This window comes from Streptomyces sp. NBC_00464 (assembly GCF_036013915.1).
In the GTDB taxonomy this organism is placed as follows: Bacteria; Actinomycetota; Actinomycetes; order Streptomycetales; family Streptomycetaceae; genus Streptomyces.
On sequence record NZ_CP107899.1, the window covers coordinates 1,608,944 to 1,724,286 of the forward strand.

96 protein-coding genes and 5 tRNA genes (2 of these 101 running past the window's edge) are annotated in these 115,343 nt (G+C 70.7%); 30 read left to right on the forward strand and 71 right to left on the reverse strand.

The annotated features are described in order from the left end of the window. The 11 genes from lepB (OG912_RS06845) to OG912_RS06895 form a co-directional block, all read right to left on the reverse strand. A protein-coding gene (lepB, locus tag OG912_RS06845) for a signal peptidase I (RefSeq protein WP_327708612.1) crosses the window boundary here: on the reverse strand, positions 1 to 73 show its 5' portion. 677 nt of this gene lie to the left of the window's left edge; only the first 73 of its 750 coding nucleotides appear in the window; its start codon is at positions 71 to 73; its stop codon lies off the left edge, out of view. Between the two features lie 49 nt (positions 74 to 122). Beyond that, positions 123 to 1,016 (reverse strand): signal peptidase I, encoded by an 894-nt coding sequence (gene lepB / locus OG912_RS06850; RefSeq protein ID WP_327708613.1) that lies wholly within the window; start codon positions 1,014 to 1,016, stop codon positions 123 to 125. A 700-nt stretch (positions 1,017 to 1,716) separates the two neighbouring features. Continuing rightward, entirely contained in the window at positions 1,717 to 2,613 is an 897-nt protein-coding gene (gene lepB / locus OG912_RS06855) for a signal peptidase I (protein ID WP_327713359.1), read from the reverse strand. Beyond that, positions 2,513 to 3,589, reverse strand: coding sequence for a signal peptidase I (gene lepB, locus OG912_RS06860; RefSeq protein WP_327708614.1), 1,077 nt, complete (start codon positions 3,587 to 3,589; stop codon positions 2,513 to 2,515). Before lepB (OG912_RS06860) ends, lepB (OG912_RS06855) begins: the two co-directional genes overlap by 101 nt. Then, positions 3,582 to 4,352 carry a signal peptidase I gene (gene lepB / locus OG912_RS06865; protein ID WP_327708615.1) on the reverse strand — a complete coding sequence of 257 codons (771 nt, stop codon included), beginning with the start codon at positions 4,350 to 4,352 and terminating at the stop codon, positions 3,582 to 3,584. Before lepB (OG912_RS06865) ends, lepB (OG912_RS06860) begins: the two co-directional genes overlap by 8 nt. A gap of 45 nt (positions 4,353 to 4,397) precedes the next feature. Then, entirely contained in the window at positions 4,398 to 4,748 is a 351-nt protein-coding gene (rplS, locus tag OG912_RS06870; protein ID WP_327708616.1) for a 50S ribosomal protein L19, read from the reverse strand. Between the two features lie 163 nt (positions 4,749 to 4,911). Then, positions 4,912 to 5,733: a tRNA (guanosine(37)-N1)-methyltransferase TrmD gene (trmD, locus tag OG912_RS06875; RefSeq protein ID WP_327708617.1), complete on the reverse strand. Its 822-nt coding sequence runs from the start codon at positions 5,731 to 5,733 to the stop codon at positions 4,912 to 4,914. Next, positions 5,733 to 6,362: a ribosome maturation factor RimM gene (gene rimM, locus OG912_RS06880; protein ID WP_327708618.1), complete on the reverse strand. Its 630-nt coding sequence runs from the start codon at positions 6,360 to 6,362 to the stop codon at positions 5,733 to 5,735. The genes trmD and rimM overlap by 1 nt, the downstream gene beginning before the upstream one ends. A gap of 79 nt (positions 6,363 to 6,441) precedes the next feature. Further along, entirely contained in the window at positions 6,442 to 6,681 is a 240-nt protein-coding gene (locus OG912_RS06885; protein WP_014153811.1) for an RNA-binding protein, read from the reverse strand. 2 nt (positions 6,682 to 6,683) lie between these two features. Next, on the reverse strand, positions 6,684 to 7,127 hold the full coding sequence (gene rpsP / locus OG912_RS06890; protein WP_326739033.1) for a 30S ribosomal protein S16: 444 nt from the start codon (positions 7,125 to 7,127) through the stop codon (positions 6,684 to 6,686). Between the two features lie 158 nt (positions 7,128 to 7,285). Further along, the gene (locus OG912_RS06895; protein WP_073739095.1) at positions 7,286 to 7,879 is read right to left on the reverse strand and encodes a hypothetical protein; all 594 of its coding nucleotides are present in this window, start codon (positions 7,877 to 7,879) and stop codon (positions 7,286 to 7,288) included. A 582-nt stretch (positions 7,880 to 8,461) separates the two neighbouring features. Between OG912_RS06895 and OG912_RS06900 the strand changes: the two genes are divergently transcribed. Further along, positions 8,462 to 9,316 carry a class I SAM-dependent methyltransferase gene (locus OG912_RS06900; protein ID WP_327708619.1) on the forward strand — a complete coding sequence of 285 codons (855 nt, stop codon included), beginning with the start codon at positions 8,462 to 8,464 and terminating at the stop codon, positions 9,314 to 9,316. Between the two features lie 45 nt (positions 9,317 to 9,361). On the opposite strand, the gene ftsH is transcribed toward OG912_RS06900, so the two are convergent. The 6 genes from ftsH to nsdA all read right to left on the reverse strand — a co-directional run bounded on the left by ftsH (position 9,362) and on the right by nsdA (position 19,169). Continuing rightward, positions 9,362 to 11,278 (reverse strand): ATP-dependent zinc metalloprotease FtsH, encoded by a 1,917-nt coding sequence (gene ftsH / locus OG912_RS06905; RefSeq protein WP_327708620.1) that lies wholly within the window; start codon positions 11,276 to 11,278, stop codon positions 9,362 to 9,364. A gap of 188 nt (positions 11,279 to 11,466) precedes the next feature. Then, a complete protein-coding gene (gene ffh, locus OG912_RS06910; RefSeq protein WP_327708621.1) occupies positions 11,467 to 13,020 on the reverse strand; it encodes a signal recognition particle protein in 1,554 nt (517 codons plus the stop codon). Positions 13,021 to 13,150: 130 nt separating this feature from the next. Further along, entirely contained in the window at positions 13,151 to 15,604 is a 2,454-nt protein-coding gene (locus tag OG912_RS06915; protein ID WP_327708622.1) for a [protein-PII] uridylyltransferase, read from the reverse strand. A 31-nt stretch (positions 15,605 to 15,635) separates the two neighbouring features. Beyond that, complete coding sequence (locus tag OG912_RS06920) at positions 15,636 to 15,974, reverse strand: P-II family nitrogen regulator (RefSeq protein ID WP_136330688.1); 339 nt, start codon at positions 15,972 to 15,974, stop codon at positions 15,636 to 15,638. Further along, positions 15,971 to 17,323, reverse strand: coding sequence for an ammonium transporter (locus OG912_RS06925; protein ID WP_326739027.1), 1,353 nt, complete (start codon positions 17,321 to 17,323; stop codon positions 15,971 to 15,973). Before OG912_RS06925 ends, OG912_RS06920 begins: the two co-directional genes overlap by 4 nt. A gap of 370 nt (positions 17,324 to 17,693) precedes the next feature. Continuing rightward, entirely contained in the window at positions 17,694 to 19,169 is a 1,476-nt protein-coding gene (gene nsdA, locus OG912_RS06930; protein WP_327708623.1) for a transcriptional repressor NsdA, read from the reverse strand. Positions 19,170 to 19,594: 425 nt separating this feature from the next. Between nsdA and OG912_RS06935 the strand changes: the two genes are divergently transcribed. Further along, on the forward strand, positions 19,595 to 20,254 hold the full coding sequence (locus OG912_RS06935; RefSeq protein WP_327708624.1) for a bifunctional DNA primase/polymerase: 660 nt from the start codon (positions 19,595 to 19,597) through the stop codon (positions 20,252 to 20,254). Positions 20,255 to 20,330: 76 nt separating this feature from the next. Here OG912_RS06935 and ftsY read toward each other — a convergent pair whose 3' ends face one another. Further along, positions 20,331 to 21,539 carry a signal recognition particle-docking protein FtsY gene (gene ftsY / locus OG912_RS06940; protein ID WP_326740790.1) on the reverse strand — a complete coding sequence of 403 codons (1,209 nt, stop codon included), beginning with the start codon at positions 21,537 to 21,539 and terminating at the stop codon, positions 20,331 to 20,333. Positions 21,540 to 21,724: 185 nt separating this feature from the next. Between ftsY and OG912_RS06945 the strand changes: the two genes are divergently transcribed. Both OG912_RS06945 and OG912_RS06950 read left to right on the forward strand, forming a co-directional pair. Next, entirely contained in the window at positions 21,725 to 23,116 is a 1,392-nt protein-coding gene (locus OG912_RS06945) for a purine-cytosine permease family protein (RefSeq protein ID WP_327708625.1), read from the forward strand. Positions 23,117 to 23,179: 63 nt separating this feature from the next. Further along, a complete protein-coding gene (locus tag OG912_RS06950; RefSeq protein ID WP_327708626.1) occupies positions 23,180 to 24,145 on the forward strand; it encodes an LLM class flavin-dependent oxidoreductase in 966 nt (321 codons plus the stop codon). 70 nt (positions 24,146 to 24,215) lie between these two features. On the opposite strand, the gene OG912_RS06955 is transcribed toward OG912_RS06950, so the two are convergent. The 4 genes from OG912_RS06955 to OG912_RS06970 form a co-directional block, all read right to left on the reverse strand. Beyond that, complete coding sequence (locus OG912_RS06955) at positions 24,216 to 25,634, reverse strand: sugar porter family MFS transporter (protein ID WP_327708627.1); 1,419 nt, start codon at positions 25,632 to 25,634, stop codon at positions 24,216 to 24,218. Between the two features lie 209 nt (positions 25,635 to 25,843). Continuing rightward, positions 25,844 to 29,665: an AAA family ATPase gene (locus tag OG912_RS06960; RefSeq protein ID WP_327708628.1), complete on the reverse strand. Its 3,822-nt coding sequence runs from the start codon at positions 29,663 to 29,665 to the stop codon at positions 25,844 to 25,846. Between the two features lie 343 nt (positions 29,666 to 30,008). Further along, the gene (locus OG912_RS06965; RefSeq protein ID WP_018551753.1) at positions 30,009 to 30,221 is read right to left on the reverse strand and encodes a hypothetical protein; all 213 of its coding nucleotides are present in this window, start codon (positions 30,219 to 30,221) and stop codon (positions 30,009 to 30,011) included. 438 nt (positions 30,222 to 30,659) lie between these two features. Next, entirely contained in the window at positions 30,660 to 30,941 is a 282-nt protein-coding gene (locus OG912_RS06970; protein WP_326739020.1) for an acylphosphatase, read from the reverse strand. Positions 30,942 to 31,082: 141 nt separating this feature from the next. Here OG912_RS06970 and OG912_RS06975 point away from each other — a divergent pair, with 141 nt between their 5' ends. Both OG912_RS06975 and OG912_RS06980 read left to right on the forward strand, forming a co-directional pair. Beyond that, positions 31,083 to 32,060, forward strand: a complete 978-nt coding sequence (locus OG912_RS06975; RefSeq protein ID WP_327708629.1) for a CAP domain-containing protein — start codon at positions 31,083 to 31,085, stop codon at positions 32,058 to 32,060. Between the two features lie 127 nt (positions 32,061 to 32,187). Beyond that, positions 32,188 to 32,607: a winged helix-turn-helix transcriptional regulator gene (locus OG912_RS06980; protein WP_326739018.1), complete on the forward strand. Its 420-nt coding sequence runs from the start codon at positions 32,188 to 32,190 to the stop codon at positions 32,605 to 32,607. A gap of 4 nt (positions 32,608 to 32,611) precedes the next feature. Here OG912_RS06980 and mutM read toward each other — a convergent pair whose 3' ends face one another. The 8 genes from mutM to recG all read right to left on the reverse strand — a co-directional run bounded on the left by mutM (position 32,612) and on the right by recG (position 40,071). Continuing rightward, on the reverse strand, positions 32,612 to 33,466 hold the full coding sequence (mutM, locus tag OG912_RS06985) for a bifunctional DNA-formamidopyrimidine glycosylase/DNA-(apurinic or apyrimidinic site) lyase (RefSeq protein WP_327708630.1): 855 nt from the start codon (positions 33,464 to 33,466) through the stop codon (positions 32,612 to 32,614). Positions 33,467 to 33,550: 84 nt separating this feature from the next. Beyond that, positions 33,551 to 34,372: a ribonuclease III gene (gene rnc / locus OG912_RS06990; RefSeq protein ID WP_326739016.1), complete on the reverse strand. Its 822-nt coding sequence runs from the start codon at positions 34,370 to 34,372 to the stop codon at positions 33,551 to 33,553. A 19-nt stretch (positions 34,373 to 34,391) separates the two neighbouring features. Further along, the gene (gene rpmF / locus OG912_RS06995; protein ID WP_003965982.1) at positions 34,392 to 34,565 is read right to left on the reverse strand and encodes a 50S ribosomal protein L32; all 174 of its coding nucleotides are present in this window, start codon (positions 34,563 to 34,565) and stop codon (positions 34,392 to 34,394) included. A gap of 2 nt (positions 34,566 to 34,567) precedes the next feature. Then, the gene (locus OG912_RS07000; RefSeq protein WP_327708631.1) at positions 34,568 to 35,176 is read right to left on the reverse strand and encodes a YceD family protein; all 609 of its coding nucleotides are present in this window, start codon (positions 35,174 to 35,176) and stop codon (positions 34,568 to 34,570) included. A 214-nt stretch (positions 35,177 to 35,390) separates the two neighbouring features. Next, positions 35,391 to 36,542, reverse strand: a complete 1,152-nt coding sequence (locus tag OG912_RS07005) for an ATP synthase F0 subunit B (protein ID WP_327708632.1) — start codon at positions 36,540 to 36,542, stop codon at positions 35,391 to 35,393. A gap of 98 nt (positions 36,543 to 36,640) precedes the next feature. Next, positions 36,641 to 37,120: a pantetheine-phosphate adenylyltransferase gene (gene coaD / locus OG912_RS07010; protein WP_326740789.1), complete on the reverse strand. Its 480-nt coding sequence runs from the start codon at positions 37,118 to 37,120 to the stop codon at positions 36,641 to 36,643. A 26-nt stretch (positions 37,121 to 37,146) separates the two neighbouring features. Beyond that, entirely contained in the window at positions 37,147 to 37,731 is a 585-nt protein-coding gene (rsmD, locus tag OG912_RS07015) for a 16S rRNA (guanine(966)-N(2))-methyltransferase RsmD (RefSeq protein ID WP_327708633.1), read from the reverse strand. Positions 37,732 to 37,845: 114 nt separating this feature from the next. Continuing rightward, on the reverse strand, positions 37,846 to 40,071 hold the full coding sequence (gene recG, locus OG912_RS07020; RefSeq protein ID WP_327708634.1) for an ATP-dependent DNA helicase RecG: 2,226 nt from the start codon (positions 40,069 to 40,071) through the stop codon (positions 37,846 to 37,848). Positions 40,072 to 40,244: 173 nt separating this feature from the next. On the opposite strand from recG, the gene OG912_RS07025 reads away from it, so the two are divergent. Together OG912_RS07025 and OG912_RS07030 are read left to right on the forward strand one after the other, a co-directional pair. Next, entirely contained in the window at positions 40,245 to 42,125 is a 1,881-nt protein-coding gene (locus OG912_RS07025) for an HSP90 family protein (RefSeq protein WP_327708635.1), read from the forward strand. Then, positions 42,122 to 45,040 (forward strand): tetratricopeptide repeat protein, encoded by a 2,919-nt coding sequence (locus tag OG912_RS07030; RefSeq protein WP_327708636.1) that lies wholly within the window; start codon positions 42,122 to 42,124, stop codon positions 45,038 to 45,040. Before OG912_RS07025 ends, OG912_RS07030 begins: the two co-directional genes overlap by 4 nt. A gap of 344 nt (positions 45,041 to 45,384) precedes the next feature. On the opposite strand, the gene OG912_RS07035 is transcribed toward OG912_RS07030, so the two are convergent. After that, positions 45,385 to 47,013 carry a DAK2 domain-containing protein gene (locus OG912_RS07035; RefSeq protein WP_327708637.1) on the reverse strand — a complete coding sequence of 543 codons (1,629 nt, stop codon included), beginning with the start codon at positions 47,011 to 47,013 and terminating at the stop codon, positions 45,385 to 45,387. 256 nt (positions 47,014 to 47,269) lie between these two features. Between OG912_RS07035 and rpmB the strand changes: the two genes are divergently transcribed. Next, positions 47,270 to 47,455 carry a 50S ribosomal protein L28 gene (gene rpmB, locus OG912_RS07040; protein ID WP_003965989.1) on the forward strand — a complete coding sequence of 62 codons (186 nt, stop codon included), beginning with the start codon at positions 47,270 to 47,272 and terminating at the stop codon, positions 47,453 to 47,455. A 92-nt stretch (positions 47,456 to 47,547) separates the two neighbouring features. On the opposite strand, the gene thiD is transcribed toward rpmB, so the two are convergent. Beyond that, complete coding sequence (thiD, locus tag OG912_RS07045; RefSeq protein WP_327708638.1) at positions 47,548 to 48,357, reverse strand: bifunctional hydroxymethylpyrimidine kinase/phosphomethylpyrimidine kinase; 810 nt, start codon at positions 48,355 to 48,357, stop codon at positions 47,548 to 47,550. 10 nt (positions 48,358 to 48,367) lie between these two features. Then, complete coding sequence (locus OG912_RS07050; protein WP_326739007.1) at positions 48,368 to 49,339, reverse strand: thiamine-phosphate kinase; 972 nt, start codon at positions 49,337 to 49,339, stop codon at positions 48,368 to 48,370. A gap of 329 nt (positions 49,340 to 49,668) precedes the next feature. Between OG912_RS07050 and OG912_RS07055 the strand changes: the two genes are divergently transcribed. Together OG912_RS07055 and OG912_RS07060 are read left to right on the forward strand one after the other, a co-directional pair. After that, on the forward strand, positions 49,669 to 49,902 hold the full coding sequence (locus OG912_RS07055) for an Lrp/AsnC family transcriptional regulator (protein ID WP_064070330.1): 234 nt from the start codon (positions 49,669 to 49,671) through the stop codon (positions 49,900 to 49,902). 20 nt (positions 49,903 to 49,922) lie between these two features. Next, a complete protein-coding gene (locus OG912_RS07060; RefSeq protein WP_443060955.1) occupies positions 49,923 to 50,411 on the forward strand; it encodes a DUF3515 domain-containing protein in 489 nt (162 codons plus the stop codon). 48 nt (positions 50,412 to 50,459) lie between these two features. On the opposite strand, the gene OG912_RS07065 is transcribed toward OG912_RS07060, so the two are convergent. The 3 genes from OG912_RS07065 to OG912_RS07075 all read right to left on the reverse strand — a co-directional run bounded on the left by OG912_RS07065 (position 50,460) and on the right by OG912_RS07075 (position 53,487). Beyond that, positions 50,460 to 51,617, reverse strand: a complete 1,158-nt coding sequence (locus OG912_RS07065; protein WP_327708639.1) for a D-alanine--D-alanine ligase family protein — start codon at positions 51,615 to 51,617, stop codon at positions 50,460 to 50,462. A 110-nt stretch (positions 51,618 to 51,727) separates the two neighbouring features. Then, positions 51,728 to 52,738, reverse strand: coding sequence for an NAD(P)H-dependent glycerol-3-phosphate dehydrogenase (locus OG912_RS07070; RefSeq protein ID WP_327708640.1), 1,011 nt, complete (start codon positions 52,736 to 52,738; stop codon positions 51,728 to 51,730). Further along, a complete protein-coding gene (locus OG912_RS07075; RefSeq protein ID WP_327708641.1) occupies positions 52,735 to 53,487 on the reverse strand; it encodes a lysophospholipid acyltransferase family protein in 753 nt (250 codons plus the stop codon). The genes OG912_RS07070 and OG912_RS07075 overlap by 4 nt, the downstream gene beginning before the upstream one ends. Before the next feature lie 160 nt (positions 53,488 to 53,647). Between OG912_RS07075 and cofC the strand changes: the two genes are divergently transcribed. Next, entirely contained in the window at positions 53,648 to 54,331 is a 684-nt protein-coding gene (gene cofC / locus OG912_RS07080; RefSeq protein WP_327708642.1) for a 2-phospho-L-lactate guanylyltransferase, read from the forward strand. A 10-nt stretch (positions 54,332 to 54,341) separates the two neighbouring features. Next, positions 54,342 to 54,545, forward strand: coding sequence for a hypothetical protein (locus tag OG912_RS07085; protein ID WP_207315838.1), 204 nt, complete (start codon positions 54,342 to 54,344; stop codon positions 54,543 to 54,545). Between the two features lie 87 nt (positions 54,546 to 54,632). On the opposite strand, the gene OG912_RS07090 is transcribed toward OG912_RS07085, so the two are convergent. From OG912_RS07090 to leuC, 4 genes are all read right to left on the reverse strand, one after another. After that, positions 54,633 to 55,307, reverse strand: a complete 675-nt coding sequence (locus tag OG912_RS07090) for an HU family DNA-binding protein (RefSeq protein ID WP_326739001.1) — start codon at positions 55,305 to 55,307, stop codon at positions 54,633 to 54,635. Positions 55,308 to 55,450: 143 nt separating this feature from the next. Next, positions 55,451 to 55,678: a hypothetical protein gene (locus OG912_RS07095; RefSeq protein ID WP_136330716.1), complete on the reverse strand. Its 228-nt coding sequence runs from the start codon at positions 55,676 to 55,678 to the stop codon at positions 55,451 to 55,453. A 104-nt stretch (positions 55,679 to 55,782) separates the two neighbouring features. Further along, on the reverse strand, positions 55,783 to 56,376 hold the full coding sequence (gene leuD, locus OG912_RS07100; protein ID WP_327708643.1) for a 3-isopropylmalate dehydratase small subunit: 594 nt from the start codon (positions 56,374 to 56,376) through the stop codon (positions 55,783 to 55,785). A 5-nt stretch (positions 56,377 to 56,381) separates the two neighbouring features. Beyond that, positions 56,382 to 57,806: a 3-isopropylmalate dehydratase large subunit gene (gene leuC, locus OG912_RS07105; RefSeq protein WP_326738999.1), complete on the reverse strand. Its 1,425-nt coding sequence runs from the start codon at positions 57,804 to 57,806 to the stop codon at positions 56,382 to 56,384. A 174-nt stretch (positions 57,807 to 57,980) separates the two neighbouring features. Between leuC and ndgR the strand changes: the two genes are divergently transcribed. Beyond that, entirely contained in the window at positions 57,981 to 58,697 is a 717-nt protein-coding gene (gene ndgR / locus OG912_RS07110) for an IclR family transcriptional regulator NdgR (RefSeq protein WP_003966003.1), read from the forward strand. Between the two features lie 200 nt (positions 58,698 to 58,897). Here the strand turns inward: ndgR and OG912_RS07115 are convergent. The 9 genes from OG912_RS07115 to OG912_RS07155 form a co-directional block, all read right to left on the reverse strand. Then, positions 58,898 to 58,970: transfer RNA gene (locus OG912_RS07115), tRNA-Glu, on the reverse strand. A 28-nt stretch (positions 58,971 to 58,998) separates the two neighbouring features. Beyond that, positions 58,999 to 59,070, reverse strand: a tRNA-Gln gene (locus OG912_RS07120). Positions 59,071 to 59,082: 12 nt separating this feature from the next. Next, positions 59,083 to 59,155, reverse strand: a tRNA-Glu gene (locus OG912_RS07125). Positions 59,156 to 59,215: 60 nt separating this feature from the next. Continuing rightward, positions 59,216 to 59,288 (reverse strand) — tRNA-Glu (locus tag OG912_RS07130). Between the two features lie 35 nt (positions 59,289 to 59,323). Beyond that, positions 59,324 to 59,395, reverse strand: a tRNA-Gln gene (locus OG912_RS07135). Between the two features lie 86 nt (positions 59,396 to 59,481). Continuing rightward, entirely contained in the window at positions 59,482 to 60,201 is a 720-nt protein-coding gene (locus OG912_RS07140) for an HAD family hydrolase (RefSeq protein WP_327708644.1), read from the reverse strand. Positions 60,202 to 60,294: 93 nt separating this feature from the next. Next, the gene (gene gltX, locus OG912_RS07145) at positions 60,295 to 61,767 is read right to left on the reverse strand and encodes a glutamate--tRNA ligase (RefSeq protein WP_327708645.1); all 1,473 of its coding nucleotides are present in this window, start codon (positions 61,765 to 61,767) and stop codon (positions 60,295 to 60,297) included. Beyond that, positions 61,760 to 62,536, reverse strand: a complete 777-nt coding sequence (locus tag OG912_RS07150; protein WP_326738994.1) for a fumarylacetoacetate hydrolase family protein — start codon at positions 62,534 to 62,536, stop codon at positions 61,760 to 61,762. Before OG912_RS07150 ends, gltX begins: the two co-directional genes overlap by 8 nt. A gap of 82 nt (positions 62,537 to 62,618) precedes the next feature. Continuing rightward, positions 62,619 to 62,810, reverse strand: a complete 192-nt coding sequence (locus OG912_RS07155; RefSeq protein WP_326738993.1) for a hypothetical protein — start codon at positions 62,808 to 62,810, stop codon at positions 62,619 to 62,621. 577 nt (positions 62,811 to 63,387) lie between these two features. On the opposite strand from OG912_RS07155, the gene OG912_RS07160 reads away from it, so the two are divergent. The 8 genes from OG912_RS07160 (at position 63,388) to OG912_RS07195 (ending at position 73,889) form a co-directional block, all read left to right on the forward strand. Next, complete coding sequence (locus OG912_RS07160; protein ID WP_327708646.1) at positions 63,388 to 67,086, forward strand: nitrate- and nitrite sensing domain-containing protein; 3,699 nt, start codon at positions 63,388 to 63,390, stop codon at positions 67,084 to 67,086. A 9-nt stretch (positions 67,087 to 67,095) separates the two neighbouring features. Further along, positions 67,096 to 67,509, forward strand: a complete 414-nt coding sequence (locus OG912_RS07165) for a roadblock/LC7 domain-containing protein (protein ID WP_006127850.1) — start codon at positions 67,096 to 67,098, stop codon at positions 67,507 to 67,509. A 133-nt stretch (positions 67,510 to 67,642) separates the two neighbouring features. Further along, on the forward strand, positions 67,643 to 68,050 hold the full coding sequence (locus OG912_RS07170) for a DUF742 domain-containing protein (protein WP_073738726.1): 408 nt from the start codon (positions 67,643 to 67,645) through the stop codon (positions 68,048 to 68,050). After that, on the forward strand, positions 68,031 to 68,612 hold the full coding sequence (locus OG912_RS07175; protein WP_073738725.1) for a GTP-binding protein: 582 nt from the start codon (positions 68,031 to 68,033) through the stop codon (positions 68,610 to 68,612). Before OG912_RS07170 ends, OG912_RS07175 begins: the two co-directional genes overlap by 20 nt. Before the next feature lie 347 nt (positions 68,613 to 68,959). Beyond that, positions 68,960 to 72,172, forward strand: a complete 3,213-nt coding sequence (locus OG912_RS07180) for a sensor histidine kinase (RefSeq protein WP_327708647.1) — start codon at positions 68,960 to 68,962, stop codon at positions 72,170 to 72,172. A 10-nt stretch (positions 72,173 to 72,182) separates the two neighbouring features. After that, the gene (locus tag OG912_RS07185) at positions 72,183 to 72,596 is read left to right on the forward strand and encodes a roadblock/LC7 domain-containing protein (protein ID WP_018551717.1); all 414 of its coding nucleotides are present in this window, start codon (positions 72,183 to 72,185) and stop codon (positions 72,594 to 72,596) included. 89 nt (positions 72,597 to 72,685) lie between these two features. Further along, positions 72,686 to 73,327, forward strand: coding sequence for a DUF742 domain-containing protein (locus OG912_RS07190; protein WP_327708648.1), 642 nt, complete (start codon positions 72,686 to 72,688; stop codon positions 73,325 to 73,327). Next, entirely contained in the window at positions 73,308 to 73,889 is a 582-nt protein-coding gene (locus OG912_RS07195) for a GTP-binding protein (RefSeq protein WP_014048542.1), read from the forward strand. The genes OG912_RS07190 and OG912_RS07195 overlap by 20 nt, the downstream gene beginning before the upstream one ends. Before the next feature lie 228 nt (positions 73,890 to 74,117). On the opposite strand, the gene OG912_RS07200 is transcribed toward OG912_RS07195, so the two are convergent. The 4 genes from OG912_RS07200 to OG912_RS07215 all read right to left on the reverse strand — a co-directional run bounded on the left by OG912_RS07200 (position 74,118) and on the right by OG912_RS07215 (position 79,730). After that, positions 74,118 to 76,499 (reverse strand): Ig domain-containing protein, encoded by a 2,382-nt coding sequence (locus tag OG912_RS07200; protein ID WP_327708649.1) that lies wholly within the window; start codon positions 76,497 to 76,499, stop codon positions 74,118 to 74,120. A 131-nt stretch (positions 76,500 to 76,630) separates the two neighbouring features. Beyond that, on the reverse strand, positions 76,631 to 77,458 hold the full coding sequence (locus OG912_RS07205) for a carbohydrate ABC transporter permease (protein WP_327708650.1): 828 nt from the start codon (positions 77,456 to 77,458) through the stop codon (positions 76,631 to 76,633). After that, positions 77,455 to 78,264, reverse strand: coding sequence for a carbohydrate ABC transporter permease (locus tag OG912_RS07210; protein WP_398970172.1), 810 nt, complete (start codon positions 78,262 to 78,264; stop codon positions 77,455 to 77,457). Before OG912_RS07210 ends, OG912_RS07205 begins: the two co-directional genes overlap by 4 nt. A gap of 179 nt (positions 78,265 to 78,443) precedes the next feature. Then, positions 78,444 to 79,730, reverse strand: a complete 1,287-nt coding sequence (locus tag OG912_RS07215) for an ABC transporter substrate-binding protein (RefSeq protein WP_327708652.1) — start codon at positions 79,728 to 79,730, stop codon at positions 78,444 to 78,446. 113 nt (positions 79,731 to 79,843) lie between these two features. Here OG912_RS07215 and OG912_RS07220 point away from each other — a divergent pair, with 113 nt between their 5' ends. Together OG912_RS07220 and OG912_RS07225 are read left to right on the forward strand one after the other, a co-directional pair. Continuing rightward, positions 79,844 to 81,064, forward strand: coding sequence for an ROK family protein (locus tag OG912_RS07220; RefSeq protein ID WP_327708653.1), 1,221 nt, complete (start codon positions 79,844 to 79,846; stop codon positions 81,062 to 81,064). A gap of 34 nt (positions 81,065 to 81,098) precedes the next feature. Further along, entirely contained in the window at positions 81,099 to 83,252 is a 2,154-nt protein-coding gene (locus OG912_RS07225; protein WP_327708654.1) for an alpha-galactosidase, read from the forward strand. Positions 83,253 to 83,359: 107 nt separating this feature from the next. Here the strand turns inward: OG912_RS07225 and OG912_RS07230 are convergent, their stop codons facing one another. From OG912_RS07230 to OG912_RS07270, 9 genes are all read right to left on the reverse strand, one after another. Next, complete coding sequence (locus tag OG912_RS07230; protein ID WP_327708655.1) at positions 83,360 to 83,563, reverse strand: acyl-CoA carboxylase subunit epsilon; 204 nt, start codon at positions 83,561 to 83,563, stop codon at positions 83,360 to 83,362. Positions 83,564 to 83,628: 65 nt separating this feature from the next. Beyond that, positions 83,629 to 85,212, reverse strand: coding sequence for an acyl-CoA carboxylase subunit beta (locus OG912_RS07235; RefSeq protein WP_327708656.1), 1,584 nt, complete (start codon positions 85,210 to 85,212; stop codon positions 83,629 to 83,631). Positions 85,213 to 85,365: 153 nt separating this feature from the next. Next, positions 85,366 to 86,604: a carbohydrate ABC transporter substrate-binding protein gene (locus OG912_RS07240; RefSeq protein WP_327708657.1), complete on the reverse strand. Its 1,239-nt coding sequence runs from the start codon at positions 86,602 to 86,604 to the stop codon at positions 85,366 to 85,368. Next, on the reverse strand, positions 86,601 to 87,620 hold the full coding sequence (locus OG912_RS07245; protein ID WP_327708658.1) for a hypothetical protein: 1,020 nt from the start codon (positions 87,618 to 87,620) through the stop codon (positions 86,601 to 86,603). Before OG912_RS07245 ends, OG912_RS07240 begins: the two co-directional genes overlap by 4 nt. Next, complete coding sequence (locus OG912_RS07250) at positions 87,620 to 89,044, reverse strand: zinc ribbon domain-containing protein (protein ID WP_327708659.1); 1,425 nt, start codon at positions 89,042 to 89,044, stop codon at positions 87,620 to 87,622. The genes OG912_RS07245 and OG912_RS07250 overlap by 1 nt, the downstream gene beginning before the upstream one ends. 69 nt (positions 89,045 to 89,113) lie before the next feature. Beyond that, positions 89,114 to 91,411 (reverse strand): tetratricopeptide repeat protein, encoded by a 2,298-nt coding sequence (locus OG912_RS07255; protein WP_327708660.1) that lies wholly within the window; start codon positions 91,409 to 91,411, stop codon positions 89,114 to 89,116. Continuing rightward, a complete protein-coding gene (locus tag OG912_RS07260; RefSeq protein WP_327708661.1) occupies positions 91,408 to 92,808 on the reverse strand; it encodes a serine protease in 1,401 nt (466 codons plus the stop codon). The genes OG912_RS07255 and OG912_RS07260 overlap by 4 nt, the downstream gene beginning before the upstream one ends. 65 nt (positions 92,809 to 92,873) lie before the next feature. Then, positions 92,874 to 95,198 (reverse strand): polysaccharide lyase 8 family protein, encoded by a 2,325-nt coding sequence (locus OG912_RS07265; RefSeq protein ID WP_443061077.1) that lies wholly within the window; start codon positions 95,196 to 95,198, stop codon positions 92,874 to 92,876. A 162-nt stretch (positions 95,199 to 95,360) separates the two neighbouring features. Beyond that, complete coding sequence (locus OG912_RS07270) at positions 95,361 to 99,233, reverse strand: endo-alpha-N-acetylgalactosaminidase family protein (protein ID WP_327708662.1); 3,873 nt, start codon at positions 99,231 to 99,233, stop codon at positions 95,361 to 95,363. 350 nt (positions 99,234 to 99,583) lie between these two features. Here OG912_RS07270 and OG912_RS07275 point away from each other — a divergent pair, with 350 nt between their 5' ends. After that, entirely contained in the window at positions 99,584 to 100,813 is a 1,230-nt protein-coding gene (locus OG912_RS07275; RefSeq protein WP_326738975.1) for a glycoside hydrolase family 64 protein, read from the forward strand. A 71-nt stretch (positions 100,814 to 100,884) separates the two neighbouring features. Here the strand turns inward: OG912_RS07275 and OG912_RS07280 are convergent, their stop codons facing one another. The 5 genes from OG912_RS07280 to OG912_RS07300 are packed head-to-tail and all read right to left on the reverse strand — an operon-like array spanning position 100,885 to position 107,243. Beyond that, on the reverse strand, positions 100,885 to 101,820 hold the full coding sequence (locus OG912_RS07280; protein WP_327708663.1) for an ROK family protein: 936 nt from the start codon (positions 101,818 to 101,820) through the stop codon (positions 100,885 to 100,887). Then, positions 101,817 to 103,526 (reverse strand): ABC transporter ATP-binding protein, encoded by a 1,710-nt coding sequence (locus tag OG912_RS07285; RefSeq protein ID WP_327708664.1) that lies wholly within the window; start codon positions 103,524 to 103,526, stop codon positions 101,817 to 101,819. Before OG912_RS07285 ends, OG912_RS07280 begins: the two co-directional genes overlap by 4 nt. Further along, positions 103,523 to 104,419: an ABC transporter permease gene (locus OG912_RS07290; RefSeq protein WP_326738972.1), complete on the reverse strand. Its 897-nt coding sequence runs from the start codon at positions 104,417 to 104,419 to the stop codon at positions 103,523 to 103,525. Before OG912_RS07290 ends, OG912_RS07285 begins: the two co-directional genes overlap by 4 nt. Next, positions 104,416 to 105,375: an ABC transporter permease gene (locus tag OG912_RS07295; protein ID WP_326738971.1), complete on the reverse strand. Its 960-nt coding sequence runs from the start codon at positions 105,373 to 105,375 to the stop codon at positions 104,416 to 104,418. Before OG912_RS07295 ends, OG912_RS07290 begins: the two co-directional genes overlap by 4 nt. Before the next feature lie 50 nt (positions 105,376 to 105,425). Next, the gene (locus tag OG912_RS07300; RefSeq protein ID WP_327708665.1) at positions 105,426 to 107,243 is read right to left on the reverse strand and encodes a peptide ABC transporter substrate-binding protein; all 1,818 of its coding nucleotides are present in this window, start codon (positions 107,241 to 107,243) and stop codon (positions 105,426 to 105,428) included. A 287-nt stretch (positions 107,244 to 107,530) separates the two neighbouring features. Here OG912_RS07300 and OG912_RS07305 point away from each other — a divergent pair, with 287 nt between their 5' ends. Genes OG912_RS07305 through OG912_RS07315 form a run of 3 tightly spaced genes read left to right on the forward strand, consistent with a single transcriptional unit; the run spans position 107,531 to position 111,049 of the window. Beyond that, positions 107,531 to 108,751 carry an ROK family transcriptional regulator gene (locus OG912_RS07305; protein ID WP_327708666.1) on the forward strand — a complete coding sequence of 407 codons (1,221 nt, stop codon included), beginning with the start codon at positions 107,531 to 107,533 and terminating at the stop codon, positions 108,749 to 108,751. 22 nt (positions 108,752 to 108,773) lie between these two features. Then, positions 108,774 to 110,297: a M81 family metallopeptidase gene (locus OG912_RS07310; RefSeq protein WP_327708667.1), complete on the forward strand. Its 1,524-nt coding sequence runs from the start codon at positions 108,774 to 108,776 to the stop codon at positions 110,295 to 110,297. Then, complete coding sequence (locus tag OG912_RS07315) at positions 110,294 to 111,049, forward strand: copper homeostasis protein CutC (protein ID WP_327708668.1); 756 nt, start codon at positions 110,294 to 110,296, stop codon at positions 111,047 to 111,049. Before OG912_RS07310 ends, OG912_RS07315 begins: the two co-directional genes overlap by 4 nt. A 77-nt stretch (positions 111,050 to 111,126) precedes the next feature. On the opposite strand, the gene OG912_RS07320 is transcribed toward OG912_RS07315, so the two are convergent. Continuing rightward, positions 111,127 to 111,648, reverse strand: a complete 522-nt coding sequence (locus tag OG912_RS07320) for a hypothetical protein (RefSeq protein WP_326738966.1) — start codon at positions 111,646 to 111,648, stop codon at positions 111,127 to 111,129. Between the two features lie 248 nt (positions 111,649 to 111,896). Here OG912_RS07320 and OG912_RS07325 point away from each other — a divergent pair, with 248 nt between their 5' ends. Beyond that, positions 111,897 to 112,514: a YceI family protein gene (locus tag OG912_RS07325; RefSeq protein ID WP_327708669.1), complete on the forward strand. Its 618-nt coding sequence runs from the start codon at positions 111,897 to 111,899 to the stop codon at positions 112,512 to 112,514. A 164-nt stretch (positions 112,515 to 112,678) separates the two neighbouring features. On the opposite strand, the gene OG912_RS07330 is transcribed toward OG912_RS07325, so the two are convergent. The 3 genes from OG912_RS07330 to OG912_RS07340 all read right to left on the reverse strand — a co-directional run bounded on the left by OG912_RS07330 (position 112,679) and on the right by OG912_RS07340 (position 114,605). After that, positions 112,679 to 113,197: a proline dehydrogenase gene (locus tag OG912_RS07330; protein ID WP_327708670.1), complete on the reverse strand. Its 519-nt coding sequence runs from the start codon at positions 113,195 to 113,197 to the stop codon at positions 112,679 to 112,681. A 165-nt stretch (positions 113,198 to 113,362) separates the two neighbouring features. Continuing rightward, positions 113,363 to 113,884 (reverse strand): NUDIX domain-containing protein, encoded by a 522-nt coding sequence (locus OG912_RS07335; RefSeq protein WP_327708671.1) that lies wholly within the window; start codon positions 113,882 to 113,884, stop codon positions 113,363 to 113,365. A 163-nt stretch (positions 113,885 to 114,047) separates the two neighbouring features. Then, positions 114,048 to 114,605: a DinB family protein gene (locus OG912_RS07340; RefSeq protein ID WP_327708672.1), complete on the reverse strand. Its 558-nt coding sequence runs from the start codon at positions 114,603 to 114,605 to the stop codon at positions 114,048 to 114,050. 173 nt (positions 114,606 to 114,778) lie between these two features. Here OG912_RS07340 and OG912_RS07345 point away from each other — a divergent pair, with 173 nt between their 5' ends. Then, positions 114,779 to 115,343: the 5' portion of an N-acyl homoserine lactonase family protein gene (locus OG912_RS07345; protein WP_327708673.1), read on the forward strand. Its footprint extends 149 nt past the window's final position; the window shows 565 of its 714 coding nt (coding positions 1-565); the start codon lies at positions 114,779 to 114,781; its stop codon lies off the right edge, out of view.

Genomic DNA, 115,343 nt, shown 5'->3' on the forward strand with positions numbered 1-115,343 from the left:
CGGCGACGGCCAGCCCCGACAGCTTGCTGCCGAGCCGGCCGTTGCCCTCACCCGTACGTCCTGTTGCACTCATCGCAGCGTCCCCCATCGGAGATCGACAATCGCTGATCCGAGTCGGCACCCTACCCGGCGGTACGCCCGCTGGTCAGCCTCCGGCGGCGCCACAGCACGAGAGGCAGCGCGCCCGCGACACCGAACGCCCCGGGGGCCAGGCCCGCCGCCGCGTCGATCCCCGACTGGTCGAAGGTGTCCGGGACCGACAGCATCGACCAGCGATTGATCGGCCACGCCACCACCACGGCCCGTCCCACCACGTCCTCGACGGGCACGAAACCCTTGGTGGCTTCCTCGGTGTGATAGCGCGAGTCCCACGAGTCCTGCCGGTGGTCGCCCATCACCCAGATCTTTCCGTCGGGCACTTTGAACGGCCCGAAGGGCTTGTCGTCGCACGCCGAGTTGCCCGGGAAGATGTACGGCTCGTCGAGCGCCTTCCCGTTCACCTTGACGGGGCCGCCCTTCGCGCACTCCACTGTGTCGCCGCCGACCGCGATCGTGCGCTTGATCAGGTCCTTCTCCTGGGCCGACGGCATCAGGCCGATGAAGCTCAGGAAGTCCTGCACCACATTCGACTCGGGAGTCGGCTCCCCGGCCAGCCAGTTGTCGGGATCGTGGAACACCACTACTTCACCGCGCTCGGGCTCCGAGCCGAACCACGGCGTCAGCTTGTCCACCAGCACCCGGTCGCCCCGCTGAAGCGTGTCCTGCATCGAGTCCGAGGGAATCGAGAACGCCTGCACCAGAAACGTCTTGATCAGCAACGCAAGGACGAGCGCGATACCGATAAGAAGGGGCAGCTCCTTCCAGAAGGGCCGCTGCTTCCGCGCCTTCCTCCCGCCCCCGTCTCCTTCCCCGTCCCTGTCCCCGTCCCCGTCCCCGTCCCCGTCCTGCGTCTCCGCAAGAGGGTCCGCATCGGGAGTCGTAGCGGGCGCGTCCGAAACCGGAGCCTGCGCAGGCACGTCGGGAACCTGAACCTCCGCAGGCGCGTCCGGAACCTGCGTCTCCTCCGGCGGACCGGCGACAGGGTCGGCGGGCTGGTCACGCCACTCCCCAGGCTCTCCGTGTCCAGGTCGCGCACCGGCAGCCATGTCACTCACGTTCCAGTCCTCACTCTGCGGCCCACACCTGTTCCAGGGTCCGTTCGTTCGAGCCCACTGCCTCGAACAACGAACGGGAGTTCCGCAGGGGCACTGCGTCCCAGGCCGCCTTGTCGTCAGCGGGCCACCGGGCATCCCACCACCGAAAACCGCCCTCCGGTTGCTCAACGTGCTCGCCGAGCAACCGGAGGGCGGTTCAACCGTGCCATCCGGTGCCCGCGTCGCAGGCACCGGCGTCTTTCCTCACACACCGTACGTCGTGGCACACATCGACGCGGCAGAGAGTCAGCGGCGACCGAAGTTCGCGAAGCCCACACCCCCGACGGCCGCAGCAAAAGCGACTACGACTTTCATCGGGGAAATACGTGTCGCGTCTTCCCCACCGCGGAGCTGTGGAGCTGTGGACTTGTGCAGTTGTGGAAAATCGGCCGACTTGACCGTACGAAGAACGCCCGGCAGGCGCCTGTCATTTACTCGATCTTGGCAACGCCTTGATCGCACCGATATCCCGACACCCTGACGAATCAGCACGATTCAACGGATCATGACGAGCCGTCGCCCGCTACTGCCGGACGGAGTCACGCTCGGCCCGCCTGCGCCGCCAGAGCACGAGCGGCACGGCTCCGGCGATACCGATCGCACCCGGCGCCGCGCCCATCGCGGCGTTCAGCCCCGGCTGGTCGAAGGTCTTCGGGATCGGCAGGGTCGCCCAGCGGTTGACCGGCCACGCGATGACCACGGCCCGGCCGACCACCTCGTCGACGGAGACGGTGCCGCCGCCCGGCAGCTCCTGGTGGTAGCGGGAGTCGAGGGAGTTCTGGCGGTGGTCGCCCATGACCCAGATGCGGTCCTTGGGGATCTTGATCGGCCCGAACGGCTTGTCGTTGCAGGGAGTGTTGCCCTCGAAGATGAACGACTTGTCGTCGAGCGCCTTGCCGTTGACCGTGACCGGCCCGTTCTCCTTGCACTCCACCGTGTCACCGCCGATCGCGATGACGCGCTTGATCAGGTCCTTCTCCTCGGCCGACGGCATCAGACCGATGAAACTGAGGAACTTCTGCACCACGTTCGGATCGGGTGCGGTGGTGTCCTCAAGCCAGCCGCCCGGGTCGTGGAAGACGACCACTTCACCGCGCTCGGGCTCCGAGCCGAACCACGGCGTCAGCTTGTCGACCAGCACCCGGTCGCCCCGCTGAAGCGTGTTCTGCATCGAGTCCGAGGGGATCGAGAACGCCTGCACCAGGAATGTCTTGATCAACAACGCAAGGATGAGCGCGATACCGATAAGGAGGGGCAGCTCCTTCCAGAAGGAGCGGGGCTTCTTCTGCGCCGTGCTGCCGCCGCTCGGGGTGCCGCCGTCACTCCCCGTCGAGTCCGCCGTCCCGGCGGGCTCGGAATTCCCCGGATTGTCCGGCCGGTCCTCGGGTTCGTCGTGTCCGGATCGCGCGCCGACCGCCAAATCCCCCACATCCACTCCTTATTCCGTGCCACCGCCTGCGCCCTAGCCGGTGCAGGCCCACCACTCCCATAACGAGCGGGAGTTCCGCAGGGGTCGGGAGCCGGATCAATCCATTGGGATCCGGAGACACACTATTCGACGGTACGGCGGCAGCCGCCGTCCCGGCGCGCGCGTCCGGGACCGAGGAGAACGCCGAACGTTCCTCCAGCTCGTGCCAGTGCCCGAAGGGCCAGGCGATCACCACGGCCCGCCCCACGACCGCATCCTCGGAAACCGTGCCGTTGCCTGTCTTGTCCAGGTGGAAGCGCGAATCGGCAGAATTGGAGCGGTGGTCCCCCATCACGAAGATTCTTCCGACTGGAACCTTTACCTCGAATTTGATCGTGGAAGGCGAATCGCCGGGATAGATGTAGGGCTCGTCGACCGCCACCCCGTTGACGGTGAGCCTGCCGTCCTTCGCGCAGCACTTCACCGTGTCGCCGCCGACGGCGACCACCCGCTTGATCAGATCCTGCTCGTCGTCGGAGGGCAACAGCCCGATGAAGGTCAGTACCTCTTTCACCTGCTTGATGACGACGGGTGACTCCTCGGACTCTCCCACCGGGTTCGGCGGCGGCCAGTCCGAAGGGTTCTTGAACACGACGACGTCGCCGCGCTGCGGCTTGGACCCGAACCAGGGCGTCAGCTTGTCCACGAGCACCCGGTCACCGATCCGGATGGTCTGTTCCATGGACCCGGACGGGATCACGAAGGCCTGCACCAGAAAGGTCTTGAGTACCAGCGCGATCAGCAGTGCGACGGTGATGAGAAGGGGGATCTCCTTCACCGCCGACCTGCGCCGCTTCCGCTTCACCTTGCGGGCCAGCTTGCGCCGCTCCGCGCGAGTGGGCAGCGAGCGCGCGGCCGTCGGCCGGGTGCCGGTGGGCAGCGGAGTCTCCGGATCCGCGGCGCCGTGCCTCCGCCCGCGGTTACCCATGCGCCGAACCGGGCGCCGGTATTCCGTCGAAGTCCGCGGTGTCCGGCACGGACCCCAGGCGGCCCAGCGGCCAGCCGAACCAGTCGGCCCGCCCGATCACCTTGTCGACGGGGACCATGCCGCCGCCCGGTTCACCCAGGTGGTCGCGGGAGTCCCGGGAATTGCTCCGGTGGTCGCCCATCATCCACAGCGTCCCGTCGGGCACCACGATGTCGAACGGCACCCGGGACGGCGCGTCCCCCGCGAACAGGTAGTCCTCGTTCACGGGCCGGCCGTTCACCTCGACCCTTCCGCGCTTGTCGCAGCAGACCACCCGGTCACCCCCCACACCCACCACTCGCTTCACGAAGTCGGTCTCGGCGGGCTCCGCGAACCCGAGGGAAGCCGCCGCACCGTGCAGCAGCCCGGTCACGGGGTTCTCCGGCGGCGTCTCCTGGACGAAGGATCCGGTGCCGTCGAAGACCACCACGTCGCCGCGCTGGGGTACGGAGCCGAAACGGTACGCCAGTTTATTGACGAGCACCCGGTCCCCGACCTGCAGAGTGGACTCCATCGAGCCACTGGGGATCAGGAAGGGCTGCACCACGAAGTTGCTGAAGAGCAGCACGCCGACCGAGCAGACAGCACCGAGCGCAAGGGTGCGGCGCCATGACATCGAGGTGGTCAACCGGCCCGGGATACGCGAGAAGCGCGACCCCTCCTCCGGCCCCGTAGCGGGTGCGGAGGAGCGGTCGCGCTCCTGAGGCTTTGCTTCCGTGTCCATCGGGGCCAGAGCTTATCCGGCCGTCCTGTGGACCAGGGAGTCAGCTCAGCGGTCGCGCTTCTCCTTGATCTTCGCGGCCTTGCCGCGCAGCTCACGGAGGAAGTACAGCTTGGCGCGACGGACGTCGCCGCGCGTGATCAGCTCGATCTTCTCGAAGATCGGGCTGTGCACGGGGAAGGTGCGCTCGACGCCGACGCTGAAGGAGACCTTGCGGACCGTGAAGGTCTCGCTGATGCCCGCGCCCTGACGGCGGATGACAATGCCCTTGAACTGCTGGATACGGGAGCGGTTGCCCTCGATCACGCGGACGTGGACGTTGACGGTGTCGCCGGAGCGGAACGCCGGGACGTCGGTGCGCACCGAAGCGGCATTGACGTCATCGAGCAGGGAAGCCATGGTGTCTGCTTTCTTCGCCGATGCCACAGGTCATCGACGGGAGAGTGGTGAGTTCAGGGTGCTGATCGCGTCGGACGGGCGTCGGGACCATCCCCGTATGAGGGGAAACACATTGGCCGCTTTCCCCCTGTGGCAGGGGCGCACGCGGACGTACAGCAGCTGCCTATTCTTCCACGGCTTGGGGCCTGCGCCAAAATCGGCCGCCGGGCTCCGGTGACCAGCCGAGGATGGAGAGCATCTCCCGGTCCTTCTTGTCGAAGGCCGTCGCCTCGCAGCGCTCGATCAGATCGGGTCGGTGGAGTGCGGTACGACGGAAGGCCTCGTCCCGGCGCCAGCGCGCGATCCGCCCGTGATGGCCGCTGAGCAGCACGTCCGGGATCTCCCGGCCACGCCACTCGGGCGGCTTGGTGTAGACGGGGCCCTCCAGCAGGTTCGCCATCGCGCCGGGCGCGAAGGAGTCGTCCCGGTGCGACTCGGCGTTGCCGAGCACGCCGGGCAGCAGCCGGGCCACCGCTTCCGTGATCACGAGCACCGCGGCTTCGCCGCCGGCCAGCACGTAGTCGCCGATGGACACCTCGACGACCGGCACCCGGGTGGCGTACTCCTCCGTCACCCGCCGGTCGATGCCCTCGTAGCGGGCCGGGGTGAAGATCAGCCAGGGCCGCCCGGAAAGCTCGACGGCCAGCTCCTGGGTGAAGGGCCGGCCACTCGGCGTGGGCACCACGAGTACCGGGGAGTGCGCCCCCGACTCGTAACCGTCCGCCAGGGTCTGGTCCAGTGCTTCGCCCCACGGCTCGGTCTTCATGACCATGCCGGGGCCGCCGCCGTAGGGGGTGTCGTCGACCGTGTTGTGGCGGTCGTACGTCCACTCCCGCAGGTCATGCACATGCACGTCGAGGCGCCCGCGTGCGCGGGCCTTGCCGACGAGCGAGACGTTCAGCGGTTCCAGGTACTCGGGGAAGATCGTGACGACGTCGAGGCGCATCAGACGTCTTTCCCGGATTCGACGGAACCCTCGCCGGAAGGCGCGGACCCGGACTCGGAAGGCGCGGACTCGGACTCGGCCGCCGCCTCCTCGTCACGCGTGGACACCACGATCGCCTGGCTCTCGTCGATCAGACCGGGCGGCGGTGTGATCACCGCGCGCTGCTCCTCCAGGTCGATCTCGGTGACGATCTCCTCGACGAACGGGATCATCACCTCGGTGCCGTCGGGACGCTCCACGATGAAGAGGTCCTGGGACGGCAGGTGCGTGATCTCGGTGATCCGGCCGATCTCGGTACCGTCGGCGAGGACCACGTCCAGGTCCATCAGCTGATGGTCGTAGAACTCCTCGGGATCCTCCGGGAGCTCCGCCGGATCCACATCCGCGATCAGCAGCGTGTTGCGCAGCGCCTCGGCGCCCGTACGGTCCCGTACGCCCTCGAAACGCAGCAGCAGCCTGCCGCTGTGCACCCGGCCGGTCTCGATCGTCAGCGGCCCCGTCGAGGCCGGCTCGGTGGCCAGTACGGCGCCGGGCCCGAGCCGGAGCTCCGGCTCGTCCGTGCGCACCTCGACGGTGACCTCGCCCTTGATCCCGTGGGCGCGACCGATCCGTGCGACTACCAACTGCACCTTGTGTCTCTCCTGTCGTACGACGACGGGCCGGGGTGGGCGCATGGCCCTCCCCGGCCCGTGCCGGTGTTCAACTCTGTCAGCGAACCTGGTCCACATCGACGAGGTCGACGCGGATACCACGGCCGCCGATGGCGCCCACGACGGTACGCAGCGCGCGTGCGGTGCGACCGTTGCGGCCGATCACCTTGCCGAGGTCATCGGGGTGAACCCGAACCTCGAGCACGCGTCCACGACGCAGATCGCGCGAGGCGACCTGCACGTCGTCGGGGTTGTCAACGATGCCTTTCACGAGGTGCTCGAGAGCCTCCTCGAGCATGCTCAGGCCTCGGTCGACTCGGCGGGCGCAGCTGCGTCAGCAGCGTCGTCCGCCTTCTTGTCGGCCTTCTTCGCCTTCTGCGTGATGGCCTCGCCCTTGGACTCCTCACCGATGTCCTTGGTGAGGGCCTCGAACAGGGCGCGCTTGTCAGCCTTGGGCTCCGGCTGCAGCAGCGGCGCGGGGGCCGGAAGGCCCTTGTGCGCCTGCCAGTCACCGGTGAGCTTCAGGATCGCGAGAACCGGCTCGGTCGGCTGGGCGCCGACGGACAGCCAGTACTGCGCGCGCTCTGCGTTGACCTCGATGCGCGAGGGGTTCTGTACCGGGTGGTACAGGCCGATCTCCTCGATGGCCCGACCATCACGGCGGGTACGGGAGTCGGCGACGACGATGCGGTAGTGAGGCGAACGGATCTTGCCCAGACGCTTCAGCTTGATCTTGACTGCCACGGAAGTGGTGTCTCCTGGTCTATGACGTGGTTGGGCACAACAAAGATGCCACGTGGGGTTGCGGTACTCGGAGTGCCCGATGGACGCGTCAGCCGGAGGAGAGAGGGGTCCTATGCGACTGTCGAGTACAGCTGTCCATTGTGCCACACCACATCGCCTCACCCCACCGCGACCACTGCCTCCGGGATCCGGAACGGCTTTCCGCAGCCGCCGCAGACGATCGGGGCCTGCGCGAGGACCGACGGAACGACGCGCACATTGCGACCGCAGTCGCAGACGGCCTTGACCCGCACGCCTCCTCCGGAGGAACCGTGCCGGGCCGCGGGGCCGCGGAAGGAGCGCTTGGTGTCGGCGGCGGTGGCGACGGTGTGCGCCTTGAGGGCACGCTGCAGCCGTTCCATCGTCGGCCGGTACCGGCGCTTGGCTTCGGGATTGAGCGTGACCAGCGAAAAGCCACTGCTGGGGTGGGGTTCCTCGGCGTGATCGAGGCCCAGCTCCTCGGCGATCGCGAGGAATCGACGGTTGTGGTATCGGCCGGCGCGCGAGGTGTCACGGACACCTCTGGCGGCGGCAATGCCATGGACTGCCTCATGGAGCAGTCGCTCGAAGGAGAGCTCGGCGCCACAGGCGGACGAGGACTCTCCGATCAGGGACTCGGGCGCGGCTAGATCGGGCAGCTCGGGGTGGTACCGCTGAATGTCGGCCCACGCCTGTGCCAGCTCTGCGGCAAGTACAGGTGGTGTCGTGCTCACGTCGTGACAACGAGCGCGAGTGCCCCGGTGTTCCGATTCCGGGCCATCCCAAATATTTTGCACGTACCAGTCAGTTGCCGTTCATGCGTCCTGACGAGGGCGGGTGCGCCGATCTGCGGAGAAGACTCACAGCTCACACCAAGGTGGTACGTAGCGCCGCGTACGCCCGGGCGCGTAGACGGCGCGTACGCCCGCCCGTCAATGTCGCGGGCGCCGGGCGCGGAAACCGACAGTACCCGGCCCACCGCCCGCCCCCGCGGCCCCTCCCCCGAGCAGCCCCGCCACCCCGGCCTGTGGCGGCACGGAGCGCTCGACGTGCCCACCCTCGCGCGCCGGGTGAGACTGGGACCGCGGCGCGGGAAGCACAACCCCCGGGCACCCATGTCCTGCGAGCGTTCCGGTCCCGGGCGCATCGCCGGCCGCCACCACGGGCAACCATGGCCCGTAGACCCCTGGACGCGGAGGCGGATGCGCAGTTCTCTGGCATACGGGGGAAGCGCGGACGTACGGCCACGGGGAGATCGTCCATTCAGGCACGACCCATCGGTATGACCGGCATCTCGGCGGATTGGGGCGCATTCCATGACACCAACGCTCGTCCGGCACCACACGCAGGCGAAGCCGTCCGCGCCCGTGGACACCGGTTCCCGCGCCCGTGACTGGGCCGAGATCCAGGAGCGGATGCTCGCACCGCTCTACGAGGCGGTGTACACGCGGCTCGAAGTCGGACCCGCCACGCGCATGCTCTCGCTCGGCTGCGGCTCCGGGCTCGCCCTGCTGATCGCGGCCGGCCGCGGGGCACGCGTCACCGGAGTCGACCCCGACCTCGACCGCCTGGCGCTCGCCCGGATCCGGTTGGCGGCCGGCCCGGAGAACGAGCGCGTGTCCGGGTCCGCCGGACCGCAGCTTCTGGAGTCCCTGCCGACCGCGGCCGCCGGCCACGAGCCCTACAGCCTGATCACCGCGTTCACCCCGATCGGCTGCTCCCCCGACGACGGCGAGGAGCTGGTGCGGACCCTCGGCACAGCGGTGCCCTCGGCCGGCCGGCGCAGCACGGTCGTCCTGACCGGCTGGGGGCCGCCCGAGCGGTGCGCCACCGATGCCGTGCTGCGCGTGGCGACCCGGCTCGCGGAGGGCCCGGGAACGCCGCGGACCACGGGCCGGCGCGGAGCCCGGCGGGACGACCTGGAGAACGTGGCGTTCCGGGCCGGGCTGAAGCCGGACGGCTCGGGGCGGGTGGCGTGCCCGTTCGGCTACGCGGACGTGGACAGCGCGGTACGGGGCCTGTTGTCGACGCGGCTCTTCGACGCCGCGGTGGAGGCGACCGACCGGTCCCAGGTGGAGAAGGAGGTGGCGGAGGCCCTGCATCCGCACCTGCGCCGGGACGGGACGGTGTGGATGCCGAACGTGTTCCGCTACCTCGTCTGCACGACTTAGGAGCTCGCGGGTGCCGGCCCGCGTGCGGGCCGGCACCCGGAAGCGCTACTTCGCCGGCCGGGTGATCCCGGCCGCCCGGTACGCGTCCGCTTCGTCCAGCGTCTCGTTCGCCAGCAGCGCCGTGGCCAGCGAGTCCAGCCGGTCCCGGTTCTCGCCCAGCAGCCGGCACGCCTCCTCGTAGCACTCGTCGACGATGCGCCGCATCTCACCGTCCACCGCGTCCAGCGTCGAGGGCGCCGCCGACAGGCCGTACGCCTGCTGGGCATCGCCCGGAATCGCCGTCAGCCGGCCCACCTTGTGGCTCATGCCCCAGCGGCCCACCATGCCCCGGGCCAGGTTGGTGACCTGTTCCAGATCGCTCTCCGCGCCTGTGGTGATGACGCCGAACACCACCTGCTCGGCCGCCATGCCGCCGAGCGCTCCGATGATCCGGCCGCGCAGATACTCCTCGGTGTACGCGTACTTGTCGGCGTCCGGCGTCGAGAGCGTGACGCCCAGCGCACGCCCGCGCGGCACGATGGTGACCTTGCGGACGGGGTCCGAGCCCGGCTGGAGCATCCCCAGCAGCGCGTGCCCGCTCTCGTGGTACGCCGTCCGGCGGCGCTCCTCGTCCGACATGACGAGCGAGCGCTCCGCCCCGAGCTGCACCTTCTCCAGCGCGTCCGAGAAGTCGGCGCCGTTCACCTCCGGCTGCCCCCTCTTCACGGCGAGGAGCGCGGCCTCGTTGGCGAGGTTGGCGAGATCTGCGCCGGTCATCCCCGGAGTCGTACGGGCCACCTGGGCCAGGTCCACGTCCCCGGCCATCGGGATCTGCCGGGTGTGGATCTCCAGGATCGCCTCCCGGCCGTTCTTGTCCGGCGGGCTGACCTGGACGATCCGGTCGAAGCGGCCGGGCCGGGTGAGCGCCGGGTCGAGCACGTCGGCGCGGTTGGTCGCCGCGAGCACCACCACGCCCTCCGAGCCGGAGAAGCCGTCCATCTCCGTGAGGATCTGGTTGAGCGTCTGCTCGCGCTCGTCGTGCCCGCCCATGCCCGAACCGCCGCCGCGGGCCCGTCCGATGGTGTCGATCTCGTCGATGAACACGATGGCGGGGGCGACCTTGCGCGCCTCGGCGAAGAGCTCCCGGACCCGGCCCGCGCCGACGCCGACGATCATCTCGATGAACTCGGAGGCCGAGGCCGAGAAGAACGGCACCCCCGCCTCCCCCGCGACCGCCCTGGCCAGCAGCGTCTTGCCGGTACCGGGAGGGCCCGCGAGCAGCACTCCCCCGGGCATCCGGGCACCCATCTTCCGATAGGCGTCCGGGTTCTTCAGGAAGTCGACGACGTCGTTGAGCTCGCCCGCGACCTCGTCGATCCCCGCCACGTCCTTGAACGTCGTACGCCGGTCCCCCTCCAGCTCGACCGGTTTGGGCGGGGCCTTGCGGCCGAAGCCGCCCATGCCGCCACCCATCCCACCGCGCGACATCCGCCGGGCGATGAACACCCACAGCAGGACGAGCAGCAGCATCGGCGCCAGCGAGAGCAGCAGGTTGGCGAGGAAGCTGCGTTCCTTGACGACCGGTTCGGCGGTGACCGTGACGTCGTCCTTGACCAGCTCCGCCCAGAGGTTGTCATCGGCGAAGGCGGGCCGCTGGGTGACGAACTTGGTGTACTTGTCGTCCTTGCCCGGGACCTTCGCCTCCTTCTTCAGCTGCCCCTGGATGGCATCGCCCTTGGAGTAGATCTTGGAGACGTTGCCCGAGGTGACCTGCTTGCTGAACTCCGTGTACGCGATCGTCGGCTCGTCCTTGCCGTTGAAGAAGGAGAGCACCAGATTGGCGATCAGATAGACGGCCAGCGCGGTCAGCAGGAGTCCGCCCCAGCCTCCCGGCATCTTCCGGCCGGGTGGCGGGGGCTTCGGTGCACCCTCGGAGCGCCAGGGCTGATCGGTACGGTCGCGGGGAGGTACGGGGTTGGTCACGCGGTCTCCTCTGCCGACAGCCATCAAGCCGACATTAAGGGAGAAACACGGACGAAGCTCTCGGGGCGACGGTCCGCTGGGCCCATGGAGGGACCTCTCCACCCCGCATACACGCCCGAGGGGGCGCCCGCGGTGAAGCGGGCGCCCCCTCGGGGACGTAACAACCGGGTCGTGACCCGGCAGGCTGCTCAGCCCATGAACTTCTTGAACTCGTCCGGCAGCTCGAAGTTCTTGTCGGCCTGGCCGGCCGGCAGTCCGAGCGCGCCGCCCTGGGCCGCCTGCTCGCGGCGGGCAGCCTCGGCCTGCTCCTCGGCCTTGCGCTTCATCGGGTTACCGCTCTTGCGCTTGCCCTTGGCCTGCTTGACCTGCTTCTTCTGCCGGCCGGGGCCGCCGCCCATGCCCGGCATCCCGGGCATCCCCGGCATGCCGCCGCCCTGGGCCATCTTCGACATCATCTTGCGGGCCTCGAAGAACCGCTCGACCAGGTTCTTCACGGCGCTGACCTCGACGCCGGAACCCTTGGCGATACGGGCCCGCCGCGAGCCGTTGATGATCGTCGGCTCGGCGCGCTCCTTCGGGGTCATCGACTTGATGATCGCGGCGGTGCGGTCGACATCGCGCTCGTCGATGTTGTTGATCTGGTCCTTGATCTGCCCCATGCCGGGCAGCATCCCGAGCAGCTTGGAGATGGAGCCCATCTTCCGGACCTGCTCCATCTGGGCCAGGAAGTCGTCCAGGGTGAAGTCCTTGCCACCCTTGCTGGACGCCAGCTTGGAGGCCATTTGAGCGGCCTCTTCCTGGCTGAAGGTCTTCTCCGCCTGCTCGATCAGGGTGAGCAGGTCACCCATGTCGAGGATGCGGGACGCCATGCGGTCGGGGTGGAAGGCGTCGAAGTCCTCGAGCTTCTCACCGTTCGACGCGAACATGATCTGCTTGCCCGTGACGTGGGCGATCGACAGGGCCGCACCACCGCGGGCGTCACCGTCGAGCTTGGAGAGCACCACACCGTCGAAGCCGACGCCGTCGCGGAAGGCCTCTGCGGTGTTGACCGCGTCCTGGCCGATCATCGCGTCGACGACGAAGAGGATCTCGTCGGGGCTGACGGCGTCGCGGATGTCCGCGGCCTGCTGCATCAGCTCCTGGTCGATGCCGAGGCGGCCGGCGGTGTCGACGACGACGATGTCGAACTGCTTGGACCGGGCGTACTCGATCGAGTCCTTGGCGACCTGGACCGGGTCGCCGACGCCGTTGCCCGGCTCGGGCGCGTACACCGCTACGCCGGCGCGGTCGGCGACGACGCTCAGCTGGTTCACGGCGTTGGGGCGCTGGAGGTCACAGGCGACGAGCAGCGGGGAGTGGCCCTGGCCCTTGAGCCAGACGCCGAGCTTTCCGGCGAGGGTCGTCTTACCGGCACCCTGGAGACCGGCCAGCATGATCACGGTGGGGGCGGTCTTGGCGAACCGCAGCCGCCGGGTCTCGCCACCGAGGATGGAGACGAGCTCCTCGTTGACGATCTTGATCATCTGCTGCGCGGGGTTCAGCGCCTGGGAGACCTCGACGCCGCGCGCCCGCTCCTTGACCTTGGCGATGAAGGACCGGACGACGGGGAGCGCGACATCGGCTTCCAGCAGGGCGATACGGATCTCGCGAGCCGTGGCGTCGATGTCCGCCTCGGACAAGCGGCCCTTGCCCCTGAGGTTCTTGAAAGTCGCGGCAAGGCGGTCGGAGAGAGTATCGAACACGGCGCTCGTCGGTCCTCAGGGTCGGGGGCGGGGGCAGGTAGTCGTCCCCCAGGGTATCCGGACGCCGGGGAACGCAAAGCCCTCGCCCGGTTTATGTGAAGGACGAGGGCCTTTCGCAGGGGCGCACACCTCAGCCGAGCGCCTTCTCGATCTCCCGGGCCAGCTCCGCGGCCCGCTCCGCGGACAGCGGCTCACCCTCCGCGTCCGTGACGTAGACCGTGTCCACCGCGTTCGCCCCCAGCGTCGACACATGCGCGCTGCGCACCCGTACCTCGCTCTGTTCCAGCGCCCGGCCGATCCGGTGCAGCAGACCGGGGGCGTCCTGGGCGCGCACCTCGATCACCGTGGCCAGCTGCGAACCGGCCGCCGCGACCGTGACCCTCGGCGGCGGGGCCTTCACCCCTCGGCGCCGCGGGTAGGCGGCCTCGCGTTCGGCGAGACGGGCCCGGATGTCCAGGGAGCCGTCCAGGGCGCGGACGAGGTCGGCGCGCAGCCGGGCCGCCTGGGGCAGGGACCCGTACTCGGCCGCCACACGCCAGCTGAGCAGCAGCAGGTCCGCCCTCTCGCCCAGCTCGGTGGGGAGCTCCACGGCGCGCAGGTCGGCGGCGCGGACGGTCAGGCGGTGCAGGGCGAGGACCCCGGCGGCGGCCGGGAGGACGCCGGGGCGGTCGGGGAGTGCGATGAGGAGTTCGACGCCGACGGGTTCGGGGCCGCCGTCCTCCTGAGGGGTCTCGGCCTGGGCGTGCAGGGCGAGGACCGGTTCGCCGGTGCGCAGGGCCTCGATGGCCAGGCGCTCCTGCTCGGCGCTGGGCGCCTCGGGCGCGGGTTCATCGGGTGCCTCGCCTGCGAGGACCGCCGCGACGCGTTTGACGAGATCGGCGACGAGGGAGGCGCGCCAGGTGGACCAGGCGGCGGGCCCGGTGGCGAGCGCGTCGGCCTCGGTGAGCGCGTGCAGGAGCTCCAGGGTGGCGGCGCTCCCCACGGCGGTGGCGACCGAGCGGACGGTGGCCGGGTCGTCGAGGTCGCGGCGGGTGGCGGTCTCGATGAGCAGCAGATGGTGGCGTACGAGGGTGGCGATGACGCCCACGTCGTGCTGGTCGAAGCCGATCCGGGCGGCCATGTCGCGGGCGATGACCTCACCGGCGACGGAGTGGTCGCCGGGCCAGCCCTTCCCGATGTCGTGCAGCAGCGCGGCGACGAGCAGGAGGTCGGGGCGGCCGACGCGGCGGGTGAGGGAGGAGGCCCGGACGGCCGCCTCGACGAGGTGGCGGTCCACGGTCCAGGTGTGGACGGGGTTGCGCTGGGGCCGGCAGTGGACCCGTTCCCAGTCGGGCAGGAGCCGGGTGATGAGCCCCTCGGCTTCGAGGGCCTCCCAGACGGGGACGGTGGCCTCGCCCGCACCGAGGAGGGTGACGAGTTCCTCCCGGGCCTCGGCCGGCCAGGGCACCGGCAGCGGCTTGGCGGATGCGGCGAGGTGGCGGACGACATGGCGGGAGAGCGGCAGCTCGGACTGGGCCGCGGCCGCGGCGGCCCGCAGGACGAGGACCGGGTCGCGCTCGGGCCGGGCGGTGCGGGCGAGGACGACCTCGCCGTCGGCCTCGACGACACCGTCGGCAAGCGGGGTGCGGTCGGTGGCCGGGGCCCTGCCGCCGCCCAGCATGGCGCGCAGCCGGGGGCGGGCCGAGCGGGCGCGCAGCACCCGGTTGACCTCGCGCCAGGTGACGTCGGTGGCGTACGAGACGGTGCGGGCGGCCTCGTACACCTGGCGCAGCAGCGCGTCGGCGTCGAGCAGGCCGAGCGCGGTGGCGACCTGGTCCTGCTCCTGGAGGGCCAGGCGGTCGGTGGCGCGGCCGGTGGTGAGGTGGAGGGCGTCGCGGGCGTCGAGGAGGACGCGGCGGGCCTCGGTGAGGCCCTCGCGGGGGGCGTCGGCGACCCAGGAGGCGGCGACGGCGCGCAGCGCGGTGGCGTCGCGCAGTCCGCCGCGGGCCTCCTTGAGGTCGGGTTCCAGGAGGAACTGGAGCTCGCCCTGGCGCTCGGCCCGTTCGCGGCAGAGCTCGTCGAGGGCGGGCAGGCGCTTGGGGGCCTGGTTGCGCCAGTCGGCGAGGATCGCGGTGCGCAGGGAGGCGACGAGGCCGAGGTCCCCGGCGACGGGCCGGGCGTCCAGCAGGCCGAGCTGGACCTTGAGGTCCTCGCCTGCGGTCTTGCGGGCTTCGGCGGGGGTGCGTACGGAGTGGTCGAGGGCGAGGCCCAGGTCCCAGACGGGGTACCAGACGCGGTCGGCGAGGGCGGCCACGGCTCCGGCGTCGGCGGTGCCGTCGTGCAGGAGCAGGAGGTCGAGGTCGCTGCGCGGGGAGAGCTCGCCGCGGCCGTAGCCGCCGACGGCGACGAGGGCGGCGCCCCGCACGCCGGCGTGTTCGGCCGCGGCGGTGAAGAGGGCGGTCAGCCACTCGTCGGTCAGCGTGGCGAGGGCCGCACGGCGCGGCGGCCCGGACTGCGCCTTCTCCTGGAGAAGGCGCAGCCGGGCCGCCGCATAGCCGCTGGGTCCCGAGTCCTCGGATTCGGTGGTCACTTCGGTACTCGTCACCCAGCTGCCTTTCCGTGTGCGGAACAGTCGGTCAGAGTGCGTCCGGGCCGCGTTCCCCGGTGCGTACCCGGATCGCGGTCTCGACCGGGACGCTCCAGACCTTGCCGTCACCGATCTTGCCGGTTCGGGCGGCCTTCACGACGACGTCGATGAGCTGTTCGGAGTCCTCGTCCTCGACGAGGACCTCGATGCGGATCTTCGGTACGAGGTCGACGGTGTACTCGGCGCCCCGGTAGACCTCGGTGTGGCCGCGCTGACGCCCGTAGCCGCTGGCTTCCGTGACCGTGAGGCCCTGGACGCCGAAGGCCTGGAGGGCCTCCTTGATCTCGTCAAGCCGGTGGGGCTTCACGACTGCGGTGATGAGCTTCATGCGTCCACCTTCTTGTTCGTCGGGGCTGCCGTGGTGCCGGGCGCGGGGGGCGTGGTGCGCGGGGCCGCACCGCCGCCGGCGCCGCTGAAGTCGTATGCCGTCTCGGCGTGCTCGACCTGGTCGATACCGGAGACCTCGTCGTCCTCCTCGACCCGCATCCCGATGGTCTTGTCGAGCAGGAAGGCGAGGATCGCGGAGACGACCAGAGAGTACGCGAGGACGGCGAAGACACCGACGGCCTGCTTGCCGAGCTGGTCGAGTCCGCCGCCGTAGAAGAGGCCCTTGGCGTCGGACTGGACTCCGCCGGTGGCGAAGAAGCCGATGAGCAGGGACCCGACGACACCACCGACGAGGTGGACGCCGACGACGTCCAGGGAGTCGTCGTAGCCGAGCTTGTACTTGAGGCCGACGGCCATGGCGCACAGCACACCGGCGATGGCACCGACGGCGATGGCACCGAGCGGGCTGACCGCGCCGCCCGCCGGGGTGATGGCGACGAGTCCGGCGACGGCGCCGGACGCGGCACCGAGGGTGGTGAAGGAGCCGTGGCGGAGCTTCTCGTAGCCGAGCCAGGCGAGCATCGCGGCGGCGGTGGCGACCTGCGTGTTGACGAACATGACCGCGCCGACGCCGTCGTCGTTGCCGAGCCACGAGCCGGCGTTGAAGCCGAACCAGCCGAACCACAGCAGACCGGCGCCGAGCATGACGAGCGGCAGGCTGTGCGGCCGCATCGGGTCCTTCTTGAATCCGACGCGCTTGCCGATGACGAGGATCACGCCGAGGGCCGCGGCACCCGCGTTGATGTGGACGGCGGTACCACCGGCGAAGTCGATGACGCCCAGCTCGAAGAGCCAGCCGCCCGCACCCCAGACCCAGTGCGCGACCGGGAAGTAGACGACGGTGACCCAGAGGGTGATGAAGAGCGCCCACGAGGTGAACTTGACCCGGTCGGCGAGTGCACCGCTTATCAGGGCCGGGGTGAGCACGGCGAACATCAGCTGGAAGACGGCGAAGACGTACACCGGGATGGTGTAGCCGTCCCAGAGTTCCGTGACGCCGATCCCGCTGAGGCCGACGAAGTCCTGGCTCCATCCGATGATCGAGCCGGCGTCGGTGCCGAAGGCGAGGCTGAATCCGTAGAGCACCCACAGGATCGTGACGATCCCGAGGCTGATGAAGCTCATCATCAGCATGTTGAGGGTGCTCTTGACGCGGACCATGCCTCCGTAGAAGAAGGCCAGGGCCGGGGTCATGAGCATCACCAGGGCCGAACAGATGAGCATGAACCCGGTGTTGGCGGCAGACAGCGTCGGGGCGTCTGCTGCAAGCGTCGTGATGCCTGGGGGCATCGGCGTCTCCTCGTCGTCGGTGCGGCCGCGTGCGGGGGCGGTGGGGACGTAACCACGTGCGGGACCACTGGGGAAAAGGTGCGGGCCGGTTATGGGCATGAGATTCGCCCAGCGCCGTTTCCGCCGATGCCGCACGATGTTTCGCCGCAGTGACTAAGAGGACCGACGTGTTACGTCCCCATGAACCGCCCGTGCCGTACCCGCGCTCGGGCCTACTCTGCGGCCGGAGCCGCATACGGTGCGGTTACGACGCTCCGACAGGGGAACGACCACACGAACCGGCCACGACAACCACCCACTGACCAGGCAATCGGGGGAGCCGAAGTCGGTCGGTGCGGGGTGGCCGTCGTGGCCGGGGCAGAGGTGCCGCTCAGACCGCTTCGGCGGTCTCGGGCAGTTGTGCGGTGAGGAGATCGGTGAGCCGGGCGACCTCGGGAATGTCCCCGAAGTCCCTGGCCGCGGTGTCGACGGTCTTGCGCAGCCGGGTGTTGACGCGCTCCGAGCGGACCTTCTTGGCGACGCGCAGGGCCTTCTCGGCCAGCACGGTGGACTGCTCGGGCTCGCGCTTGAGGAGGTGGACGGTGGCGAGGCCGACCAGATTGAGTGCGTACGAACGCTGGTGCTCGTCGTCCTCGCCGAAGAGCTCGACCGCCCGCTGCATGACGGGTTCGGCGAGTGAGGCGTACGTGGGGCTGCGGCCGGCCACATAGGCCAGGTCGCGGTAGGAGTGGGAGTTCTCGCCGTTGAGCTCGGCCTCGGAGAAGAAGCGGATCCAGTCGGGCTCGGGCTCGCCGTCGATCCCCGCGTCGAGGAAGGTGTCCTCGGCCATCCGGACGGCCCGCTTGCACTTGCTGGGCTGGCCCATGTTGGCGTAGGCGCGGGCCTCCATCGCATACAGCATGGCCTGGGTCCGTGCGGTGGCGCAGTCGCGGCTGCCGTACTGCGCGAGGTGGATGAGCTCAAGGGCGTCGTCGGGGCGGCCCAGGTGGATCATCTGGCGGCTCATGCTGGACAGGACGTACGAGCCCAGCGGCTTGTCGCCGGCCTCCTTGGAGGCGTGCAGGGCGAGCACGAAGTACTTCTGGGCGGTGGGCTGGAGGCCGACGTCGTAACTCATCCAGCCCGCCAGCTCGGCCAGTTCGGCAGCGCAGCGGAAGAGGCGCTTCGCGGTGGCGGCCGGCTGCGGCTCCTGGAGCAGGTCGGTGACCTCGTGGAGCTGCCCCACGACGGCCTTGCGGCGCAGTCCGCCGCCGCACTGGGCGTCCCACTGGCGGAACATCGCGGTGGTGGATTCCAGCAGGTCGAGCTCGGGTCCGGAGAGCCGGGAGGGGCGGCGGGCGGCGGCGGCCGACTCCGGCTCGACGGATGCACCGGACGCGACGGGCACCAGCCAGCGCTGCATGGGTTCGATGAGAGCGGGTCCGGCGGCGAGTGCGAGTGAGCTGCCGAGGAATCCCCGGCGGGCGAGCATCAGGTCGCTGCGGGAGAACTCGCTGAGCAGGGCGACGGTCTGGGGTCCGGCCCAGGGCAGATCGACGCCCGCCACGGAGGGCGCCTGGTGGGCGGCGCGCAGCCCCAGGTCCTCGACGGCGACGACGGATCCGAAGCGCTCGGAGAACAGCTCGGACAGGATGCGCGGGATCGGTTCGCGCGGCTGCTCACCGTCGAGCCAGCGCCGCACCCGCGAGGTGTCGGTGCTGATGTGGTGGGCACCCATCTGTCGCGCCCTGCGGTTCACCTGCCGGGCCAGCTCGCCTTTCGACCAGCCGCTGCGCACAAACCATGATCCCAATTGCCCGTTGGGGCGCTTACCGGCATTCGAATCGCCTGCGCCGCTGCCACTCACTGGAACGCCCCCATCCGCCGAATACTGTCGCGCGAACCTCTATCAGAATGCCGCGAACCGCTGCTGCCCGTATGCAGGTTGCCCATCATCGAACAGAAAATCGGGTTGCCTCCGGCATACCCATGGGCGCACATACTTCCATGGTTCGTGTACCGACGGTAATCCTACGATCACCCACCCCGCGAGGCCGTTTACAGAAACGCCACCATTCGCCACCCCTTCGAATGAACGCCACCGCGGCCGGGCGCGATTCACTTGACAGGCAGCGATCAGCGGTGGGCGCACGGACGCACTCAAGGGCGCGCACGGGGTACTCGCACTCCCGGGGCGCACCCCGCTCTCACGCGGATCACGCAGGACCGACGGAGTGTCACGGAATCACTCCGGTTCGTAACCACCGGCGCGCTGGACCCGTTGGAGGGGGCATGGGCTTCACGATCGGCGGCATCCGTGAGATGCGATCCGGCGCACGGCGCCGCGGCCGTGCGGCCGTGAGCACCGCGGTGGCCGAGTACACGGGGCTGTGGGGCTGGGCGGTCGCGCCCGGCGCGCGCGCTGCGGACGGCAACTGCTCGTGCGGGGACGCCGGTTGCCCCTCCCCCGGGGCTCATCCGCTGGAGTTCGCGCCGGAGGTTCCCGCCGGGGCGACGCTCGACACCGCGGCTCGTGCGTGGGCCGAGGTACCCGGCGCCGCGATGCTGCTGCCGGTGGGCCGCAGTTTCGATGTGCTCGACGTCGCGGAGCCGGCCGGGCGCCGGGCGCTCGTGCGGATGGAGCGGATGGGGCTGCCGCTGGGCCCGGTGGCGGTGACCCCGGCCGGCCGTGCGCAGTTCTTCGTCGCACCCGGAGCGGCCGCCGAACTTCCCCGGTTGCTGTACCGGATGGGCTGGGACGACGCGGGCCTCGACCTGCGGGCGTTCGGCTCCGGCTCCCACATCACCGCGCCGCCGTCGGACCAGGGCGGCCTCGGCCCGGTCCGCTGGCTGCGCCCGCCGGCCCTGGACACCGCGGCCGCACCCCCGGAGGCCCGGCTGCTGCTGGGCACGCTGGCGTACATCTGCCACCGGCTGACTCCCTGCGGCTGAGCCCGTACAGCGAGGAGCCCGGCCACACGGTGCGTGCGGCCGGGCTCCTCGCTGTACGGGACGTGGACGGGGGAGCTCAGTCCCCGATCAGGGCGTCCACGAACGCCTCCGGCTCGAACGGAGCCAGATCGTCCGGCCCCTCGCCGAGCCCGACGAGCTTCACCGGTACGCCCAGCTCGCGCTGGACGGCGATGACGATGCCGCCCTTGGCGGTGCCGTCGAGCTTGGTGAGGACGATGCCGGTGATGTCGACGACCTCGGCGAACACCCGCGCCTGCACCAGGCCGTTCTGCCCGGTGGTGGCGTCGAGGACGAGCAGGATCTCGTCGAGGGGTCCGTGCTTCTCGACGACCCGCTTGACCTTGCCGAGCTCGTCCATCAGCCCGGTCTTGGTGTGCAGCCGGCCCGCCGTGTCGATGAGGACGACGTCGGCACCCTCGGCGATCCCTTCCTTCACGGCGTCGAAGGCGATCGACGCCGGGTCGCCGCCCTCGGGTCCGCGCACGGTGCGGGCACCGACGCGCTCGCCCCAGGTCTGGAGCTGATCGGCGGCGGCGGCACGGAAGGTGTCGGCCGCGCCGAGCACGACGCTGCGGCCGTCGGCCACCAGCACCCGGGCCAGCTTGCCCGTCGTGGTGGTCTTGCCGGTGCCGTTGACGCCGACGACCATCACGACGCCGGGGGTTTCGGCGCCGCCCTCCGTCTTGACCGCGCGGTCGAAGTCGGTGCCGAGAAGAGTGAGGAGCTCCTCACGCAGCAGCTTCCTCAGCTCCTCGGGGGTACGGGTGCCGAGGACGCGGACGCGCTCCCTGAGCCGTTCGACCAGTTCCTGGGTGGGGGCGACGCCGACGTCGGCGGTGAGGAGGGTGTCCTCGATCTCCTCCCAGGTGTCCTCGTCGAGGTTGTCCCGGGACAGGAGCGTGAGCAGCCCCTTGCCGAGGGAGTTCTGCGAGCGGGCGAGCCGGGCCCGGAGCCGTACGAGACGGCCGGCGGTGGGCTCGGGGACGTCCAGCGCGGGGGCTGCGGGCGCCTCCGGCTCGGCGGTTTCCGGGGCCTTCCCGGCGGCCTCCTCGGGCGGAAGGCCGACCTCCTCGATGGTGCGGCGCGATGCGTCGCGCGGCGTTTCGGCCTCCTCGCCGACATGGGGCTCGGCGGGAGGAGTGATGGTCGGCGTGCTCGACGGTGCCGGGGGCAGCTGCTTCTTCTTGCGGCTGCTGACCACGAGCCCGCTGATCACGCCGACCGCGACCAGGGCGATGACTACAGCAAGGATGACGAATTCCATAACCCACCCAGTATCGGTCACGTGCGGCAGCATGCGAGGGATGCGGTGCCCGGCAGGCGGCAGAACGCGTGCGACAGCCTCCTGAGCAGCGCATGCCCCCCGCCGGGCACCGGGTGGAGGAACCGCGATGCCCTCATCCGCGCCGGGCATTACGCACCGTATGTCGTAAAGGTACGATCCTGGCCGTGGAGACCCGTGGGCTGGACCCCGTGCCCGACAGCGAACGCACCGGCCGGGTCCGGGCCCTCTTCCCCACCTGGGCGGCCGCCAATATGACCGTGCTGCTGCTCACCATCGGTGCGGGGCTCGTCGTCCTCGACGGACTGGGTCTCTGGCAGGTCCTGGTCGTCGCGGTCACGGCTCCGGCCGTCTCGTTCGGCATGGTCGGACTGATCTCGGTCGCGGGGCGCAGCGGCGGCGCCCCCGGCATGGCGCTGTCCCGGGCCGTCTTCGGCCAGCGGGGCAATCTGGCGCCCGGTGCGCTGATCTGGGTGGCCCGCTGGGGGTGGGAGACGGTGAACGCGGTCACCGGGGCGTACGCCCTGCTGGCCGTGCTCGGCCTGCTCTTCGGTGTCCGGAGCACCTCGACGCTGATCGTGGTGACGCTGCTCGCGTTCGTCGCGAGCAGCTTTCTGCTGTCGGGGCTGGGCATGGGGGCGCTGCGACTGTGCTGCACCTGGTCCGCGTACCTCTTCGGCGGGTTCAGCGTGCTGGTCCTGGTGCACCTGGCCGGGGCGACGGCCTGGCGGGCGGTACTGGACCGGCCCGCCGGTCCGACCTCGGCGATGATCGCGGGGATCGGCACCCTGGCGGCCGGCGGCATCAGCTGGGCGCCCGCGGGGCCCGACTTCACCCGCTACCTGCCGCGCACCGCGTCGGGGAGGGCGATGGTCGCCGCGGCCGTGGGCGGTGCGGGAATCGTGTTTCTGCCGATGGTCCTGATGGGGGCGGTGATGGCGGTCGGCACGCCGGGACTCGCCGTCACCCGTGATCCGGTCTCGTTCATCGGGGTGCTGCTGCCCGACTGGATCTCGGTTCCGTATCTGGTCGTCGCCGTGCTCGGCATGGTGCTGATCAACGCCATGTCGATGTATTCGGCCGGATTCACCGCGCAGACCCTGGGATTCACGATCCCGCGCGCCTGGGCCGTCGGTGTGAATGCGGCGATCAGCCTGTTCCTCGGGTCGCTGCTGATGCTCGTGGCGAGCAGCTTCGTCGATGCGTTCGTCTCCTTCCTGAATCTGCTCGCGGTGACGTTCTCGGCATGGATCGGCGTCTTCGGCGTGGATCAGCTGCGGGGGCGCGTGTACGACCCGGTGGCACTCATGGACACCACACCCACCAGCGCCTACTGGTACGCGGGCGGTTTCGCGTGGACCGCGGTGGCGGCCTGGGCAGTGGGCCTGGTGGCGGGGCTGCTGTTCACCGGCGTGGAGTGGTTCGCCGGTCCGCTCGCGACGACCTGGCCGGGGCGCAACGGGCTCGGCTGGGCCGCCACGATCGTCGTCTCGGGCGGTCTGTACGCGGTACTGCCCCGGCCCGCCGCGGGGCGTCGGGTCGCACCCCTACACTTCTGACGCTGCGTCAGCTAGGGTCCGGCCTCGCCCAGCCCGCCAGCCAGGCTCCAGGGGGACAGCGTCATGGCCTTCACAGTCGTCCGGTTCAACCTCGTCGATCCGGCAGCCACTCCGGATTCCCTCTCGGCCCGCTACCGTGCGGCGCTGGACATGGCCGCTTACGCCGACGGGAACGGCGTCGACACGGTGCAGACCGAGGAACACCACGGTGTCGCCAACTCCTGGCTGCCGTCCCCCTTCACGTTCGCCGGGGCCGTCTTCGGGGCCACCCGCAGGATCGCGGTCACGGTCTCCGCGATCATCGGACCGCTGCACGATCCGCTGCGGCTGGCCGAGGACATCGCGGTGCTCGACCTGCTGGGCGCGGGCCGGCTGGTCACGGTCGCGGGGATCGGCTACCGGCCCGAGGAGTACGAGCGGGCGGGCGTCGAGTGGGGCAGGCGGGGCCGGCTCCAGGACGAGCTGCTGGAGACGCTGCTGAAGGCGTGGACCGGGGAGCCGTTCGAGTTCCGCGGCCGCACGGTCACGGTCACCCCCCGGCCGTTCACCCGCCCGCATCCGCTGCTGCTGGTGGGCGGCAGTTCGCGGGCGGCGGCGCGACGGGCGGCCCGGCTGGGGCTGCCGCTGTTCCCGAGCGCGCACCTGCCGGAGCTGGAGGCGTACTACCACGCGCAGCGTGCGGAGCACGGCACGGAGGGCTTCTGCATGATGCCCTCGGCCCAGACACCGTTGCTCCATGTGTCCGAGGACCCGGACCGGACGTGGGCCGAGTACGGGGAGCACTTCCTGCACGAGGCGCGTACGTACGCCTCCTGGCAGTCCAAGGACATCCGCTCGGCCGTCCGCTCGGCGGCGACGACGGTGGCGGAGCTCCGGGACGAGGGCGTCTACCGGATCGTCACGCCGCAGCAGTGCGCGGGCCTGGCCGGGGAGCTGGACAGTCTGGTGCTGCACCCGCTGTGCGGCGGGATGCCGGTCGAGGAGGGGTGGCGCAGCCTGCGGCTGTTCTGCGGGGCGATCGGGGGGTGAACGTGCGTAAGGCCCCGTCCCGCGGGTGCGGGACGGGGCCTTACGTCTTCGAGGAGACGGATAGCGGGGATTAACCCATCTCCTCCAGCGCCTTGCCCTTGGTCTCCTTGACGAACTTGATGACGAAGGGGATCGAGAGCGTGGCGAAGCAGGCGTAGATGATGTACGTGCCCGACAGGTTCCAGTCCGCGAGGCTCGGGAAGCTCGCGGTGATCGCCCAGTTGGCGATCCACTGCGCGGAGGCGGCGACGCCGAGTGCGGCGGCGCGGATCCGGTTCGGGAACATCTCGCCGAGGAAGACCCAGACCACGACGCCCCACGAGAGGGCGAAGAAGAGCACGAAGACATGGGCCGCGACGAGCGCGACGACGCCCTGGGTGTTGGGGAGCTTGCCGTCGACCAGGTCGGCGGAGAAGGCCCAGGCCTCGAAGGCGAGGGCGATGGCCATACCGCAGGAGCCGACGAGAGCCAGCGGGCGGCGGCCCACCCGGTCCACCAGGACCATCGCGATCACCGTACCGATGATGTTGATGATCGAGGTCGTGAACGAGTAGAAGAACGAGTCGGTCGGGTCGATGCCGACCGACTGCCACAGCGTCGCCGAGTAGTAGAACGCCACGTTGATGCCGACGAGCTGCTGGAAGACCGACAGGCCGATGCCGACCCAGACGATGGGGAGGAAGCCGAAGCGGCTGCCGAGCAGGTCCTTGAAGCTCGACTTGTGCTCGCGGTGCATCGCGGTCTCGATCTCGGCGACCCGGGCGTCGAGATCGACGTTCTTGCCCTCGACCTCCGAGAGGATCTGCCGGGCCCGCTCCTTCTTGCCGACGGAGATCAGGAAGCGCGGCGACTCGGGGATCGCGAACGAGAGAAGTCCGTAGAGGATCGCGGGCACGACCATCACGCCGAGCATCCACTGCCAGGCTTCCAGCCCGCCGATCTTGCCGCGCTGGTCACCGTCGGCGATCTGCAGGATGCCGTAGTTGACCAGCTGGGAGATGGCGATGCCGATGACGATCGCTGCCTGCTGGAACGAGCCGAGCCGGCCGCGGTAGGCGGGCGGGGAGACCTCGGCGATGTACGCCGGGCCGATCACCGACGCCATACCGATGGCGAAGCCGCCGATGATGCGCCACATCGCCAGGTCCCACAGCGCGAAGGGAAGCGCGGAGCCCACGGCGCTGATGGTGAAGAGCACCGAGGCGATCTGCATGCAGCGGATACGGCCGATGCGGTCGGCGATCCGGCCGGCCGTGGCGGCGCCGATCGCGCAGCCGATCAGCGCGATGGCGATGACCTGGGCGAGCGTGCCGGAGCCGATGTCGTACCGGCTGCGGATCGCTTCGACCGCGCCGTTGATCACGGAGCTGTCGTAGCCGAAGAGGAAGCCACCCATGGCGGCCGCGGCGGTGATGAAGATGACATGGCCGATGTGGTCCGGATGAGCCGACCGGGCTCCGGACTCCGGTCCCTGCGATGTGCTGGTCACATGAACTCCTGGGGCCTGGCCGCAACGTCAGGCGTGGGGGGTGAGCTCTTCTCAGTGGCGCATAACTTCGGTCCTGCCACCACTTGAAGGTAAAAACGACGTTGCAGAGACTATGCGTTCAAGTTATGAAGTCAACATTGAGGTTCGGCCAGACATCTACCCAGGAGTAGACAAAAGGTGCGTTGAAGTCCTGAAGATTAGGTAAAGGTTCAGCGCAGCCGCTGGCTGATCACCTTGGACACACCGTCACCCTGCATAGAGACGCCGTACAGCGCGTCGGCGACCTCCATCGTCCGCTTCTGGTGCGTGATCACGATGAGCTGGGAGCTCTCCTGGAGCTCCTCCATGATCCGGATCAGCCGCTGCAGATTGGTGTCGTCGAGCGCCGCCTCGACCTCGTCCATCACATAGAACGGACTCGGCCTGGCCTTGAAGATCGCGACCAGCAACGCCACCGCCGTGAGCGACCGTTCGCCGCCCGACAGCAGGGAGAGCCGCTTGACCTTCTTGCCCGGCGGCCTGGCCTCGACGTCCACACCGGTGGCCAGCATGTTGTCCGGATCGGTCAGGATGAGCCGGCCCTCGCCGCCCGGGAAGAGGCGCGAGAAGACCCCCTCGAACTCCCGGGCCGTGTCCCGGTACGCCTCGGTGAAGACCTGCTCGACCCGCTCGTCGACCTCCTTGATGACCTGCATCAGATCGGCCCGGGTCTTCTTCAGGTCCTCCAGCTGCTCGGAGAGGAACTTGTGCCGCTCCTCCAGCGCCGAGAACTCCTCCAGGGCGAGCGGATTCACCTTCCCGAGTTGCTGATACGCCCGTTCGGCCGACTTCAGCCGCTTCTCCTGTTCGGCCCGGACGAACGGCTTCGGCTGGTTGCGCGGATGCTCCGGATCCTCCGGCAGCTCCTCCCCCTCGGCCGCGGGGGACGGCGGGACGAGCTGGTCGGGGCCGTACTCGGCGGCCAGACCGGCCGGCTCCACACCCAGCTCCTCCAGGGCCTTCGTCTCCAGCTGCTCTATCCGCAGCCGCTTCTCGGCGCCGAGCACCTCTCCCCGGTGGACCGAGTCCGTCAGCTTGTCGAGCTCGCCCTTGAGCTCGCGGCCCCGGTGGCGTTCGGCCGCCAGCTCCCGCTCCCGCTCGGCCTTCGACGCCTCGGCGGCGGCCCGCTCCTCCTCCGCCCGCACGACCGACACCTCGACGTGGGCCAGCAGCTGACGGGCACCGGACGCGACGGCCGAGGCCACCGCGGCCTCGTGGCGCAGCCGGGCGCGCCGCTGCTCGACGCGGGCGCGGGCCTCGCGCTCCGCACGGGCGCCCCGGTCGAGGGAGTCGGCGCGGCCGGCGAGTGCCTTGACCCGTTCCTCATGCGTACGGACCTGGAGCCGGGCCTCCATCTCGGTCTGGCGGGCGTTGGCACCGTCGGCGGCCAGCCGGTCGCGCACGGCGGTGTCCGGCTCCTCGTCCGCGCCGTCCTGTGCCGCCTCCTCGGCCACCAGCAGCCGTTCGGCCAGCTCCTCCGCTTCCTGCGTCGCCCGCTCCAGGGCCTCCTGGGCGCGGGCGGCGGACGCGGCCATCCGCTCGGCCTCGCCCGCGGCGCCGCGGGCCTGGCCGGCCAGTCGGCCGAGCTGCTGGGCCACCCCGGACTTCTCCCGCTCCGCGGCCCGTCGGCGCTCCCCCAGCTCCTCGACGAGCGCCGCGCAACTGCCGCGCCGTTCCGCCGCGCGCCGCTGCGTCCCGGCCAGCTCCGTGCACCGCACCGCGAGTTCGGCCATCTCGGCCGCCGCCTCGTCCACGGACGCCTGGACTTCGAGGAGGCTGGGCGCCCCCGCCGAGCCGCCGTGGGCGAAGTGCGCCGACAGGACGTCCCCCTCGCCGGTCACCGCCGTCAGCTCCGGGCGGGCGGCGACCAGGTCCTCGGCATCCTCCAGCGTCCCGACGACGACCATGTCCCGCACCAGTCTGCGGACCGCGGCCATCAGTTCGACGGGGCCGCTGACGAGGTCGGCGACGGCGGGGGTGGACCGGCCGCCGGCGAGGACCAGGGCGGACAGCTGTCCGGCTGCCCCGGTTTCGGCTTCGTCCGGACCCCGGGAGGCGAGAGCCGCGGCCTCCGGTGCCGGGGAGGCGAGGACCCCGGCCTCCGATGCCTGGGGGGCGGGCTCCGCGCCCTGCCCGGGGACATGGGCGACACCGCTCCCCGGCACGGGGTGGGCCTCCGGCCCCTGCACGGGTACGTGCCCCACGGCATCGGATCCGCCGTGCACCGCGCCGCTCGCGATCGGGCCTCCTCCGCTCGCGCTCCCGCCCCCGCTCCCGCCACTGAGCAACAGGGAGGCGCGTCCCGCGTCCTGTTTGCGCAGCAGCCGGATCGCCTCGGCCGCCGTGGCCGGGTCCGTCACGGCCACCGCGTCCGCCGCCGCGCCCAGCGCCGCCGCCACGGCGATCTCGTGGCCCGGGGCCACCGTGAGCAGTTCCGCGGCCGGTCCGAGGACGCCCGTCAGCCGGTCCCGGGCTCCGAGCAGCACCCCGGTGCCGTCCTTCCGGCGCAGCCCGAGGGCCAGCGCGTCATGGCGGGCCGCGACCGCCGCTCGCTTGCGTTCGGCGGTGGTGAGGTCCTCCCGGGCCGTGGAGAGCGCCCCCTCGGCCTCCTTCAGTTCGCGCCGGGCGGCCTCGTGCCGCTCACCGAGTTCCGTGTCCCCGGCGTCCAGGCCGTCGACCTCGGCCTTCAGCTGCTCGTACTCCTCCTGGGCCGCGACCGCCCGCTCCTGGGCCTCGTCGCGCGATGCGGCCAGCCGGTCGATCTCCGACTGCGCCGAACCGGCCCGGCTGCGGGCCGCGTTGACCTGGCCGTTCAGCCGGGCAAGCCCTTCGCGGCGGTCCGCGAGCGCGCGGGCCGCGTCCTTGAGCCTGCGTTCCTCGGCCGCCAGTTCCCGTTCGAGTTCGGCCCGGTGGGACGCGGTGTCCTCCAGTGCGTGCTCCGCCGCCTCAAGGGCGGCGGTCAGTTCCGCCTCCTGTTCGCGGATCCGGGCCGCCTCGCGCTCCATGTCCTCGGGATCGCGCCCCCGCCGCTCCTCCTCGGGCGGCGCGGTGGCGCTCTTCACCCGGGCGTCGGCGAGCGAGATGGTGCCGCGCACCCGTTCGGCCAGCTGCGACAGTTCGTACCAGGTCTGCTGGGCCCGCTGGAGCCGCGGCGTCAGCCGCCGCACCTCGCCCTCCAGTTCGGCCTCGCGCGCCAGGGCCGCCTTCAGTTCCGTCTCGGCCGCCTCCCGGCGCTGCTTCAGGGCCGCCTCGTCGGCGATCTCGCCGCGCAGCGCGGTGTGCAGCCGCACCAGGTCGTCGGCGAGGAGGCGCAGCCGGGCGTCACGCAGATCGGCCTGGATGACGGCGGCCCGGCGGGCCACCGCCGCCTGCCGGCCGAGCGGTTTCAGCTGCCGCCGCAGTTCGTCGGTGAGGTCCTGCACGCGGGCCAGGTTCGCCCCCATCGCGTCCAGCTTCCGCAGCGCCTTCTCCTTGCGCTTGCGGTGCTTGAGGACGCCCGCGGCCTCCTCGATGAACGCACGGCGTCCCATCGGGTCCGCGTGGAGCACTGAATCCAACTGGCCCTGGCCGACGATGACGTGCATCTCCCGGCCGATGCCGGAGTCAGAGAGGAGTTCCTGGATGTCCAGCAGCCGGCAGGTGTCGCCGTTGATCTGGTACTCGCTGCCGCCGTTGCGGAACATGATCCGAGTGATCGTCACTTCGGCGTACTCGATGGGCAGTGCGCCGTCGGAATTGTCGATGGTCAGCGATACTTCAGCCCGGCCGAGCGGTGGCCGCCCGGTCGTACCGGCGAAGATCACGTCTTCCATCTTGCCGCCGCGCAGGGATTTGGCGCCCTGCTCCCCCATGACCCAGGAGAGCGCGTCCACCACATTGGACTTGCCCGACCCATTGGGACCGACCACGCAGGTGATCCCGGGTTCGAACCGCAGGGTGGTGGCGGAGGCAAACGATTTGAAACCACGCAGGGTCAGGGCCTTGAGGTGCACGCCGCCGGACTCTACCTTTCGCTCTCGGTTTCGCTGATGAAGGTGCAGGGCACATCAGACGGTAAGGGAAGGGGTGTACGTCCGGGGCGGGACGGGCGCAGGTCGGAGGGGAAAAGAAAGAAGGGACGCCGAAGCGTCCCCTGTAAATCTTGTGCAATGCTTCGTCGACGGATCCGCGGCCTCCATGAAGGCGCGCGTGCCCGGATCAGTGACAAGGCATATGAAGAAGCAGATCAAGAGCGATTGATCTTCAATGATCCGGTGACGATCGATCCGGTGATGATCCGGCGATGATCCCGTGCGGCTGACGCGTGCAGCCCGACCGGCCCCTGCGGGCCCATGGTCAGGTCAGCGCCGGCTCCGCCTGAGGTACGTCGATGTCGATGCTGTCGAGCAGCGACTCTTGGTGCTGGGCGGCGGCGTTGAGCGCGTCGTTCTCATCCTGAATCCGTACAAGCTCGGACTCAAGATCCTGGACGCGCTGCTGAAGCCGTCGCATCTCGGCGAGGAGTCGCGGATCGGAACCGCCGACGTAACCGAGAAGCGCCTTTGCCATGATGGATGGTCCTCCACACTGAGTGACCGACCGATGCGGTGTGGGTCGTGAGGGAATCGCACCCGCGGTGCTCGGCAGTGCTCTGTGTTCACTGCGGTTCTGCTGCCAAACAGCTCTACCGAACAGCTAAGGTGCGCGGGGTTTTCAGCGTCTCACCAAAAAGTTTGACGGTCAACACGATCACACCCTGTAAAGGCGGGCGTCCCGGGGCGCGCGGCTTGACGATCATGCGGCGCGACTCTCCGACGGGGCCCTCAGGGGCACGGAGATCATCCTTACTGCCGCAGCCTGGCACGGCAACCGAATCTTGGCAACCACCAGCTCATTCCGCAGGTCATTTCATGTGTACGCATGACCGCGCCCTTCCCCGTCACCCCCCGCCGCGCCTCGAACACAGCCCGAACACGGGCGGCATTCCACCCCCGCCCGAGGACCGGATCAGCGGATCGCGAATCCCTCGTATCCGCCCCGCGGCGTGTCCCAGATCTCAGTGACTCCGTCAACGCGGCCGGGTGTGTCGTCCGAGCGCAGCCAATCCAGCAGACGGTGGCAATTCTCACGCGGCCCCTCCGCCACAACCTGCACTCTGCCGTCTTCGAGATTGAGGGCGAATCCGGTGAGGCCGCCGATCTCCAAAGCGTTTGCCCTGGTGAACCAGCGGAACCCTACTTGCTGTACTCGGCCGCGTACCCAAGCGGTGAGTCGCACATCTTCGTTCATGCCCGAACGCTAACCGTCCAATTGCTCTCGGAGCACTTCTCGCCGAATCACCATGGCGTACAGTCCCCTCGCAATAGCTTCACTCGATCGGGTGAGCCAAGCGCCGACAACGGCGTCCAGATCGTCAGAAGGGCACAGCAGATGGGACGCCATCGACGCGCCGCCGCAGCTCCCGCCGCTGAACAGCACGCGGAGGGAACGGCAGGCCGGAACCGGAGTACGCGCCGCGGGAAGCGGTCCGGTTTTCCGGTACGTACGGGACTGCTCGGCGTCTCCGCGGCCCTTGCCGTCGGGGCCGTGGCGGTGGCCTCCGGTCTGCTGCCCGGTGGTGACAACTACAACGTGAGTGGTGGCCCGGCCGCCGACCAGGTGCGCTCCGACGCAGCTCCCGATCTCCTGACCCAGGGCGGATCGACGACCGCGCCGACCGACCGCGGATCCGCGTCGGCCAAGGCCAGCCGCGGTACCGAGCGCGCCAAGGGACCCACGAAGTCGGCTTCTCCCGAGGCCGGCTCACCGTCCGCGTCCCCCTCGAAGACCTCCGAGCCGACGAGGACGACGAGGACGGCGGAGGCGAAGGAAACGAAGGGGACGGCCGCCAAGGAGCAGCCGAAGCGCTCCGCCGCCCCGAAGACCCCCGCCGCCGGAACCACGAAGAGCTCGGCACCGGCCCCCGCGTCGAGCCCGGCCGCGCCCAGGACCACCGCGCCGGCCGCCCGGACGACCACCGCACCGGCCGCCGCCACCTCGGCCCAGGCCGCCGTGCTCGCCCTGGTCAACCAGGAGCGCGCCAAGGTCGGCTGCAGCGCGGTGACCGCGAGTTCCTCTCTTGCCTCGCTCGCCCAGAACTTCAGCGACGACATGGCCGCCCGAGGGTTCTTCGACCACACCGACCCCGACGGTCAGTCCCCGTGGGACCGTGCCACCGAGGCCGGCGTCTCGGGTCTCGGCGGTGAGAACATCGCCCGCGGCCAGGCCGACGCCGAGGCCGTCATGGAGTCCTGGATGAACAGCGACGGCCACCGCGCAAACATTCTCAATTGCGACTACAAGACGCTCGGCGTCGGTGTCCACTTCGGATCCGGCGGTCCCTGGTGGACGCAGGACTTCGGCTTCTGAGGCTGCCGGAGCCCTCCTGAGCTCCGCCTGCCCGCACCACCACCCGCTCCGGCCTCGTACGCCCCACAGCTCACCCACGGAATGCGCAATCCCGTGGAAAGCGCTGTGCGGGCGTACGCTGGTTTTCATGGACAGGAACGGCGACAGCGCACCGGACGAGGGCTGCCCGCACGGCACGCTCCCCTTTGACGTGTTCTCCAAGGAGTGCCCCTCGCGCGGCACCCTGGAGCACATCACCGGCCGCTGGGGCAGTCTGACGCTCGGCGCGCTGTACGAAGGCAGCCTCCGGTTCAACGCGCTGCGCCGCCGCGTCGACGGGGTGAGCGAGAAGATGCTCTCCCAGACACTGCACGCGCTGGAGCGCGACGGACTGGTGCACCGCGAGGCCCAGCCGACCAATCCGCCCCGCGTCGACTACGAGCTCACACCCCTGGGGCGTCAGGTCGCCGAACAACTGCTCGGCCTCATCCACCTGGTCCAGGGCCGGATGTCCGAGGTCCTGGTGGCACGCGGGCAGTACGACGAAGCCCGTGCGGGCCGGCCCTGACGTCCTATGGGCGCGGCGGACGCTGGCAGCGGGGGCAGAAGTAGCTCGACCGGTTCATCCAGGCGCGGCGCCGCATCGGCGTGCCGCAACGGTGGCACGGCTCGTCCTCGCGTCCGTAGGCATCGAGCGAGCGGTCGAAGTAGCCCGACTCGCCGTTCACGTTCACATAGAGGCTGTCGAAGCTCGTGCCGCCCTGCGCCAGCGCCGCGTTCATCACGTCGCGGACGTGGCCCAGCAACTCGGCCGACTTGGGGCGGGTCAGGGTCGCGGTCGGCCGGTCGTAGTGCAGCTTGGCCCGCCAGAGCGCCTCGTCCGCGTAGATGTTGCCGACGCCGCTGATCAGCGACTGGTCGAGCAGGGCGCGCTTGACCGTCGTACGGCGTAGCCGCAGCGCGATGTGGAACGCGGCGTCGTCGAAGGCCGGGTCCAGTGGGTCGCGGGCGATATGGGCGATGGTGTCGGGCAGCCCCTCGGCGGTGTTCTCGTGGAGGGAGAGCCCACCGAAGGTGCGCTGGTCGACGAAGCGCAGCTCGGTTCCGACGGAGTCGTCGAAGCGGATCCTGATCCGCAGGTGCTTCTCGTCGAGTGCGCCCTCGGGCTGCACGAGCAGCTGACCGCTCATGCCCAGGTGGCCGAGGAGCGAGGTGGCCGCGTCATCGAGCGGCACCCACAGATACTTGCCGCGGCGCATCGCCGTGCCCAGCCGGACACCGGCGAGCCGGGCCGCGAAGTCCGCACCGCCCGCCACGTGCCGGCGGACGGCACGCGGATGCAGGACCTCGACCTCGCCGACCGTGCGCCCGGTGACCCAGCGCTCAAGACCGCGCCGGACGACTTCGACCTCGGGCAGCTCGGGCACGGTGTCGCTCCTGGATCTGTGGCTGGGTCTTGTTGCGGACAGAGAGAACCCCCCGGTGCGCGGGGCACCGGGGGGTTCTCGGGGTCAGGCAGGAGCAACGTCCGTGGACGCCGGGTCGGCAGGGGTGTCGGCGGCCCCTCCGTCGGCAGCGGACTTCGCCGCAGCCTCCCGTGCTTCCGCGGCGGCGCTGATCTCGCGCCAGGCGGACTCGGCCGCCTGCTGCTCCGCTTCCTTCTTGCTACGGCCGGTGCCGGTGCCGTACGAGACACCACCGACGCGAGCAGCAGCAGTAAAGGTCTTCTCGTGGTCCGGGCCGGTCTCCGAGACGAGGTACTCGGGGACTCCGAGGCTCTCGCTCGCGGTGAGCTCCTGGAGACTGGTCTTCCAGTCCAGGCCGGCACCGAGGTTCGAGGACCTGTCGATCAACGGGTCGAAGAGCCGGTGAACCAGCTCCGAGGCCACGTCAAGGCCCTGATCGAGATAGACCGCACCGATCACCGCTTCAAGGGTGTCGGCGAGGATGGACGCCTTGTCCCGGCCACCCGTGCCCTCTTCACCGCGGCCGAGCCGGATGAAGGAGCCGAGTTCAAGGCCGCGGCCCACTTCCGCAAGCGCACGCGAGTTGACTACCGCGGCCCGCAATTTGGCCAGCTGGCCTTCAGGCAGGTCGGGGTGAGTGCGGTACAGCGTGTCCGTGACCACCAGGCCGAGCACCGAATCCCCGAGGAATTCAAGCCGCTCGTTGGTGGGCAGACCGCCGTTCTCGTACGCGTACGAACGATGGGTCAGCGCACGCACCAGAAGGGCGGACTCGAGGTGGTACCCGAGCCGCCCTTCCAGAAGCGTGTGGGACGAGGCTGTGTTGACGTTGTCTGCCTGCTTCTTGGCGTGGGACAACTCAGACATCGGGCCTCTCACCAGCCGCTCAGACCTCGAGGACCTGGCGCTTGTTGTACGTGCCGCAGCTGGGGCACGCAATGTGCTGCAGCTTCGGCTCCTGGCAACGCTCGCACGAAACCAGGGTGGGGACCGCAGCCTTCCACTGCGACCGGCGGTGGCGCGTGTTGCTGCGCGACATCTTCCGCTTCGGAACAGCCACGGCTACTTCTCCTGCTTCTCGTCGACGCCGGGTGCGGCGCCGCCCATGTTGTCCTTCTCGCCGTCCTGAACGGTCTCGGCGAGTCCTTGCAATGCCGCCCAACGAGCATCGACGACATCGTGATGGTGGCCCGGATTCTCGTCCAGCCTGATTCCGCATTCGGAACACAGACCGGCACAGGTCTCCGTGCACACCGGCTGCATCGGCAGTGCGAGCACTACCGCATCACGCAGCACCGACTCGAGGTCGAAAAGGCCGTCCTCGAGGAAGTACCTGTCCTCGTCGTCCTCGGCGTCGTCGACCGGGTCCGCGGTCTTGCTGCGGTTCCGGTCATCGGCGTCAGGGTACGAGAACATTTCCTGGAAGTCCGCCTTGACCTCAAGGCTCAGCGGCTCCAGACACCTTACGCACTCCCCCTCGGCGGATGCACGGGCGGTGCCTGTGACAAGCACACCTTCCATGACCGATTCGAGGCGGACGTCCAACTGCACGGGTGCGCCTTCCGGCACACCGATGACTCCGTCGATACCGAAGTCCTTGGGGGCGTCCACCGAGCGGGTCAGCCGCTTGAGGGCACCAGGACGCCGGCCCAGCTCGTGCGTATCGAACACGAGAGGGTTTCGGTGGTCGAGGTGGCCGTTCAGGGCTTTTCCTGCTTTCGAATCGTGCGCATCACGCGTGGTGGGGGTGGGCCGACCGGTTCGGAGTCGAAGCGGGCAGCCGGGATCGCGGACATACGCGCGACCGAAGAGCCAGGATACTGGACACACCGCCCAGCACCCAATCCGGCCCTGATCCGGGGCCTGGACCGGACCCCCGGCGCGTTCAGCGCTCCTGTTCGTACCGGCGGAGCTGTTCCAGGTCGATCATGCTGGTGTCGAACAGGCTGGTCTCGTCCAGGGCGCCCTCGCCGTGCTGCTGAAGAGGCTGCTGGAGGGGCTGCTGCGAGGCCTGCACCGGCTGCTGCCAGACGTCGTAGCCCTGCGCCGGGACCTGGCCCTGGTTCGGGTCGTAGCCCTGCGCCGGGAGCTGAGCCCGGTTCGGGTCGTAGCCCTGCTGCTGGTAGCCCGCGTAGGGGTCGGGCTGCTGCTGGTAGCCGGCGTACGGGTCGGGCTGCTGCGACTGGCCCTGGTACGCGTCCTGCTGCTCCTGGTACGCGTAGGTCTGCGCGTACTGCGGTTCGGGCTGCGCCGGGTACTGGGGCTCGCCGTGCTGCTGGGGGACCTGGAGCGCTTCGGGGGTGGCGACCTCGGCCAGACCCGCCCAGTGGTCCTCGTCGCTGGTGTGGCCCTGGGCGCCCGCGGCGTCCTGGGCGGCCATGTGCGCGCCGAGGTCGTCGGTGGCGACCCGGCCGTGCAGCTTCTGCCGGCCGCGGCCGACGGCCTCCAGGGTCTTGGCGAGCACCGCCTCGAAGGCGCCGAGCTTGGTGTCCACGTACTCGTCGGCCCGGCGTTGGAGCGTGGCCGGATCGGCGCTGCGCTCGGGGGCCTCGACGAAGTCCGGGTCCTCGAAGCCCTGCTCGTCGAAGCCCTGGCCGCGGCCGAGGAGCTTTTCGCGGCCCCGGTCGACGGAGCCGATCGTCTTGGTGAGGACGACCTCGAAGTTGGCGAGCTTGCTGTCGACGTACTCGTCGGCCTCGGCGCGGACCTCCTCGGCGTCCTTGCGGGCCTCACCGAGGATCCGGTCGGCCTCCGCCTGGGACTGCCGGGCGATCTCCGTGCCGGAGATGAGCGAACCGCGCTCGGCGTGGGCGGTCTCGATGATCCGGCCGGCCTCCTGGCGGGCCTGCTCGACGAGCTGCTCGTGGCCGCCGATGACCTCCGCGGCCTGCGCGAGCGAGCCGGGCAGGGCCTCCCGCACCTCTTCGAGCATCGAGAGCAGGTCGGCGCGGTTGACCACGCAGGATGCCGACATGGGCATGGACCGGGCGTTCCCGACCGCTTCGACGATCTCGTCGAGCTTCTTCTGCACGTCCACCGTGTGCTCGCCACTCTCTACTGCCGATTGGAGACGGACGGGACGACTGTACGGCCAGTCGGCGCCCGCCCGACACCTGGTGACGGACTGTCAGCGGCTCACTGCTGAGCGAGTCGCTCGGTCAGCGCCTCGTGGACCATCTCAGGCAGCAGGTGCGAGACGTCTCCGCCCCAGGTCGCCACCTCCTTGACCAGGGAGGACGACAGGAAACTGTAGGTGGGATTGGTCGGCACGAAGAGCGTTTCGACACCCGAGAGCCCGTTGTTCATCTGGGCCATCTGGAGCTCGTAGTCGAAGTCGCTGACCGCCCGCAGACCCTTCACGATCGCCGGGATGTCGCGCTGCTTGCAGAAGTCGACCAGCAGCCCGTGGAAGGCCTCGACCTGGACGTTGCCGAAGTCCGCGGTGACCTGGCGGATCAGCTCGATCCGCTCGTCGACCGTGAACAGGCCCTTCTTGGACTGGTTGATCATCACCGCGACATGTACGACGTCGTACAGCTTCGAGGCACGGCCGATGATGTCGAGATGTCCATTGGTGATGGGGTCGAACGACCCCGGGCAGACGGCGCGGCGCAACTTGATTCCCTCGCTCTCCGGTCCGGTCATCGTGCGTCTTCGCACGTAGCGGCGGCGCGACCGTACCAAAGCGTTCCCTCGCCGTAGCGACGGGCCCGCAATGGCTCGAATCCCTTGGGCCAGCTGAATTCTCCGCCTCTGGTGCTGCGCTCTACCGTGACGAGCGCATCGGCTGTGAGCCACCCCTGAGCACGGAGTGTGAGCAGGATCTCGCCAAGATCGACGTCGGTCACGGCGTACGGAGGGTCGAGGAAGACCACGTCGTACGGATCGGCCGGCGCCGGTCCTGTCACGATCTGTTCGGCTTTGCCGGCCCGGACCTCGGCGCCGGGCAGGCCCAGGGTGCGGACGTTGTCACGGACGGTACGGACAGCCGCGGCGTCGGCCTCTACGAGCAGGGCGTGCACCGCTCCGCGGGAGAGAGCTTCGAGGCCGACGGCTCCCGAGCCCGCGTAGAGGTCGGCGATCCGGATGCCGTCGAGCGTGCCGAGGAGCGCCTGCCAGGTGGAGAACAGGCCCTCGCGCGCGCGGTCGGAGGTGGGGCGGGTGCCGGTGCCGGGCGGGACGGCCAGGCGGCGTCCGCCGGCCGCGCCTGCGATCACGCGGGTCATGGGTGTCGATCCTCGGGTCGGGGCGGCGCGCAGGGTGCTGCGGGCGCCGTGCCACCCACGATATGGCGTCGGGGCGGACGGAGCTCCCCCGGGCGTCCGCCCCTCCCTCGCACGTCAGCCCTTGTCGAGGTACTCCTCGCGGTCCTTGTCGAGCAGGGCGTCCAGGGCGATGCGCAGCTCGGGCAGGTGCTCCAGGTCCGGGTCCTCGGCCACGACCGTGACGGCCTCCTGCCGGGCGGCGGCGATGACCTCCTCGTCGTCGATGACGCTCAGGACCCGGAGCGAGGAGCGGACCCCGGACTGGGCCTGTCCGAGTACGTCGCCCTCGCGCCGCTGTTCGAGGTCGATCCGGGAGAGTTCGAAGCCGTCGAGGGTGGCGGCGACGGCGGAGAGCCGGGCGCGGGCGGGGCTCGCCTCGTGGGCCTCGCTGACCAGCAGGCAGAGACCGGGAGCGGATCCTCGGCCCACCCGGCCGCGCAGCTGGTGGAGCTGGGAGACGCCGAACCGGTCGGCGTCCATGATCACCATCGCGGTGGCGTTGGGGACGTTGACCCCGACCTCGATGACGGTGGTGGCGACCAGGACGTCGACCTGGCCCGCGGCGAAGCGGCGCATCACGTCGTCCTTGTCGTCGGGGTGCATCCTGCCGTGCAGCACCTCGATGCGCAGACCGGTCAGCAGGCCCTTGGAGAGCTGCTCGGCGATCTCCAGGACGGCGAGCGGAGGGCGCTTGTCCCCCTCCTCCTTCTCCTTCTCCTCGGCGGCCTTCTTCTTCCCCTTCTTCTTGGCGGCGTCGTCCTCGTCGTCACCGATGCGGGGGCAGACCACATACGCCTGGTGGCCGTTCTCCACCTCTTCGCGGACCCGTTCCCAGGCGCGGCTGAGGAAGTGGGGTTTGTCCTTGGCGGGGACGACATGACTGGCGATCGGCGAGCGGCCGGCCGGCAGCTGGTCCAGGACGGAGGTCTCCAGATCGCCGAAGACGGTCATGGCGACCGTACGGGGAATGGGAGTGGCGGTCATGACGAGCAGATGCGGCGGCTGCTTCCCCTTGGAGCGCAGGGCGTCGCGCTGTTCCACCCCGAAGCGGTGCTGCTCGTCGACGACGACGAGGCCCAGGTCGTGGAACTGCACCTTGTCCTCGATCAGCGCATGCGTCCCGATGACGATCCCGGCCTCGCCGGTGACCAGGTCGAGAAGGGCCTGCCGACGGGCCGCCATGCCCATCGAACCGGTCAGCAGCACCACCTTCGTGCCCTGGTCCGAGCCGCCCAGCATGCCGCCCTCGGCGAGCTCCCCCATCATCTCGGTGATGGACCTGTGGTGCTGCTGTGCGAGGACCTCGGTGGGGGCGAGCATGGCGGCCTGTCCGCCGGCGTCGACGGTGCCCAGCATGGCGCGCAGCGCGACCATCGTCTTCCCCGATCCGACTTCCCCCTGGAGCAGCCGGTGCATCGGGTGCTCGGTCGCCAGGTCGTCGAAGATCTCCTTGGAGACCTTGACCTGGCCGTCGGTGAGGGTGAACGGCAGTTTGGCGTCGAAGGCGTCGAGGAGTCCGCCGGGGACCGGCTTGCGGGCGACGGCGGGCAGCTGGGTGTCCGCGTATCTGCGGCGGGCCAGGGCGACCTGGAGGACGAACGCCTCGTCCCACTTCAGGCGGTCCCTGGCCTCGGCGACATCGGCCTTGGTCTGCGGCCGGTGGATCTTCAGGAGGGCCTCGGGCAGCGCGGTGAAGCCACGGCCCTCGCGCAGCGCGGCCGGCAGCGGGTCCACGGCCTCCTGGGCGCTGGGCAGCACCGCGTCGACCGCCTTGGCGATGCGCCAGGAGTCGAGCTGTTTGCAGGCGGGGTAGATCGGAAGCAGCTTGCCGGCGAAGGCGTCGACGGCCTCGGTCGCCCCGGCCTCGTCGTCGGACTCGGCGTCCAGCAGCTGGTACGTGGGGTGGGCCAGCTGCATCTTGCGGTTGAAGACGGAGACCTTGCCGGCGAACATGGCGCGCCGCCCCGGCAGCAGCTCCTTGTGCGGCTTGTGGACGCCGTGGCCGAAGAAGACCAGCTGGAGCCGGCCGTGGCCGTCGGTGAGGGTCACTTCGAGGCGCTTGCCCCGGCCGCCGTTGAACATCATCACGCGGGCGTCCTGGACCTGGGCGACGACCGTCACGTGCTCCTCCAGGGGGAGGTCGGTCAGCGCCGTGAGGCGGCCGCGCTCCTCGTACCGCCTCGGGTAGTGATGCAGGAGATCACCGACCGTGTGCAGGTCGAGGTGCTCGGCCATCACCTTCGCGGTGGCGCCACCGAGCAGTTTCTTGAGGGGTTCGTCGAACGCAGACACGCGATCCATTGCACACCACGCCACTGACAGTTGTCCGCCGGGCGCCACCGGGCCCCCCGAAACTCCTGGTCAGAATCGCGCCCGCAACTCTAGGATCGGCTCCCACGCTTCTCGTTCGCGATCACCCCGCGGGGGGTCGCCCGACCCGCGCTGTCGCAAGTCCCCCCACCGGCGCTGCGACGATGACATCTGAGACCTCAGCGAATTCCGCGTCCACCGAGTCCGCCACCGCCCAGCAGCCGCACACCTTCCAGGTGGATCTGCGCGGACTGGTCGATCTCCTCTCCCATCACCTCTACTCCTCGCCCCGCGTCTATCTGCGCGAGCTGCTGCAGAACGCCGTCGACGCCATCACGGCCCGGCGTGCCGAGCAGCCGGACGCGCCCGCTCTGGTGCGGCTGTACGCCGAGGACGGCCGGCTGCGCGTCGAGGACAGCGGCATCGGTCTGACCGAGACGGATGTGCACAGCCTCCTCGCCACGATCGGCCGCAGCTCCAAGCGCGACGGGGCGGAGGGGCTCGCCTCGGCGCGCGCGGACTTCCTCGGCCAGTTCGGCATCGGGCTGCTGGCCTGCTTCGTCGTCGCGGCCGAGATCCGGGTGGTGAGCCGCTCCGCGCGGACGCCCGGCGCCCCGCCCGTGGAGTGGTGCGCCCGTGACGACGGTTCGTACACCGTCCGTACGCTCCCCGACAGCGCGCGCCCCGAGCCCGGCACCACCGTGCATCTGACGGCCCGTTCCGGCAGCGCCCAGTGGCTCACCGAGGAACGGGTGCTCGCGCTGGCCAGGGACTTCGGCTCGCTCCTGCCCTACGACGTACGGGTCGGCGAGGCGGCCGTCACCGATCTGCCCGCACCGTGGGACCGCGCGTACCCGAGTCCGGCGGGTCGGCGGGTGGCGCTGGCGCGCCACTGCCACGAGCTGTTCGGCTTCACCCCGCTCGACACGATCGATCTCGATCTGCCGCTCGCCGGGATCCGCGGGGTGGCCCATGTCCTGCCGTCAGCCGTCAGTCCGGCACAGCGCGCGGGCCACCGGGTCCATCTGAAGGGCATGCTGCTGACGGACCGGGCGGACGAGCTGCTGCCCGAGTGGGCGTTCTTCGTGCGGTGCGTCATCGACACGGACAGTCTGCGGCCCACCGCCTCCCGGGAGGCGCTGTACGCGGACGAGACCCTGGCCGCGGTCCGGGACGCGCTGGGCGAGCGGATCAGGGACTGGCTGACCGGTCTGGCCGCGGGCGAACCGGAGCGACTGGCGGAGTTCCTGTCCGTGCACCACCTGGGTGTGAAGTCGCTCGCCCGGCACGACAGCGCCATGCTGCGCACGATGCTGCCGTGGCTGCCGTTCGAGACGACGGACGGACGGCTGTCGCTGGAGGAGTTCGCCCGGCGCCATCCGGTGGTGCACTTCACCCGGACCGTGGAGGAGTTCCGGCAGGTCGCGCCGATCGCCTCCGCGCAGGGCATCGGGGTCGTCAACGGCGGGTACACGTACGACACCGAGCTGGTCGAGCGGCTGCCCTCGGCCCGGCCGGGGACGGTGGTCGCGGAGCTGGACGCCGACACGGTCACCGCCCACCTGGACTCCGTCGACCCGGAGGAGGAGCTGGCGCTCGGCGCGTTCCTCACGGCGGCGCGCGCCAGGCTGGACCCGCTGGGCTGCGATGTGGCGTTGCGCGCCTTCCACCCGCTGACGGTGCCGGCGCTGCATCTGGACGACCGTTCGGCCCGCCACGAGCAGGCGCGCGCCGAGGCCGAGGAGCAGGCGGACGATCTGTGGGCGGGCATTCTCGGCTCGCTGCGCGGCAGTGCGCCGCGGGCCCGGCTCGTACTGAACCATCTCAATCCGTTGATCCGCCGGATCAGTTCGCTGGACAGCCCGGAGCTGGCGGTGACCGCGACGGAGGCGCTGTACGGGCAGGCGCTGCTGATGGCCCAGCGGCCGCTGCGGCCGGCCGACTCGGCGCTGCTGAACCGGGCCTTCCTCGGCCTGCTGGAGTGGGCCACCCATCCCGCCGCCCCGGGGCACTCCCCCGCGAACCCTCAGGAGGACGGCCGATGAGCGCCGATGCCGCGACGATCCGCCAGGCACTGCGGGACAACCAGGAGGAGCCGGAGGGGCCCGCGCGCAACGCGCGTGCGGAGCGGCTGCTGACCGAGGCGGAGCAGAGCGGGGACGCGGCGCTGCTGGTCGAGGCGCTCGTCCATCAGCTGCAGGTCTACAACTACAGCTCCGAGAAGGACAAGATGTTCGTCCCGTTCGCGCGGCTGCTGCGGCTGTGGGACGAACGGCCGGGCGACTTCGACCCGTTCATGACCCACCACCTCTTCTGGATGTTCAAGTGGGTCTCCAGTTCCATGGTCGACCAGCCGCACATCCCGCTCGCCTCCATCGAGAAGTGGCAGAGCGAGATGGAGCACCGCTACCGGCTGGCGGGGCATTCCGAGCGGGCGGTGCGCCAGGGCGAGCTGGAGATCGCCCGGCATCTGGGCGATCTGGAGCGGGCCGGGCAGGCGTACACCGCCTGGCAGGCGGCGGACCGGGACCGGATGGCCAACTGCCACGCCTGCGAGCTGCACGAGCAGGGCAGCTGGCAGGCGCTGCGGGGGCTGGACGAGGAGGCGCTGGCGGCCTGGGCGCCGGTGCTGGAGGGAGAGCACGTCTGCGCGCACGAACCGCATGCGGTGCTGGCCGCCTCGCTTCTCCCGCTGCTGCGGACGGGGCGTGCGGAGCAGGCCCGCGCGCATCATCTGCGCGGGTACCGGATGGTCCGGCCGATGGAGAGCATGCGCTACTCGGTCGCGCTGCACGTCGAGTTCTGTGTGCTGACCGGCAACGAGCCCCGCGCTCTGGAGATCCTGGCGGACCGGCCCGCGTACTTCACCGACAGCGGGAATCCCGGCAGCCTGACGGACTACCTGACCGTCACCGCCTTGCTGATGGACCGGCTGACCGGACTGGGGCACGGTGCGCAGTCCGTACCCGGCCCGGCCGGCACGGACTGGACCGCCGCGTCGCTGGCCGTCGAGGCCAGGGCCCAGGCGCTCGCCCTCGCGGCCCGCTTCGACGCACGCAACGGCAACGCGTACGTGGGTGAGCAGGTGCGGGAACGCCTGGCGCGCCGCCCTCTGCTGGACCGGCTGCCTCTGGGCGTACGGGCCGTGCGGCTCACGGCGCCGTCCGCTCCGCCGGCTTCCGCGGTGGCGCCCGCCGCGGCGGAACCCGCGCAGGACCTGGCCGGGCTGCTGGCCGAGGCGCACCGGCTCTCGGACGCCCAGCATCCGGACGCCGGGTCCGCCTGGCGGGCGGTCGCGGAGCGGGCCGGGCAGCCCGGGGAGGCCGACGCACTGACGGCCCACGACCGGGCGAACGTGGCGGACCATCGCGCGATGGACGGTTCGCTGCCGCCCGCCGAGGCGGCGGAGGTGTTCCGGACGGCCGCCCGGCTGTACGAGGCGGCCGGCGACCACGGCGAGGCCGTCGCGGCGGACGCCAGGGGCGCCTTCCTCCGCTCGACGCAGGACGGCGCGGCCGACGAGGCGCTGACGGAGATCGCCCCGCTCGTGGAGCGGGCTCTCGCCCTGCACGCGGAGGGCGGGGCCACGGACCGGCAGGCGAGCGGGGTGCTGGTCTGCCGGGCCCGGATCCTTCAGCAGCTGATGTTGCGGGCCGCGGACGAGGAGGCCACGGACGCGGCGGTCGCCGCTCTCGGACAGGCGGCGCACGAGGTGCTCGCCTTCGCCGAAGCCCTGCGTACGCGGGACAAGGTGGCCACCCGCGTCTCCGAGGCGCTGGGCTTCCTCGCGGACGTCGCGGCCTACCGCGGCGACGGTCCGGCGGCGGCGGAGCTGTACGCGCGAGCGGCCGCCGAGGTCCACGCGGCGGAACTGCCCTGGTACGCCGTCGAGTACGAGTCCCGGACCGCACGGCTCGCCGCGCAGCTCGACGACCACGAGACGGCGGAGCGGGCCGCGCGGGCCGCGCTGGAGCACGGCGGGACGTCGCTGTCGGCCGCCGGGCGGGCCCGGCTCCATCTCCAGCTGGCCGAAGTGCTCGGCGCCACGGGTCAGTTCGCGCAGGCGACGGAGCACGCCCTCGACGCCGCGCACTGGGCCGACGAGGCGGACGAGAGCGAATCGCTGGGGGTCTACGCCCGGCACCAGCTCGGCGGCTGGCTGCTTCGGCTGGGGCGCGCGGCGGAGGCGGCGGCCGTGCTGGAGGCCGTACTGCCCGATATCTCGGCCGAGGACCACGGGGAGGGCATGGTCGTCCAGACGCTGTGGTGGCTCGGCGACGGACTGTCCGCACTCGGTGAGCCTCGGGCCGCGGCGGAGTACTGGCTGCGGGCGGCGGACATCGCGCGCGGCTGGCCGGAGCAGGACGACCACGCGATGCTGGCCCAGCTCGCCGGGCAGGCGCTGTTCCGGGCCGAGCTGAACCCCGAGGCCGAGCGGGCGTACGAGCGGGCCGGGGAGCTGTGGCGGGGGCTGGGTGACGTTCCCGCGCTGGTACGGACCTTGCGGGTGCGGGCCTGGATCGCGGTCCGGGAGGGACAGCCGGGGCTCGAAGCGGCGCGGGCGTTCATGGCCGCGGCGGAGCGGGAGTGCGAGGGGCCGCAGCTGCGGACGGAGCTCGCGGACACCTACCGCCAGACCGCCGAACTGCTCGCCCACGCGTGCGAGGGCGAGCCGGGCGAGGCGGCGGACGATCCGGCGCGGATCGCGTACGAGGAGGCGCTCGGGTACGTCGAGCGGGCGTCGACGGCCTTCCACGAGGCCGGCCCCGACCACCTCGGCCGGCGCACGGCCGCCGACCTGATGGCCGCCTGGCTGGAGGCGGACCTGGGCCGCGCGGACGCGGCGCTGAGGCGGGCCTCGGAGGTCCTCGCGGCGTACGAGGGGGTGCCGGCGGGCACGGACGAGACGGTGGACGAGCGGCGGTCGGAGGTGGAGTCGCTACGGCGGTACGTGGCGTAGGGGGCGGGGCGTAGGGGGCGGGGCGGGCGTAGAGGGCGGGGCGGGCGTAGGGGCGGGGCGCCGGGGTCGTCCGGCGCGGCGTCTCGTCCTCAATCGCCGGACGGGCTTGATTTCCGGCCCCGGTCCGTGTCCGCGGCGCTACTCCACCTCGATTTCCGGCCCGGTCCGTGCCTGCGGCGCACTCCGCCTTGGATTCCGGCCCCGGTCCGTGCCGGCGGCGCCAATCCACCTCGATTTCCGGCCCGGTCCGTGCCTGCGGCGCACTCCGCCTTGGAATCCGTCCCCGGTCCGTGCCGGCGGCGCCAATCCACCTCGTTTTCCGGGTCCGGACGCTGCCGGTGGTGCTACTCCACCCCGATCAGCAGCGGAGCGCACTGGTGGCCGCCGCGGTAGACCACCGTGTCCACCGCCAGGTAGCCCTCACGGACGTGTTCCTCCAGCGCGTCGGCCAGGGTGTCGGGGACGTCCTCGCCGAGGACCAGAGTGACGAGTTCGCCGCCCGCCGCCAGCATCCGGTCCAGTACCTTCCGGGCCGTTTCGGGGACGTCCTCGCCGATGACGGCCACATCGCCGTCGATCAGGCCGAGGATGTCGCCGGCCTGGCAGATGCCCGCCATGGTCCAGGACTGCCGTTCGGCGACGGCCAGTTCGGCGTAGCGGGTGGCGCCGGCCGCCGCGGTCATCGCGACGACGTCCTCGTCGAAGCTGCGGTCCGGTTCGTGGACGGCCAGGGCGGCGATGCCCTGGACCGCGGCGCGGGTGGGGATGAGGGCTACCCGGATGCCCTCGGTCCGGGCCTGCTCGGCGGCAGCCGCGGCGGTGTGGCGCAGGTCCCCGTCGTTGGGCAGGAGCACCACCTCGCGGGCGTGCGCACGGCGGATGGCGTCCACGAGCTCACCGCTGGCCGGGGGCTCCCCGGGCCGTGCCAGCACCGTCGTCGCCCCGGCCTCCGCGCACAGGCCGCCGAGGCCGTCGCCCGGGACGACCACCACGACCGCGCGCTGGGCGGGTTCGGGGCGGGCGTGCACCCGGTCCGCGGCGAAGTGGGTGATCCGGATGCGGTACGGCCGCCCGGCCTCGACCCCGGCCTCCACCGCCGCTCCCGCGTCGTCGACGTGCACATGGACGTTCCACAGGCCGTCGCCGCCGACCACCACGAGGGAGTCGCCCAGCCCGTCGAGCCGGGTCCGCAGCCGCTCCACGGCTTCGTCGTCGGCCTCCAGCAGGTAGATGACCTCGAAGGCCGGGCCGTCCTGCGGGTCGTCGCCCGCGGGGCAGTCCACGGCGGCGGCAGTGGCGGGAGCGGCCGCTGCCTCGTACACCCGTTCCGGGGCCCGGCCGGAGACCGCCTCGACCAGTGCGCCGAGCACCGCCACCAGACCCCGCCCGCCGGCGTCGACGACCCCGGCGCGGCCGAGCACGGCGAGCTGCCCGGGAGTCGCTTCCAGGGCCGTCCGCGCCCCTTCGTACGCCGCCTGCGCCACCGCGGGCGCTCCGGCGCCGTCCGGCGTCCGCCCCGCGGCCTCGGCGGCCTCGGTGGCCACGGTCAGGACCGTGCCCTCGACGGGGTGGGCGACCGCCTCGCGGGCCGACGCCGCGGCCCTGGCCAGGGCGATGCGCAGCGATCCGGTGCCCGCCCCCTCGGCCAGTACCCCGGCCATGCCGCGCAGCAGCTGGGCCAGGATCGTGCCGGAGTTCCCGCGGGCCCCGATCAGCGCCCCGTGCGCCATGGCGCGTACCGCGTCGGCGGTGGAGGGTACCGAGGTGCCGGTCTCGTGGGCGGCGAAGACGGCCTCGACGGCCGCCGCCGCGGATTCCACGGTCAGATAGAGATTGGTTCCGGTGTCGCCGTCGGCGACGGGATACACGTTGATCGCGTCGATGGCCTCACGCTCCCGGCCCAGTGCGTCCAGCGCCAGTGAGCACCAGGTACGCACCGCGACGGCGTCCAGGTCGTCGGCGGTCTGCGGCACCTGATGGTCCTCCTCGAAACGCGTACCGGGACGGCGGGCTGCACCGCAGAGTAGTCCCGGCCGGCGGCCGGGAGAGGCCCAGGGGCGGGGCGAGCGGCTGTGGACCCATGGTAGTTTCGTATCTCCGACGCAGCCGTTGTATGCTGCTTCGGTTGCCCGACGAGAGTCGGGAACATCCCCCGGTACCGCCACTTCAGTCAATGAATCCGGCGTGCCGGAATTCACTGTAAGTGCATCTGAAGTTTTGGAGTGACCCGTGGCTGCCAACTGCGACGTTTGCGGCAAGGGGCCGAGCTTCGGCAACAGCATTTCGCACTCGCACCGCCGTACGTCCCGTCGCTGGAATCCCAACATCCAGCGCGTGCGTGCCGTGGTCGGGCGGACGCCGAAGCGGCTCAACGTCTGCACCTCGTGCATCAAGGCCGGCAAGGTCGCGCGCTGACGTTCCCGTCGTAGCGCAGCCCTACCGGTTGCCCAAAAAGCCGGTCCACCTCGGTGGACCGGCTTTTTGCTGTGCTCCGGCGGCGGGGCCGCTCAGCGGGCGCCGCGCAGCCGCCACCCGTGGTCGACCGGGCCGATCCCCGACCCCAGGGGAAAGCCCGCCGCGATGGCGCCTGTGACGTAGGCCTTCGCGCCCTGTACCGCCGTGGGCACGTCCTGGCCCAGGGCCAGTCCGCAGGCGATGGCGGAGGCGAGGGTGCAGCCCGTGCCGTGGGTGTGGCGGTTGTCGTGGCGGGGGGCGCGCAGCCAGTGCTCCTCGATGCCGTCCGTGAGCAGGTCGACGGGTTCGCCCGGCAGATGACCGCCCTTGACGACCACCCAGCGGGGCCCGTATCCGAGCAGTGCGGCCGCGGCCTGTCGCATTCCGGCCTCGTCGGTGACCGTGATGCCGGTGAGCTGTGCCACTTCGTCGAGGTTCGGGGTCGCCACGGTCGCGACGGGCAGCAGCTTCGTACGGACCGAGTCGAGCGCCTCTGCGGCCAGCAGCGGGTCTCCGTGCTTGGAGACGCCGACCGGGTCGACGACGACGGGGGCGTCCGTCCCGGCGAGAAGTTCGGCGACGGTCTCGACGAGCAGCGCCGACGCCAGCATGCCGGTCTTGACCGCGTTCACGCCGATGTCGTCCACGACGCTGCGGTACTGGGCGCGTACGGCCTCCGCGGGCAGCTCCCAGGCGCCCTGTACGCCCAGCGAGTTCTGTGCGGTGACTGCGGTCAGCACGCTCATCCCGTGCGCACCGAACGCCAGCATCGTCTTCAGGTCGGCCTGGATGCCCGCACCGCCGCCGGAATCGGATCCGGCGACGGTGAGCACTCGGGGCGGTACGGCGGAAGGTATCGGCATACGCCGCAATCTACTGGGCGTCCTCGATGTCGCCGAAGTGGTCCCAGCCGCTCTTGGCTGTCCAGGGCGCCCCGTCGACCGTCACCTGCGGCAGCGCCGAGGGGTTGAGGACCTCGCCGATCACCTTCCAGCGGGCCGGCAGCTTCACGTCGGCCGGGAACGTCGCGACGATCGCGTGGTCCTCGCCACCGGTGAGCACCCACTGGAGCGGGTCCACGCCGACGGCCTGCCCGATGTCGGACATCTGCGACGGGATGTCGATGAGCCCGGAGCGCAGGTCGATGCGGACCTTGCTGGCCTCGGCGATGTGCCCGAGGTCGGCGACGAGTCCGTCACTGACGTCCGTCATCGCGGTGGCGCCGAGACCGGCCGCCGCGGGGCCTGCGTGGTAGGGCGGTTCGGGGCGGCGGTGGGCCTCCACGAAGGCGCGGGGCGAGCGGAAGCCGCGCGAGAGCACGGCGTACCCGGCGGCGGACCAGCCGAGCCAGCCGGTGACGGCGACGACGTCGCCCGGCTGGGCGCCCGCCCTGGTGACGGGTTCGTGGTTGCGCAGATCGCCGAGCGCGGTGATCGCGACGGTGATGGTGTCGCCGCGCACCACGTCGCCGCCGACCACGGCCGCCCCCGCGACCTGGCACTCGTCGCGGATGCCGTCCATCAGCTCCCCGGCCCAGGTGACCGGGAGTTCGGCGGGGACGACGAGGCCGAGGAGCAGTGCCGTGGGCACGGCGCCCATGGCCGCGATGTCGGCGAGGTTCTGTGCGGCGGCCTTGCGGCCGACGTCGTACGCCGTCGACCAGTCACGCCGGAAGTGCCGCCCCTCCAGCAGGATGTCCGTGCTGGCCACGACCCTGCGGTCGGGGGCGGTGATGACCGCGGCGTCGTCGCCGGGCCCCAGCCGTACCGCCGGAGTGGTGGTGAGCCGGGAGGTCAGTTCCCTGATGAGCCCGAACTCCCCCAACTCGCCCACGGTTCCCTTCACCGAGTCTCACCTCTCATCTATGGGGCCGGACGGGCGTCCGGCCTGCTTCACCGGCCGGGCGCCCGAACCGGCCGTGGAGCGCGGCCGCCGACGGGAGCGGCGGTCCGTCGTGCTGGTCACGGGCATGCGTGTCCCCCGTCCGCGCCGCTGAGCTTGCGGTCGCGGGTCTTCACTGCTGTCGGTACTGTCAAGAGATACGTCAACTTGTGTGTTCTGTACGCCACGCTGTGGGTGTCATCCGGCCCGCAGGTCTCCCCGCGGCCCGCGGCAACGCGATACCGTGGCGTCCCTTTCCCCCACATGATCCTCGTGGCCGCCCTGGAGGTTCCGTGGTACAGGCGTACATCCTTATCCAGACCGAGGTGGGCAAGGCGTCGACCGTCGCCGAGACCATCGCCAAGATTCCGGGAGTGATCCAGGCAGAGGACGTCACCGGCCCCTACGACGTGATCGTGCGAGCCCAGGCCGACACGGTCGATGAACTCGGACGCATGGTGGTCGCCAAGGTCCAGCAGGTGGACGGCATCACCCGAACCCTGACCTGTCCGGTCGTTCACCTGTAGCCCCCGTCTACGCTGGGCCGGTGACATCTTTCTGCCGCCGGCTCCCCCACCCCGTGCTCCTCGGTCCGTCCGCCGCCCTGGTCCTCATGGCTGCGGCGGGCTGCACTTCCACGGACCCCTCGGCATCGGTCACGGTGCCCACGCCGTCCTCGGAAGCCGCAGCCTACTGCCGTGCGCTGCACAAGGAGCTGCCGAGTTCCGTCGCCGGTCTGGAGCGCAGTGACCCCGCGCCCCGTTCGGATCTGACCGCCGGGTGGGGGGACGGGGCGATCGTACTGCGCTGCGGTGTCGCGCGCCCCGCGAAGATGGACGACTCCCAGTCGAAGGCCGCCGAGGCGAACGGCGTCAACTGGCTGCTGGAGCAACGGGAGGACGACGGGCCGCGCTTCACGACCACCCTGCGCAAGGCATACGTCGAGGTCACGTTCTCGGCGGCGTACGCGCATGACGCGACCCCGCTGGCGGCCTTCGCGTCGGCGGTCAAGAAGACGGTCCCCAGCAGCCTGTAGGGAGTGCGCTCCGGCCGGAGCGCACTCCCTGTGCTGTGCCGACGGTGCTCAGCGCAGGCCGGTCGGCCGGTCCAGCGCCGCCTGGATGAGCCGGTCGACCAGCTGCTGGTAGCTGACGCCGCTCTCCTGCCACATGCGCGGGTACATGGAGATCGGGGTGAAGCCCGGCAGGGTGTTGATCTCGTTGATGACGAAGCCGCCGTCCTCGGTGAGGAAGAAGTCGGCGCGCACCAGGCCCTCGCAGGAGGCGGCCTCGAAGGCCTCGACCGCGAGCCGCTGGACCTCGGCGGTCTCCTCGTCGGTGAGCGGGGCGGGCACCATCCCGGGCGCCGCGTCGATGTACTTGGCCTCGAAGTCGTAGAAGTCGTGCGAGGTGACCGGCGGGATCTCGGCGGGCACGCTGGCGCGCGGGCCGTCCTCGAACTCCAGCACCCCGCACTCGATCTCGCGGCCCCGCAGCAGCGACTCCACAAGGAACTTGGGGTCGTGGCGGCGGGCCTCCTCGATCGCCTCGTCGAGGCCGGACGCGTCGTCGACCTTGGTGATGCCGATGGACGAGCCGGCCCGGGCGGGCTTGATGAAGAGCGGCCAGCCGTGCTCGTCGGCGAAGGCCGTGATGCGCTTGCGGGCGCCCTGGGGGTCGTTGTCCCACTCGCGGGGGCGTACGACCAGGTACGGCCCGACGGCGAGCCCGAAGGAGGTGAAGACGCGCTTCATGTACTCCTTGTCCTGGCCGACCGCCGAGGCGAGGACGCCGGCGCCGACGTACGGCACACCGGAGAGCTCCAGGAGGCCCTGGAGCGTGCCGTCCTCACCGTAGGGACCGTGCAGGACGGGGAAGACGACGTCGACCTCGCCAAGCACCTTGGGGACGGATCCGGGCTCGCTGTAGACCACTTCGCGGCTGCCGGGATCGACGGAGAGCACCACGCCGCCCTCGTCGGACTCGGCCAGTTGTGCCACGTCGGGCATCTTCCGGTCCGTGATGGCCATGCGTTCGGGTGCGTCGGCGGTGAGCGCCCAGCGGCCGTCCGTCGTGATGCCGATCGGCAGGACGTCGTACTTCGACCGGTCGATCGCGTTCAGGACCGCACCGGCCGTGACCACCGAAATGCCGTGTTCGGAGCTGCGGCCGCCGAACACGACGGCCACACGCGGCTTGCGGAGCTGCTGCTCCGTACTCTGGGGGAGGTTCTCGCTGCTCATATCGCGATGAGCGTACCTTCTGGTAGGGGTGACGTCAGCGCGGCCGGGGCCGCCCGGCGGGTGAACCGGTTCCGGAACCGGCACCCGGCCACGGGTCACCCGGCGGCCTCTCAGTGCCGCTCGGCCTTCGCGCTGCGCGACATCAGTTCCTTGAGCGCGACCATCGGCGGCTTGCCCTCGTGGACGATGCCGACGACCGTCTCGGTGAGGGGCATCTCGACCCCGTGCCGACGGGCCAGGTCGAGCACGGATTCACACGACTTGACGCCCTCGGCGGTCTGCTTGGTGACCGCGATGGTCTCCTGGAGCGTCATCCCGCGGCCGAGGTTGAGGCCGAAGGTGTGGTTGCGCGACAGCGGCGACGAGCAGGTCGCCACCAGGTCGCCGAGGCCCGCGAGTCCGGAGAAGGTCAGCGGGTCGGCTCCCATGGCCAGGCCGAGCCGGATGGTCTCGGCGAGGCCGCGGGTGATGAGCGAGCCCTTGGCGTTGTCGCCGAGCCCCATGCCGTCGGCGATGCCGACGGCCAGCCCGATGACGTTCTTGACGGCGCCCCCGAGCTCGCAGCCGACCACGTCGGTGCTGGTGTAGGGGCGGAAGTACGGGGTGTGGCAGGCGACCTGGAGGCGGCGGGCGACGGACTCGTCCCGGCAGGCCACGACGGCTGCGGCGGGACGGCGTTCGGCGATCTCCTTGGCGAGGTTGGGCCCGGTGATGACGGCGATGCGGTCGGCGGAGACGTGGGTGACGTCCTCGATGACCTCGCTCATCCGCTTCGCGGTGCCGAGTTCGACGCCCTTCATCAGGGAGACAAGGACCGTCTGCGGCTCCAGGTGCGGGGCCCAGTCGGCGAGGTTGGCGCGCAGCGTCTGGGACGGCACGACAAGCACCGCGAAGTCGGCGCCGCGCAGCGCTTCGGCTGCGTCCGTGGTGGCCCGCACCGATGCGGGGAGTTCGACGCCCGGCAGGTATTCGGGGTTGGTACGGGTCGTGTTGACGGCCTCGGCGACCTCGGCCCGGCGCCCCCAGAGGGTGACCTCGCAGCCGGCGTCCGCGAGGATCATGGCGAACGCCGTACCCCAAGAGCCGGTTCCGAAGACGGCTGCCTTTACGGGGTGCGTCACTTGGGTCCCTTTCCTTCGGCCCTGCGCCGTTGTTCCGCACGGGCCTTGCGGGGGTCGTAGAGTTCGGCGGGCGCCTTCTCGCCGCGCACCTGCGCCAGCTGCGCGGTGACCGCGACCATGATGGCCTCGGTCGCCTCGCGCAGCACGTCGGGCGTCGGTTCCCTGTCGTAGAACCGGGAGAGGTCGACGGGCGGTCCCGCCTGGACCTGGAGGGTCTTGCGGGGGAAGAGCCGCACCTTCTTCTCCGTGGCGTAGGGCGGCACCGCCAGGTTGGCGCCCCACTGCGCGACGGGGATGACCGGAGCCCTGGTCATCAACGCGACGCGGGCGGCGCCGGTCTTGGCGGTCATCGGCCACATCTCGGGGTCCCGGGTGAGGGTGCCCTCGGGATAGAAGGCGACGCACTCACCGCGCTCGATGGCGTCGACAGCGGCCCGGAAGGCGTCCAGCGCGTTCGTGGTCTCGCGGTACACGGGGATCTGGCCGGTGCCGCGCAGCATCATTCCGACGAAGGGGGTCTTGAAGAGGCCCGCCTTGGCGAGGAGCCGCGGCACCCGTCCGGTGTTGTACTGGAAATGCCCGTACGAAAGAGGGTCCAGGTACGAGTTGTGATTGACCGCGGTGATGAATCCGCCGTCGGCCGGAATGTGTTCCATTCCCCGCCAGTCGCGCTTGAACAGAATCACCAGCGGCGGTTTCGCGATGACCGCCGCCAGGCGGTACCAGAAGCCGATTCTGCGGCGGGACACTCGGACACCTTCCTCTAAGACCTGACTGTGGAGCTCACTGCTGGCTGACTACCGACGGTCAAGTCTCGCCCCAGGCCCCTGCTCTGTCGAGAACACCGTACGCCTCACCTTCGGGACCGACCCTCCGGGCTGTCGTACCGGCAGGCGAGAATAGGCGGCCATGCGCATCGAGGGGGAGACCGCCACGAACACCGACCCGACCGGCCCCTGGTCACTGGTCGTCCCGTTGAAGCCCCTGGCGCGGGCCAAGAGCAGGCTGACGCCCGCTTCCGGCGCCCTGCTGCGGCCGCGGCTCGCTCTGGCCTTCGCCCGGGACACCGTGTCCGCCGCGTTGTCCTGCCCGGAGGTGGCCGATGTGGTGGTCGTCACGGACGACACGGCGGCCGGCGCCGCACTGGCGGCGCTCGGGGCCCGGATCGTGGCCGACACCCCGGCCGCCGGGCTCAACGCCGCCCTCGCGCACGGTGAGCGCACGGTGCGGTCGGCCCGGCCCCGGGCTGCCCTCGCCGCGCTCAACGCCGATCTGCCCGCCTTGCGACCGGCGGAATTGTCCCGCGTACTCGAATTTTCCGCCGCTTTTCCCCGCGCCTTTGTTACCGATGCCGCGGGAATCGGAACGACTTTTCTCTCCGCTGGGCCAGGAGTGGAATTGCGCCCCGCTTTCGGCGGTCCGTCGAGGGCCCGGCATCTCGCTTCGGGAGCGGCGGAGGTCACGCTGTCCGGTATCGATTCGGTGCGCCAGGACGTGGACACGGGCGACGATCTGCGGGCCGCACTGGCGCTGGGCGTCGGCCCGTACACGGCGGGGCGCTGGGCCGCGGGGGTCCGGGCGGCGGACCGATAGGCTGCCGCCCATGCAGGCGACCTCGTACACGTACGACCCCGAGACCCGCACCGGCAGCGTGCTGCTCGACGACGGCACCCCGGTGGACTTCGACGCACCGGCCTTCGACGCCGGCGGGCTGCGGCTGCTGCGTCCGGGGCAACGGGTGCGGATCGAGGGCCGTGGCGAAGGCGCCGGGCTGCGCATCACCCTGGTGACGCTGCAGACCTTCTGAGACCGACCGGCCCCGAACAGCCCGCGGGCCGGGCTCCCCGAGGGGAGCCCGGCCCGGCGCGTGTGAGGAGCCCTGTGGAGCCGGTCCTCACTTCTTGCGTGCAGTGGCCTTCTTGGCCGTGGTCTTGCGCGCGGTGGTCTTCTTCGCGGGCGCCTTCTTCGCCGTGGTCTTCTTGGCGGGCGCGGTCTTGCTGGCGACGGCCTTCTTGGCTGCCGTCGTCGTCTTCTTCGCCGCCGGGGTCGCCTTCTTCGCGGCCGCCGTGGTCTTCTTCGCCGCCGCGGAGGTCTTCTTCGCGGTGGTCTTCTTGGCGGTGGCAGCCGTCGTCTTCGCCGCTGCCACGGTCTTCTTGGCGGTGGCCTTCTTCGCCACGGCCTTCTTGGCGGTCGCCTTCTTTGCGGCGGCCTTGGCCGTCGTACGGGTGGAAGAACCGCCCGAGAGGCTGCCCTTGGGGGCCTTCTTCACGGCCACGTCGTTCTTGGGGAGCTTCTTCGAGCCGCTCACCAGGTCCTTGAAGCCCTGTCCCGCACGGAAACGGGGCACCGAGGTCTTCTTGACCCGTACGCGCTCACCCGTCTGCGGGTTGCGGGCGTAGCGGGCGGGGCGGTCGACCTTCTCGAACGAGCCGAAGCCGGTGACCGAAACCCGGTCACCTGCGACAACCGCACGAACGATCGCGTCGAGCACCGCATCGACGGCGTCCGCGGCCTGCTGACGGCCGCCGACCTTGTCGGCAATCGCTTCTACGAGCTGCGCCTTGTTCACGTCTTCCCCTTCGGAGACATCGCCCGAACGAAACTGTTCAGGCTTTTTCGCACGTTAGGCAGATATATACCGCAAATCAAACACGAAACGGGCTAATCACCCTAGTGCCGCAACGAAGTCGACCGCTGCACAGTTCCGCAGAGTCAGTCACCTTCGGGGAATCGGCCCTCATCGAGGTCCTTCATCAACCGGTCCAGACGCCTTGCTGCATCTGGGAGATCGTGCTTTGCCGCGGCCGTGACGACCAACAGCTTCCGGTTCAGCGCCATCCGTACGCCCTCCGGGACTTGCAGTGCACGCACTCGTGAGTGCGCTTCCTTCAATTGGTCGGCGACTTGGCCGTAAAGCTTGAGTTGGCTGTCGCGTTCCATGCACCGATTGTGCCATCTGGGGCGAGTTGTCGCCCGACGGGGGCTCAACAAGCGACTGCGCCCCCTACCAGAAGGCAGGGGGCGCAGTACTGGAAACGTGCTGCTCAGGCGTTAATTGTACGGGGCTTGTGGGCCGGCCTGGCCGCCTCGTAGGACGCGATGTCCGCTTCGTTCTGCAGGGTGAGGCTGATGTCGTCCAGCCCGTTCAGCAGCCGCCAGCGGGCGTTCTCGTCGAGCTCGAAGTCGGCGACGACGCCCTCGGCGAGGACCTGCCGCTTCTCCAGGTCGACGGTGACCTCGGCCGTCGGGTCGGCCTCGGTCAGCTCCCAGAGGGCGTCGACGACCTTCTGGTCCAGGACCACGGTCAACAGCCCGTTCTTCAGCGAGTTACCGCGGAAGATGTCGGCGAAACGGGAGGAGATCACGGTCTTGAAGCCGTAGTTCTGGAGCGCCCAGACGGCGTGCTCGCGGGACGAGCCGGTGCCGAAGTCGGGGCCGGCCACCAGGACCGAGGCACCCTTGCGCTCCGGGCGGTTGAGGACGAAGGTCTCGTCCTTGCGCCAGGCCTCGAAGAGCCCGTCCTCGAAGCCGTCCCGGGTGACCTTCTTCAGCCAGTGGGCGGGAATGATCTGGTCGGTGTCGACGTTGCTGCGGCGCAGCGGGACGGCCCGGCCGGTGTGTGCGGTGAAAGCTTCCATGATTCTCAGACTCCGGCGGGCGTACGGGCGTCGGACAGGTCGGCCGGCGAGGCCAGATGGCCCAGCACGGCGGTCGCGGCGGCAACCTGCGGGGAGACCAGGTGCGTACGGCCGCCCTTGCCCTGCCGGCCCTCGAAGTTACGGTTCGAGGTCGAGGCGGAGCGCTCGCCGGGGGCCAGCTGGTCGGGGTTCATACCGAGGCACATCGAGCAACCCGCGTGCCGCCATTCGGCGCCGGCGGCGGTGAAGACCTTGTCCAGGCCCTCCTCGACGGCCTGCAGGGCGACCCGGACGGAGCCCGGGACGACCAGCATCCGTACGCCGTCGGCGACTTTGCGGCCGTCCAGGATCGCGGCCGCGTTACGCAGGTCCTCGATCCGGCCGTTGGTGCAGGAGCCTACGAAGACGGTGTCGACCTTGATCTCGCGCAGCGGCTGGCCGGCGGTCAACCCCATGTACTCCAGGGCCTTTTCGGCGGCGTTGCGCTCCGAGGCGTCCTCGTACGAAGCAGGATCGGGGACGTTGGCCGACAGCGGCGCGCCCTGGCCGGGGTTGGTGCCCCAGGTGACGAACGGCGCCAGCGCGGCGGCCTCGATGACCACCTCGGCGTCGAAGACCGCGTCGTCGTCCGTACGCAGCGTCTTCCAGTACGCGACGGCCGCGTCCCAGTCCTCGCCCTGCGGGGCGTGGTCCCGGCCCTGCAGGTAGTCGAAGGTGGTCCGGTCGGGGGCGATCATGCCCGCCCGCGCGCCGGCCTCGATCGACATGTTGCAGATGGTCATCCGGGCCTCCATCGAGAGCTTCTCGATGGCGGAGCCGCGGTATTCGAGGATGTAGCCCTGGCCGCCGCCGGTGCCGATCCGCGCGATGATCGCGAGGATCAGGTCCTTGGCGGTGACGCTCTCGGGCAGTTCGCCGTCGATGGTGATGGCCATCGTCTTCGGACGGGCCAGCGGCAGCGTCTGCGTGGCCAGCACGTGCTCGACCTGGCTGGTGCCGATACCGAAGGCCAGCGCACCGAACGCGCCGTGCGTGGAGGTGTGGGAATCACCACACACGACCGTGGTGCCGGGCTGGGTCAGACCCAGCTGCGGGCCGACCACGTGCACGACGCCCTGCTCGACGTCGCCCAGCGGGTGCAGCCTGACGCCGAACTCCGCGCAGTTCTTGCGCAGGGTCTCCAGCTGAGCGCGGGAGACCGGGTCGGCGATCGGCTTGTCGATGTCGAGGGTCGGGGTGTTGTGGTCCTCGGTGGCGATGGTGAGGTCGAGGCGCCGCACCGGGCGTCCGGCCTGCCGCAGACCGTCGAAGGCCTGCGGGCTGGTCACCTCGTGCAGCAGGTGCAGATCGATGTAGAGGAGGTCGGGCTCACCTTCGGCGCGCCGGACGACATGGTCGTCCCAAACCTTCTCCGCGAGTGTCCTACCCATCGCTTTCCCTCCGGCCGGCGTCGTCGCCGGCCCAACTAGAGATTCGGTGCGCCCCCGTCCGGACCCCCGTGCGGGGCGGTGGCTACGGGCCGTTGTGGGGCCGCCCGTACAGGTTCGCAACTTCGCTGGAAAATTGAACTTGCGTTTCACAGAGTGAGACGCGAGTATCGTCGTATGGACAACTCTAGCGGCGTCGGCGTTCTCGACAAGGCAGCTCTGGTATTGAGCGCCCTGGAGTCCGGGCCGGCCACCCTCGCCGGGCTGGTCGCGGCGACCGGGCTCGCACGACCCACGGCTCACCGACTGGCCGTGGCACTGGAACACCACCGCATGGTGGCAAGGGACATGCAGGGCCGCTTCATTCTCGGCCCCCGCCTCTCCGAGCTCGCCGCGGCGGCGGGCGAGGACCGGCTGCTCGCCACGGCCGGACCGGTGCTCACCCACCTCCGCGACATCACCGGCGAGAGCGCCCAGCTCTACCGCCGGCAGGGCGACATGCGCATCTGCGTGGCGGCGGCGGAGCGGCTGTCCGGTCTGCGGGACACCGTGCCGGTCGGCTCCACGCTCACCATGAAGGCGGGATCCTCCGCCCAGATCCTGATGGCCTGGGAGGAGCCCGAGCGCCTCCACCGCGGCCTCCAGGGCGCCCGTTTCACCGCGACGGCGCTCTCCGGCGTACGACGCCGGGGCTGGGCCCAGTCGATCGGCGAGCGCGAACCGGGCGTCGCCTCGGTCTCCGCCCCGGTGCGCGGCCCCTCGAACCGGGTGGTCGCGGCGGTCTCGGTCTCCGGACCGATCGAGCGGCTGACCCGCCACCCGGGCCGGATGCACGCCCAGGCCGTCATCGACTCGGCCGCCCGGCTGAGCGAGGCACTCCGCCGCACGGGCTGAACCGACCGCCCCTCCCCCTCACCCGAGGCCGCCCCAGTGTCGTGGCGGCCCTTCTCAACTCTCGTGCCACAGCCCCACGCGCTTCCGGGACTTCCTCTCCCCCGACTCCCGGTTCCCGGTGCGTCCGGGCCGAACGGGCCCGCGTACATAAGCAAAAGGCCCCTCACCGGAGTGAAGGGCCTTCGCCTGATGCTCTGTTGTACCCCCGACCGGATTTGAACCGGCGCTACTGCCGTGAGAGGGCAGCGTGCTAGGCCGCTACACAACGGGGGCTTGGATACTGCGACTTGCTTGTCTTGCGCTGGGCTACCAGGACTCGAACCTAGAATGACGGTACCAGAAACCGTAGTGTTGCCAATTACACCATAGCCCATGGTGTTACAAGTACCCCCGACCGGATTCGAACCGGCGCTACTGCCGTGAGAGGGCAGCGTGCTAGGCCGCTACACAACGGGGGCCCTAGCGATCCTGCATCAAGAACGTGGGTGCGACCCAGATGTTCTCGCGGGAAGGATCTGTACCCCCGACCGGATTTGAACCGGCGCTACTGCCGTGAGAGGGCAGCGTGCTAGGCCGCTACACAACGGGGGCTTGTTCCTGCAACTTGCTTGTCTTGCTGTCTTGCGCTGGGCTACCAGGACTCGAACCTAGAATGACGGTACCAGAAACCGTAGTGTTGCCAATTACACCATAGCCCACTGAAACGCAACCCCCAGGGGGTGTTGTTTCTGTCTACGCTTCCCGTCCGGATCTTTCGTCCCGCTCGGGCGGCGCAGAAAGAACATTACCCGAAGGTGTCCGGCGCTCCAAAACGGGTATTGGCCGCAAGCAGGCCGGGGAGCTGGTCGAGGCCCGTGATCCGGACGAGTTCGGGCCGTCCGCCCCGTCCGTGCCGGTCCAGCCAGACGCCCGTGAGACCGGCCGCCGTCGCGCCGCGGGCGTCGATGTCGGGTTCGTCCCCCACGTAGAGAACCTCGGCCGGCGGCAGGTCCAGCGCCTCGCAGGCGGCGAGAAACGCCCCGGGGGCGGGCTTGGAGATGCCCAGCTCCGCCGCGCACAGGACGGTCTCGAAGCGGTCGCGCACACCGAGCACGGTCAGCTTGTGGTGCTGCTGGTCCAGGGCGGAGTTCGACAGCACGGCGTGCCGGTACGCCCCGGCCAGGGCGTCAAGTGCGGGCACGGTGTCCGGGAAGAGTGCCCAGGCGGCCTCGTAGTGGGCGATGTGCCGCTCGAACCAGGCATCGGCTGCGGCATCGTCCAGCGGGCGTGCGAGGAAGTCCCTGGCCCGGTCACGGCGCTGGCCCTGCCAGTCGGTCTCCCCGTCGGAGAACCGCTGCCAGTGGAGCCGGGTGAGCCGCCCCCAGGCATCGAGGGCCTCGTCGGCGGTGGCGTAGCCCTCGGGCAGCCCCTCGGCCGCGAGGTGCCGGGACATACCGGTGGCGGCGGCCGTCGTGTAGTCGAAGAGTGTGTCATCCACGTCCCAGAGGACCGCTCTGATCGGCATGGTCCGACTCTACGCGCGCACCGGAACGAGGCGACGGGCCCGGCGGCCGCTGTGCGCGGCTGCCGGGCCCGTCCGTGTCCTGCGCGTCCGTCGTTACGCGGCCAGCTTCGCCAGCGCCGCGTCGATGCGGGCGATGGTGCGCTCGCGGCCCAGGATCTCCAGGGACTCGAAGAGCGGCAGGCCGATCGTGCGGCCGGTGACGGCGACGCGGACCGGGGCCTGCGCCTTGCCGAGCTTCAGGCCGTGCTCCTCGCCCGCGGTGAGGATGGCGTTCTTCAGGGCCTCGGCGTTCCACTCGGCGTCGGCCAGCTTGGCGCGGGCCGTCACGAGCAGGGCGTCGGAGCCCTCCTTCATCGCCTTGGCCCAGGACGCCTCGTCGGTCGCCGGCTCGTCGAGGAAGAGGAAGTCGACGTTGGCCGTGATCTCGGAGAGGACCGTGAGCCGGGTCTGGGCGTGCGGGGCGATCGTCGCGAACACGTCCGCGTCGAAGGCCTCCGGGGCCCAGGGGGCGAACGGGGCCTTGAGCCAGGGGCCACAGGCCTCGGTGAAGGTCTTCACGTCGAGCCGGCGGATGTGCTCGGCGTTGACGTGCTCGCACTTCTTGAGGTCGAAGCGGGCCGGGTTGGCGTTGACGTCCGTGATGTCGAACGCCGCGACCATCTCGTCGATGTCGAAGATGTCCCGGTCCTCGGCGATCGACCAGCCGAGCAGCGAGAGGTAGTTGAGCAGCCCCTCCCGCAGGAAGCCGCGCTCGCGGTAGAGGTTGAGCGAGGCCTGCGGGTCGCGCTTGGAGAGCTTCTTGTTGCCCTCGCCCATGACGTACGGCAGGTGGCCGAACTCAGGGGTCTGCTTGGCGATGCCCAGCTCGATGAGCGCCGCGTACAGCGCGATCTGGCGCGGGGTGGAGGAGAGCAGGTCCTCGCCGCGCAGGACGTGGGTGATGTCCATCAGCGCGTCGTCGACCGGGTTGACCAGCGTGTAGAGCGGGGCGCCGTTGGCGCGGACGATGCCGTAGTCCGGCACGTTCTCCGGCTGGACGGTGATGTCGCCGCGGACCAGGTCGGTGAAGGTGAGGGCCTCGTCGGGCATCCGGAAGCGGACGATCGACGCGCGCCCCTCGGCCTCGTACGCGGCCTTCTGCTCCGCGCTCAGGTCGCGGCAGTGGCCGTCGTAGCCGGACGGCTTGCCGGCGGCGCGGGCGGCGTCGCGGCGGGCGTCGAGCTCCTCGGTGGTGCAGTAGCAGTGGTACGCGTGGCCGGCGGCGAGAAGCTTCTCGGCGACGTCCTTGTAGATGTCCATGCGCTGCGACTGGCGGTACGGGGCGTGCGGGCCGCCGACCTCGGGGCCCTCGTCCCAGTCGAGGCCGAGCCAGCGCATCGCGTCGAGGAGCTGGTTGTACGACTCCTCGGAGTCGCGCGCCGCGTCGGTGTCCTCGATGCGGAAGACCAGGGTGCCCTGGTGGTGGCGGGCGAAGGCCCAGTTGAAGAGAGCTGTCCGGACCAGGCCCACATGGGGGTTACCGGTCGGGGAGGGACAGAAACGTACGCGGACAGGTCCGTTAACCACGCTTGATCACCTTGTTGGTGAGAGTGCCGATGCCTTCGATGGTGACGGCGACCTCGTCGCCGACATGGAGGGGTCCGACCCCTGCGGGAGTCCCGGTGAGGATCACATCGCCCGGGAGCAGCGTCATGGCTTCCGTGATGTGGACGACCAGGTCCTCGATGCTCCGGATCATTTCGCTCGTCCGGCCGAGCTGGCGTTGCTCGCCGTTGACCGTGGCCTGGATGGCGAGGTCGCTGGGGTCGAGGTCGGTCTCCACCCAGGGGCCGAGCGGGCAGGAGGTGTCGAAGCCCTTCGCCCGGGCCCACTGCTTCTCGCGCTTCTGGGCGTCGCGGGCGGTCACGTCGTTGGCGCAGGTGTAGCCGAAGATGACGTCCTTGACCCGCTCCCGCGGCACCTCGCGGCACATCCGGCCGATGACCACGGCCAGCTCGGCCTCGTGGTGCACCTCGTTGGAGAAGGAGGGGTACTCGATGGCGTCGCCGGAGCCGATCACCGAGGTGGTGGGCTTGAAGAAGGCGACGGGGACGTCGGGGACCTCGTTGCCGAGCTCTGCGGCGTGCTCCGCGTAGTTGCGGCCGATGGCCACGACCTTGTTGGGGAGCACGGGCGGCAGCAGCCGGACCTTGCTCAGCGGGACCTTGGTCCCGGAGAGCTCGAACTCGGTGTACGGGATGCCCTTGATGATGTCGAGGACGAGACCATCGGGCCCGTCGCCCTCGACGGCGCCGAAGGCGACATTGCCGTCGATGGAGAACCTGGCGATGCGCACGGGAAGCTGTCGCCCCTCACTTGCTGGGTAGCTGAAGACTGACGCTCCAGGCTAACGCGGGTGAGGGGGGACGCTGCGCGTATTACTCCGCGGCGGCGGTGGCGGCCGCGGGGGCCACCATCAGGATCGTGCGGCGCGGGTTGGCCGTCTGCGTGGGCAGGTCGACTGCGTGCTCCGGCCGCTCCGGCGTCTGCAGCGCTTCGGCGTCCTTGAGGTGCGCCAGCGTGGTGCGCCGGGGGTTGGCAATGTTGCGGAACATCATCGTCGTCTTCATCTGCCGTACGGACCCTGTCACTAGGGGCGCCACCCGGAGGTGCGCCGGTTGTCGGTTTTGCCATCCCTGTAAAGCGCCAGGCTAAACATCCGATTCCCTCCGGGGGCCCGGAAGAGACGGCGATCATCCTGTGAGTTTGCTCACGAAGTGGGCGACAATTCCGCCAATTCGGGCGGCAGGTGCGGCCGGAGGAACCGGACATTGCACCACTGAATGATCCATTCCGCTCCTGATCATGTCGACTGGGACACCCATCACCCCCACCTGCTTCACCCGCAATGGTCCGTTATGTCAGTGAACGGTCTCCACGACTTGTTACTCCTTCATCACACCGCGTCACCCAGGTCACAGCCCGGTACCTGGCCCTTGTTGGAGATCCGGCACTGTGCTGGAATTCCACGCACCGCCGCGGTTTCAAGCCGGCGCGCAGGGGCGCAACGCAGCGCCGAGTGGCGGCGGGAAGGGGAAGAGCGCCGGTCACTCACGACCACCATGGGGCGGTACAACGCCCCACGACGCCGACACCGTTCCTTCCGTCCATGACGGGAGAACGCCTGGTCCAGAGGTTGCGACGCTAGTGCAGGGACGTTTCAAGAGGGATGGCAGCGCTGCGGCGGAACAGGAGCCGCGCGGCGGGACCGACCGCGGTTCCTCGCCCCAGCACGCCCAGAACCCCGGACCGGCCGCGGCCGGCGACCACAACGACCGCGCCCAGCGCTCCGGCGGGGCGGCGGGCGGCGCGTCCGATCCGGTCTCCGCGCTCAAGCCGCGGGGCCCGGTCAACACGGGATCACGAGTAGCTCTTCGCAACTGGCGCATCAGCACGCGTCTGGTCTCCCTGCTCGCCCTCCCCGTGGTCGCAGCGACCACGCTGGGTGGTCTCCGTATCAACGACTCCATGAACGACATCCAGCAGCTGGAGCACATGCAGCTGCTGACGAAGATGACGAAGCAGGCGACCTCACTGGCCCAGGCGCTCCAGGAGGAGCGCGACCGGTCGGCAGGGCCGCTCTCCAACGGGGTCCCGGCCGACGACTTCAAGGTCACGGAGCCGCGGAAGAAGACCGACCGGGCGAAGAAGTCGTTCCTCACCGCGACGAGCGACCTCGGTGACACCACCGGTGACGAGGCCCTGGAGAGCATCCACTCCAGCGTCCAGCAGATCGCCTCGCAGCTCGGTTCCATCCGCGACATCCGCAAGCAGGCGTACGCCAAGGACAGTCCGAGTCTGCAGACCGTCGACGCCTACAGCCAGCTGATCACCTCGCTGCTGAGCCTCTCCCAGGACATGGCGCAGGCGACCAGCAGCCCCGAGATGATCAAGCGGACCCGCGCCCTGGCGGCCTTCTCCTCCGCCAAGGAGTACGCGTCGGTCCAGCGCGCGATCATCGCTGCCGCGCTGCCGGGCGGCAACGACAAGGAACCGCACCTCGACCGCAACGACCAGCAGTTCGGTCTGGCGGCCCAGCGCAAGGAGGACGCGGCCCGCCGCTCCTTCGAGGCCATCTACACGACCACGGGCAAGAGCGCCGACGAGCTGACCTCCACGCTCGACGAGGGCCAGCCCGAGATCAAGGCCGCCGACACCTACGCCAAGAAGGTGCTCGACAACGCCAACGGCATGAGCGGCCCGGGTGTGCGCCGTTCGTACATGGACTGGTACGACCAGGACTCCACCAAGATCCAGGCCATGAAGCAGATCGAGGAGACGCTTCTCAGCGACATGGAGGGCAAGGCGCGCGAGCTGCGCGACGAGTCCCAGCGCGAAGCGATCATCTCCGGTGCGCTCATCCTGCTCGTGCTCGGTGTCTCGCTGGTCGGCGCCTTCGTCGTCGCCCGGTCCATGATCCGCTCGCTGCGCCGGCTGCAGGACACCGCGACGCGCGTCGCCCAGGACCGGCTGCCCGAGCTCGTCAAGCAGCTCTCCGAGGCCGACCCGCAGGACGTCGACACCTCGGTCGAGTCGGTCGGTGTGCACTCCCGGGACGAGATCGGCAAGGTGGCCGCGGCCTTCGACGACGTGCACCGCGAGGCCGTCCGCCTCGCCGCCGAGCAGGCCCTCCTCCGGGGCAACGTCAACGCGATGTTCACCAACCTCTCGCGCCGTTCGCAGGGCCTCATCCAGCGTCAGCTCTCGCTCATCTCCGAGCTGGAGTCGCGCGAGGCCGACCCGGACCAGCTGTCCTCCCTCTTCAAGCTCGACCACCTCGCGACCCGTATGCGCCGTAACGGTGAGAACCTCCTCGTCCTCGCGGGCGAGGAGCCGGGCCGCCGGTGGACCCGCCCCGTGCCCCTGGTCGACGTGCTCCGTGCCGCCGCCTCCGAGGTGGAGCAGTACGAGCGCATCGAACTGGCCGCGGTGCCCGCCACCGAGGTCGCCGGCCGGGTCGTCAACGACCTCGTGCACCTCCTCGCCGAGCTGCTGGAGAACGCCACGTCGTTCTCCTCGCCGCAGACGAAGGTCCGGGTCACCGGCCACGCGCTGCCCGACGGCCGGGTGCTCGTCGAGATCCACGACACGGGTATCGGCCTCTCCCCCGAGGACCTCGCGGCGATCAACGAGCGGCTCGCCTCGCCGCCCACCGTGGACGTCTCGGTCTCCCGCCGCATGGGTCTGTTCGTGGTCGGCCGGCTGTCGCTGCGTCACGGCATCCGCATCCAGCTGCGGCCCTCCGACTCCGGTGGTACGACCGCGCTGGTCATGCTTCCGGTCGACGTCGCGCACGGCAACAAGCAGCCGGTTCCGAAGCAGGCCCCGGGCCAGCAGTCCGCCCCCGGCGGGCTTCTCGCCGGCGGCAACGCGCCCCGTACCGGTCTCGAAGGTGCTCCGTCGGCCCCGGGCGGGCGGCTGCCCGCCGGTCCCGGTGCCACGCGTGGCCAGGTCGGCGCGGGCTCCGGCCCGCGGGCGGCCCTGCCGGCCCGCGACGGCGGCCGTCCCCAGAACCAGCAGGGTCAGCCGGGCCAGCCCGGCAGCCAGCAGAACTCCGGCTTCCAGAGCGCCGGGCTCTCCGGCACCGGTCCGCAGAGCCGGCAGCCGGACGCCTCGCGCCAGGAGCCGCCGCGTCAGGGCGGCGGGCTCTCCGGTGCCTTCGGCGGCGGTGCCCGCCTCGGCGCCCGCGGCGACGGCTCCGGCCGTACGGACTCGGGTCAGCCCAGTCTGTTCGACCAGAAGCGTCCGGAGCAGAACGGTCCCGGCCGTCAGGCCCCGCAGCCTCAGCAGCCCCGGCAGAATCAGGGCGGCGGCTTCCAGCAGCCCGGCGGGCCCGGTCAGAACGACCGCCAGCTGCCTCCGGTCGGCGGCCCCCGTGCGGAGCTGCCGGGTGGCAACCCCCAGCCGCAGCGTCCTCAGACCACCAGCTGGGGCAGCAACGAGGAGCCGTCCGCGCCGCGGTACTCCCCGCTCGACGCGCCCCGCAGTCACGAGGAGCCCGAGTCCACCGGCCAGTTCCAGCGGCCCGTGAACCCGCCGCCGCTCAGCCGGCGTCCCCCGATGGACAGCCGCCAGGGTCCCGGCTCGACCGCCGAGTTCGACCGTCCCGACTTCTCGGCACCGGCACCGCAGCAGCGGCCCGCGCCGCAGCTGCCCGACCCGGCGAGCACCGCGCAGTTCGCCCGCCCGGACTTCGGCCAGCCCGGACAGGCCCAGGCCCAGGGTCAGCCCGCGCCGCGCCAGCGTGACCGTGACAACGGGGACTTCGGTGCCCCGCGTCCGCCCGTCGCGCCGGTTCCGGACCAGGATTACCGGCCGGTCCTGCCGCAGCAGTCGCAGCCCGAGGCGCTGCCGCCGGCCGGTCCCGGCGACGGCCGTACCCCGCTGTACGACACGCTGGAGACGAACTGGTTCCACGGTCCGCAGCAGGGTGGCCAGCAGCCGCCCGCCGCGCCGCAGGCACCCGGTTTCCCCCAGCAGCCCGCCGAGGAGCGTCCCGCTCCCGCCGCACCGCGCCGCGGGGCCGGCGACGCCAACGGCGCCACAAGCTCCTGGCGCGCCTCGCCGAACGACGAACTCGTCCGGCAGGCGGAGCGGGTGAAGAAGCCCGCAGCAGGCGGAATTACCACGTCCGGTCTGCCCCGCCGGGTCCCGCGTGCCAATCTGGTGCCGGGTACCGCCCAGCAGCAGAACCATCAGTCCGGTCCCCAGGTGTCGCGTGCGCCCGATGATGTGCGCGGGCGACTGACCAATCTTCGCCGGGGCATCCAGCAGGGGCGTCAGGCCAACAACGGCCCGTCGACCGGCAGTTTCCCACTCGGCCCCACTCACCAGCAGGAGCGTTAGTTGAGCCCGATGAGTCAGGCCGCGCAGAATCTGAACTGGTTGATCACCAACTTCGTGGACAACACCCCAGGGGTGTCCCACACGGTGGTGGTCTCCGCAGACGGCCTGCTGCTGGCGATGTCCGAAGGTTTCCCGCGCGACCGCGCCGACCAGTTGGCGGCTGTCGCCTCCGGTCTGACCTCGCTGACGGCGGGTGCCTCCCGGATCTTCGAGGGCGGCGCCGTCAGCCAGACCGTGGTGGAGATGGAGCGCGGATTCCTCTTCCTGATGTCCATCTCGGACGGCTCCTCACTGGCCGTGCTGGCACATCCGGACGCCGACATCGGTCTGGTCGGCTACGAAATGGCTCTGCTGGTGGACCGGGCGGGCACTGTCCTGACCCCGGACCTCCGTGCCGAGCTCCAGGGCAGCCTGCTCCACTAGGCGGCCGTGAACCGGTGACACAGACGATTAGCCCAGGTACCGCACTCATCACTCGCCCGTCCGGCCGCTTACAGCCCCCCACCGGCCCCTTCAGACGGCAAGCCGACACCCTGCTGTCACGCCCGGAGGATTCATGACCCCGCCCCCCGCCTCACCCGATCCGTACGGCGCGTTGAACCACGCGTCGTACGAAGGTGAGGGCGACCAGCCGCTGGTTCGTCCGTACGCCATGACCGGCGGACGGACCCGACCGCGCTACCAGCTAGCGATAGAGGCGCTGGTCAGCACCACGGCCGACCCGGCGCACCTGGGGACACTGCTCCCCGAGCACCAGCGGATCTGCCACCTGTGCCGCGAGGTCAAGTCGGTGGCCGAGGTGTCGGCCCTGCTGTCGATGCCGCTCGGCGTGGCCCGGATTCTCGTCGCGGACCTGGCGGAAGCCGGCATGGTGGCCATCCACCAGCCGGGCAACGGAGAGGCCGGCGGCGCGCCGGATGTGACACTGCTCGAAAGGGTGCTCAGTGGACTTCGCAAGCTCTAGTGGCGGTGCAGCCCGGGCCACCACCTCGGCGAAGATCGTGGTGGCGGGCGGATTCGGCGTGGGTAAGACCACGTTTGTCGGTGCCGTTTCGGAGATCAATCCGCTGCGCACCGAAGCCGTGATGACGTCCGCCTCGGCGGGCATCGACGACCTGACACACACCGGAGGCAAGACCACCACGACGGTGGCCATGGACTTCGGCCGCATCACCCTGGACCAGGACCTGATCCTGTACCTCTTCGGTACGCCCGGACAGGACCGCTTCTGGTTCATGTGGGACGACCTCGTACGCGGCGCCATCGGCGCCGTCGTCCTCGTCGACACCCGCCGCCTCGCCGACTGCTTCCCCGCCGTCGACTACTTCGAGAACAGCGGCCTCCCCTTCGTCATCGCCCTCAACGGCTTCGACGGACACCAGCCCTACACCCCCGACGAAGTCCGCGAAGCCCTCCAGATCGGACCCGACACCCCGATCATCACGACCGACGCGCGGCATCGCGGTGATGCCAAGAGCGGTCTGATCACGCTGGTCGAGCACGCTTTGATGGCGCGGCTCAAGTAGGCACAAGTCGGTATTGCCGTACGACAATTACGGTAGCCACACGGGGGTGGGCTGTGTCCTTTGACACGATCCACCCCTGTGTTCATAACGTTTCGAGAGAGAATTACCCCACAGCCAATACCCGATGCACACGACCGGTACCGCTGTGCTCACATGAGCCCCGCCTTTTGGCGGGGCTCGTTCTTTATGCCCGTTTTATCTGAGGTCCGGGCCACTCGGAATCGCACATTCCGACTGTTTGGAACGCGACCGGTAGGCGTGCTGCAATTCGATGAACTCCCGAGTAGTACGGCCCTGAACGAAACACGGCACAACGTAGGTGCCGACGCCGAGAGGTTGTTGGTCGAGTGAGGCGTAACAACGAGGGCGCAACGGCGCAGACGGAGCGGGGCAACTTCACCCCTCCGCCACGCACCGTGGCGCCGTCCGCCGATGTGTCCGATGGGATACCGGCCGGTGGCAGCACCAGCCGGCTGTCCCCGCGCAACTGGCGGGTGCCCACCCGACTGAACGCGATCCTCCTGATCCCGGTGCTGGTCGGCCTGATCATGGGCGGCTTCCAGGTGAAGGGTTCGGTCGACACCTGGCAGGAGGCCCAGGACGCCGAGAAGACCGCGCTGATCGTGCGCGCGGCCGCCGAGTACGGACAGGCCCTGCTCAACGAGCGTGACCTCACCGCTCAGCCGTTGCTCTCCAACAAGCGCGATTCCGAGATCGTCACCCAGGCCCAGGCCACCACGGACGCAGCCGCGCAGAAGTTCGACACGGCCGTGAAGGACAAGCCGGGCAAGCAGGGTCTGGAGCGCCGCCTCAAGCTGTTCAAACTGGAGGAGCCCAAGCTCCCGGGCCTGCGCAAGGCCGCGTACACCGCCGCCATGGACCCGGTGAAGACCGAAGAGGGATACACCCAGGTCCAGCACTCCCTCATGGAGTTCTGCAACGAGCTCGGCCTCGGCACCGGGAACATCACCAGCTACGGCCGCACCGTGTACGCAATCGAGCTGGCCAAGGCTGCAGAATCGCTTCAGCGCTCCATCGGAATGCACCTTCTGGTGCGGCCCAGCCAGGAGAGCGCCAAGTTCAACGACCAGGTCAAGGCCTTCGGCTCGTACAACTACCTGGAGCAGATCGCCCTCGGTGAGTTCGTCTCCGGTGGTACGGAGGCCGACGCCGCCCGGCTGAAGACGGTCATGGCCGGCAAGGCCGCCGAGGGCGCCGCCGAGCTCAAGTCCGCGAAGGAGAAGGCCGACGCGGCGGGCGTGCCGTTCGTGACCCCGCCCACCGTCGACGGCTCGGTCTACGACGGCATGGCCCAGGAGATCGGCCTGGGCAAGAATCCCAAGGAGCTCAAGGCGAAGGGGATCACCCCCGAGACCTGGATGGCCGCGGCCACCGCGAAGTTCGACGGCTACACCACGGTCGAGGACGAGCTCGTCGACAAGGCGGTGACCGAGGCCGCCGAGATCTCGTCCAGCGCCCGGACCGACGCCATCGTCAACGCCGCGATCGTGGTCATCGCCCTGCTGGCCGCCTTCATCCTGGCCGGGCTCATGGCCCGGCAGATGAGCCGCTCGATGCGCCGGCTGCGTACGGCCGCCTTCTCCATCGCCGAGCAGCGGCTGCCCTCGCTCGTCGACCAGCTGTCCCGGACCGATCCGGGCCGGGTGGACACCCGGGTCCAGCCGATCCCGATCAACAGCCAGGACGAGATCGGTGAGGTCGCCCGCGCCTTCGACCAGGTGCACCGCGAGGCGGTCCGGCTGGCGGCCGAACAGGCCATGCTGCGGGGCAACGTCAACGCGATCTTCACCAACCTCTCGCGCCGCAACCAGTCGCTCATCGAGGGCCAGCTGACCCTCATCACCGACCTGGAGAACAACGAGGCCGACCCGGACCAGCTGGAGAGCCTCTTCCGGCTGGACCACCTGGCGACCCGCATGCGGCGCAACGGCGAGAACCTCCTCGTCCTCGCCGGCGAGGAGCCCGGCCGCCGCTGGAACCAGCCGGTCCCCCTGGTGGACGTCCTGCGGGCCGCCTCCTCCGAGGTGGAGTCCTACGAGCGCATCGAGCTCTCCGGCGTGCCGGAGACCGAGATCCACGGCCAGTCCGTCACCGACCTCGTGCACCTGCTGGCCGAGCTGCTGGAGAACGCCACCACGTTCTCCTCGCCGCAGACCAAGGTGCGGGTCACCGCGACCCGGCTGCCCGACAGCCGCGTGATGATCGAGATCCACGACAAGGGCATCGGCCTCACCGCCGAGGACTTCGCCGACATCAACCACAAGCTGGCCAACCCGCCGACGGTGGACGCCGCGGTCTCCCAGCGCATGGGCCTGTTCGTGGTCGGCCGCCTCTCCGACCGGCACGGCATCCGGGTCCAGCTGCGCCCCTCGGGCGAGCAGGCCGGCACCACCTCGCTGGTCATGCTGCCGGACGCGATCACCCACGGTGGCGGCGGCGACGGCGCCCCCGCGCAGGACGACTTCACGGTCTCCTCGATCATTCCGCAGCAGCAGGCCTTCGATGCGCCGCCGCTCCAGCCCCAGCTGCGTACGGCGGCGGAGCTCGGCTTCGACGACTCGCGTTACGAGGAGCCCTCCGCGGACTCCGCGCAGCTCGACCCGGTGGGCCGCTCGCTCATGCGGGAGGAGCGCCGCGCGGCGCTGGAGGCGCAGACCGGCAACGAGCGCCCGCCGTTCCCGCAGCAGCAGGAGCCGCAGCGGCAGTACTCCGAGGCCGCGTACGGCGAGGCGCCCTACGCCGCGGACCCGTACGCCCAGGAACCGCAGGCGGGCGGGCAGCAGGAGCAGCAGTACGAGCAGCCCTCGTACGAAGGCGCCTACGACCCGTACCGGGGTGACAACGGCTTTGCCGAGCAGCCCGGTTACCAGGCTCAGGCCGGCTACCAGGAGACGGCCTATCCGGCTCCGCAGGCGCCGCAGCCCGCCTACGACGCGCAGTACGCCGCCCAGCCCCAGCAGGAGGAGTGGGCTGATCAGAGCACGTACCAGGGTGCGTACGAGCCGGTCGCGCAGGCCGAGCCGGAATCTGTTGCGAGCACTCCCGCGCCCTCGGCGGAACGCGTAGGCTTCGACCGTTCGGGACCCGTCCCGAACTCCGGCCACGAGCTGACCAATGCCGGTCTGCCGCGCCGCGGCGGCCAGCAGCACTGGCAGCCCACCGGTCGTGGCAACGACCAGCCCGCCGCCACGCAGCAGCCGCAGCAGGAGCAGCACGAGGAACCGCCGCAGCAGCCGTCGCCCGCACAGGCGGACGGGGCCGGTCCCGAGGACTGGCGCTCGGCGAACGACGAGCGCTGGGAGCGGGCGGAGAAGCTCAAGGAGCCGAAGGCGGGCGGGGTCACCCCGTCCGGTCTTCCCCGGCGCGTGCCCAAGGCCAATCTGGTCGAGGGCACGGCCGAACAGACTCAGCAGGGCGGCCCCCAGGTCTCCCGCGCCCCGGAGGACGTGCGTGGCAGGTTGAGCAACCTGCGCCGTGGCGTGCTGCGGGGACGTAACGCGGGTTCGGACACCAGTAATACCTACAACCAGGAGCGTTAGTGTGAGCCCGATGAGCCAGGCGGCGCAGAATCTGAACTGGTTGATCACCAACTTCGTGGACAACACCCCAGGGGTGTCGCACACGGTGGTGGTCTCCGCCGACGGACTCCTGCTGGCGATGTCCGAGGGGTTTCCGCGCGACCGTGCGGACCAGCTGGCGGCTGTCGCCTCCGGTCTGACCTCGCTGACCGCGGGTGCCTCCCGGATCTTCGAAGGCGGCGCGGTCAATCAGACAGTTGTGGAGATGGAGCGCGGATTCCTCTTCATCATGTCCGTTTCCGATGGATCTTCGTTGGCCGTACTTGCACACCCGGACGCCGATATCGGTCTGGTTGGGTACGAAATGGCCCTTCTGGTCGACCGTGCCGGCAGCGTCCTCACGCCGGACCTCCGTGCCGAGCTTCAGGGAAGTCTTCTTAACTAGTAGACAGACAGTGCGTTTCGCGTCACCGCGCCATAGGGTGCGGTGGCGCGGGCCCACTGGGATCGGGACCGGCAGGCGGAGGAGGAATCGTGAGTACACCCCCAGGCGGGCACCAGTTCCATGGTGGTCAGCAAGTACCGGGTGAGCACGGGGACAATGGTTTCGGCTTCCCCTCCACACCCGGCAGACAGGGCGCGCAGCAGCCGTATCAGCCGTATCGACAGCCGCAGCAGCAGCAGCAGCCACAGCACGTTCAGGGACCGGAGTGGCCGCAGCAGCCGCAGCAGCCCCACCGGCCGCAGCGTCCGCACCGGTACGACTCCCCGCAGCAGCCCCGCATTCAGCCGGTGCAGCCGCGGCGGGCCCCCGAACCGGCAGCGCCCGCCGCGCACAATCCGCTGGTTCGTCCGTACGCCATGACCGGTGGACGGACCCGACCGCGCTACCAACTCGCCATTGAGGCGTTGGTCAGTACGACGGCCGATCCGTCCCGGCTGCAAGGGCAGTTGCCCGAGCACCAGCGGATCTGCCGGCTGTGCATCGAGATCAAGTCAGTGGCCGAGATCTCGGCCCTGCTCTCGATTCCGCTCGGCGTTGCCCGGATCCTCGTAGCCGACCTGGCTGAGGCCGGACTCGTCGCTATCCACCAGCCCGGCGGCGACGAGTCCGCCGGCGGCCAGCCAGATGTGACACTGCTCGAAAGGGTGCTCAGTGGACTTCGCAAGCTCTAGCGGCGGAGCGGCCCGCTCCACCACCTCGGCGAAGATCGTGGTGGCAGGGGGCTTCGGCGTGGGTAAGACCACGTTTGTCGGTGCCGTTTCGGAGATTAATCCGCTGCGCACCGAAGCCGTGATGACGTCCGCCTCGGCGGGCATCGACGACCTGACACACACCGGGGACAAGACCACCACGACGGTGGCCATGGACTTCGGCCGCATCACCCTGGACCAGGACCTGATCCTGTACCTCTTCGGTACGCCCGGACAGGACCGCTTCTGGTTCATGTGGGACGACCTCGTACGCGGCGCCATCGGCGCCGTCGTCCTCGTCGACACCCGCCGCCTCGCCGACTGCTTCCCCGCCGTCGACTACTTCGAGAACAGCGGCCTCCCCTTCGTCATCGCCCTCAACGGCTTCGACGGACACCAGCCCTACACCCCCGACGAAGTCCGCGAAGCCCTCCAGATCGGACCCGACACCCCGATTCTGACGACGGACGCGCGGCATCGGGCGGATGCGAAGAGTGCGCTGATCACGTTGGTGGAGCACGCGCTGATGGCCCGCCTGCGGTAGGGCCTGCGGCCCGCTTGGTCCGGATGTACGTGAGGCCCCGCGCTCCCTTGCCTGGCTCGGGAGTGCGGGGCCTTTCGTTTGTGTGCGCCCGGCCTTCGGCCGTGCTTTGTCCTCAATCTCCCCCATAGCCTGAACGGCATGGGAGGTGCCCCCTCGACGGGCTTGATTTGGCCGACCTAGGCTTTGATTCGCCAGGTCGGGGTTGATTGGGCCGGCGTGCCTACCGGGTCAGTGACCGCTCACCTTGATCACGTAGTCGCGCCGCGCCTTCGGTCCGTCGGAGCCCTGGTACGCCGTGACCGTGAACCGTGCCGTTGCCGCCCTGGCCGGTGTCCCCACGATGCCGCCGGTGTCCGCGTTGAGTACGAGGCCCGCGGGCAGGGACCCCGAGGTCACCGCGTACCGCGTGGTCGCCGGCGTGTTGGTCTTCACCGTCGCCTCGTACAGGGCGCCCCGGGCCGCCGCGGGCAGCGGTCCGGCGTCGAGCTCCGGGGTCGGGGCGACGACGGCCTGGGGAGCGCCGACCGGCTTGCCGTCGGCGTCCAGCTCCTGCAGGGACCAGCGCTTGCCCGGCTCGACCACGCTCAGGTGCCAGTTCGTCGTCAGGTCGTGGAACCGCGCCCGCTGCTCCGCGGTGAACGCGCCCAGGTTGCGTGCCGTCTCCCACTGCTGGATGGCGTCGAGCAGCCGGGTGGTGTTCTCGCCGCCCGATTCGAGGCGGGAGACCGAGCTCTGGAAGCCCGTCCCGGCGTTCAGGCCTGCGCCTCGGGCCAGCTTCCACTCCATGGTGAGCAGGCTGTCCGAGCCGTTGAGGCTGATCCAGCCGAGCATGCCGGGGAGGTAGTTCGCCTGGAGGTACTTGTTGTTGGCGAACACCTGCTCCATCGAGGTGCTGCCGACCTCACCCCAGCTGGCCCGGGTCAGCGCGTCCCAGGTGTTCGAGGTCATCCGGCTGGTCTCGGAGATGAATCCGTCCTTGGCATCGACGCGCCGGAACGTCTTGTTCACGAGGTGAGCCATGCCGTAGGCGCCCCAGCCGGACTCCGATGCCGACTCCAGGCCGTCCCACGACATACCGGTGATGCCGGTGGTGTTCCAGGCGGTGGTCAGCCGGTCGCTGATCTCGTCGAGGACGGCATGACCGCCGATCGCGCCGCCGTAGCTGTTGGCCATGACTCGGGCGGTCTGGTCGCCCTCGGGGTGGGAGACAGCGGCCGATCCCCAGCGTGCGCGCTGCACACCGGTCACCTTCCACTCCTTCCCCACCTGCTCGGCCGCTCCGTAGCTGACGAACTCGTCCCCGATGCGCAGGAGGCTGTAGCTCGGTCCCGCGGCGAGCAGCGCCCCGTCGTCGAGGTACAAGGTGGTGTCGCCGTCCGTCAGCGGACGGGTGAGCGAGGCGGTGCCTCCCATCGCGAGGCGGTCGTCGGCAGGCGGCTCCAGGTAGGCGTCCCGCGGGAACCAGGCCCAGTCGTAGGGCTCGTCGCCGGTGCTGATGAAGTCCGACAGGGTGTGTACGCCGAGCTGCACACCGTTCGCCCTGGCGCTGTCCACGGCCGCCGCGGCCCCGGCGTCACTCCCGCCCAGGCTGGAGTCGAACCGGTAGTGCCCACTCGACTTCCACGGGCCGTAGCTGCTGGTCAGCGAGTAGATCCGGTTCATGCCGGCCGCCTTGGCGAACCGGGCCGCCGCCGGAATGTTGCCGCTCTCCAGGTCGCCGAGCACCAGCCAGGACTGGCTGCTCGCCTGGGAGGCCTTCTGCCACTGCCCGTCCAGCTTCGGGTAGGGCAGCTTCTCGCCCTTCGCGATGTTGGACAGGATCGTCGGCGTCGCCTCGGGCGAGGCTCCGAAGAGTGCGATCTTGGAACCGGCGATCCTGCCCTCGCGGCCGGGCAGCGGCCCGACCGGGATCGGATAGCCGCGTACCTTGCGGTGGCGTTCCTTGGTGTAGTCGAAGGTGAAGGCGCGCAGTACGGAGCCCCAGGGGGTCACGCCCGCCGCGCTCCACTCCTCCAGGGACCCCACGCTCACATGGTCCGGATCGTGGCTGACCTCGTTCTCCCAGCCCATGTCCTGGTCCTCCTGCGGCCAGGCGCCTTCGGTACGGTCGGTCAGCGGCCGGAGCCCGATGGCGAAGTCGTCGTCGCGGACCACGCCGACCGAGGTGCCGACCGTCTTGGAGATCGAGGTGGCCAGCGGACCCCAGAGCAGGGTCTGCACATCGACGCCCTTCGGCACATCGACGTCGACCGCTTCGAACGTGGTGTAGCCGCCGCGCCCGGTGACCAGCTTCACCTGGACCTTCCAGTGCGCCGCCTCGTTCCGGAACGTGAGCATCGCGTCCCCGGGTCCGGACCGGTGAACCGTGGTCGGCCGCTGCTGCTTGCCGTCGATGACCAGGCTGACCAGGGACGCCGCACGGCCGGCCGCGAGGTGGTCGACACCGGTCCTGAGGTCCTCCAGGCCCACGACCGTCCCTGTTCTGTCGAGCTCCAGGTCCAGATAGCCGGCCTGGATCTCGATCGGCGGAGTCGCTCCGTCGGGTCGTGCCTGCGCCGACTGTGCGCCGGCCGCCGGCAGGATGCCGGCCGTCAGCATCACCAGGGCCACGGAACCGGCCGTGCGCCGACGCCGCTCGGGCCTCCTGCGAGGGGACTGCGATCTGACTGCGCGTGCGGGGAACCGCATGATGTTTCTCCTGTCACTCTCGACGGAAACTGCTGCACCGGCCGCTGTGCCGGTCATCCCTTCGTGGCACCCCCCGTCAGGCCCCGGACGAACTGCTTCTGGAAGGCGAGGTAGAAGGCGAGGACGGGCAGGGTGGCGAGCAGCATGAACGCGAACACCGCCCCGAAGTCCTGCTGGTAGGGGCCGATGGAGCGGAAGATCCCGACCGTCACGGTGTTCCCGGCCCCCGGGCCCAGGACGAGCAGCGGGGTGAGGAAGTCGTTCCAGACCCAGACCCCGAGGAAGATCAGCACGCTGGCCGAAGCGGGCCGGAGCAGTGGGAAGACGACCTGCCAGAAGATCCGGAACCGGCCGGCGCCGTCGACCGCCGCGGCCTCTTCGAGTTCGCGTGGGATCGAGCGGATGAAGCCCATGAAGACGAACACGGCGAAGGGCAGGTAGTACCCGACGTCCACCAGCACGGCGCCCGGCATCGTGTGCATCAGGCCGACGGCGTCGAGGATCCGCGTGATCGGAAGCATGATCACCGCGGGCGGGATCATCAGGCCGGACAGCATCACGCCGAGGACGACACGGCTCCACCAGCGGTCCGACCGCACGAGGTGGTACGCCGACATCGCGGCCAGCAGGGTGGTGATGAGGATCGAGGCCGCGGTCAGGGTGACCGAGTTGACGAGGCCGTACCAGAACAGTCCGTCCGGCCGGCTCAGCACATGTCCAAGGTTGTCGAGGGTCGGCGGCAGCGGGAGTGCCAGCGGAGATGACACGACCTCGGAGCTGGGCTTGAAGACGTTGACCAGTGCCACGTAGAGCGGCATGCAGAAGACGGCCGCCACGCCGGTGGCCAGGAGCGGCCGTATCCACGGCGTTCGGGAGTTCACAGGTTCACCTCTCGTCGTTGCAGGAGCTTGAGCGTGGTCACGCTCGCGGCCGAGACGACGACGAGCATGATCCCGGCCATCGCGGACGCCACTCCCGGACGTTGCTCGGAGAAGGCGGTGCGGATCACCTCGAAGGCCACGGTGGCCGTTCCGTCGGTGCCGGGGCCGCCGTTGGTGAGCACGGCGATCTGGTCGTAGACCTTGAACGAGCTGATCATCAGCATCACGGTGTTGATCGTCAGCGAGGGCGCGAGCAGCGGCCAGGTGATGGCACGGAACTGCTGCCAGGGGCCGGCGCCGTCGAGGCTCGCCGCCTCGTCGAGCTCGGCGGGGATCCCCGCGAGTCCGGCGAGGTAGACCACGACGGCGAAGCCGAGCAGCTGCCAGACCATGATCCCGGAGACGGAGTAGATCGCGTACGACGGATCCGTGAGCCAGCCCGGCGGGTGCTCGACCCCCAGCGACACGAGCGCGCTGTTCAGCAGGCCGTCGTCCGCGAGGATCGAGCGCCCGATCACCGACACCACGACAGCGGAGAGGATCACCGGGGTGAAGTAGACGCTGCGGAGCAGGCTGTAGAGCCGGCCCTGCCTGCGCAGCAGCAGGGCGATCGCGAGACCGAGCAGGTTCGTCAGCAGCACCACGATCACCGTGATCACCACGGTGTTCCACAGGGAGTGCAGGAACTCCTCGTTCCCGAGGAGGAAGCCGTAGTTCTCCAGGCCGATGAACGAGGTTTCGGGGCGGGTGGCGCGCTCGTCGGTCAGCCCGGTGTAGAGGGTCCACAGAATGGGCGCCAGGACCATCGCGGTGAAGATCGCGAGGGTCGGCAGCACGAACACGGCACCGGCTCCCACCGACGACCACGTCCAGGTGCGGCGCCGGTGCGGCCCACCCGCGCGCCCGGACGGGGCCGGAGCGGCCTGCGCCCGGACCGGCTTCCCTCCGGCGGCGACGGTCCCCGTCCCGGCGGGCGAGGGACGCGTCACTTCGTGAGCTCCTTGTACTTCGTGTTCAGCGTCGCGACGAACTCGTCCACGTCCGCACGGCCGTTGAGGAGATCGTTCAGTGCCGCGTCGACCTTGGGTATGAAGCCCGACGGCAGGGCCGGGACGCCGCTCTCGTTTCCGAAGCTCGGCGTCACGGTTCCGCCGGCCCGGGCCTTCTCGTAGAGATCGAGGGTGGTGTTGTACAGCGGCGGCAGGCCCGCCGGCGGCTTGTAGCCCTTGAGCGCGACGAACAGGCCGTCGTACTTCGCCCCGCCGTCGGCGTTCAGCTTCGAGAACTCGACGGCCCACTGCTTGGCCTTCGCGACGTCGGGGGACTTGGCGCTCACCGACAGTCCCCCGCCGGTGTACACGGGCATGACGAGCGAGCCGTCCTGCGTGGGCATGGGGAAGGCGCCGAACTCCTTCTGCTGCGCCTTGTCCGGGGAGGCCGGGAACCACGAGCCCATCGGGTACATGGCGCCCTTGCCCTTGAGGAAGTCCTCCTGCGCCTGGGCGTAGGTGGCCGACAGGTTGTCGACGTTCTCCTTGCCCGCCAGTGCCTTCATCTTGGTCGCCGCGTTGACGAACAGGGGGTCGCTGAAGTCGGTCTTCCCCGCGGTCAGCTTGTCGAGCCACTCCGGGTCCTTGGCGTAGACCTCGTCGGCCACCAGCTGGGCGAAGGTCCATCGCGGGCCGAGGCCGTCCGGTGCGCCGCCGCCGATGACGAACGGCTTGATCTGCGCCGCCTTCAGCTTGTCGACCGCGGCGAGCAGTTCGTCCCACTTCTTCGGAGGAGTGGTGATGCCCGCCTTCTCGAAGGCCGCCTTGCGGTAGTAGATCTGCCAGGTCTGCGAGTTGGTGGGCAGCTGGTAGATCTTGCCGTCGAAGCTGTTCGCGGTCGGGCTGACCCAGTCCGCGAGTTCCTTCTCGTCGAACCGGGCGAGCTTGCCGCCCTCCGCCAGCCCGGCAGGGTCGATCGCGACCATGATGTCGGGCAGTGCGCCGGTCGAGTCGAGTTGGCGCGTGTACTCGTTGCGCTGCTCGGCACTCGGCGCGACAAGCTTCTTGATCTTCACCCCCGGCACCTCGGCGCTGGTTCTGGCGATGATGTCGTCCCAGTAGGAGGCGGTGAGGTTGGGGGTCTCGAAGGTGAGCAGACTCAACGTCACGTCACCTCCCGAACCGTCCCCGCCTTGGCTCCCGCCACCGCCGACGGCGCAGCCGCTCAGCGCGACCAGGCCCAACGACACCGCTACCGCACCCCAGTTGGCCCGCTTGCTCATGAGGCCCTCCTTGCTGGTCGAACCCACCAGGGGATGTCGCTCGGCCAGAATTTAGATAAGTAAGTTTCTTGTCAATATTGCTGTTGCGGCGTCAATTTAGATACCGTGCCGCCGTGAGTCAAGACATCGGTGAAACCCGGGGAAACACAACTCCCCCAGGCCGTGCGGGCGATGCCCATCTCCTGCGCAGGCTCAATCTCTCGGCCGCGGTGCGGGCCTTCCTCGACGCCGCCTCACTGTCGGTCAGTGACGTGCGTTCGATCGTCGGGGTCTCCCGGCCCACCGCCGAGGATCTGGTCGCGACGCTGCTGGACGAGGGCTTCGTCCGTGAGGCGCTCGACCGTCCGGACGGCGAGCGGTCGGCGGGACGGCCGGCCCGGCGCTACGAGGTCGTGGCCGAGAACCACGCCGTCGTCGGAGTCGACATCGGCGCCCACAAGGTGGCCGTGGTCGTCTGCGATCTGCGCGGAAACGTCCTGGCGGTACGCAGGCGCAGCGTCGACTCCGGCATCGGGCCGGCCGGGCGCATCGGGGCGGCGGCGCGGCTGGCGGAGACGACCCTCCGGCAGACCGGGACGGACCGGGAACACGTCCGCTCGGTGGCCTGCGGCATCACCGGCGTGGGCGCCAACGGCTCGGAGGTCATGGACATCCGCACCGTTCCCGCAGGCCAGGACCTGGACGTCTACTCACTCCCGGGCTTCGACAGGATCGACGTGGTGTCGGAGGTGTCGGAGCGCTTCAAGTGCGACGTGCTGGTCTCCAACGACATCCACCTCGCGGCGGTGGCCGAGCAGTGGCAGGGCGGCGCCGGGGCGCGCGACCTCGTCTACATGCACGCCGGCCGCCGCCTCGGTGCCGCGATCGTCATCAACGGGCAGATCCACCACGGACGGCACGGCCTGGCGGCGTCCGTCGGTTCCATGAAGATCCTGGGATGGGCCGAAGCGATGGCGCAGCTCGACCGCGAGAGCCGCAAGCTTGCGGGCTCGGCCGCCGAGGAGTCCACCAGCGGCAACGTCCGGGCACTCTTCGAAGCGGCCGCGAACGGCGACCGCACCGCGGTGCGCACCGTCGACCGCGTCGCCGAGGCCCTCGCCCTGGGCGCCTCCGTCCTGGTCCACGCCGTCGACCCCGATCTCGTCGTGCTTGGCGGCGGTCTGTCCCGCGCGGGGGACGTGCTCGCCGGCCCCTTCGAGCGGCACTTGGCCGCCACCTCCCTCAACAACCCGGAGTTCCGCGTGTCCCTGCTCGGCGACGAGTCCGTCGCCCTCGGCGCCGCCCGGCTGGCGCTCGACGATCTCAAGGAGCGCCTGCTCGCAGTGCAGGCCTGATCCACCCCCTCTCACCGCACCAGGGAGTCACCGAATGATCGAGCCCGGACGCGTTGCCGTGCCCGCGCCCACCGCCCCCGTGTCCCTCTCCGGACTCGGCGGGACCGAGACCACGACGATGGTCCTGCTGCCGAGGGCGGACGGCCTGCCCGATATCGGGTGGGTGGGGCTCCCCCTGGCGGCGACGGACGTCCGGTCCCTGACGCTCCCGGCCTCGGTCGAGACCACGGCCTGGAACTCCTGGCTGACCGGCTCACCCGTCAGCGTGCTCCCGGAGCACGCGCGCGGCTACCTCGGACGGCCCGCACTGCTCGGCCACCGGGTCGGCCCCGAAGGCCCGGGGAGCGACTGGTCCACCGCGTTCGGCCCCGGCCCGGTGCGCTGCGACGACGGCTCACTCGTGGTCCGGGCCACCGACGAGGCAGCGGGGCTCGACCTGCGCTTCGAGGCCGAAGCCGTCCACGGAGGAGGGCTCCGCCTCCGGCACGTGCTGACCAACACCGGCGCCGGCCCCTACGTGGTCGACGCGCTCGATGTGGTCGTCCCCGTTCCGACCGGCGCGGGCGAGATCCTCGACTTCACCGGGCGGTGGGCCCGCGAGCGGCAGCCCCAGCGCCGCGCCCTCGCGGACGGGCAGTGGGTCCGGGAGCACCGTCGCGGCATGCGGGTTCTCGACGGCACCGGTCTCGTCGTGGTCGGCACCCCCGGCTTCGGATACGGCGAGGGTGAGGTGCTCGGTGTCCACCTCGCCTGGAGCGGCAACCACCGGTACGCGGTCGAGCAGCTCAGCTCCGGCACCGCCGTCGTCCGGGCCGGCGAGTTGCTGCACCCGGGCGAGGTGGTCCTCGCCGAAGGCGAGACGTACACGACGCCCTGGGTGCACGTGGCCGCGTCCGCGCGCGGCCTCGACGGACTGGCGGACGCGACCCATCAGTACGTCCGGTCGCTCGCCGCCCATCCGTCGTCGCCCGCACCCGTCATGTTCAACCCGTGGGAGGCCGTCTACCTCGACCACGACCTGGAGACGCTGACCGCGCTGGTCGACATCTCGGCCGAGCTGGGTGCCGAGCGATTCGTGCTCGACGACGGGTGGTTCGCCGGCCGCACCTCCCTCGACGACGGCCTGGGTGACTGGACCCCGGACCCGGCGGTGTGGCCGCACGGCCTGGCACCGCTGGTGGACCGGGTGCACGGGAAGGGGATGGAGTTCGGGCTCTGGTGGGAGCCGGAGGCCGTCAACCCGAACTCCGCGGTCCACCGCGCTCATCCCGACTGGATTCTGCGGACGGGCAATCGGACGCCGGTGCTGGAACGCAACTGCTACCTGCTCGATCTCGGCCGGGAGGACGTGCGGAACCACCTGCTCGACTCCTTCGGCCGGCTGGCTGCGGCGCACCGGATCGACTTCGTCAAGTGGGACCACAACCGCGACCAGATCGACGGCGGTGACTCGCGCGGCTCCGGCCGGCCCGCGTCACGGCGGCAGACCCTCGCCTTCCGCGAGCTCCTCGACGAACTGGCCCGCCGCCATCCCGGCATCTCGTGGGAGAGCTGTGCCTCGGGAGGCGGCAGGATCGACCTGGACGTACTCGAACGGGTCCAGAGCGTCTGGGCCTCCGACGTCACCGATCCGCTGTCCCGCCAGCCGATCCAGCACTGGAGCGCCCAGCTCGCCCCGCTGGAGTACCTGGGCGCCCATGTCGCCGCGCCGGTCTCCCACCAGACCGGCCGGACCAGCAGTCTGGATCTCCGCGCGGCCACGGCCTGTTTCGGCCAGTTCGGCGTCCAGTGGGACCTCACGAAGGTGCCGGCCGGCGAGCTGGACCGTCTTGCGTGCTGGATAGGCCTCTACAAGCGGCACCGCGCGCTCCTGCACACGGGGCGGCTGACCCGAGTCGGACTGCCCGAGGGCCTGCTCGCCCATGGAGTGGTCGCCCGGGACGGCTCGGAGGCACTCTTCTCCTACGCCCAGCTCGACGAGACAGTGCCCGTGCCACCGCGGCTCCGCATACCGGGCCTCGCCCCGGACCGGACCTACCACGCCTCGCTCGTCGCACCGGCTGACCCGTCGGTGAGCTGGGAGGTCACGGGCGTCCGGGCCACCGGTGCGGCGCTCGGAGCACTGGGACTGCCAGGTCCTGCGCGGGCGCCTCAGAGCGCGGCGCTGGTCCATCTGCGTGCCGTCTGATCTCTGCGCGCCGTCTGATCCGGCATCCCCCGCCGCCGGACCGGCCAGGTCCCGGCCCCGGAAATGCTGTGGTCCACCCCCCGGCTCGGGGGGTGGACCACGGGTTCTCAGCCCTGCCAGCTGTGCGGGGCGCGGAAGCCCGGGGTGCGCTCCAGGCGGCGCCAGCCCGCGGTGTCGCGGCCGCGGCGGGCGGGGGCGTCGGTGGGCTGGGCGGCTGCGCGGGCGAGCAGGACCGCGGTTATGGCGGCCAGCTCCTCGGGGTCGGCCAGACCCTTCTCGACGCGCAGCACGGACTCGGTGGCAGTGCTCATGGATGTCTCTCCGTCTTCTCGGCAGGTCTTCGCGGGGCCTTGCAGGGTTGCTGCGGGGCCGCGGACTACTGCGGGGGGTTGCCGTGCTTGCGGGACGGCAGGTCGGCGTGCTTGGAGCGGAGCATCGCCAGCGAGGCGATCAGAACCTCGCGGGTCTCGGCAGGGTCGATGACGTCGTCGACCAGGCCGCGCTCGGCGGCGTAGTACGGGTGCATCAGTTCGGCCTTGTACTCCTTGACCATGCGGGTCCGCATGGCCTCCGGGTCCTCGGCGTCGGCGATCTGCCGGCGGAAGATGACGTTGGCGGCACCTTCGGCGCCCATCACCGCGATCTCGTTGGTCGGCCAGGCGTAGGTGAGGTCCGCACCGATGGACTGGCTGTCCATGACGATGTAAGCACCGCCGTAGGCCTTGCGCAGGATCAGCGAGATCCTCGGCACCGTCGCGTTGCAGTAGGCGTAGAGCAGCTTCGCGCCGTGCCGGATGATTCCACCGTGCTCCTGATCGACGCCGGGCAGGAAGCCGGGTACGTCCAGAAGAGTGACGATGGGAATGTTGAACGCATCACACATCTGGACGAACCGGGCGGCCTTCTCGCTCGCCTCGATGTCCAGGACACCGGCCAGGGCCTGCGGCTGGTTGGCGACGATGCCGACGACCTGGCCGTCCAGACGGGCCAGCGCGCAGATGATGTTGCGGGCCCAGCGCTCGTGGATCTCCAGGTAGTCGCCGTCGTCGACGAGCTCCTCGATGACCTTGTGCATGTCGTACGGGCGGTTGCCGTCGGCCGGGACGAGGTCCAGCAGGACGTCGCCGCGCCGGTCGGCCGGGTCGTCGCTCGCCACCGTGGGCGGGTTCTCCCGGTTGTTCGAGGGCAGCATCCCGATGAGGTAGCGGACCTCGGCGATGCAGGTCTCCTCGTCGTCGTACGCGAAGTGCGCGACGCCCGAGGTCTCGGCGTGCACATCGGCGCCGCCGAGGCCGTTCTGCGTGATCTCCTCGCCGGTGACCGCCTTGACGACGTCCGGTCCGGTGATGAACATCTGCGAGGTCTCGCGGACCATGAAGACGAAGTCCGTGAGCGCCGGGCTGTAGGCCGCGCCGCCCGCGCACGGGCCGAGCATCACGCTGATCTGCGGGATGACACCGGAGGCCCGGGTGTTGCGCTGGAAGATGCCGCCGTAGCCGGCGAGCGCCGAGACGCCCTCCTGGATACGGGCGCCGGCGCCGTCGTTGAGCGAGACCAGCGGGGCACCGGCCGAGATGGCCATGTCCATGATCTTGTGGATCTTCGTGGCGTGGGCCTCGCCCAGCGCGCCGCCGAAGATCCGGAAGTCGTGTGCGTAGACGAAGACCGTGCGGCCGTCGACCGTGCCCCAGCCGGTGATGACACCGTCGGTGTACGGCTTCTTCTCCTCCAGGCCGAAGCCGGTCGCCCGGTGCCGGCGCAGCTGCTCGACCTCCTTGAACGAACCCGGGTCCACGAGCAGCTCGATCCGCTCACGCGCGGTCAGCTTGCCCTTGGCGTGCTGCGCCTCGGTCGCCCGGTCACTCGGTCCGCGGCGTGCCTGCTCGCGCAGTGCCAGCAGTTCCGCCACACGGCCACGGGTGTCGCTCGGCTCGCCCTGGGTTTCGTCCACAACGGTCATGTACCGACCCTACGAACCCCACCCAGAAAATCCTGCCGTCGACTCCGTACAGTCTCCTGGCCGGTTTCCTGGTGGAGCCTGACAGAAGCCATGGGCCATGCAGGCGAAGTACCAGCCCGCACCCGTCCTCGTTTGTGGATGTTCCACAAAGGTTCACTGTGGTCTGCCACACACCCCCGTCAGCCGGGGAGTGTCCGGCGGCTGGGCGTCCTGGACCTTCTGGATGTCCTCCAGCCTCGACCGTACCGGCTCCGTGGGGTGCGCCATCGTGAGCAGCACCGCCTCGTAGAACGCGTCCCGCACCGCCGCCGGCATCACGTCCGACGCGTCCAGGCAGAGCGGCACCCGCTGGTCCGTGAAGCGCCGGCTCACCTGCTGGTCGACCGTGCCCGTCTTGGGCGGGACCGCGGCGTTGGCCGAGAACACCCCGCCCGTGCGGCCCCACTCCTCCTGGGCATCCCGGGAGGCGAGCCGCCGGATCATCTCGCGGGCCGGGCCGCTCCGGCCGAAGAGCGCCGCGAAGTCGGCCGACACCTCGTGGGCCTTCACCGTATAGGGGCCGCCGGGCAGCAGCGGTGCCGAGTCCCCGAAGGCGGCCCGCTCCTTGCGGTCGCCGTAGAAGGCGCGGGCGAAGGAGCCCTGGTGCTCCAGGTCGCAGCCGCCGCCGAAGAGCAGTCCGTGGCCACCGGCCCGTCCGCGGTGGTCGGCCAGCAGCATGTCGCCGGCCCGGTCCGGGTCCTGGGCGAGCATCCCGGCCCACGCGGTCCAGGCGTCGGCCACCGGGGCCTCGGTCCACTTCATGTCGCCGGTCGCCCAGCGGGCGTACAGCACCGGGCCCGCGCGCTGGAGGATGAGGTCCTCGATCCAGTCGCTGCCGGGCCAGCCGGACGCGCCGTCGTCGACCATGCCGATGCACCACGAGGCCAGCGGCGCGGGGCTGCGGCCCGGGGCCGCGCCGTCGCGGTACCAGACGATGGACTTGAGGTCGGCCTTGAGCGGTACCCACAGATCGTCGGCGATGTCCTGTGCCTCGGGCTGCCACGGATTGCCGTACTCCTCGGGGTCGTACAGCCCCTTCAGGGAGCGCAACCGGTCCTCGTCCGCGTACTCGACGAGTTCGCCGACGCCCGGCAGGATCGCGATGTCGGGCGGGTCTCCGGCCTGGACCTCGGCGAGCAGCACCTCGCGGGTCGCGGCGGTGCCCTGGTAGGTGTACGGGATCCCGAACCCGTCCAGGACGTCCTTGAACCGCTGCTCCTGGTCGTCGGTCCACGGGCCGAGGATCGTCACCTTCGGTTCCTCGTCGCTGCCGCCGGGGGCGGCGAGTCCGCAGCCGGCTGCGGTCAGGAACAGGGCCAGGACGAGGAGGAACGCGCGGGGGTACGGGGTCATCCGGCCCTCCAGTAGTCGGCGTTGAGGCGCCGACAGATGCCGGCGGCCGGCAGCAGGACGATCAGCGCGGCGCCGCCCAACGCCCCGTAGTACGTCCAGCTCTGCCAGCTCCGGGCGGCCAGCCGGCCGCGCAGGGCGGTGGAGTTGTCGGTGACGAAGTTCTGGGAGGCGACCAGGTCCGCGGTTTCGTGGGCCCGTCGCTCGATCGCGACCAGCCGGTGGCGGGCGGTGTCCAGCCGCTCCTGGGTGTGGACGGTGGCCCACAGCGGGACGACGGCGAGCGCGACGGTCACCAGCAGCGCCGCCAGCAGCCACGGGTCCTGGCTGCGGCCGCAGCGGGTGCGCAGCACCCACAGGGTGCTGAGGCAGGTCAGGGCCAGGACCAGCAGGCCCAGTTCGGCGACGGCCCAGCCGGTCCGCTGAAGCGTTCCGAGCGAACTGACCCGGTCCACGCGCCGCATCTGGTGGTCCTGGAGGACGTCGAGTCGCGGCACGACCCCGGTGCCCGGCCGGTCGAGGATGGTTCGGGCCTCCGCGAATTTCTCCTCCTGCATCAGGTCGTCGTGCACGTACTTGACTGCGCCGGGCGTGACGGAGCTGCTGTACGAGGTCAGCAGGCCCTTGACCGTCTTGAGGACGCCGCGGCCGCGTTCCCCGTCGATCTGTACGTCGGAGAGCCTGGACAGGCCCTGGTCGGCGGCCGCCAGCTGGTTCTCGTACCGCGCTCCGGCGCCGACCACCTCGTCGATCCCGTGATCGAGCGAGCTCTTCGCCTCCTGATGGGCGCGGAGCAGGGCGAGTTGGGTGGCGGCGGCCCCCTGGACGGCGGGTGCGTCGCGGGTGCGCATCTCGCCCGCGGCGTTCTGCACCTCGCGGTAGGAGACGAGCAGGGCGGTCATCGAGACGAGCGCGGTCACCACCATGACGGCCAGGTGCCGTTCCAGCAGCCGTCTGGTGCGTGAGCGGGTGCGGCGGCGGGTCCGGAAGGTGCGTGTCCACCGGGTCGGCGAGGGCATCACAGGCTCCTTCCGCAGGCGATGCAGAACCGGGCGCGGGGCCCGGCGAGATGGCGGCAGTGCGGGCATTTCACCGGCTTCCCCGTGGTGTGGCCGGGCAGTTCCAGCCCGTGGCCCGAGGCGATGTGCAGCTGTCCCCGGCGCACGGTGCCGCGGTCGACGGTCGGGCCGACCCGGACCAGTCCGCGCGGGCCGTCGAGGATGTCGGCCACCTCGCGCACGTCCTGGAGCACCCAGGCGGCGCCGATCTCGGTGGCGAGCCGGACCGCGAGGCCGAACTGCTGCTCGGCCTCGTCGCGGCTCATCGGGTCGAGTGCGGCGTATCCGCGGTTGAGGGCGGTCCGCATCTGGGTGGCGGCGTTCATCGCCTGGAGCGTGCCGCCCCCGCCGCCGGTGCCCCCCGCGCCCACGGCGAATCCGGGCGGCAGCCAGCGGACCAGCAGCGGGGCGGTGGCGTCCCCGACGGAGACGGTGGCCAGTTGCAGCAGCACGCCGAGCGGGTCGGTGCTCGCGTCGGCGTGCACGGTGAGGAGGTAGTCGCGGGTGCCCGGCTCCCACTGGTGGGTGGGGAAGCGGGCCCGGTGCGGCTCCTCCTGCCCCGTGGCGGGTGTGAGCCGTTGCTGGCGGGGGGCCGTCTCGGTCAGTTCGACCGCGCGCACCGCCGGACGCGCGGTCACCACGACCGGCAGTTCGGGGCTGCGGACCCGGCGCAGCCGTCGCAGCGCCCCGACGGCCGCGGGGCCGAACCGGTCGGGGGCGTGCTCGGCGGTGCCGTGCAGGCGCTCGACGACGGCGAGCAGCGGCGCGGGGTCCCAGTCGCCGCCGACCGCCAGCACGTCCGCGGTGAACGCGCCGTCGCAGATGGCGAGTTCCTCCCGGAGCGCGCCTCCGTCCCCGTCGGGCCCGGCCTCGTCCGCCGGGTCCCGGCCGCTGCCGTCGGTGATCAGCAGCAGGTGCCGTAGTGGCAGCGGGCGTTCGGCGAACAGTGCGCGGGCGGCGGCGAGCCAGGCGGGGTAGCCGGGCGGCGGCCGGTCCTCCGCCGCCGGGACGATCCGGCCCGCGCTGAACGCGGCGCGGCGCTTCTCCATCGTGTCGGCCAGCGCCCACCGGCCATGCAGCGGGTAGCAGCGGGACGGCTCCCCGCTCTCGTCGGCGCCTCCCAGGACGGCGAAGGAGACCCCGTCGGGCAGGGCCCGCAGCGTGGCGGCGAGGGCGGCCGCCGCGGACTCCCGGCGCCCGGCGGCGACGTCCAGCACGATGACGACGGCGAGTTCGACGGCGGGCACCTCGTCGCGGGGACCGGTACCGGCGGCCTTGACCCGCAGATGGGCGTCGATCCGGGTGTCGTGGTGCGGCTGCTGGTCGCGCCGGAGGTCCAGGGACACCTTGAACTCCAGCCCGGACGAGGGGGCGATGGCGCCCATGAACTGCCTCCAGGGGTACGGGACGGGGTGTAGGTCCTGCGGTCGCGCCGTGGCCCTCGGTGACGGCCGTCAGAAGCGGGTCTGCGGCCGGACCGCGTGCGACAGGTCGATCAGCCGCTCGTACTCGGCCGGTCCCTGCCGCTGCCGGGCCAGCCAGCGGTAGCACTGCTCCAGCTCCGCCCGTACCGCCCGCTCCCCGCGAACGGCCGGGGGTGGCATCCCGATCCGCAGCAGGCCGTCCCGGGGACGCGGGTCCCGGCCCGCGGCGCGGACGGCGTCGAGCTTCCACTCGTACAGCTCGGTCCGCAGCAGCCAGGCCGCCTCGTCGCCCGTGACCACCTGGGACGGCGTGCCCGGCTCCGGCGCGAGGGCGGCCAGGCAGGCGTCGATCTCCGTCTCGTCGGGCAGCGGCCGGTCCCCCGTCGCGAGCCGGGCCGCCCTGACGCGGAGGGCGGCGATCCGGGCGACGGTGTGGTCCCGCGACTCGTCCGGCACCAGGGCCAGGACCTCGGTCGCCGCGGTCCGGTCGCCGCGCGCCAGAGCGAGCCTGGCCAGGCCCAGGGCCGCGCCGACGTGCGAGGGGTTGCGGGCGTGCACGGCCCGGAAGAGTTCGTACGCCGAGGGACCCGCCCCTGCGGGCCGGCCGTCGCCGAGCTGTTCCGCGCTGTACGCCAGCGCCAGCTTGGCCGCGTACTCGCCCGGCAGGGCCCGGTGCACGGCGGAGAAGTGCTCCAGGGCCGCTTCGAGCATGGGCTGCCGGTCGTCCAGCACATCGGCGCTGCGCAGCGCGACGAGCCCCCAGTGCCAGCTGAGCCGCCACTGCCGGACCGGCCCGGGGCCCGGTATGGCGGCGGCGGCCTGTACCTGTTCCCGGGCCGCCACCAGCGCCTCGTCGCCGTCCTGGCCGAGCAGCAGCCGGGCGTTGTGCAGGCAGATCTCCACCGACCGCTCCCCGTGGTCCGGCTGGGTCAGCGGCTGTGCCGGGTCGTAGCTGCTGACCCCGAACCGGGCGGCCTGCGGGTCCCGCGGATAGGGCCGGGGCACGGGCAGCCTGCGGGCGATCTCGGTCGGGGTGGGCAGCCCGGAGTCGAGCACGGGCGCCCGGGGTGTCTCGCGGCGGCCGTACAGCGGGCGGCGCAGCCAGTGCGCGTAGTCGGGTACCGAGCCCAGGCGGGCGCCCAGCAGTTCGGTGGACGGGGTGAAGTAGGCGGAGGGCTCGGGCTGGTCGCGCTTGCCGCGCAGGGCCCGGATCTCGCGCAGCACTCCGCGCAGCTGGCCCGCCATGTCCTCGGCGGAGCCGAACCTGCGCTCGGGGTCGTGGGCCGTGGCCCGTTCCACGGCCAGCCGGAACGAACTGATGCCGAGCCCCGGCACGTCGTCGCCGACGGCCCAGCCGGCCAGTTCGGCCAGGGTGACCCCGACCGTGTGCACGTCGTGGGCGACGGTGAGGGGGCCCGTGCCGTCCGTCTCGGGTGCGGCGAACCACGGGGTGATGACGGGCGGCGGGTCGACGGCCCCCGCCTTGCGGACGCCGCCGAGGTCGATGACCTTGATCCCGTCGAGGTGGTGGATGACGTTGGACGGTTTCATGTCCCCGTACAGGAAGCCCATGCCGTGCAGATGGGCGAGGGCCTCCAGGATCTGGCAGCCGTAGGTGATGACGTGCTCGATGTCGAGGACGAAGGCGCCCTTACGGGTCGACTCGATGACGGCCGTCAGGGTCCGGTCGCCGACGTCCTCCATCACGATGTAGCCGCCCGACACGGTGCCGTCCGCGTTGCGGGTGCTGACGAAGTCGCGGATCTGGACGATGCGTTCGTGCCGGATGGCGACCAGGCTGCGGCGCTCCTCGCCGGCCTGGGCGGCGCCGCGTTCCGCGTACCGGTTGAGGAGGCCCTTGACCGCGACGAAGTCCTCCAGGTGGGTGTCCTCCGCCAGATAGACCCAGCCCTGGCCGCCGTGGGCGATGGGACCGCGGATGCGGTACTGGTCCTGGAGCGGTGGCCCGTCCTTCGTCAGCTCGGGGCGGTAGGAGTACGGGGCGCCGCACTGCGGGCAGTACCCCTCGTCCGGTGGCGGGGCCGCCGTGTGCGGCGGCACGAGCGGGGTACGGCACGCCTCGGCCGAGCACGTCATCACGATGCGGACCGGCTGCTCGGCGGCGGCGAGGCGCTCGGTGGGGCTGCCGGGGTCCAGCAGCGGGAGTTCGAGCAGTCCGGCGGGGCCGTGCCGCTCGGGGGCGGTGGGCAGCGGCGGCAGTCCGGGGGCACTCTCCTCGCGGCCACAGGTGTCGCAGTAGCCGGTCGACCGGACCGCTCCGCCGCAGGGTGCGCCGGTGAATCGGCGGTGCGGGCACGGAATCCTCATCGGCGCTCCGCCGGTCCGCGTCCGGGCCGCTGGCCGGGCAGACCGGGCTGGTCCGGCTGCCCGGATCCGTTCGACCGGTCGAGGTCGTCACGTAACTCCCGTAACAGCTGCTTCAGTTCCGTCAGCCGGTCCTGCGGATCGGCCAGCATGCCCAGTTCCCGCAGCCGGTGGCGGCGGGTCGCCGCGTCGACCGCGGGGCGCGGTGCCAGGGAGGCCGATTCCACCATGCCCCGCAGTCCGGCCCACTCCCGCTCGATGCGCTCGATGCGGCGTACCAGCACCTCGGCCCGTTCCTCCAGGGCGGGCACCAGCAACCGCTCCGCCACCTCGGTGAGTCCGGCCCCGTCGGCGCGGCGGAAGATGACGAGCAGCCGGAATCCGAGCGTCCTGACGCGTACGAGGAGTGACACGAGCGCGACCGGGTCGGGGTCCTCGTCCAGCCCGATCACGGCGAGCACGGGCCCCGATCCGGCGGGCCGGCCGCCGTCCGAGCGGTCCGGGGCCCTGCCGCCCTCCAACAGCCAGTCGCGGTAGGCGTTGCGCTGGTAGCGGGGCGGTCGCAGCTGCGCGACCAGGGTCTCGACGAGGTCCTCGCGCCGGGTGGCGCCGCCCCGGCAGACGAGGTGGGCCCGGTGGAGCTGGTGCTGGAGGGCGCGGTCGCGGCCGGTTCCGCGTGCGACGACCCCGAACCGCACCGCCGGCTCCTCGCCGCCCGCGAACCAGTGCCGCAGCCGCCGCTCCAGCCCGCGGTCCCAGCCGTCCGGACCGCTCAGTTCGGCGACCAGCGGCACGAGCGCGGCAATGCGGTCGACGGGGATCATGTACGAGAGCGCCAGGTCGTTCTCGACGGGCGGCGCCGGTTCCGGATCGCCGCGCCGGCTGACGACCAGGCCGACGACCTCCTCCGTCCCCGGCCGCTCGCCCCGGGTCTGGACGGCGGCGCCGCTGAACCCGGGGCGCACCGCCTCGGCGTTGATCCCGGCGTCGAGCTGCACCCAGTCGCCGTGCAGTCCGCTGATCCGGCCGCTCAGCCACATCCCGTCGTCGAGGGCCTGGGAGTAGCCGCCGATCCACACCTCCCGGCCGCGCTCCAGCCGCCTGCCGAGCGGTGCGGGCGCCGCCTGCGGGCGGGGGCTGTCCAGGGCGAGCACGGCGATGTCCTCGCCGTCGGCCCCGTCGAGGCCGGGCAGCCAGCCGTCCGGGGCGACCCGGGCGCCGACCGGCGGGATGCCGGGGCTCTCGGCGAACTCCACCCACATCCGGGCGTCCGGTTCACCGACGACATGGGCGCAGGTCAGCATCCGGTCCTGGGTGAGGAGCACTCCGGCTCCGCACACCGGTCCGTCCGCTCCGCCGTGGCGTAACCGGAGCCGCCAGTCCGCTCTCAACTCCCCCATAGCTACCGAGAGTACGCGTGCAACACGCATGGTTCCCAGACTGCGCGCACAGTCCGTCCAACGGGCTACCGGACGTCACACCTCAGGGTGGCACCGGCCGTTCCCGGGTCGACACGGAGCATGAGGCGGCGCCCGGTGGCACGGACCTCGATGCCCGGATCCGCCGAGACGACCTCGCGCACCGGCCGGTCCCAGACCACCTCGAACGGTGCGCCGCTCCGGTCGGGCCCGCTGATGCGGACGGCCGTGGTGCTCCGGCCCTCGCGTACGAGCACACTGGCCGGCCCGGTCGAGGAGAGCCGCCCGGCCTCGCCCGGCTGCCAGAAGTTGGCGGCGGTCAGCCCGAGCGAGCGCACGGCGACGCCCTGTACGGCGGCCGTGTTGGCGAGCACCGTCAGCCAGTGCCCGTCGGCCGCGCGGGCGGCGACGGTGCGCCGGGAGGCGCCGGGCATCAGGAGGTAGAGATAGGTGGCGTCGGCCGGGTCGGTGCCGTGGTCGAGCCAGAGGGTCTGCCAGTGGCGGGTCTGCTGCTCGGTGGAGCTGGTGGTGTTGATGTCGGACCAGGCACCGGTCCTGGCCTCGCGCAGGGTGTGCAGGGCCGCGCCGCCGGGCAGCACCCAGCCGCCGTGGCCCTCCAGATGGGCCCAGCGGGGGTGTGCGCGGTCGTCGACGGTGAGGGCCTGCCCACCGTCCGGGCCCAGGTTGCGGTTGTCGACGACCGTCTCGACGGGGAGTCCGTCGGCTGCGGTGATGCCGGCGCCGAGGCAGATGACCGCATCCGCCGCGCAGAACCAGGACTTGCGGGCCTCCAGGGTGGAGCCGAGGCCCTTCACATGCTGTCCGACGGCCGCGAACTCGCCGTCGTGCGCGCCGCCGACCCACTGCACGGCCGGGCGCGGCTCGCCCCATTCGCCGCCGGCCCGGTCGGCGAGGCGCTTGGTGGAGACGGTGGTGCCGGGCAGCCGGTACCAGTCGACGGTGGGCCAGAACCAGTCGGTGTACTGGCCGCCGCCGTCCCGGCCCTGCCACCAGTAGAGCATTCCGGCCCCGGTGTGCCAGCCGCGCGGGTTCTCGCCGTTGCCGCATTCGTACGAGCTGATCCGCTCCGAGGACATGGAGAGGTTCGCGGCCCAGCCGGGGCGGCGGTGCACGGCCCGGTCCATCGCGGCGAACAGGGTGTGGCCGACGGGTTCGGGCGCGGCCGGGACGGGGGCGTCGGCCGCAGCCTGCAGCCGGGACAGGTCGGCGACGCCGAACTGCGGGGCGGCGAGGATCGGGCTGACGGTGTCCCGTTCGATCCAGCCCTTGACCATGCCGTTCCACCGGTCGCGTTCGGCCGCGGACGCACCGCCCGCGAGCAGGGCGACGGCGGCGATCAGGCCCTGGCCGTGGAAGTGGTCGCTGCGCATGATGCGGAGCTCGTCGCTCTTGAGGAGGCCCCGGCTGATGGCACGGCCGTTGACGCTGTCCATCATCAGACCGTCATGGATGAGCGGGGCGTAGGCGTGCTCGACGCTGTCGAGGATGATCTGGCGGTTGGGGTCGGTGACCGCCCAGGTGGATCCGGCCAGGAGCGCGAAGAGGCGGCCGAGACCGTCGAGCATGACCTGGCCGTACGTGCCCGAGTAGGCGACCCAGGTGTGCTGGACGAACGAGCCGTCGGCGTAGAGGCCGTCGCCCTTCGTCACGTACGGGAAGACGGGCGAGAGGGCGTCGCGCGCGAGCGCGGTCTTGGCGGCGTCCCGGCCGAGGATGCCGCGCAGGGCGACGGAGCGGCACAGGTCGACCCGGTTGGCTCCGGTCGAGGTGCCGCTGTAGTCCGTGAGCATGCTGTCCGGGATGAAGTGGTCGACGGCCGCGCAGGCGGCCGCGACGCGCTCCTCGCCGAGGTGGGGGCGCAGGACCGCGACGATGTCCATGAGCAGCCGCGGGCTGCCGATCTGCCACTCCCACCAGTTCCCGTACCGGGCCGTGGCCGGGTTGTAGACCGTCGCGGAGAGGTGGTCGAGGCCGCGGAGGATGTCGGCGAGGAGGCCCTCGTCGCCGGTGTGGCCGGTGCCCTGCTGGGCGTACGCCTGGGTCATCGTCCACAGCCGGCCGTAGCTCCAGGTGATCCCGGAGGGCGGGTCGAAGGTGTGCCCGGCCCAGAGGGAGTCGGCGGCGGGGGCCATCGTGGAGCGGAACTCCGCGGCGAGTGCGCCGGTCTCGGCCAGCTTGGCGGCGTAGGGCTCGGTGGCGGGGTCGTATCCGGTGCCGAGCGAGAGGTCGTTCCAGCGCAGCCTGAGCGTCTCGTACTCGTCCTGCGCCGCGCGGGCCGTCGGGGCGAGCGCCAGGCCGAGTGCGGTGGCGCTGCCGGTGGCGAGGAAGGTGCGGCGGGACCAGACGGGCAGAAGTGACACGGGGCTACCTCCGGTGGGCAAGTGGTTTAGACCGGTCGGTGGTCGGTCTAGCACGCGCTTACTGCGAGGGGGAAGAGGGCGGACGATGACGGCCCGCCCCGACGGGGAAGGGGCGGGCCGATGACGGCCCGCCCCTTCCCCTCATGGCGCGGTTCAGCTTCCGCAGTGGAAGCGGGCGCCGCCCCAGTCGGCGTGGTCGTTGCCGTTGCCGTCGCCGCCGTCACCGGCGATCAGCTCGACGTACTTCGCGCCGGTGACGTCCGCCGTCAGTGACCAGGCGGTGTCGGCGGCCTTGAGGACCGGCGACTTCACCTTCTCGGTGCCGTCGGCCGTCACGGAGAACTGCACGCTGCCCGCACTCTTCTGGACGTCGTCCACGCCCACCTCGGCGGTGAAGGAGGTGCACTTGCCGCCCAGGTAGTAGCGGACCTTCGCCGGTGCGTGGCTGCCGAGGCCCTTCTCGTACACCGTTCCGCCGATGGTCAGCGCGGTGCCGTCGCCGGTGCCGGTCTCGCCGTTGGAGAGGTCGCGCTCGACCGGTCCCCAGCCGTTCTCGGTGGCCGTCCAGTCGAGGTCGCTGGCCCAGCTGTCCGTGGTGGGCGGCGGCGGCAGGGTCCGTACGGACGTCTGCGCGCCGAGCGTCCGCTGCGCACCGCCGACCGTGTACCTGGCCTCGGAACTCAGCGGGTACGCCTGGTACTTGGCGTCCACCGGCGGGGTGACCTGCCAGCTCGCGGTGACCTTCGCGCCGGCCGCGACCGAGTCGAAGGTGACGGCGTCCGCGGGCTCGGCCTTCCAGCCCTCGGGGAGGGTGAGGTTCACCGAGACCGCGGTGGCGGCGGTGGCCTCGTAGTTGGTGAAGCTCGCCTTCACGGTGTTGGCCGTGCCCGGCTCCAGGGTCTCGGCGGCCGGGTCGAGGGTGAGCGTGCCGCAGGCGGCCTGCTCACCGGCCGGGGCGGCGCCCAGGTCGGTCACGGTGAAGCCGTCGAGGACGAAGTCGGCACCCTCCGGGGCGTCGCCGCGCTTGCGCAGCCCGGTCCAGGTGTCGCCGCAGCCCGCCGTGACGGTCTCGCTGAAGTGAGCGGTGGTGTGCTGCGCGCCGATCGCGGTGGTCCGGGTCCCGACCGTGTCGGGCTCACCGTCCGCGGTGATCCGGTCGTAGCCGTCGACCCATTCGTAGGCGCCTGCGTGGCTGGACTGGTAGTCGTACTCGACCTTGTAGCGGTGGCCGTCCGTCATCGGGACGGTCCAGGGAGCGGTCCGGTAGACGATGCCGGTGTTCTCCTCGTGGGCCTTGAGGGACTCCTTGCCGCCGAGCACGTCGTCGATGAGCTTCCCGTTCCAGCCGGCCTGGGTGTACGGGGCGTGCAGCTGGGAGACGCTGGTGCGGGGGTCGGTGGAGCCGCCCGCGTCACCCTTGAGGAAGGGGCCCCAGCCCTGGTCGACGTCCTCGAAGTCCTCGTGGACGACGGTGTTCTTCTTGGTGGCGGGGGCGTTGGCGACGATGCGTACGTCGTCGGCGCGGACGGCCGCCGCGCTGCCGCCGGCCGCCTCGATGCGCAGGGTGGTGCGCCCGTTGGCCGGAGCGGTGAAGTTCACCTTCGCCCGCTGGAAGTACGTGCCGTGCCAGTCGGACGCGGCGACGTAGTCCTTGGCGGTGGAGCGGTCCACGGTGACGGACTTCCCGCCGGCCGACAGGACGGTGTGCCGGGTCTTGCCGGGCTGGACCTCGATGAGGGCGGACGCGGTGTAGCGCGCGCCGGGCTTCAGTCCGCCGATGCTCTGGGAGAGCGCGGCCTTGCCTGTGCCGGACAGCTTCGCGCTGTTGCGGCCCTGGCTGTCGGTGTCACGGACGGCGGTGCCGGTCCTCGACCAGTCGGACAGCTTGTTGTCGTTGAAGCCGGGGTCGTCGACGAGGGTGCCCTCGCCCCACTCGGCGTCGGCGGCCTTCGGCGCCTTGTCCGGGTAGAGGACGTACGGCTGTCCGGCCTCGGCCGTCAGCGTGATCTTCCCGTCGACGGGACGGACCGTGCCGGTCTTGACCCGGCCGTTGTCGGTGAGTTTGTAGACGGTGTACGCGCCCTTGGAGGGCACCGCCCAGCTGCTCGTACCACCGGACCGGCTGTAGTGGTACAGCTTCTTGCCGCCGTCCCACGGCAGCAGGTAGTCCGTGCCGCTGAGCACCTTGCGGCCGTGGTCGTAGAAGGTGCGCTTCCCGTCCTCGACCGTGCCGCTCACCCCACCGGTGAGGGTGATGTCATTGCCGTCCCAGCGGGTGATCTTCTGGTGCTGGAGGTACTTGGCGGGCAGGTTGCGCTGCCAGATGTTGTCGGAGAAGGAGTTCCAGTCGGTCTCGCCGGTCCAGCCCTCGAACTCGTCGATGGCGGTCTGGCCGAGGACCGGGTCGTTGTTCCAGACGTCCTTCTCGTCGTTGCGGATGAACCGGATGATCTTCGAGTTGAGGCCCTTGTTGGTGGCGCCGCCGTAGTCGAGGTCATTGGCCCAGTGCGACCAGAGCGAGCCGCGCTCGAACTTGTCGGCCCACTCGCTGGAGACGTTCCAGCCCTGCTTCTGGAGGGACTGGAGGGTCTTGTCGGCGATCCAGCCGTGCGTGTAATAGACGTCGATGTACAGCATGCTGAGGTTGCTGTTCGTCTCGTCCCGCAGCTGCTGGAAGCGCTTGGCCAGGTCACCGCTGTTGATGTCGCGGCGCTGGTCGATGTAGTAGCTCTGGTTGAGCCAGTTCCAGCCGGGCTTCGTCTTGTCGACGAGGTTCTCGTCGAAGGCCTTCGCCTCCGGGTAGGCCTCGGTGGCGTTGACGTGGACGCCGAAGGTGGCGCCCCACTTCTTGCCGTCCTTCAGGAGCTCGTTGAGGTCCTTCAGCCCGCCGGCGCGCTTGTTGTAGTTGCCGCCGTAGTCGGGGTGGGCGGAGTCGTGGCCCTCGGAGGCGTACCCCTTGAGCAGCGCGAGCTGGCCGAGGCCGTCCGTGGAGAGGGAGATCCGCTTGACGTCGTCGAGGGTGCGCAGGAAGGGATGCGTGGCCTGGCTGGCGAAGTTGAACGGGATGTGGGTGACGACCCGGTCCGCGGTGTCCTTGCTGCCCGGGGCGACCACACCGATGGAGCGGAAGGCGACGGCGCCGTCCTGCCAGTCGACGCTCTTGTCGCCGTTGGCGTCGGGGGTGACGACGACCTTCGCCCAGGGCAGGTTGTCACCGCTCTCCGGCTTCGGTGCGCCGTCGCCGCGGTAGGTCCACTGACCGGACCAGACGCCGACCCGGGTGGAGCCGTCGTCGTCCTTGCGGGCCTGGTGCCAGAAGCGGGCGTCGTCGCCGCCGGTGGCGCCGGAGGGCTTGTCGTACGAGGAGTTGGACTCGACGGCGGCCGCGAGCGATCCGGTGTTGAGAAACGCGTAGGTGCCGCCGACCGGCGCGGCGTCGGCCTTGGTGGCGTCGGTGACCTTCGCGAAGACGTCGGCGGTCTTCGTCGAGTCGGGGTCGAGCTTCGTGAAGGCGGTCGCGGCTCCGGTGTCGGTGCTCGCGACGGAGACGAGGTCGTGGCCCGGGATGTCGATCGTGCCGACCCGGAACGCCTCGGTGTCGCGGACGGCGGTCACCTTGAAGGTGGTGGCGCGTCCGGAGACGGAGAGCGAGGCGTCGATCTCGACGCCGGGCAGATCCGCGAAGACGAGCGTGTAGCGGGCGGCCGACGCGGTGATCTCGGGGGCGCCCTTGAGCTGCACCGGGTGGGCGGTGCCGTTGAGGGTCACGGCGGTGACGGGCCGGGTGCTGCCGGACAGCTGGGCCCCGGTGGCACGGTCGGTGTATGCGAGGACGCGCGGGAAGTCGTCGGCGACGGCGACGGCGAGCTGCGCCGATCCGATGACGGGCGCGTCCGCCGGAACGGCGGATTCGGCCGCGGCTGAGGCGGGGGCGGCGGCTGAGGCGGGGAGGGCGGTCCCCACCAGAGCCAGGACGGCTGCTGAGGCGGCGGCTGCGGCGCCCACCGAAGTAAATCTTGGCGACATGTGCTCTGCGTAGTCGCCGTGTCGGGACAGCGTCAACGACGTACGGCCCCGAGGGCCTCTCCAGTCCAACAACCGTGCTGCGTAAGTCCAAGTGGGGAGTGTGCAGGTCATCGCAGTTGCCGCGTTCAGGTCCTGATCACGGAAACTCGGGGGGCTCGCCGACCACCCCGGCAAATACCGTTCACCTGCGTCGAGTTGTGAAGACTTCCTTCTTTTGAGAGCGCTCTCAGTCGCAAGTCTTGACGACTGCACCGGCCGTCGCGAGAGTGGTGCGCACCGCGGACGCCTCCGTTCCATCCCCCCGCACGACCGCCCCGTCCGCGACCCCCCCACGCACCCGGAGTCGCCTCATGATTTCGCGCAGAATGTTCCTCGGCGGCGGCGTCGCCGCCTCAGCGACGGCACTCACCTACCCCCTCTGGGGAAGCGCGCTGAGCCCGAGCGCGTCGGCGTCCGCAGCGACCTGCGAACTGGCCCTGGAGAACAAGTCCCTGCCCGGCCGGGTCAACGCCTACGTCACCGGCCACGAGCAGGGCACCGACCGCTGGGTGCTGCTGCGGCCGGACGGCAGCGTCTACCGCCCCGACTCCCCCGCCGCGCCGCAGACCCCCTTGCCGGTCGACTGCGCCATCCCGCTGAACGCGGCGGGCGGCGCACCGGTCGTCCTGACGCTCCCGCAGATGTACGGGGCCCGGGTCTACTTCGTCCGTGACGACACCCTGGACTTCTACCTCAATCCGGGCCCCTCGCTGGTCGAGCCGGCCTTCGCCACGTCCACGGACGCGAACTACGGGCGTACCTGGTCGTTCTGCGAGTTCACCTTCAACCCGCAGCAGCTGTACGCGAACATCAGCTACGTCGACCTGGTGACGGCGCTGCCGATCGGCCTGAAGCTGGAGGGCGACACCACGCACACGGTGGCCCCGCTCCCGGACGGTGCCGTACAGAAGATCGCCGACGGCCTCACCGCCCAGGCCGCCGCCGACGGGCAGCCGTGGGACCAGCTGGTCACACGCGGCTCGGACGGCAGCGTGCTGCGGGTCATCTCGCCGCAGAACCTGATGGCCCCGTTCTTCGACCGGCCGGACCAGATGCCGTTCCGCGATCTGTTCACCGCGCAGATCGACGAGGTCTGGGAGAAGTACCGCTCGACCGATCTGCGGATCGACCTCCAGGGCGGACGCGGCGTCTTCACCGGGCGGGTCAGCGGCGACACGCTGACCTTCAACGGCGGTCACACCTTCATCAAGCCCGTCTCCAAGGACATCTTCACCTGCAACCACGGGCCGTTCACCAACAACCCGGCGGACTCCGACGACAAGAAGGGCCTGCTGGCCCGGCTCGCGGCCGGTTTCAACCGCTCGATCATGCTCAGCCACCCCGACCAGCCCAACGGCACCACGGTGGCCGACTACTACCGGGGCGCGGTGACCAACCACTGGTCGCGCATCGTCCACGCCAACAGCCCGATCGGCTACGCCTTCCCGTACGACGACGTACGCCCCGACGGGGAGCCGGACGTCTCGGGCGCCGCGAACGACGGCAACCCGCGGCGGTTCACGGTGACCGTGGGGTCCTGAGCCTCCGGGACATGGGTGTGCCCCCGTCCGTGGGTTCCGGGACGGGGGCACACCCATGTCGGGGAGAGGTATCAGACCGGGGAACACACTCCGAGTTCCTGCCGCGCCCGTGCCGCGGCGCCGACCGGTACGGCGTCGGCGCCCAGGCCGGACCTGACCAGCCGGACGGGATGACCGCTCACCGGCGGATCGGCGGCCAGCGACGCGAGGATGATCGGGCTCAGCAGCGGCCACGCGTGGCTGACCCCGCCGCCCACGACCACCGTCGTGATGTCGACGACGCCCGCCGTCATCACGATCGCCCGTGCGATGCCGGCACCGGCGGCCCGGTACACCGCGAGGGCGTCCTCGTCACCGCGCTCCGCCGCCCCCGCGACCTCGCGGGCGGTGAGCCGCCGGCCGGTGCGCTCCGCGTAGCGGGCGCCGATGGAGCGGCCGGAGGCCAGGGTCTCCAGATGCCCGCGCCCGCCGCACGAGCAGAGCAGGTCACCGAAGCCGGGGATGTGCCCGATCTCGCCGGCCGCGCCGTGCGGGCCGGTGAACAGCGCGCCGGCGCTCCACAACGCGCCGCCGACACCGGTGCCGAGGGTGATCCCGAGGACGTCCGGCTCGTCCCGGACCGCGCCGCCCGACGTCTCCCCGTACAGGAAGGCGTTGACGTCGTTGTCCAGGAAGGCCGGGACTCCCAGCGCGCCCTCGACGGCGTCCGTCACTCCGAAACCGGCCCAGCCGGTGAAGGAGTCGCTGGCCACCAGGATGTGACCGGTGGCGGAGTCCACGACGCCGGCGGCGCCGACCCCGCACCCGGCGAGCCGGCCCGGGGTGCGCTCCAGCAACGGGGCCAGCGCGTCCAGGGCCGCGCCGATCATGGCCGGGCCGCCGTGAGCCGCCGGAGTCGCCGTCTCGGCGCGGTTGAGTACGGTCAGGTCGTCGTCGCACAGGACCACCTGCGTGGTGGTGCCGCCGATGTCCACGCCGGCGAAGAGCCTGCGGTCGTGCGGGTTCATGCCTGGACCTCCGTCCGGACGGCCGCGAGGGCGGCCAGGCGCTCGGCCCTGCGGCCGCGCTGGATCACCGGGTCCGGCACGGGTACGGCGGCCAGCAGGCCGCGCGTGTAGTCGGTCTCCGGGTGCAGGAGGGTCGCCCCGGTGGGGCCCTGCTCCTGGATCCGGCCGCCCCGCAGCACCACGACGCGCTGCGCGAAGTGCTGGACGACGGCCAGGTCGTGGGAGACGAAGAGGCAGGCGAAGCCCAGCTCGTCCTGGAGCTCGGAGATCACTTCCAGTACCGCCTGCTGCACACTCACGTCGAGCGCGCTGGTGGGTTCGTCGGCGACCAGCAGCCGGGGCTCCAGGACCAGCGCACGGGCCAGGCTCACCCGCTGGCGCTGGCCGCCGGACAGCTCCCGCGGTGCCCGGTCCGCGACCTCGCGCGGCAGCCGGACGCGGTCGAGGATGGCGGCCACCTTGTTCCGGCGGTCCTTGGCGGTCAGGCCCCGGCGGTGGACCCTGAGCGGCTCGGCGACGCACTCGCCGACCGTCATCCGGGCGTCCAGCGAGGCGACCGGGTCCTGGAGGACCACGCCGATGCCGGCCCGCAGCGCCCGGCGCGCCCGGGAGCGGACGCTCCCCAGGTCGGTGCCGAACAGGGAGACCGTGCCGGAACTCGGCGCGATCAGACCGAGCGCGACCCGGGAGGCGGTGGACTTGCCGGAACCCGACTCGCCCACCAGACCCAGGGTCTGGCCGGCGTACACGGCGAGGGAGACACCGTCCAGCGCCCGCACGGCGCTCTTGCCGCGGCCGAAGACCACGGAGACGTCGCGGAGTTCGGCCACCGGCTCGGTGTCCTGGTCCACGGCGGAGGCGACCGGGGCCGTCTGGCCCGCCTCGGCCACCGACAGCCGGGGCACGGCGGCCAGCAGACGGCGGGTGTAGTCGTGGGACGGGCGCAGGAGCACGTCCTCGACCGGTCCGGTCTCCACGATCTCGCCGTGGTACATCACGGCGACCCGGTCGGCGAAGTCGGCGACGACGCCCATGTTGTGGGTGACCAGCAGGACGCCGGTGCCGGTCTCGGCGGCGAGCCGGCGCAGCAGGTCGAGGATCTCGGCCTGCACCGTGACGTCCAGCGCGGTGGTCGGCTCGTCGGCGATCAGCAGGGCGGGGTTGTTGGCGATGGCCATCGCGATGACCACGCGCTGGCGCTGCCCGCCGGAGAGCTGGAAGGGGTAGGCCGTGGCCCGCTTCTCCGGTTCGGGTATGCCGACCTTGCGCAGGAGCGCGACGGCCTCGGCGGCGGCGTCCTTGGCGGAGATCTCGCGGTGGTTGCGGATCACCTCGGCGATCTGCCTGCCGACCCTGGTCAGCGGATCCAGCGCGGTGGCCGGCTCCTGGAACACCATGGAGGCGGTCCGGCCGCGCAGCGACGCGAGGTCGCTCTCGCGGGCGCCGACCACCTGGGTGCCCGCGATGACGGCGCTGCCGGTGGCACGGGCGTTGCCGGTCAGCAGGCCCATGGCGGCCAGCGCGATGGTGGACTTGCCGGAGCCCGACTCGCCGACGAGGGCGAGCGTCTCGCCGGGTTCGACGTGCAGGGAGACACCCCGCACGGCCGGCACCTCACCGGTCTCGGTGGTGAAGACGACGCCGAGGTCGTCGAGTTCGAGAATCGGCCCGGCCTGCGGTGCGGCGGGGCTCTTGGTGACGGTCATCCGCGTCCCCTCACGTCGAATGCGTCGCGGAGCCCGTCCCCGATCGCGTTGAACGCCCACACCACCAGGATGATGGCCAGGCCGGGCGGCACGATGAGCCACCAGTAGCCGGAGTACGCGGCGGTGAGACCGGCCGACAGCATGCCGCCCCAGTCGGTGGCCGGCGGCTGGACGCCCAGGCCCAGGTAGGAGACATAGGCGATGAGCAGGATGGCGTCGGCGATCTGGAAGGTGGCCGCGACGATGATGGTCGAGACCGAGTTCGGCAGGATGTGCCGGATGATCGCCCGGCCGTGTGTCCCGCCGATCGCCCGGAGCGTCAGCACGTAGTCGCGGTTCTTCAGACTCAGCGTCTCCGCCCTGATCAGCCGCGACGGCACCAGCCAGGAGACGAAGCCCAGGATGACGATCATTCCCGTCAGGTCCGGGGTGGTGATCGCCGAGACCACCAGCAGGATGAAGAGCGCCGGGATGGCGATCCCCGCGTCCACGACCCGCATCATCACCGCGTCGACCCAGCCGCCCGCGTAGCCGGCGACCGCACCCCACAGGGTGCCGATGACGGTGGCGAGGACACCTGCGGCAAGACCGACGATCAGCGACACCTTGCCGCCGTACATGAGCCGGCCCAGTACGTCGTGGCCGACGGCGTCGGTGCCCAGCCAGTGCGATCCGCTGGGCGCGAGGTTGACCTGTTCGAGCATCGTGTGGGTCTGGTCGGTGGAGTACACCAGCGGACCGACGAAGCAGAACAGGAAGAAGAAGGCCACGACACCGAGCCCGACCACGGCGAGCCTGTTGCGTCGGAAGCGGCGGACGGCGAGGCGGGAGCCCGACGCCGTGACTGCGGTGGCCGTGCCGGACACCTGGCCCGGCTGGATGACGGCGCTCATGCCCGGCCTGCCTTCACTCGGGGGTCGATGACACGCTGGACGATGTCGGCGAGGAGCGTGCCGGTCACCGTGGCGACCGCGATGACGAGCACGCAGCCCAGGAGCACCGGATAGTCGGAGGACTGGGCGGCGGTCCAGAACAGCAGTCCCATACCGGGGTAGTTGAAGAGCTGCTCGACCACCAGCGCACCGCCGAACAGCACCGGCACGTAGTACCCGAGCATGGCGACCACCGGCGTCAGCGAGTTGCGGAACACATGCCGCCACAGGATGGCGCGGGAGCGGGAACCGCCGGCCCGCGCCGTCCTGACGTAGTCCTCGGAGAGGTTCTCCAGGGTGGCCGCCCGCATGTAGCGGCTGAACACCGCGATCATCGAGGCGGCGCCCGCGACCACCGGCAGGACCAGTGCCTGCGGATCGGAGATCACCTGGGCGAGCGTGTCGCCCTGCGGTGCCTGGGAGGGGAACCACGGCAGCACCTGGCTGAACACCAGCACCAGAACCAGCCCGAGGAAGTACACGGGCGTGGAGTAGGCGATGAAGCTCAGCGTGGTGATGACGTAGTCCGCCGGCTTGTTGCGCCGCATGGCCTGCCACATGCCCAGCGGGATCGCCAGCACCAGGCCGACGATCGCCGACAGGACGGTGAGCAGCAGGGTCTTCGGCAGCCGTTCGGTGATGAGCTGGGACACCGGCTCGTTGAGGGTGTACGAGGTCCCGAGGTCACCGTGCAACAGCTGGTTCAGGTAGTAGAAGTACTGCACGGGCAGCGGCTTGTCGAGGCCCTGGGCGTGGTTGAAGGACGTGATCTGCTGCGGGGTGGCCTGCGGGCCGAGGATCCCGCGTGCGGGACCCCCGGGCAGGGCGTGCAGCAGACCGAAGACCACGATCGTCACGATGACGATCACCACGAGTGCCTGGAGGACCCGCCTGATCAGGTACGAGGAAGTGCTCATGTGTTTTCCGGTCGCTTCGGCTCAGTGATGCGCATGGTCGGCAACCGGGCTTACTTGTTGGTCCACTTCCACATGGCGGGGTGGAAGTTGGCCAGCGAGTCCTGGGCGAAGCCGCCGAGGCCGCTCTTGACCACGGAGACCTGGTAGTCCGGTTCCGGCAGCCAGACGACCGGAAGGTCCTCGGCCAGCGCGGCGCTGTACTTCTGCATGGCGACGGGGGAGGAGTCGGTGGTGGTCTCGCTGATCAGCTTGTCCACGGCTGTGTTGGAGTAGCTGCCGAAGTTGGAGGCGCCACCGGTGGCGAAGAGGGAGTCACCGCTCGGGTAGGCGGGGAAGTACCAGCTGCCCGCGCTGCCGAAGAAGGAGAGCTGCCACTTGCAGCCGGAATCGCCGGCGGTGCACTGACCGGCCTGTGCGAGAACCGAGTTGACCGGTGCGGTCTTGATGCTGAAGCCGATGCCGGACTTGGCGAAGGACGACTGGAGGGCGCTCATCAGGTTGTCGGTCACGGTCGATCCGGACTGCGACAGCACCTGCATCCGGAACTTCGTGCCCTTGTCGACCCCGGCGCCGCACTGGTTGTCGCCGCTGCCCGGGTCGGTGCAGACCATGGTGCCGCTCTGCTCGGTCCAGCCGTGGTCGGTGAGCAGCTTCTTCGCCTTGGCGGTGGAGAAGGGGTACGGGTTGTTCTTCTGCTTCTCGGAGACGAAGGCGGAGGTCTGGCCCTGCGGGACGGGGCCGTAGGTGGAGACGGCGGTGCCGTTGAAGATCACCTTGGAGAGGGTCGCCTGGTCCACCGACATCTGGATCGCCTGGCGGGCGTAGAGCTGCTTGAAGACGGGGCCCATGGTGGGGTTGTTGAAGTTGTACGGCATGTACGTGATCGCCCAGCCGGCCCACGGCTTGACGGTGTAGCCCTTGGCGGTGAAGGACGCTTCCTGGCTGAGGTTGGTGGCGTTGATGTAGCCGTAGTCGACCGTGCCCGCCCGCAGTGCGTTCTCCTCGGCGTCCGCGGTGGTGAACGGGAGCAGGTTCACCGTCTTGATGTTGGCCTTGCCGCCGCCGTCGTACTTGGCGTTGGCCGACAGCTGCACCTTGCCGGCGGTCGAGAACGTCTTGATGGTGTACGGGCCGCTGACCGTCTTCCAGAGCGGGTCGGTGGCGTAACCGGAGATCTTCTTGGCGGCCGTGTTGAGGTACGTCCAGACCTTCTTGGCGCCCTCGGTGGTGAGGTCGAGGTCCGACACCTTGCCCGCGTCGCTCGTCTTGCCCCAGACGTGCTGCGGCATCGGGCGGATCATGCTCAGCTCGTTGGCGAGCATCCACTGCGTGTTGTACGCCTTGTCGAACGTGATCGTGAAGTGCGTGTCGTCCACGATCTTCAGCGAGGTCCAGTTGTCCGGCGCCTTGCCCGGGCTGTAGCTGGCCCAGTCCTCCCTGTTCGCCTTGACCAGGTTGAACCAGAACTGCACGTCGCGCGAGGTGATCTTCTCGCCGTCGCTCCAGTGCCGGTCGCCGAGGGTGATCGCGACGCTCTTGCTGTCCTTCGCGAAGTCGGCGGCGGTGGCCAGCGAGTTGGCCTTGTTCCAGCCGACCTTGCCGGTGGACCCGTCGTACGCGACCAGCGGCTCCCAGAGGGACTGGGATATCGAGGAGTTGTTGGTGTTCAGGTGCTCGGCGGTGCCGACCGGGAGGATCCAGTTCGGCGTGAAGTTCGCCGGCAGCGCGTAGTTGATGCTGTCCTTCGAACCGGAGCCGGACGAGGTCGTACCCCCGCCGGAACAGCCGGACAGCAGCACGGCCGCCGTGGTGGCGACGCCCGCGGCGAGGGCCCAGCGGCGGCTGTTCGCCGTGCGGGTAACGATCATGACTCTCCTCGGAGTGAAACGGCCCGCAGCCGCTCAGGGGGGTCGGCGCTGCGTTCACGACAGCTAACGCCGCCATTGCCGAAGAAACAAACAAGAATTAATAACAAGTAAGTTACTGCACTTTCGACGAAAGTCCTCTCGCCCCATTCCTCCCGACAACTTGGGATGCTTTGGGGCGATATAAGGGATTTTACGGGTGACGCACTTCCTTCATGACACTGTTCCCCTCTGCGAAGTGCGGGCGTATCGTCTTCGCCACATACCCCGTTGCGGAAGTAACTTTGTACATGACTGGAATAAGTGCGTGGGACCGCAAGGCCGCGAAAGGGACCCCGTCCCTTGCCGTGCGTGTCCTGGAACTCATCGCATCGGGCGAGGCGACGTCACGTACCGACCTCGCCGAACGCCTCGGGGCCGCCGCCTCCACCGTCTCCCTCACCGTGGGGCACCTGGTGGAGCGCGGCCTGGTCGCCGAGGAGGGCACCCACTCCTCCACCGGTGGGCGTCCCCGCAAAGCGCTGAGGATCGGGAGCCGTGACGAGTTCGCCGTCGCCGCCGACCTCGGTGGCCGGCACGCCCGGATCGGCGTGGTGCTTCCGGGCGGCGGCCTGAGCGACGTCTCGACCGTCCCCTTCCTGATCGCCGACGGGCCCGAGGCGGCCCTGCCCCGGCTGGCCGAAGCCCTGGAGGCGCTGGCGGAACAGCGCGGACCCGGCCGCCTGCGCGGGGTCGGGCTCTCGCTGCCCGGACCCGTGGACGTCGTCTCGGGGTCGGTCGTGCGGCCGTCGCGGATGCCCGGCTGGAACCGTTTTCCGGTCGCCGCCTGGCTGGAGGAGCGCTTCGGGGTTCCGGCGGCCGTGGACAACGACGCCAACTGCATGGCGGTCGGCGAACACACCGTCCGGCTCGACGGGCACGCCCAGACGATCATGGTGAAGATCGGATCCGCGATCGGAGCGGGCGTGATGGCCGAGGGGCGCCTCTACCGCGGCGCGACCGGCGCCGCGGGGGACATCACCCATATCCGGATCGACGCCGGTGCCGGTATCCCCTGTTCCTGCGGCAACACCGGCTGTCTGGAAACCGTGGCGTCCGGCGCCGCCCTGGTCCGCATCCTGCGCGAGCGCGGGGTGGACGTGAGCAGCACCGAGGACGTGGCCCGGCTGGCCCTCGACGGCGATCCGCTGGCCACCCGCACGGTCCGCAGGGCCGGCGACTACCTGGGCCAGGTGCTGGCCGCCAACGTCAACTTCTTCAACCCGGACGCCGTCTACCTCGGCGGCATCCTCTCCACCCTGGAACAGTTCGTCGCCGCTGTGCGCAGCCGGCTCTACGAGAGCTGCCACCCGCTCGTCACCGAGCACCTCACCATCGAGCGGACCAGGCTCGGCGCCGACGCCGGACTGGTCGGCGCCGGGCAGTTCGCCCTGCAGCGCGCCCTGGCGCGCGCCCTGCACGAGGTGGGCGGAGCCGACCGGTTCGGCACTCTCGCCCCCCGTCACCTCTGACGCCCGACCCCTACGAGGAGCCATGTCGCAATCCCGCACCGCAGCGTCCCGCCCGGTCATCGTCATCGCAGGGCTCGGCATCGAGTCCTCCACCTTCTCCCCCGCCCGGACCCCGGCCGCCGCCTTCCACCCCTCGCGGGGCGCCGAGGTGCTGGACCGCTACCCCTTCCTGGCCCCCGGTGAGGAACTGCGCGAGGCGGCCGACTGGCACGGCGCCCTGGTCGGCAAGTCGCTGCCGGGCGGCACCGTCACCGCCGCCGCCTGGACCGAGCTGACCGACGAGCTGATCGAACGGCTCGCCGCGCTGCCCCGCCCGGACGGCCTCTGGTACGACATCCACGGCGCGATGACCGTGGAGGGCATCGACGACGCCGAGGTGGTCCTGCTGGAACGCATCCGCGCCACCGTCGGTCCCGACGTCATCATCTCCACCTCGATGGACCTGCACGGCAACGTCTCCCGCGAACTCGTCCACGGCAGCGACCTGATCACCTGTTACCGGATGGCCCCGCACGAGGACCACATGGAGACCAAGGAGCGGGCCGTCCGCAACCTGGTGGAGCTGCTGGCCTCCGGGGCGCCCCGTCCGGTCAAGGCCTGGGTGCCGGTCCCTGTGCTGCTGGCCGGCGAGCAGACCTCCACCCGGATCGAGCCCGCCAGGAGCGTGTACGCGGCGGTGGACGACGTCGAGGCCATGGACGGCGTGACCGACGCCGCCATCTGGGTCGGCTACGCCTGGGCCGACGAACCCCGCAACCGCGCCGCGGTGGTGGTCACCGGCACCGACCGGGCTGCCGTGTCCGCCGGTGCGGAGCGCCTGGCCCAGGGCTTCTGGAAGGCCCGCGACGACTTCGACTTCGTCGCCCCGACCGGCACCTTCGACGGCATCCTGGACGAGGCCCTGGGCTCCGACCGGCGCCCGTACTTCATCAGCGACACCGGGGACAACCCGACCGCGGGAGGTTCCGGTGACATGACCTGGGGGCTGACCCGGCTGCTGGCCCGCCCGGAGTTCAAGGAGGCCGACGGCCCGACCGTGATCTACGCCTCGGTGCCGGGACCGGCCGCCGTCGCGACGGCCGTCGCCGCCGGTGTCGGCGCCACCGTGACGGTCACCGCCGGGGCGGAGGTGGACGACCGGCACGCGGGCCCGGTCACCCTGACCGGCACGGTGCACTCCGTCCGGCACGGCGACCGCGACGCCCGGACCGAGGTCGTGATCCGGGTGGGCGGTGTGTACGCGATCCTCACGGAGTTCCGCAAGCCCTACCACCACGAACACGACTTCACCGACCTCGGCCTCGACCCGCGCGGCGCCGACATCGTGATCGTGAAGATCGGCTACCTGGAGCCCGAACTCTTCGACATGTCGGTCGGCTGGAAGATGGCCCTCACCCCCGGCGGTGTGGACCAGGACCTGGTGCGCCTGGGCCACCACCGCATCCGCCGCCCGATGTTCCCGTTCGACCGCGAGATGGCCGACCCGGACCTGTCGGCCCGCGTCATCCCCGCCTCCGACCAGCCGCTGACCGGGGACGACGAGTGAGCGCGCGTCCCGCCCTGGAGATCGCCGTCACCTCACCGGCGGGCGCCCGCGCCGCCAGGGAGAACGGCGCCGACCGGGTCGAGCTCTGCACCGCGCTGGAGCTGGGCGGCCTGACCCCGTCGGCCGCGCTGGTCGAGGCGGTCACAGCGGAAGGGCTGCCGGTCCAGGTGCTGGTCAGGTGCCGGCCCGGCGACTTCGTCCATGACGCGGAGGAGGTCGCGCTCATGGTCGCCGAGGTGCGGTCCGTCATCGCCTCCGGCGCAGCCGGAGTGGTCATCGGCGCGCTCACCGCCGACGGCGCCCTGGACACCGCCGCGGTCGCCCGCCTCGCCGACGCGGCCCGTGGAGCGGGCCGCCCGGTGGATGTCACCCTGCACCGCGCCATCGACCAGTCCGCCGACCCGGTGGCCACCGCCGCGCTTCTGCCCTCCCTCGGCCTGACCCGGGTCCTCACCTCGGGCGGCGCTCCCGCCGCTGCCGACGGGCTGGCGGCGATCGCCGCGATGGTCACCGCCGCGCCGGGGGTGCAGGTGATGGCCGGCGGCGGCATGCGCCCCGCCGACATCCCGGCGCTGGCCTCGGCCGGCGTCGCCTCCGTCCACCTCTCCGCCAAGACCCGCGCGCCGCGCCGGCTCGGCGGTACGTGGGTACCGCTCGGCGCGGGCGGAGCCTCGGCCGAGCAGGACACCCACTTCGTCACCGACCCCGAGGTCGTCGCCCAGGCGCGACGGGCACTGGAGACGGTGGGCTGACGCCGCCGCCCCGCGCATGACTGCGCCCCCGCCCGGGACTTGGGCGGGGGCGCAGTCATGCGCGGGTGCGGGAGCGGTCAGCAGCCGCCGCAGTTGTAGTACGTCACGTCCCAGTGGTTGCCCTCGTCCGCGTAGACGTTGCCGGAGCCGGACTGGTACTGGGGTGCGCCGTCACCACGCACGCCGATGTAACTGAACACGCCGTGCACGTAGTTGGTGAGACAGGTGGTCTTGGCGAAGTCCAGCTTGTAGCCGTTCCAGTGCGAGTACGTACCACTGGCGTGCCCGGTCTCGGTGCCGCCGGTGATGTTGAGCGCGCAGCCCGTGGCGCTCTTGAGGGTCTGGGCCCCCTGGGCGGTCGGCAGGTTGAGCTGGTCGAACGACGTGCAGGTGGAGACGTTGCGGTTGGAGCAGCCGCCGGAGGACGACCAGGTAACGCCGGACGAGCTGAATCTGGCGGTCGCCTGGCTGTGGGTGAGCTTGGTGACGGCGTAGGCGTCCGTCGTACCGGCGACGACGCCGATTCCGGGGGCGAAGAGGACGCCGAGCACGAGGGCGAGGGCGGTCAGGACGGGGCGCAGCGTCATACGGGACACCATGGGGGGACTCCTCCTATGCATGACAATGGGGCAGGAAGGATATTGCCCGAGCTCTACGCGCGTCCGCCAGAGGGCCCGCAGTGACGATCACGTGAACACGCACCTCCCCCGGCCCCCCGTCGCGCCCCGTTCCGTAACAGTCGGCACCGTAGATGTTGAACTTTGAACAAGATGGGTCTACAGTGAATCTCGTTGAAGGTTAAACAACTACTTCGAGCCCCGCTCGATCACGTCCCCGAGGAGGAGCCATGGCTCTGTTCAACCGCAAGAACAACGACGCCCCCGCCGCCACCGCTGTCGCCGTCGACCCGGCCCTGGCCGCCCTCACCGGCGACTACGCGATCGACCCGGCCCACAGCAGCATCGGCTTCACCGTCCGTCACGCGATGGTCACCAATGTCCGCGGCTCCTTCGGTGAGCACGAGGGCAGCCTGAAGCTGGACGGCAGCAACCCGGCCGACTCCGCCGCCTCGATCGACGTCAAGATCGCCAGCGTGGACACCGGCATCGCCGACCGCGACGGCCACCTGGTCAGCGGCGACTTCTTCGACGCCGAGAAGTTCCCCCTCATGACGTTCCGCTCGACGTCCGCCGAGCAGCTCGGCGGCGACAAGTACCGCGTCACCGGCGACCTCACCATCAAGGACGTCACCCGCCCGCTCGCCATCGACCTGGAGTTCAACGGCTCCGCGACGGACGTGTACGGCAACGAGCGCGTCGGCTTCGAGGGCAGCGCGGACATCCTGCGCTCCGACTGGGGCCTGACGTGGAACGCGGCGCTGGAGACCGGCGGTGTGATGGTCAGCGACAAGGTCAAGCTGAACTTCGACATCTCCGCGATCAAGGCCGCCGCACCGCAGGCCTGATCCCCCCGAACCGAGCGCGCCCGCTTTCCGCCCCTTCCGGGGAGGACGGCGGGCGCTCGGCATGTTCGGCTCGGGCGTTCCACGCGGCGGACCGGGCGGTCAGCGCGCACGATCCGCCCGCGCGGTCGGCGCGCACGATCCGCCCGCGCGGTCGGCGCGCACGGTCAGCGCGCCTTGTCGAAGACGTCGACCGCTGCCGAGCGGAAGCGTTTCACCGCTTCATGGAGGGCGCGCTCCCGCTGGGCAGCGAGGGCGGTGTCCGTCGCCGTGCGGGCGGCGTCGCCCGCGTGGGCGTCCTTCACCATCCGCCGCATGACCTCGGAGAGCTCCCCCGACGCCCGGCCCACCTGACCGGCCGCCTTCGCCATGACGGGCGGCCCTTCGACGAGGACGACCTCGGCCGCGCGGTGCACCTCCCGCGCCAGAGCGACGAAGCGCCCCACCCGCTCCTCGACCTGCTCCAGGTCGGGGGCGCTCGGCCGCAGCGCCTCGAATATCGCGTCCATCGCGATGTCACGGTCGTGCAGGGCGCCGAGGTACGACACATAGGCGTCCCTGCGGTGAGCCCTGCGCCATTGGTCGAACTGGGACCGCGACGCGGCGCGCCCGGTCACGAACGCCGCGCCGAGCGTGGCGAGCGACCCGACGGCGGCACCGAGCAGCGCGGCAACTTCAGCGTCCATGCGTGCATCCTGCCCTCACGCGGGCGCCGAATCCGCGGGCAACCCGGAGTGGGGAGTGAATTGGGCACTTCCCTGCTCCCCCGAGGGGGCCCCGGACGCATCCGCCGCACCCATTCCACTCCCGACTTCCCCGCCCAGCGGGGTTCGTTGGCTGACGGTGGAGGGTCAGGGGAGGTCGCCGAGGTACACGGGGGTATGCGCGGCTCGGCCGGCGCCGAGGGCGGTGAGGGGGACCTCCAGCCCGAGCGGAAGGAGGACCAACTCGCCGAGGGCGGCCAGGGGATGCCAGACAACGGCCGCCTGTGTGCGGTCCGGCGCCGTCGCCGGGAACTCGGCGTCGGAGTCCAGCCGGGCTTCGAAGTACAGCTGAAGCTGCTGCAACTGCGTGCGGTGATACGGATTTCCGGGGTGCCGCTCCGGCAGGTACTCGCGGACCCAGAGCAGGTCGCCGACACTGACGCGCAGCCCGGTCTCCTCCCGCACCTCACGGGCGACCGCCTCGGCACTCGTCTCACCGGGCTCGACACGTCCGCCGGGCAGCACGTGGAATTCGCGGCCGTTGTCGCGGTGCCGGATCAGGAGGACCCGACGCGCCTGATCCACCACGACCGCGCGGGCACTGACCCGTGGTTCGGCGGCTCGTGCGGGGGTCTCGGCGCCTGGGGGCGCCAGTGCGTCGTCGCTCATCCGCGCAGCCTACGGGGCACATGCTGACGGGCGTGTCGAGGTCGGAACCGCGTGAGACGCTCGCGGAAAGGTACGGGAGGCCGCCCCCCGTGGCGGCCCCCCGTTCCGGCGTTCTCGACGCCCTGTGCTTCGCCGTCAGCCGTCAGCCGTCAGCCGTCAGCCGTCAGCCCATGCTCTTCGCGCCGTCGATCGACTCCCGGATGATGTCGGCATGGCCTGCGTGCTGAGCGGTCTCGGTCACGATGTGCATCAGCACCCGGCGCGCCGACCACTGCGCGGTGGCTTCGAACCACGGGGCCTTGGGCAGCGGCTGGGTGGCGTCCAGGTCGGGGAGGGTGGCAACCAGTTCGTCGGTCCGGCGGGCAACCTCCGCGTAGTCGGCCAGCACGCCGGCCAGCGTCTCGCCGGGCAGCATCCGCATCTCGTCGGCTCGCCGGGCCCAGTCGGCCTCGGTCATCGCGGTGAAGTCCGGCATGGACGACGGGCCGTTCACGATGAAGCCCGCCCAGCTCCGCTCGGCCCCGGTGACGTGCTTGATGAGACCGCCCAGACACAGCTCGCTCACCGTGGTGCGCAGCCCGGCCTGCTCGTCGGTGAGGTCACGCGTGGTGAAGCGGAGGAAGTGCCGGTGCTTGGCCAGCACCTCCAGCAGATCGGCACGCTCGCCGGTGAGGGCCGGGGCGTCGGTCACGTCGTGGGTGGTCGTCTCGCTGACGGTCATGATCTCTGCCTTCTGTCGTTCGTTCCTGCTCCGCCGGTCAAGGAACACGCTAGAAGTCATATAGGTCAGTTCCCGACCTGGATGGCGGAGCAGATTCCCCGATGCCCTGTCTCCGCGTCCTCGTTTCGGCAGAGCGTATGGACGGCCCACCACGACCTGCCAGGATGGCCCGCATGGCGAAGAGCATGCCGGTGCGCCGGCTCGATCTTGGGTACTTCATCCGGCCCGCCTCGGAGACGGACAGCCCGCACCCCCGGGTCGAACCCGTCCTTGCCTACCTGGTGCAACACGACCGGGGGCTGATCCTCTTCGATACCGGCATCGGCGATGCGGACCCCGAGACGGAAGCTCACTACCGCCCCCGCCGCCGCGCGTTGCAGGACGCCCTGTCTGCGTCCGGAGTCGCCCTGGCCGACATCTCCATGGTCGTGAACTGCCATCTGCACTTCGACCACTGCGGCGGGAACCCGCTCCTGGGCGGCAAGCCCATCCTGGTTCAGGACGTCGAGCTGGCCACCGCTCGTCAGGGCGACTACACCTTCGACGAACTCATCGACTTCCCTGGAGCAACCTACGAGGAGGTCGCCGGCGAAACCGAAGTTCGTCCGGGGATCTGGATCATTCCGACGCCTGGGCACACCCAAGGACACCAGTCGCTGGTCATCCGGCAGGGCGACGGCACCGTAGTGCTCGCCGGCCAGGCACACGACTTCGCTTCCCACTTCGCGTCCGAGCAAC

Coding starts and splice junctions, on each gene's coding strand:
- OG912_RS07275 (WP_326738975.1), top strand. CDS start 99,584: ATGATTTCGCGCAGAATGTTCCTCGGCGGCGGCGTCGCCGCCTCAGCG.
- OG912_RS07210 (WP_398970172.1), bottom strand. CDS start 78,264: ATGGTCCTGGCGCCCATTCTGTGGACCCTCTACACCGGGCTGACCGAC.
- lepB (WP_327708614.1), bottom strand. CDS start 3,589: ATGGGTAACCGCGGGCGGAGGCACGGCGCCGCGGATCCGGAGACTCCG.
- recG (WP_327708634.1), bottom strand. CDS start 40,071: ATGGATCGCGTGTCTGCGTTCGACGAACCCCTCAAGAAACTGCTCGGT.
- leuC (WP_326738999.1), bottom strand. CDS start 57,806: ATGGGTAGGACACTCGCGGAGAAGGTTTGGGACGACCATGTCGTCCGG.
- OG912_RS07165 (WP_006127850.1), top strand. CDS start 67,096: ATGAGTCAGGCCGCGCAGAATCTGAACTGGTTGATCACCAACTTCGTG.
- OG912_RS07335 (WP_327708671.1), bottom strand. CDS start 113,884: ATGAGCGACGACGCACTGGCGCCCCCAGGCGCCGAGACCCCCGCACGA.
- OG912_RS07095 (WP_136330716.1), bottom strand. CDS start 55,678: ATGGAACGCGACAGCCAACTCAAGCTTTACGGCCAAGTCGCCGACCAA.
- OG912_RS07065 (WP_327708639.1), bottom strand. CDS start 51,617: ATGAGCAGCGAGAACCTCCCCCAGAGTACGGAGCAGCAGCTCCGCAAG.
- OG912_RS07280 (WP_327708663.1), bottom strand. CDS start 101,820: ATGAACCCGCACGACCGCAGGCTCTTCGCCGGCGTGGACATCGGCGGC.
- OG912_RS07230 (WP_327708655.1), bottom strand. CDS start 83,563: ATGAGCACTGCCACCGAGTCCGTGCTGCGCGTCGAGAAGGGTCTGGCC.
- OG912_RS07330 (WP_327708670.1), bottom strand. CDS start 113,197: ATGGACGCTGAAGTTGCCGCGCTGCTCGGTGCCGCCGTCGGGTCGCTC.
- leuD (WP_327708643.1), bottom strand. CDS start 56,376: ATGGAAGCTTTCACCGCACACACCGGCCGGGCCGTCCCGCTGCGCCGC.
- rnc (WP_326739016.1), bottom strand. CDS start 34,372: ATGTCTGAGTTGTCCCACGCCAAGAAGCAGGCAGACAACGTCAACACA.
- OG912_RS07170 (WP_073738726.1), top strand. CDS start 67,643: ATGACCCCGCCCCCCGCCTCACCCGATCCGTACGGCGCGTTGAACCAC.
- OG912_RS06925 (WP_326739027.1), bottom strand. CDS start 17,323: ATGCCCCCAGGCATCACGACGCTTGCAGCAGACGCCCCGACGCTGTCT.
- OG912_RS06950 (WP_327708626.1), top strand. CDS start 23,180: ATGGCCTTCACAGTCGTCCGGTTCAACCTCGTCGATCCGGCAGCCACT.
- OG912_RS07295 (WP_326738971.1), bottom strand. CDS start 105,375: ATGAGCACTTCCTCGTACCTGATCAGGCGGGTCCTCCAGGCACTCGTG.
- OG912_RS07185 (WP_018551717.1), top strand. CDS start 72,183: ATGAGCCAGGCGGCGCAGAATCTGAACTGGTTGATCACCAACTTCGTG.
- rplS (WP_327708616.1), bottom strand. CDS start 4,748: ATGGCTTCCCTGCTCGATGACGTCAATGCCGCTTCGGTGCGCACCGAC.
- OG912_RS07030 (WP_327708636.1), top strand. CDS start 42,122: ATGAGCGCCGATGCCGCGACGATCCGCCAGGCACTGCGGGACAACCAG.
- OG912_RS07250 (WP_327708659.1), bottom strand. CDS start 89,044: ATGGGCGCCATCGCCCCCTCGTCCGGGCTGGAGTTCAAGGTGTCCCTG.
- lepB (WP_327708615.1), bottom strand. CDS start 4,352: ATGGACACGGAAGCAAAGCCTCAGGAGCGCGACCGCTCCTCCGCACCC.
- OG912_RS07085 (WP_207315838.1), top strand. CDS start 54,342: ATGCAGGCGACCTCGTACACGTACGACCCCGAGACCCGCACCGGCAGC.
- OG912_RS07025 (WP_327708635.1), top strand. CDS start 40,245: ATGACATCTGAGACCTCAGCGAATTCCGCGTCCACCGAGTCCGCCACC.
- OG912_RS07215 (WP_327708652.1), bottom strand. CDS start 79,730: ATGAGCAAGCGGGCCAACTGGGGTGCGGTAGCGGTGTCGTTGGGCCTG.
- OG912_RS07245 (WP_327708658.1), bottom strand. CDS start 87,620: ATGCCCTCGCCGACCCGGTGGACACGCACCTTCCGGACCCGCCGCCGC.
- ftsY (WP_326740790.1), bottom strand. CDS start 21,539: ATGGAATTCGTCATCCTTGCTGTAGTCATCGCCCTGGTCGCGGTCGGC.
- OG912_RS07255 (WP_327708660.1), bottom strand. CDS start 91,411: ATGAGGATTCCGTGCCCGCACCGCCGATTCACCGGCGCACCCTGCGGC.
- OG912_RS06935 (WP_327708624.1), top strand. CDS start 19,595: ATGGGCTTCACGATCGGCGGCATCCGTGAGATGCGATCCGGCGCACGG.
- thiD (WP_327708638.1), bottom strand. CDS start 48,357: ATGCCGATACCTTCCGCCGTACCGCCCCGAGTGCTCACCGTCGCCGGA.
- OG912_RS07310 (WP_327708667.1), top strand. CDS start 108,774: ATGTCGCAATCCCGCACCGCAGCGTCCCGCCCGGTCATCGTCATCGCA.
- OG912_RS07325 (WP_327708669.1), top strand. CDS start 111,897: ATGGCTCTGTTCAACCGCAAGAACAACGACGCCCCCGCCGCCACCGCT.
- OG912_RS07140 (WP_327708644.1), bottom strand. CDS start 60,201: ATGCCGATCAGAGCGGTCCTCTGGGACGTGGATGACACACTCTTCGAC.
- trmD (WP_327708617.1), bottom strand. CDS start 5,733: ATGCGCCTCGACGTCGTCACGATCTTCCCCGAGTACCTGGAACCGCTG.
- rsmD (WP_327708633.1), bottom strand. CDS start 37,731: ATGACCCGCGTGATCGCAGGCGCGGCCGGCGGACGCCGCCTGGCCGTC.
- OG912_RS07235 (WP_327708656.1), bottom strand. CDS start 85,212: ATGACCGTTGTGGACGAAACCCAGGGCGAGCCGAGCGACACCCGTGGC.
- OG912_RS06885 (WP_014153811.1), bottom strand. CDS start 6,681: ATGCTCGAGGAGGCTCTCGAGCACCTCGTGAAAGGCATCGTTGACAAC.
- OG912_RS07290 (WP_326738972.1), bottom strand. CDS start 104,419: ATGAGCGCCGTCATCCAGCCGGGCCAGGTGTCCGGCACGGCCACCGCA.
- OG912_RS06980 (WP_326739018.1), top strand. CDS start 32,188: ATGGACAGGAACGGCGACAGCGCACCGGACGAGGGCTGCCCGCACGGC.
- OG912_RS06975 (WP_327708629.1), top strand. CDS start 31,083: ATGGGACGCCATCGACGCGCCGCCGCAGCTCCCGCCGCTGAACAGCAC.
- OG912_RS07155 (WP_326738993.1), bottom strand. CDS start 62,810: ATGAAGACGACGATGATGTTCCGCAACATTGCCAACCCCCGGCGCACC.
- OG912_RS07305 (WP_327708666.1), top strand. CDS start 107,531: ATGACTGGAATAAGTGCGTGGGACCGCAAGGCCGCGAAAGGGACCCCG.
- OG912_RS07225 (WP_327708654.1), top strand. CDS start 81,099: ATGATCGAGCCCGGACGCGTTGCCGTGCCCGCGCCCACCGCCCCCGTG.
- OG912_RS07300 (WP_327708665.1), bottom strand. CDS start 107,243: ATGATCGTTACCCGCACGGCGAACAGCCGCCGCTGGGCCCTCGCCGCG.
- OG912_RS07240 (WP_327708657.1), bottom strand. CDS start 86,604: ATGACCCCGTACCCCCGCGCGTTCCTCCTCGTCCTGGCCCTGTTCCTG.
- OG912_RS06920 (WP_136330688.1), bottom strand. CDS start 15,974: ATGAAGCTCATCACCGCAGTCGTGAAGCCCCACCGGCTTGACGAGATC.
- OG912_RS06970 (WP_326739020.1), bottom strand. CDS start 30,941: ATGAACGAAGATGTGCGACTCACCGCTTGGGTACGCGGCCGAGTACAG.
- cofC (WP_327708642.1), top strand. CDS start 53,648: ATGCGCATCGAGGGGGAGACCGCCACGAACACCGACCCGACCGGCCCC.
- OG912_RS07285 (WP_327708664.1), bottom strand. CDS start 103,526: ATGACCGTCACCAAGAGCCCCGCCGCACCGCAGGCCGGGCCGATTCTC.
- OG912_RS07340 (WP_327708672.1), bottom strand. CDS start 114,605: ATGACCGTCAGCGAGACGACCACCCACGACGTGACCGACGCCCCGGCC.
- OG912_RS07320 (WP_326738966.1), bottom strand. CDS start 111,648: ATGGTGTCCCGTATGACGCTGCGCCCCGTCCTGACCGCCCTCGCCCTC.
- OG912_RS06965 (WP_018551753.1), bottom strand. CDS start 30,221: ATGGCAAAGGCGCTTCTCGGTTACGTCGGCGGTTCCGATCCGCGACTC.
- ndgR (WP_003966003.1), top strand. CDS start 57,981: ATGGACAACTCTAGCGGCGTCGGCGTTCTCGACAAGGCAGCTCTGGTA.
- OG912_RS06900 (WP_327708619.1), top strand. CDS start 8,462: ATGACACCAACGCTCGTCCGGCACCACACGCAGGCGAAGCCGTCCGCG.
- OG912_RS07270 (WP_327708662.1), bottom strand. CDS start 99,233: ATGTCGCCAAGATTTACTTCGGTGGGCGCCGCAGCCGCCGCCTCAGCA.
- OG912_RS07260 (WP_327708661.1), bottom strand. CDS start 92,808: ATGGGGGAGTTGAGAGCGGACTGGCGGCTCCGGTTACGCCACGGCGGA.